This is a genomic window from Spirillospora sp. NPDC048819, assembly GCF_040650055.1.
GTDB lineage: Bacteria > Actinomycetota > Actinomycetes > Streptosporangiales > Streptosporangiaceae > Spirillospora.
The window spans coordinates 340,071-453,521 of the sequence record NZ_JBEZGN010000002.1; the positions used below are offsets into that span (position 1 = coordinate 340,071).

Annotated in this window: 103 protein-coding genes and 1 pseudogene (2 of these 104 running past the window's edge); 42 read left to right on the plus strand and 62 right to left on the minus strand. The window is 71.8% G+C overall.

Going from position 1 to position 113,451, the window contains the following annotated elements; genetic code table 11:
* A protein-coding gene (lepA, locus tag AB0C35_RS04670; RefSeq protein WP_358450534.1) for a translation elongation factor 4 crosses the window boundary here: on the minus strand, window positions 1-1,528 show its 5' portion. It extends 311 nt beyond the left edge of the window; only the first 1,528 of its 1,839 coding nucleotides appear in the window; the start codon lies at window positions 1,526-1,528; its stop codon lies off the left edge, out of view.
* Between the two features lie 244 nt (window positions 1,529-1,772).
* Between lepA and rpsT the strand changes: the two genes are divergently transcribed.
* Entirely contained in the window at window positions 1,773-2,042 is a 270-nt protein-coding gene (gene rpsT / locus AB0C35_RS04675) for a 30S ribosomal protein S20 (RefSeq protein WP_358450537.1), read from the plus strand.
* 51 nt (window positions 2,043-2,093) lie between these two features.
* Entirely contained in the window at window positions 2,094-2,630 is a 537-nt protein-coding gene (locus AB0C35_RS04680; RefSeq protein ID WP_358451105.1) for an RNA 2'-phosphotransferase, read from the plus strand.
* On the opposite strand, the gene AB0C35_RS04685 is transcribed toward AB0C35_RS04680, so the two are convergent.
* The gene (locus tag AB0C35_RS04685; protein ID WP_358450540.1) at window positions 2,572-3,099 is read right to left on the minus strand and encodes a hypothetical protein; all 528 of its coding nucleotides are present in this window, start codon (window positions 3,097-3,099) and stop codon (window positions 2,572-2,574) included. The two genes, AB0C35_RS04680 and AB0C35_RS04685, sit on opposite strands and share 59 nt — an antisense overlap.
* A gap of 69 nt (window positions 3,100-3,168) precedes the next feature.
* Between AB0C35_RS04685 and AB0C35_RS04690 the strand changes: the two genes are divergently transcribed.
* Together AB0C35_RS04690 and AB0C35_RS04695 are read left to right on the plus strand one after the other, a co-directional pair.
* On the plus strand, window positions 3,169-4,089 hold the full coding sequence (locus tag AB0C35_RS04690) for a LysR family transcriptional regulator (protein WP_358450543.1): 921 nt from the start codon (window positions 3,169-3,171) through the stop codon (window positions 4,087-4,089).
* Window positions 4,029-4,451, plus strand: coding sequence for an SRPBCC family protein (locus AB0C35_RS04695; protein ID WP_358450546.1), 423 nt, complete (start codon window positions 4,029-4,031; stop codon window positions 4,449-4,451). The genes AB0C35_RS04690 and AB0C35_RS04695 overlap by 61 nt, the downstream gene beginning before the upstream one ends.
* Before the next feature lie 599 nt (window positions 4,452-5,050).
* Here AB0C35_RS04695 and holA read toward each other — a convergent pair.
* A complete protein-coding gene (gene holA / locus AB0C35_RS04700) occupies window positions 5,051-6,004 on the minus strand; it encodes a DNA polymerase III subunit delta (protein ID WP_358450549.1) in 954 nt (317 codons plus the stop codon).
* A gap of 314 nt (window positions 6,005-6,318) precedes the next feature.
* Here holA and AB0C35_RS04705 point away from each other — a divergent pair.
* Together AB0C35_RS04705 and AB0C35_RS04710 are read left to right on the plus strand one after the other, a co-directional pair.
* Window positions 6,319-7,321 (plus strand): annotated as a pseudogene (locus tag AB0C35_RS04705) (transposase).
* Entirely contained in the window at window positions 7,318-7,797 is a 480-nt protein-coding gene (locus AB0C35_RS04710; RefSeq protein WP_358450552.1) for a hypothetical protein, read from the plus strand. The pseudogene AB0C35_RS04705 and the gene AB0C35_RS04710 overlap by 4 nt, the downstream one beginning before the upstream one ends.
* Before the next feature lie 68 nt (window positions 7,798-7,865).
* Here the strand turns inward: AB0C35_RS04710 and AB0C35_RS04715 are convergent, their stop codons facing one another.
* From AB0C35_RS04715 to AB0C35_RS04725, 3 genes are read right to left on the minus strand one after another with little or no spacing between them, the layout of a single operon-like run.
* Window positions 7,866-10,361 carry a ComEC/Rec2 family competence protein gene (locus AB0C35_RS04715; RefSeq protein WP_358450555.1) on the minus strand — a complete coding sequence of 832 codons (2,496 nt, stop codon included), beginning with the start codon at window positions 10,359-10,361 and terminating at the stop codon, window positions 7,866-7,868.
* Entirely contained in the window at window positions 10,358-11,044 is a 687-nt protein-coding gene (locus AB0C35_RS04720) for a helix-hairpin-helix domain-containing protein (protein WP_358450558.1), read from the minus strand. The genes AB0C35_RS04715 and AB0C35_RS04720 overlap by 4 nt, the downstream gene beginning before the upstream one ends.
* A gap of 11 nt (window positions 11,045-11,055) precedes the next feature.
* Window positions 11,056-12,417, minus strand: coding sequence for an MFS transporter (locus AB0C35_RS04725; protein WP_358450560.1), 1,362 nt, complete (start codon window positions 12,415-12,417; stop codon window positions 11,056-11,058).
* A 66-nt stretch (window positions 12,418-12,483) separates the two neighbouring features.
* Here AB0C35_RS04725 and AB0C35_RS04730 point away from each other — a divergent pair, with 66 nt between their 5' ends.
* The gene (locus AB0C35_RS04730) at window positions 12,484-13,248 is read left to right on the plus strand and encodes an AraC family transcriptional regulator (protein WP_358450563.1); all 765 of its coding nucleotides are present in this window, start codon (window positions 12,484-12,486) and stop codon (window positions 13,246-13,248) included.
* Between the two features lie 21 nt (window positions 13,249-13,269).
* Here the strand turns inward: AB0C35_RS04730 and AB0C35_RS04735 are convergent, their stop codons facing one another.
* From AB0C35_RS04735 to hflX, 3 genes are all read right to left on the minus strand, one after another.
* Complete coding sequence (locus AB0C35_RS04735) at window positions 13,270-14,115, minus strand: DegV family protein (protein WP_358450566.1); 846 nt, start codon at window positions 14,113-14,115, stop codon at window positions 13,270-13,272.
* A 32-nt stretch (window positions 14,116-14,147) separates the two neighbouring features.
* Window positions 14,148-15,362, minus strand: a complete 1,215-nt coding sequence (gene hutI, locus AB0C35_RS04740; RefSeq protein WP_358450569.1) for an imidazolonepropionase — start codon at window positions 15,360-15,362, stop codon at window positions 14,148-14,150.
* Window positions 15,363-15,865: 503 nt separating this feature from the next.
* Window positions 15,866-17,242: a GTPase HflX gene (hflX, locus tag AB0C35_RS04745; protein WP_358451107.1), complete on the minus strand. Its 1,377-nt coding sequence runs from the start codon at window positions 17,240-17,242 to the stop codon at window positions 15,866-15,868.
* A 290-nt stretch (window positions 17,243-17,532) separates the two neighbouring features.
* Here hflX and aceB point away from each other — a divergent pair, with 290 nt between their 5' ends.
* From aceB to AB0C35_RS04770, 5 genes are all read left to right on the plus strand, one after another.
* Window positions 17,533-19,140: a malate synthase A gene (gene aceB, locus AB0C35_RS04750; RefSeq protein ID WP_358450572.1), complete on the plus strand. Its 1,608-nt coding sequence runs from the start codon at window positions 17,533-17,535 to the stop codon at window positions 19,138-19,140.
* 88 nt (window positions 19,141-19,228) lie between these two features.
* A complete protein-coding gene (locus AB0C35_RS04755; RefSeq protein ID WP_358450575.1) occupies window positions 19,229-20,677 on the plus strand; it encodes an FAD-linked oxidase C-terminal domain-containing protein in 1,449 nt (482 codons plus the stop codon).
* Window positions 20,677-21,873, plus strand: coding sequence for an FAD-binding oxidoreductase (locus AB0C35_RS04760; protein ID WP_358450578.1), 1,197 nt, complete (start codon window positions 20,677-20,679; stop codon window positions 21,871-21,873). Before AB0C35_RS04755 ends, AB0C35_RS04760 begins: the two co-directional genes overlap by 1 nt.
* Complete coding sequence (locus AB0C35_RS04765; RefSeq protein WP_358450581.1) at window positions 21,873-23,159, plus strand: heterodisulfide reductase-related iron-sulfur binding cluster; 1,287 nt, start codon at window positions 21,873-21,875, stop codon at window positions 23,157-23,159. Before AB0C35_RS04760 ends, AB0C35_RS04765 begins: the two co-directional genes overlap by 1 nt.
* Before the next feature lie 108 nt (window positions 23,160-23,267).
* On the plus strand, window positions 23,268-23,987 hold the full coding sequence (locus AB0C35_RS04770) for a hypothetical protein (protein WP_358450584.1): 720 nt from the start codon (window positions 23,268-23,270) through the stop codon (window positions 23,985-23,987).
* Between the two features lie 5 nt (window positions 23,988-23,992).
* Here the strand turns inward: AB0C35_RS04770 and AB0C35_RS04775 are convergent, their stop codons facing one another.
* The 5 genes from AB0C35_RS04775 to AB0C35_RS04795 form a co-directional block, all read right to left on the minus strand.
* Entirely contained in the window at window positions 23,993-25,681 is a 1,689-nt protein-coding gene (locus tag AB0C35_RS04775; protein ID WP_358450587.1) for an ABC transporter family substrate-binding protein, read from the minus strand.
* Window positions 25,678-27,528, minus strand: a complete 1,851-nt coding sequence (locus AB0C35_RS04780) for an ABC transporter ATP-binding protein (protein ID WP_358450590.1) — start codon at window positions 27,526-27,528, stop codon at window positions 25,678-25,680. Before AB0C35_RS04780 ends, AB0C35_RS04775 begins: the two co-directional genes overlap by 4 nt.
* The gene (locus AB0C35_RS04785) at window positions 27,525-28,352 is read right to left on the minus strand and encodes an ABC transporter permease (RefSeq protein WP_358450593.1); all 828 of its coding nucleotides are present in this window, start codon (window positions 28,350-28,352) and stop codon (window positions 27,525-27,527) included. The genes AB0C35_RS04780 and AB0C35_RS04785 overlap by 4 nt, the downstream gene beginning before the upstream one ends.
* Entirely contained in the window at window positions 28,349-29,320 is a 972-nt protein-coding gene (locus AB0C35_RS04790) for an ABC transporter permease (RefSeq protein WP_358450596.1), read from the minus strand. The genes AB0C35_RS04785 and AB0C35_RS04790 overlap by 4 nt, the downstream gene beginning before the upstream one ends.
* 89 nt (window positions 29,321-29,409) lie before the next feature.
* Window positions 29,410-30,393: a hypothetical protein gene (locus AB0C35_RS04795; RefSeq protein ID WP_358450599.1), complete on the minus strand. Its 984-nt coding sequence runs from the start codon at window positions 30,391-30,393 to the stop codon at window positions 29,410-29,412.
* Between the two features lie 99 nt (window positions 30,394-30,492).
* Here AB0C35_RS04795 and AB0C35_RS04800 point away from each other — a divergent pair, with 99 nt between their 5' ends.
* Window positions 30,493-31,104: a TetR/AcrR family transcriptional regulator gene (locus tag AB0C35_RS04800; protein ID WP_358450602.1), complete on the plus strand. Its 612-nt coding sequence runs from the start codon at window positions 30,493-30,495 to the stop codon at window positions 31,102-31,104.
* Window positions 31,105-31,481: 377 nt separating this feature from the next.
* Window positions 31,482-33,446 carry a histidine kinase gene (locus tag AB0C35_RS04805; protein ID WP_358450605.1) on the plus strand — a complete coding sequence of 655 codons (1,965 nt, stop codon included), beginning with the start codon at window positions 31,482-31,484 and terminating at the stop codon, window positions 33,444-33,446.
* Window positions 33,447-33,733: 287 nt separating this feature from the next.
* On the opposite strand, the gene dapF is transcribed toward AB0C35_RS04805, so the two are convergent.
* Both dapF and miaA read right to left on the minus strand, forming a co-directional pair.
* The gene (gene dapF, locus AB0C35_RS04810) at window positions 33,734-34,552 is read right to left on the minus strand and encodes a diaminopimelate epimerase (RefSeq protein WP_358450608.1); all 819 of its coding nucleotides are present in this window, start codon (window positions 34,550-34,552) and stop codon (window positions 33,734-33,736) included.
* Window positions 34,553-34,581: 29 nt separating this feature from the next.
* Window positions 34,582-35,472, minus strand: a complete 891-nt coding sequence (gene miaA, locus AB0C35_RS04815; RefSeq protein ID WP_358451109.1) for a tRNA (adenosine(37)-N6)-dimethylallyltransferase MiaA — start codon at window positions 35,470-35,472, stop codon at window positions 34,582-34,584.
* A gap of 125 nt (window positions 35,473-35,597) precedes the next feature.
* Between miaA and AB0C35_RS04820 the strand changes: the two genes are divergently transcribed.
* Entirely contained in the window at window positions 35,598-35,846 is a 249-nt protein-coding gene (locus AB0C35_RS04820) for an antitoxin (RefSeq protein WP_358450611.1), read from the plus strand.
* Here the strand turns inward: AB0C35_RS04820 and AB0C35_RS04825 are convergent.
* A complete protein-coding gene (locus AB0C35_RS04825; protein WP_358450614.1) occupies window positions 35,834-36,562 on the minus strand; it encodes a hypothetical protein in 729 nt (242 codons plus the stop codon). The genes AB0C35_RS04820 and AB0C35_RS04825 overlap by 13 nt on opposite strands.
* A 54-nt stretch (window positions 36,563-36,616) precedes the next feature.
* On the minus strand, window positions 36,617-38,158 hold the full coding sequence (gene miaB, locus AB0C35_RS04830; protein ID WP_358450616.1) for a tRNA (N6-isopentenyl adenosine(37)-C2)-methylthiotransferase MiaB: 1,542 nt from the start codon (window positions 38,156-38,158) through the stop codon (window positions 36,617-36,619).
* A gap of 271 nt (window positions 38,159-38,429) precedes the next feature.
* Between miaB and AB0C35_RS04835 the strand changes: the two genes are divergently transcribed.
* From AB0C35_RS04835 to AB0C35_RS04855, 5 genes are all read left to right on the plus strand, one after another.
* The gene (locus tag AB0C35_RS04835; protein ID WP_358451111.1) at window positions 38,430-39,152 is read left to right on the plus strand and encodes an amino acid ABC transporter ATP-binding protein; all 723 of its coding nucleotides are present in this window, start codon (window positions 38,430-38,432) and stop codon (window positions 39,150-39,152) included.
* 108 nt (window positions 39,153-39,260) lie between these two features.
* A complete protein-coding gene (locus AB0C35_RS04840) occupies window positions 39,261-40,130 on the plus strand; it encodes a glutamate ABC transporter substrate-binding protein (protein WP_358450619.1) in 870 nt (289 codons plus the stop codon).
* Between the two features lie 110 nt (window positions 40,131-40,240).
* Window positions 40,241-40,924 carry an amino acid ABC transporter permease gene (locus AB0C35_RS04845; protein ID WP_358450622.1) on the plus strand — a complete coding sequence of 228 codons (684 nt, stop codon included), beginning with the start codon at window positions 40,241-40,243 and terminating at the stop codon, window positions 40,922-40,924.
* Complete coding sequence (locus tag AB0C35_RS04850) at window positions 40,921-41,916, plus strand: amino acid ABC transporter permease (protein ID WP_358450625.1); 996 nt, start codon at window positions 40,921-40,923, stop codon at window positions 41,914-41,916. Before AB0C35_RS04845 ends, AB0C35_RS04850 begins: the two co-directional genes overlap by 4 nt.
* A 204-nt stretch (window positions 41,917-42,120) precedes the next feature.
* Entirely contained in the window at window positions 42,121-44,151 is a 2,031-nt protein-coding gene (locus tag AB0C35_RS04855; protein WP_358450628.1) for a prolyl oligopeptidase family serine peptidase, read from the plus strand.
* Window positions 44,152-44,192: 41 nt separating this feature from the next.
* On the opposite strand, the gene rny is transcribed toward AB0C35_RS04855, so the two are convergent.
* From rny to recA, 3 genes are all read right to left on the minus strand, one after another.
* Window positions 44,193-45,764 carry a ribonuclease Y gene (rny, locus tag AB0C35_RS04860; protein WP_358450630.1) on the minus strand — a complete coding sequence of 524 codons (1,572 nt, stop codon included), beginning with the start codon at window positions 45,762-45,764 and terminating at the stop codon, window positions 44,193-44,195.
* A gap of 903 nt (window positions 45,765-46,667) precedes the next feature.
* A complete protein-coding gene (recX, locus tag AB0C35_RS04865) occupies window positions 46,668-47,369 on the minus strand; it encodes a recombination regulator RecX (protein ID WP_358450633.1) in 702 nt (233 codons plus the stop codon).
* A 37-nt stretch (window positions 47,370-47,406) separates the two neighbouring features.
* Window positions 47,407-48,525 (minus strand): recombinase RecA, encoded by a 1,119-nt coding sequence (gene recA / locus AB0C35_RS04870; protein ID WP_358450636.1) that lies wholly within the window; start codon window positions 48,523-48,525, stop codon window positions 47,407-47,409.
* 244 nt (window positions 48,526-48,769) lie between these two features.
* Here recA and AB0C35_RS04875 point away from each other — a divergent pair, with 244 nt between their 5' ends.
* The 3 genes from AB0C35_RS04875 to AB0C35_RS04885 all read left to right on the plus strand — a co-directional run bounded on the left by AB0C35_RS04875 (window position 48,770) and on the right by AB0C35_RS04885 (window position 51,259).
* Window positions 48,770-49,639 (plus strand): ATP-grasp domain-containing protein, encoded by an 870-nt coding sequence (locus AB0C35_RS04875; RefSeq protein ID WP_358450639.1) that lies wholly within the window; start codon window positions 48,770-48,772, stop codon window positions 49,637-49,639.
* A gap of 90 nt (window positions 49,640-49,729) precedes the next feature.
* On the plus strand, window positions 49,730-50,098 hold the full coding sequence (locus AB0C35_RS04880; protein WP_358450642.1) for a hypothetical protein: 369 nt from the start codon (window positions 49,730-49,732) through the stop codon (window positions 50,096-50,098).
* A 3-nt stretch (window positions 50,099-50,101) separates the two neighbouring features.
* Window positions 50,102-51,259 carry a glutathionylspermidine synthase family protein gene (locus AB0C35_RS04885; protein WP_358450645.1) on the plus strand — a complete coding sequence of 386 codons (1,158 nt, stop codon included), beginning with the start codon at window positions 50,102-50,104 and terminating at the stop codon, window positions 51,257-51,259.
* 21 nt (window positions 51,260-51,280) lie between these two features.
* On the opposite strand, the gene AB0C35_RS04890 is transcribed toward AB0C35_RS04885, so the two are convergent.
* A complete protein-coding gene (locus tag AB0C35_RS04890; protein WP_358450648.1) occupies window positions 51,281-51,475 on the minus strand; it encodes a DUF3046 domain-containing protein in 195 nt (64 codons plus the stop codon).
* A 9-nt stretch (window positions 51,476-51,484) separates the two neighbouring features.
* A complete protein-coding gene (locus tag AB0C35_RS04895) occupies window positions 51,485-52,780 on the minus strand; it encodes an alpha/beta hydrolase (protein WP_358450651.1) in 1,296 nt (431 codons plus the stop codon).
* A 120-nt stretch (window positions 52,781-52,900) separates the two neighbouring features.
* Between AB0C35_RS04895 and AB0C35_RS04900 the strand changes: the two genes are divergently transcribed.
* Window positions 52,901-57,640, plus strand: coding sequence for a DEAD/DEAH box helicase (locus AB0C35_RS04900; RefSeq protein ID WP_358450654.1), 4,740 nt, complete (start codon window positions 52,901-52,903; stop codon window positions 57,638-57,640).
* A 240-nt stretch (window positions 57,641-57,880) separates the two neighbouring features.
* On the opposite strand, the gene AB0C35_RS04905 is transcribed toward AB0C35_RS04900, so the two are convergent.
* Complete coding sequence (locus AB0C35_RS04905; protein ID WP_358450657.1) at window positions 57,881-58,807, minus strand: DMT family transporter; 927 nt, start codon at window positions 58,805-58,807, stop codon at window positions 57,881-57,883.
* Window positions 58,808-58,898: 91 nt separating this feature from the next.
* Here AB0C35_RS04905 and AB0C35_RS04910 point away from each other — a divergent pair, with 91 nt between their 5' ends.
* Window positions 58,899-59,513: a TetR/AcrR family transcriptional regulator gene (locus tag AB0C35_RS04910; protein ID WP_358450660.1), complete on the plus strand. Its 615-nt coding sequence runs from the start codon at window positions 58,899-58,901 to the stop codon at window positions 59,511-59,513.
* Window positions 59,514-59,517: 4 nt separating this feature from the next.
* On the opposite strand, the gene secA2 is transcribed toward AB0C35_RS04910, so the two are convergent.
* Window positions 59,518-61,869: an accessory Sec system translocase SecA2 gene (gene secA2, locus AB0C35_RS04915; RefSeq protein ID WP_358450663.1), complete on the minus strand. Its 2,352-nt coding sequence runs from the start codon at window positions 61,867-61,869 to the stop codon at window positions 59,518-59,520.
* A gap of 234 nt (window positions 61,870-62,103) precedes the next feature.
* Between secA2 and AB0C35_RS04920 the strand changes: the two genes are divergently transcribed.
* Window positions 62,104-62,238 (plus strand): hypothetical protein, encoded by a 135-nt coding sequence (locus AB0C35_RS04920; RefSeq protein ID WP_358450666.1) that lies wholly within the window; start codon window positions 62,104-62,106, stop codon window positions 62,236-62,238.
* 135 nt (window positions 62,239-62,373) lie between these two features.
* Here the strand turns inward: AB0C35_RS04920 and AB0C35_RS04925 are convergent, their stop codons facing one another.
* A complete protein-coding gene (locus tag AB0C35_RS04925) occupies window positions 62,374-63,600 on the minus strand; it encodes an ROK family transcriptional regulator (RefSeq protein WP_358450669.1) in 1,227 nt (408 codons plus the stop codon).
* A gap of 254 nt (window positions 63,601-63,854) precedes the next feature.
* Between AB0C35_RS04925 and AB0C35_RS04930 the strand changes: the two genes are divergently transcribed.
* The 6 genes from AB0C35_RS04930 to AB0C35_RS04955 all read left to right on the plus strand — a co-directional run bounded on the left by AB0C35_RS04930 (window position 63,855) and on the right by AB0C35_RS04955 (window position 69,789).
* Window positions 63,855-65,120, plus strand: a complete 1,266-nt coding sequence (locus AB0C35_RS04930; protein ID WP_358450672.1) for an extracellular solute-binding protein — start codon at window positions 63,855-63,857, stop codon at window positions 65,118-65,120.
* A gap of 37 nt (window positions 65,121-65,157) precedes the next feature.
* The gene (locus AB0C35_RS04935; protein ID WP_358450675.1) at window positions 65,158-66,129 is read left to right on the plus strand and encodes a sugar ABC transporter permease; all 972 of its coding nucleotides are present in this window, start codon (window positions 65,158-65,160) and stop codon (window positions 66,127-66,129) included.
* Window positions 66,126-66,968, plus strand: coding sequence for a carbohydrate ABC transporter permease (locus tag AB0C35_RS04940; protein ID WP_358450678.1), 843 nt, complete (start codon window positions 66,126-66,128; stop codon window positions 66,966-66,968). Before AB0C35_RS04935 ends, AB0C35_RS04940 begins: the two co-directional genes overlap by 4 nt.
* Window positions 66,965-68,422: a glycoside hydrolase family 3 N-terminal domain-containing protein gene (locus AB0C35_RS04945; protein WP_358450681.1), complete on the plus strand. Its 1,458-nt coding sequence runs from the start codon at window positions 66,965-66,967 to the stop codon at window positions 68,420-68,422. The genes AB0C35_RS04940 and AB0C35_RS04945 overlap by 4 nt, the downstream gene beginning before the upstream one ends.
* Before the next feature lie 103 nt (window positions 68,423-68,525).
* Window positions 68,526-68,990 (plus strand): Rrf2 family transcriptional regulator, encoded by a 465-nt coding sequence (locus tag AB0C35_RS04950; protein ID WP_358450684.1) that lies wholly within the window; start codon window positions 68,526-68,528, stop codon window positions 68,988-68,990.
* Window positions 68,991-68,994: 4 nt separating this feature from the next.
* A complete protein-coding gene (locus AB0C35_RS04955) occupies window positions 68,995-69,789 on the plus strand; it encodes a DNA-formamidopyrimidine glycosylase family protein (RefSeq protein ID WP_358450687.1) in 795 nt (264 codons plus the stop codon).
* Here AB0C35_RS04955 and AB0C35_RS04960 read toward each other — a convergent pair whose 3' ends face one another.
* The 5 genes from AB0C35_RS04960 to AB0C35_RS04980 all read right to left on the minus strand — a co-directional run bounded on the left by AB0C35_RS04960 (window position 69,790) and on the right by AB0C35_RS04980 (window position 73,772).
* A complete protein-coding gene (locus tag AB0C35_RS04960; protein WP_358450690.1) occupies window positions 69,790-70,308 on the minus strand; it encodes a hypothetical protein in 519 nt (172 codons plus the stop codon).
* Between the two features lie 77 nt (window positions 70,309-70,385).
* Complete coding sequence (locus AB0C35_RS04965; protein WP_358450693.1) at window positions 70,386-70,853, minus strand: DNA starvation/stationary phase protection protein; 468 nt, start codon at window positions 70,851-70,853, stop codon at window positions 70,386-70,388.
* Window positions 70,854-70,997: 144 nt separating this feature from the next.
* Entirely contained in the window at window positions 70,998-71,351 is a 354-nt protein-coding gene (locus AB0C35_RS04970; protein WP_358450696.1) for a helix-turn-helix transcriptional regulator, read from the minus strand.
* A gap of 111 nt (window positions 71,352-71,462) precedes the next feature.
* Window positions 71,463-72,749 (minus strand): CinA family nicotinamide mononucleotide deamidase-related protein, encoded by a 1,287-nt coding sequence (locus tag AB0C35_RS04975; RefSeq protein WP_358450699.1) that lies wholly within the window; start codon window positions 72,747-72,749, stop codon window positions 71,463-71,465.
* A gap of 510 nt (window positions 72,750-73,259) precedes the next feature.
* Complete coding sequence (locus AB0C35_RS04980; RefSeq protein WP_358450702.1) at window positions 73,260-73,772, minus strand: DUF1990 domain-containing protein; 513 nt, start codon at window positions 73,770-73,772, stop codon at window positions 73,260-73,262.
* 89 nt (window positions 73,773-73,861) lie between these two features.
* Here AB0C35_RS04980 and AB0C35_RS04985 point away from each other — a divergent pair, with 89 nt between their 5' ends.
* Genes AB0C35_RS04985 through AB0C35_RS04995 form a run of 3 tightly spaced genes read left to right on the plus strand, consistent with a single transcriptional unit; the run spans window position 73,862 to window position 75,429 of the window.
* Complete coding sequence (locus AB0C35_RS04985; RefSeq protein WP_358450705.1) at window positions 73,862-74,647, plus strand: MOSC N-terminal beta barrel domain-containing protein; 786 nt, start codon at window positions 73,862-73,864, stop codon at window positions 74,645-74,647.
* Window positions 74,648-74,686: 39 nt separating this feature from the next.
* The gene (locus AB0C35_RS04990; protein ID WP_358450708.1) at window positions 74,687-75,010 is read left to right on the plus strand and encodes a hypothetical protein; all 324 of its coding nucleotides are present in this window, start codon (window positions 74,687-74,689) and stop codon (window positions 75,008-75,010) included.
* Window positions 75,007-75,429, plus strand: a complete 423-nt coding sequence (locus AB0C35_RS04995; protein ID WP_358450711.1) for an acyl-CoA thioesterase — start codon at window positions 75,007-75,009, stop codon at window positions 75,427-75,429. The genes AB0C35_RS04990 and AB0C35_RS04995 overlap by 4 nt, the downstream gene beginning before the upstream one ends.
* A gap of 9 nt (window positions 75,430-75,438) precedes the next feature.
* On the opposite strand, the gene pgsA is transcribed toward AB0C35_RS04995, so the two are convergent.
* From pgsA to AB0C35_RS05040, 9 genes are all read right to left on the minus strand, one after another.
* Window positions 75,439-76,029, minus strand: a complete 591-nt coding sequence (pgsA, locus tag AB0C35_RS05000; RefSeq protein ID WP_358450714.1) for a CDP-diacylglycerol--glycerol-3-phosphate 3-phosphatidyltransferase — start codon at window positions 76,027-76,029, stop codon at window positions 75,439-75,441.
* A complete protein-coding gene (gene rimO / locus AB0C35_RS05005) occupies window positions 76,026-77,438 on the minus strand; it encodes a 30S ribosomal protein S12 methylthiotransferase RimO (RefSeq protein WP_358450717.1) in 1,413 nt (470 codons plus the stop codon). Before rimO ends, pgsA begins: the two co-directional genes overlap by 4 nt.
* 81 nt (window positions 77,439-77,519) lie before the next feature.
* Complete coding sequence (locus tag AB0C35_RS05010) at window positions 77,520-78,275, minus strand: RodZ domain-containing protein (protein ID WP_358450720.1); 756 nt, start codon at window positions 78,273-78,275, stop codon at window positions 77,520-77,522.
* A 148-nt stretch (window positions 78,276-78,423) separates the two neighbouring features.
* Complete coding sequence (locus tag AB0C35_RS05015; RefSeq protein ID WP_358450723.1) at window positions 78,424-81,048, minus strand: DNA translocase FtsK; 2,625 nt, start codon at window positions 81,046-81,048, stop codon at window positions 78,424-78,426.
* A 121-nt stretch (window positions 81,049-81,169) separates the two neighbouring features.
* The gene (locus AB0C35_RS05020) at window positions 81,170-82,855 is read right to left on the minus strand and encodes a ribonuclease J (RefSeq protein WP_358450726.1); all 1,686 of its coding nucleotides are present in this window, start codon (window positions 82,853-82,855) and stop codon (window positions 81,170-81,172) included.
* A complete protein-coding gene (dapA, locus tag AB0C35_RS05025) occupies window positions 82,852-83,790 on the minus strand; it encodes a 4-hydroxy-tetrahydrodipicolinate synthase (RefSeq protein WP_358450729.1) in 939 nt (312 codons plus the stop codon). The genes AB0C35_RS05020 and dapA overlap by 4 nt, the downstream gene beginning before the upstream one ends.
* A gap of 202 nt (window positions 83,791-83,992) precedes the next feature.
* Window positions 83,993-84,214: a hypothetical protein gene (locus AB0C35_RS05030; RefSeq protein WP_358450732.1), complete on the minus strand. Its 222-nt coding sequence runs from the start codon at window positions 84,212-84,214 to the stop codon at window positions 83,993-83,995.
* Window positions 84,215-84,353: 139 nt separating this feature from the next.
* On the minus strand, window positions 84,354-85,409 hold the full coding sequence (locus tag AB0C35_RS05035) for a hypothetical protein (protein ID WP_358450735.1): 1,056 nt from the start codon (window positions 85,407-85,409) through the stop codon (window positions 84,354-84,356).
* An 88-nt stretch (window positions 85,410-85,497) separates the two neighbouring features.
* Window positions 85,498-86,472, minus strand: coding sequence for a DMT family transporter (locus AB0C35_RS05040; RefSeq protein WP_358450738.1), 975 nt, complete (start codon window positions 86,470-86,472; stop codon window positions 85,498-85,500).
* Here AB0C35_RS05040 and AB0C35_RS05045 point away from each other — a divergent pair.
* Entirely contained in the window at window positions 86,471-87,862 is a 1,392-nt protein-coding gene (locus AB0C35_RS05045) for a PLP-dependent aminotransferase family protein (RefSeq protein WP_358450741.1), read from the plus strand. The two genes, AB0C35_RS05040 and AB0C35_RS05045, sit on opposite strands and share 2 nt — an antisense overlap.
* Window positions 87,863-87,873: 11 nt before the next feature.
* Here AB0C35_RS05045 and AB0C35_RS05050 read toward each other — a convergent pair whose 3' ends face one another.
* Entirely contained in the window at window positions 87,874-88,236 is a 363-nt protein-coding gene (locus tag AB0C35_RS05050) for a VOC family protein (RefSeq protein WP_358450744.1), read from the minus strand.
* The gene (locus tag AB0C35_RS05055) at window positions 88,233-88,496 is read right to left on the minus strand and encodes a hypothetical protein (protein WP_358450747.1); all 264 of its coding nucleotides are present in this window, start codon (window positions 88,494-88,496) and stop codon (window positions 88,233-88,235) included. The genes AB0C35_RS05050 and AB0C35_RS05055 overlap by 4 nt, the downstream gene beginning before the upstream one ends.
* Window positions 88,497-88,620: 124 nt before the next feature.
* Here AB0C35_RS05055 and AB0C35_RS05060 point away from each other — a divergent pair, with 124 nt between their 5' ends.
* Genes AB0C35_RS05060 through AB0C35_RS05075 form a run of 4 tightly spaced genes read left to right on the plus strand, consistent with a single transcriptional unit; the run spans window position 88,621 to window position 92,432 of the window.
* Window positions 88,621-89,172 (plus strand): CGNR zinc finger domain-containing protein, encoded by a 552-nt coding sequence (locus AB0C35_RS05060; RefSeq protein WP_358450750.1) that lies wholly within the window; start codon window positions 88,621-88,623, stop codon window positions 89,170-89,172.
* 25 nt (window positions 89,173-89,197) lie between these two features.
* A complete protein-coding gene (locus AB0C35_RS05065; protein ID WP_358450753.1) occupies window positions 89,198-89,770 on the plus strand; it encodes a GNAT family N-acetyltransferase in 573 nt (190 codons plus the stop codon).
* A 57-nt stretch (window positions 89,771-89,827) separates the two neighbouring features.
* Complete coding sequence (locus tag AB0C35_RS05070; RefSeq protein ID WP_358450756.1) at window positions 89,828-91,531, plus strand: MFS transporter; 1,704 nt, start codon at window positions 89,828-89,830, stop codon at window positions 91,529-91,531.
* 34 nt (window positions 91,532-91,565) lie between these two features.
* The gene (locus AB0C35_RS05075) at window positions 91,566-92,432 is read left to right on the plus strand and encodes a 1,4-dihydroxy-2-naphthoate polyprenyltransferase (RefSeq protein ID WP_358450759.1); all 867 of its coding nucleotides are present in this window, start codon (window positions 91,566-91,568) and stop codon (window positions 92,430-92,432) included.
* Here AB0C35_RS05075 and AB0C35_RS05080 read toward each other — a convergent pair.
* Complete coding sequence (locus AB0C35_RS05080) at window positions 92,396-93,412, minus strand: hypothetical protein (protein ID WP_358450762.1); 1,017 nt, start codon at window positions 93,410-93,412, stop codon at window positions 92,396-92,398. The two genes, AB0C35_RS05075 and AB0C35_RS05080, sit on opposite strands and share 37 nt — an antisense overlap.
* Window positions 93,413-93,498: 86 nt before the next feature.
* A complete protein-coding gene (locus tag AB0C35_RS05085) occupies window positions 93,499-94,191 on the minus strand; it encodes a uracil-DNA glycosylase (RefSeq protein WP_358450765.1) in 693 nt (230 codons plus the stop codon).
* Between the two features lie 111 nt (window positions 94,192-94,302).
* Here AB0C35_RS05085 and modA point away from each other — a divergent pair, with 111 nt between their 5' ends.
* A complete protein-coding gene (gene modA / locus AB0C35_RS05090; protein ID WP_358450768.1) occupies window positions 94,303-95,082 on the plus strand; it encodes a molybdate ABC transporter substrate-binding protein in 780 nt (259 codons plus the stop codon).
* Between the two features lie 29 nt (window positions 95,083-95,111).
* Here modA and AB0C35_RS05095 read toward each other — a convergent pair whose 3' ends face one another.
* Window positions 95,112-95,951 (minus strand): hypothetical protein, encoded by an 840-nt coding sequence (locus tag AB0C35_RS05095; protein ID WP_358450771.1) that lies wholly within the window; start codon window positions 95,949-95,951, stop codon window positions 95,112-95,114.
* Between the two features lie 100 nt (window positions 95,952-96,051).
* On the opposite strand from AB0C35_RS05095, the gene AB0C35_RS05100 reads away from it, so the two are divergent.
* Entirely contained in the window at window positions 96,052-96,924 is an 873-nt protein-coding gene (locus tag AB0C35_RS05100; RefSeq protein WP_358450774.1) for a sigma-70 family RNA polymerase sigma factor, read from the plus strand.
* A 19-nt stretch (window positions 96,925-96,943) separates the two neighbouring features.
* Here AB0C35_RS05100 and AB0C35_RS05105 read toward each other — a convergent pair whose 3' ends face one another.
* From AB0C35_RS05105 to nusA, 17 genes are all read right to left on the minus strand, one after another.
* Entirely contained in the window at window positions 96,944-97,540 is a 597-nt protein-coding gene (locus AB0C35_RS05105) for a Uma2 family endonuclease (RefSeq protein WP_358450776.1), read from the minus strand.
* A gap of 1 nt (window position 97,541) precedes the next feature.
* A complete protein-coding gene (locus AB0C35_RS05110; RefSeq protein ID WP_358450779.1) occupies window positions 97,542-98,078 on the minus strand; it encodes a transglutaminase family protein in 537 nt (178 codons plus the stop codon).
* Entirely contained in the window at window positions 98,078-98,815 is a 738-nt protein-coding gene (gene dapB, locus AB0C35_RS05115; protein WP_358450782.1) for a 4-hydroxy-tetrahydrodipicolinate reductase, read from the minus strand. Before dapB ends, AB0C35_RS05110 begins: the two co-directional genes overlap by 1 nt.
* A 37-nt stretch (window positions 98,816-98,852) precedes the next feature.
* Window positions 98,853-99,476 carry an NAD(P)H-dependent oxidoreductase gene (locus AB0C35_RS05120; protein WP_358450785.1) on the minus strand — a complete coding sequence of 208 codons (624 nt, stop codon included), beginning with the start codon at window positions 99,474-99,476 and terminating at the stop codon, window positions 98,853-98,855.
* An 87-nt stretch (window positions 99,477-99,563) separates the two neighbouring features.
* Window positions 99,564-99,938: a phage holin family protein gene (locus AB0C35_RS05125; RefSeq protein WP_358450788.1), complete on the minus strand. Its 375-nt coding sequence runs from the start codon at window positions 99,936-99,938 to the stop codon at window positions 99,564-99,566.
* Between the two features lie 69 nt (window positions 99,939-100,007).
* Window positions 100,008-101,327 carry a pitrilysin family protein gene (locus AB0C35_RS05130; RefSeq protein ID WP_358450791.1) on the minus strand — a complete coding sequence of 440 codons (1,320 nt, stop codon included), beginning with the start codon at window positions 101,325-101,327 and terminating at the stop codon, window positions 100,008-100,010.
* Window positions 101,328-101,405: 78 nt separating this feature from the next.
* On the minus strand, window positions 101,406-103,742 hold the full coding sequence (locus tag AB0C35_RS05135; protein WP_358451113.1) for a polyribonucleotide nucleotidyltransferase: 2,337 nt from the start codon (window positions 103,740-103,742) through the stop codon (window positions 101,406-101,408).
* A 345-nt stretch (window positions 103,743-104,087) separates the two neighbouring features.
* A complete protein-coding gene (gene rpsO, locus AB0C35_RS05140) occupies window positions 104,088-104,357 on the minus strand; it encodes a 30S ribosomal protein S15 (protein ID WP_021599383.1) in 270 nt (89 codons plus the stop codon).
* 226 nt (window positions 104,358-104,583) lie between these two features.
* The gene (locus AB0C35_RS05145) at window positions 104,584-105,528 is read right to left on the minus strand and encodes a bifunctional riboflavin kinase/FAD synthetase (protein WP_358450796.1); all 945 of its coding nucleotides are present in this window, start codon (window positions 105,526-105,528) and stop codon (window positions 104,584-104,586) included.
* 107 nt (window positions 105,529-105,635) lie between these two features.
* Window positions 105,636-106,313: a hemolysin III family protein gene (locus AB0C35_RS05150; protein ID WP_358450799.1), complete on the minus strand. Its 678-nt coding sequence runs from the start codon at window positions 106,311-106,313 to the stop codon at window positions 105,636-105,638.
* Between the two features lie 132 nt (window positions 106,314-106,445).
* Entirely contained in the window at window positions 106,446-107,327 is an 882-nt protein-coding gene (truB, locus tag AB0C35_RS05155; protein WP_358450802.1) for a tRNA pseudouridine(55) synthase TruB, read from the minus strand.
* 14 nt (window positions 107,328-107,341) lie between these two features.
* Window positions 107,342-108,514 carry a bifunctional oligoribonuclease/PAP phosphatase NrnA gene (locus AB0C35_RS05160; protein ID WP_358450805.1) on the minus strand — a complete coding sequence of 391 codons (1,173 nt, stop codon included), beginning with the start codon at window positions 108,512-108,514 and terminating at the stop codon, window positions 107,342-107,344.
* Complete coding sequence (gene rbfA, locus AB0C35_RS05165) at window positions 108,511-109,032, minus strand: 30S ribosome-binding factor RbfA (protein WP_358450808.1); 522 nt, start codon at window positions 109,030-109,032, stop codon at window positions 108,511-108,513. The genes AB0C35_RS05160 and rbfA overlap by 4 nt, the downstream gene beginning before the upstream one ends.
* Window positions 109,033-109,104: 72 nt before the next feature.
* Window positions 109,105-109,413, minus strand: coding sequence for a DUF503 domain-containing protein (locus AB0C35_RS05170; protein WP_358450811.1), 309 nt, complete (start codon window positions 109,411-109,413; stop codon window positions 109,105-109,107).
* A 282-nt stretch (window positions 109,414-109,695) separates the two neighbouring features.
* Window positions 109,696-112,743 carry a translation initiation factor IF-2 gene (gene infB, locus AB0C35_RS05175; RefSeq protein WP_358450814.1) on the minus strand — a complete coding sequence of 1,016 codons (3,048 nt, stop codon included), beginning with the start codon at window positions 112,741-112,743 and terminating at the stop codon, window positions 109,696-109,698.
* Between the two features lie 108 nt (window positions 112,744-112,851).
* Window positions 112,852-113,193 carry a YlxR family protein gene (locus tag AB0C35_RS05180; RefSeq protein WP_358450817.1) on the minus strand — a complete coding sequence of 114 codons (342 nt, stop codon included), beginning with the start codon at window positions 113,191-113,193 and terminating at the stop codon, window positions 112,852-112,854.
* Window positions 113,159-113,451, minus strand: the 3' end of a protein-coding gene (nusA, locus tag AB0C35_RS05185) for a transcription termination factor NusA (protein WP_358451115.1). The gene runs 757 nt beyond the window's last position; the window shows 293 of its 1,050 coding nt (coding positions 758-1,050); its start codon lies off the right edge, out of view; the stop codon is at window positions 113,159-113,161. The genes AB0C35_RS05180 and nusA overlap by 35 nt, the downstream gene beginning before the upstream one ends.

The window sequence follows — 113,451 nt, forward strand, 5'->3', positions numbered from 1 at the left end:
TGTCCTTGTGGACGATCTGGCTGAACGCGTCCACCGACTCGCCCTGCAGCAGGATGTCGACCTTCACCAGGTCGGACTCCTGCTCGCCGCTGGGCTCGTAGTCCAGCGAGGCGTACCCGCGGGTCCGCGACTTCAGCTGGTCGAAGAAGTCGAAGATGATCTCGGCGAGCGGCAGCGTGTAGCGGATCTCGACGCGCTCCTCCGACAGGTAGTCCATGCCGAGCAGCACCCCGCGGCGGCCCTGGCACAGCTCCATGATCGCGCCGATGTGCTCGGACGGGGACAGCAGCGTCGCCCGCACCACCGGCTCGTACACCGTGGCGATCTTGCCCTCGGGGAACTCGCTGGGGTTGGTGACGGTGTGCTCCGTCCCGTCCTCCATGACCACGCGGTACACGACGTTCGGCGCGGTGGAGATCAGCGACAGGCCGAACTCGCGCTCCAGCCGCTCCCGGACGATCTCCATGTGCAGCAGCCCGAGGAACCCGCAGCGGAACCCGAACCCGAGCGCCGCCGACGTCTCCGGCTCGTAGACCAGCGCGGCGTCGTTCAGCCGCAGCTTGTCGAGCGCGTCGCGCAGCTCCGGATACTGGTCGCCGTCCAGCGGGTACAGGCCGGAGAACACCATCGGCCTGGGGTCGCGGTAGCCGCCGAGCGCCTCGGGCGCCTGCCGCGACGCGCCGGTCACGGTGTCGCCGACGCGCGCCTGCCGGACGTCCTTCACCCCGGTGATCAGGTAGCCGACCTCGCCGACGCCGAGGCCCTGCACCGGCTTCGGCTCCGGGGCGATCACGCCGACCTCCAGGGTCTCGTGCGCGGCCCCGGTCGACATCATCAGGCTCTTCTCGCGCCGCGACAGCCGCCCGTCGATGATCCGGATGTAGGTCACCACACCGCGGTAGGTGTCGTACACCGAGTCGAAGATCAGCGCGCGGGCCGGCCCGTCGGGATCGCCGACCGGCGCCGGCACCTCCGCGACGATCTTGTCGAGCAGCTCGCGGACGCCCTCGCCGGTCTTGCCCGACACGCGCAGCACGTCCGACGGCTCGCAGCCGATGATCCCGGCCAGTTCCTCGGCGTACTTGTCCGGCTGCGCCGCGGGCAGGTCGATCTTGTTGAGGACGGGGATCAGGTGCAGGTCCGCCTCGAGCGCCAGATACAGGTTGGCCAGCGTCTGCGCCTCGATGCCCTGCGCCGCGTCCACCAGCAGGACCGCGCCCTCGCACGCCGCGAGCGACCGCGACACCTCGTAGGAGAAGTCGACGTGCCCCGGGGTGTCGATCAGGTTGAGCACGTGGTCGACGCCGCCGGACGTCCACGGCAGCCGGACGGCCTGGCTCTTGATCGTGATGCCGCGCTCGCGCTCGATGTCCATGCGGTCGAGGTACTGGGCGCGCATCTGGCGCCCCTCGACCACACCGGTCAACTGCAGCATCCGGTCCGCGAGGGTCGACTTGCCATGGTCGATGTGCGCGATGATGCAGAAGTTGCGGATGATCGCGGGATCGGTCTTGTCAGGCGCTGGCACCGGGGTCCGTTCACAAAATCTCAGTAGCTGGGCAAGGACACGTGTACCTCCCATGGTCCCATGTCCTTCGCGATGCTCAGTGCACGACCCGGTTTGGGGCAGGCCTCGGCGATTGGTAAGCTGTGCGACTGCGTGTGGCGTAGCGTCGTGCCCCGGGGGGTACCGTCCGCCCCCGTTCAGACCTTTCGTCAGAGCCTGCCGACCGTGCAGGCGAGGATCGCGACCAAGCTGAGGCACTACCGACGTGGCTAACATCAAGTCCCAGATCAAGCGCAACAAGCAGAACGAGAAGGCCCGGCTGCGCAACAAGGCCGTCAAGTCCGAGCTGAAGACGGTGATCCGCAAGTTCCGCGAGGCCGCCGACGCCGGCGACGTCGCCGTCGCCGTCGCCGCGCAGCAGAACGCCGCGCGCAAGCTGGACAAGGCCGTCAGCAAGGGCGTCATCCACAAGAACCAGGCCGCCAACCGCAAGTCGGCGATCGCCAAGCGCGCCGCCGCGCTGCAGGCGAAGTAAGAGCCGCACGCACCGGGGCCGGCCATGGCGCGCCGGCCCCGACGCATGTCCATGGACGAGCGGCGCGCGGTGAGGATCTCCAAGTATCTCGCCCGGCATCTGCGGCACCGCCCCGAGCGGATCGGCCTCACGCTCGATCCCGGGGGTTGGGCCGACGTCGCCGAACTGCTGGCGGCCGCCGCACGCCACGGCTTCCCTTTCACGCGCGCCGAACTCGAACACGTCGTCGCGGCCAACGACAAGCAGCGCTACGTCCTCGATGGGAACAGGATCCGGGCCGCCCAGGGCCACTCGATCCAGGTCGACCTGGACCTGCCTTCGGCGTCCCCGCCGGAACTCCTCTACCACGGCACCGTGAACCGCTCCGTGGAATCGATCCTGCGCGACGGCCTCCTGCCCATGGGGCGGCACGCCGTCCACCTGTCCCCCGACCGTGAGACGGCCCGGCGCGTCGGCGCCCGCCGCGGCGAACCCGTCGTCCTGGTCGTCCAGGCCGGGCGGATGGCCGCCGACGGGCACGAGTTCCGCGTCAGCTCGAACGGCGTGTGGCTGGTCGACCTCGTCCCGCCGGGATATCTGCGCGAATGACCTCGGCGGCCGCCCAGTCCGGGACGTGCCGCACCCACTCGGGCCCCTTCTGCGGCCCGAACAGATACCGGTAGGGGACGATCTCCCGGATGGCCTGGTGCACGTCCAGCCGGTCATCGATCATGTGGGTGATCCCCAGGTCGGCACAATGCCCGGCCTTCTCCGCCCGCTTCCGGCAGAACCGGACGTTCTCCCTGGGCAGGCCCGTCCGCGCGTAGAAGTCGTGGTGGTCGAGCCATGCCAGCGTGCGCTTGCGCACCCGGTCGCCGCACTTGGAGATGATCCACGCCCGTCCGCCGAAGTCGTCGATCAGGCCCGGCAGCACCTCGTACACGCCCTCGTTCGCGGGCGAGGCGAGGGCCGCCTCGAAACTCCCGCCGAGGAACGCGGTGTCGGCGTCGCCGGGGGCCAGCGGCCCCCCGTGGATGACCCGGCCGAAATCGACGCCGAGCCGAGGTTCGATGTTCATGCATCAACCCTCGGACCTCCGCCCCTAAAACAGAACTATCAATGACCCACCCAGCTATAGTCAACGACTATGGACCTGGGCCGCCTCTCCACGGACGCGCTCGCCTCGTTCGCCGTCTTCGCCGACCACCTCAACTTCACCCGGGCCGCCGAAGACCTCCACATCTCCCAGCCCGCCCTCCACGTCAAGGTGCGCAAACTCACCGAAACCCTCGGCCGCCCCCTCTACACCAGGCACGGACGCCGCCTCACGCTCACCCCCGCAGGCGAGCAGGTCGCCCGCTTCGCCCGCGACCTCGACACCCGCATGACCGCGTTCCTCGCCGACGTCCACGGCACCGCACCCACCCGCGTCCCGGCCCTCGCCGCCGGTGAGGGCGCCTACCTCTACCTGCTCGGCGACGTCGTCCACCCCGGTATGCGCCTCATCAACGGCGACCGGGCCCGGACCCTCACCGCCGTCCGCACCGGCCGCGCCGACCTCGGCGTCGCGGTCCTGGACGTCCTGCCCACCGACGTGGAGGCCGTCCTCCTCGCCTCCTACCCGCAGGTCCTGGTCATGCCGGAGGACCACCCCCTGACCGCCAGGACGGACCTCGCCCTCGCAGACCTCGCGGGCGCCGCCCTGGTCGTCCCCCCTCCCACCGGGCCCCACCGCATCACCCTCGAACGCGCCCTCCGCGCCGCCGGCGTCCCGTGGTCGCTCGCGGTCGAGGCCGAAGGGTGGCCGCTCCTCCTGCACTTCGTGTCCCGCCGCGTCGGCCTCGCGGTCGTGAACGGCTGTGTCGTTCCACCGCCCGGACTGGTCACACGCGAGATCATCGACCTGCCCGCCGTCCCCTACTACGCCCTCCACCTCCCCGCCCGCGCCGATGACCCGCTCGTCACCGGCCTGCTGTCCGCGATCCGCGCCGCGCTGAGGAGACAACCGTGCACTTCGAAACCGCCGTCGACATCGACGCCACACCCGAAACCGTCTGGAACCTGCTGAAGGACGTCGAACGCTGGCCCGACATGACGGCGTCCGTCGACCGCGTCGAACTCCTCGACGAACCCTTCACCCTGTCCAGCCGGGCCCGCGTCCACCAGCCCAAACTCCCCGCCGCCGTCTGGACGGTCACCGCGTTCGAAGAGAACAGGACCTTCACCTGGGAGTCCCGCTCCCCCGGCGTCACCACCGTCGGCGCCCACGACATCGCCCCCAAGCCCGACGGCACGGTCACCGTCCGCCTGACCCTCGACCAGAAAGGCCCCCTGGCCCCCGTCCTCTCACTCTTCACCGGCCGCCTGGCCCGCCGCTACGTGACCATGGAGGCCAACGGCCTGAAAGCCAAAGCCGAAAACCACTCCTGACCAGGCTCCCGAACTGCCCCTTGGCGACCGTCGAAAACCGCCACACAGGCACGTTCACCAACCGGCAGAGCGACCTCCAGACCCGCCCGGCGATCTGGCCCCTGGAACTGCACGCCACCCCGCCGGGCCGATGGGCCACCGGGCCACCGGGCCACCGCACCACCGGACCGACGGACCGCCGGACCGTAGGCGATTGCGGCGGTGCCGGCGTCGTTTGCGGCGCGCATGATCATCCGCCCGGGGCTGGCGGACCATGACCCCGTCGCCGGGCGGCCGGCCCGCCGAACGCCAACGGCGCACGGTCGCCTCGCCGGCGTCGGGCGCGGGCCTGAGTCGCGGGCGCGGAGGTGAGGTGGCCGTGCGTGCCGAGCGCGGCGGTCCGCGCAATGGGCGCCGTGTTTCCGGGCGCTGCGTGGCCCTCACTTCGACCCTGCCTGGGGGACCCTTCACGCCGCCGCTCGGTCGCGCAGGTGCGACCGGGTGAGCGTGGTCGCCTGGACCGCGGCGTTGCTCTGGGCGGCGCCGCCGACGCGGCGTCGTCCGCACCGGGGTGGCCGGCCGGAGATATGCGCGACCAACGAGCCCGGCGCGGCCCGAGGTCAGCCGCGGGCGGCGACGATCTGGGCGACGGTCTTCTCGAGTGCGTACGCGGGGTCGGCGGCGCCGCCCTTGACCTGTTCGTCGGCCTCGGCGACCGCCGCGACGGCCCGCGCGACGCCGTCCCCCGACCAGGCGCGCACCTGCCGCTGCACCCGCTCGATCTTCCACGGCGGCATGCCGAGTTCCTTCGCCAGCGCCGCACCGCGCGCACCCCGGGGCGCGCCACCGACCTTCGCCAGCCCCCGGACGCCCTGGGCGAGGGCGCTGACGATCAGCACCGGCGGCACCCCGGTCGCGAGCGCCCACCTGAGCTGTTCCAGCGCCTCGGCGAGTTGCCCCTCGATGGCCTTGTCCGCCACGGTGAACCCGCTCACCTCGGCGCGGCCCCGGTAGTACCGCGCCACCGCGGCGTCGTCGACCTTGCCTCCGGTGTCGGCGACCAACTGGCTGCAGGCCGCCGCCAGCTCCCGCAGGTCGTTCCCGACCGCTTCGACCAGCCCCCGCGCCCCGTCCGCCGAGATCTTCCCGCCGGCCCGGCGGATCTCGGCCCGGACGAAGTCGACCCGCTCCCCCACCTTGGTGACCTTCGGGCATGAGATCTTGCGCGCCTTGAGCTTGGTCAGCCCGTCCACCAGAGCCTTCCCCTTGGCCCCACCGTGGTGGACGGCGATGAGGACCACTTCGTCCGCGGGCGTCCTGGCGTAGGTCAGCACCTCGGCCGTGAGGTCCTTCCCGAGATCCTGCGCCGCCCGCAGCACGAGCACCTTCCCGCCCCCGAACAGCGACGGCGACGTCAGCTCCGCGATCCGCCCGGACTCCAGCCCGCCCGGCGCGAGGTCGATCACCTCGGCCTCCGGGTCGCGAGCCCGCACGGACGCGACGACCTCACCGATCGCCCGATCCACGAGCAGCTCTTCGTCACCGACGACCAGGATGATGGGCTCAACCGACATCCCAGAAGCATGCCACGCACGGCCCCGCCCCGCCCAAACGGACGTCCGAGCCGACACCACGATCTCGACAATCTCGCCCAGAACTTCGCCCAGTGGGGCGCCGCTCCAGGTCGGGATCGGCGGGTCTGCACGGTCGACCTGCCACTCCCGCATAGGCCGGTCGAGCGGCTCGCCGGGATGGCCGCCGCGGGACGGTCAGTGGGGAGCAATGCTTGAGACCTGTGGATCGCCCGGGAAGGGGTGTACCTTCCCGGATCGCATGAGGTTCTCAAGCAGGCCGGCGTTGCAGCGTCGGCCGGGAAGGCACATCCCCGATGCTCACCGCAGTCCCCGATCCGTCCGAAGGTGATCGGTCCGGTCAGGCTCCCGTGTCGCCGTCGTTGATCGATGAGATTGTGCGGGAGGGCGCCAGGCGGATGCCGGCCGAGGCGTTGCAGGCCGAGGCCGACGCCTGCATCGCCCAGTTCACCGACCAGCGCGACGAGGCCGGCCGCCGCCTGGTGGTGGTGCGCGACGGCTACCGCCGGCCGCGCGAGGTCCTCACTTCGGCCGGGGCGGTCGAGGTCCGCGCACCGCGGGTCAACGACAAGCGCACCGACCCGGCCACGGGTGAGCGTCGGCGGTTCGCCTCGGCGATCCTGCCGCCCTGGTGCCGCAAGACGGCCAAGGTCACCGAGGTGCTGCCGCTGCTGTATCTGCACGGCCTGTCGTCGGGGGACTTCACGGCGGCGCTCGGGCAGTTCCTCGGGCGACGGCCGGGGTGTCGGCGTCGGTGATCACCAAGCTGACCGAGCAGTGGAAGGCCGAGCAGCGCGCCTTCGCCGCCCGTGACCTGTCGGGCGTCGATTATGTCTATCTGTGGACCGACGGCATCCATGTCAACGTGCGGCTGGAAGAGCACAAGATGTTCCTGCTGGTGATGATCGGTGTCCGTGCTGATGGCAGCAAGGAGTTGGTCGCGCTGGCCGACGGGTACCGGGAGTCGACCGAGTCGTGGGCCGATCTGCTGCGTGATTGTGCCGGTCGTGGGATGCGCGCCCCGGTGCTGGCGGCCGGCGATGGGGCGTTGGGATTCTGGCGCGCACCTGCGCACCGCCAACCCGATCGAGAGCACCTTCGCCACGGTGCGGCACCGCACCAAGGTCACCAAGGGACCCGGCTCGCGGGCGACCGGGTTGGCCATGGCGTTCAAACTGATCGAGTCGGCCCAGGCTCGCTGGCGCGCGGTGAACGCCCCGCCTAGTCGCCCTCGTCCGTGCCGGGGCTCGCTTCGGACGCGGCCGGCTTGTCGAGCGTCCCGAAGGAGCGGCCGCGTGAGCACCCCCACTGACGGCCCCGCCGAGCCGGACGAGCACCGCCGCTACGCCTGCCACCTGCGGGCCCTGGCCGCCGTTAGCGCCGACGATGAGCCCGCGTTGGTGAACGAGATCCTGCAGGATCTCGACCAGGTGATGGCACAGTCCGCAGTGGCCCGCCACATCGACGACCGGGCACGCCTCCTCCTGACCGACGAACGGTTTCCTAGCTGGGTCCACACCATGACCGGCGTCATCGGCGAGCGGGACTTCCTCACCCGCCGCCTGACCGAATGGACGCTGCTGGCCGCTATCGCCCAGGACAAACCATGGACGCCCGCCCGAGTCACCGCGGCATCCGACTGGTTCCAGCGAAAGGCCGTCGAAGTCCTGGCATCACCCGATGCCCTTGCCCTCCTTGCCAGCCGAGGAAGGACACGACGGGTTCGGGCGGCAGCCAGCAAACGGCTCCGTCAGCAAGGTCACCAGCACGGCTGACTTGATCCACAGACGTTCGTGATCGAAACCGGACCGTTCGAAAGTCATTAGGTCTTGACTATTCCTCGTCAGTAGCGGGGGACGGCGGCTATGCCGGTTGTGGTGCGGGTTATCGCTATGTCTCCTTCCTGGTCGGTGCGGTGGATCTGCGTGCCGAGGCGTTGCAGGAGTCTGAGGGTCGCCGGGGACGGGTGGCCGTAGTCGTTGTCCTCGCCGACCGAGATCAGGGAGACGGAGGCGTGGGCGGCGGCCAGGAATCCTGGGGCCTGGCTGCGGGAGCCGTGGTGCGGAACCTTGAGCACCTGGACGCGGGGGACGGCCGTCTCCAGGATCCGCTGCGCGTCCTCTTCGATGTCGCCTGCCAGGAGAGCGCTGAAGCCGGGTCTGCGGGCGACGAGGACCACGCTCGCGTTGTTGATCGTGGTGCCGTCGTCCTCGGAGGAGAGGGCGGGGCCGGCTCGTGGGGCGAGGATCGAGAGTGTCAGGTCGCCGATTCGCCACTGCTGGCCCGTCTGGGCGCGACGGGTGGGCAGACCTGGGGCGAGGCGTGCTTCACGGCCGGACGTGCGGGATGTCGTCAGGACCTCGTGGACGCTGCGGCCGTTCCGGACGCCGGACGTGCCGTTGACGTGGTCGGCGTGCGGGTGGGTCAGGATGAGCAGCGGGACCTCCTCGACGTGCAGGCGTCGTAGGCATCGGTCGATCAGCGCGGGGTCGGGGCCGGCGTCGACGACGACCGCCTGGCCGGGGCCGGTGGACAGGGCGAGGGCGTCGCCTTGGCCCACGTCGCAGGCGACCATCTGCCAGCCGGGCGGCGGCCAGCCCGGGGCCATGACGCGCATGGCGATGACGGCGATCAGGATTCCGGTCAAGGCGGCGGCCATGAGCAGACGCAGGCGGCGGCTGCGCAGAACCAGGACGGCGACCCCCACGGCCAGGAGAAGCGTCATCGCGCCCAGTCCGCCGCTCGTCCACGGGATCGTGGCGTAGGGCAGCGCGGCGGCGGTCCGGGCGATGCGGATGATCCAGCCGACGGCCAGGCCGGCGGGCCACACGATCATCTGGGCCAGGGGCGGAGACAGGAGCGCGGTGACGGCGCCGAGCGCGCCCAGGAGGGTGGCGGGGGCGACGGCGGGTGCGGCCAGGAGGTTCGCGAACACCGCGACGACGCCTACCTCGCCCGAGAGCATGACCAGGACGGGAGCGACGGCGACCTGCGCGGCCGCCGCGACGGCGAGGGCGTCGGCGAGGGGGCCGGGCAGCCGGCGAGCGAGCCGCTCCCGCCAGGGCGGTGCCAGGACGAGGAGGCCGGCGGTCGCCAGGACCGACAGTGCGAATCCGTAGGAGCGCGCGAGTTCGGGGTCGATCAGAACGAGGAGGAGCACGGCGGCGGCGAGGGCGGGCAGGCCCTGGCGTTGCCGGCCGGTGACCAGCGCGAGCAGGCCGATGAGCCCCATGACGGTCGCCCGCAGGACGCTCGGCTCCGGACGCGCGACCACGACGAACGCGAGCACCGCGAGGACGGCGACGGGCGGGGCGCGGCGCCGCCCGAGGCCGAGCAGGCGGCAGAGCCCGAGAACGGCGCCGATGACGATCGCGAGGTTCGCGCCGGACACGACCAGCAGGTGGGTGAGCCCCGCGGCGCGGAAGTCCTCGGCGAGCGCCGGGTCGAGGCGTGAGGTGTCGCCGACGACCATGCCCGGCAGCACGCCGCGCTGGTCGGGCGGGAGGCGCGCCACCGCCGTCCGCAGCCGCGCCCGCACGTGCTCGGCGGCGCGCTGGATCGTGGACGGCGGCCCGAGCACCGCGGGCGGACCGCGCACGATCACGACCGCGGCGAGCAGGTCGGCGCCCTTGGGCGTCACAAATCTGCCGTGCAGGCGCACCCGCTGGCTGGGCACCAGACCGAGCCAGCGGCGGTCACTCGCGATCAGCAGCACGGGAACCCGGACCCCGGCCCGCGGGACCTCCTCCACCCGGGCCCGCAGAATGATCATCTGCCGCCCTCGGCCCGGTTTCGCCCGGGCGTCGCCGGTGACGACCGCCTCCGCCGTCGCGAAACGCCCCTGGCGGGCGAGGTCGCGCACCGGACCGGTGCCGACGGCCGTGGCGCGCAGCGCCACCCCGGCCGCCGACGCGGCGACGCACACGAGAACGACCCCCGCCAGCCTTCGCGACACCCCCGCCCGCCGGGCGGTATTGGGCGGAGTGTCTCGGGGTGGCGGCGGTCTCGGAGGGCGGCGGAGGTGGCGAGGGACTAGGAGGTACAGGACGCTCAGCGCGGTGTTGGGCGGAGTGTCTCGGGGTGGGGGCGGTTTCGGAGGGCGGCGGAAGTGGCGGGGGACTAGGAAGTACAGGACTGCCAGCGCGGTGTTGGGCGGAGTGTCTTGGAGTGGGGGTGGTCTCGGGGAGCGGCGGAGGTGGCGGGGGGCGAGGAGGTAGAGGGCTGTCAGGGCGGTGGCGGCGGCCAAGGCGTAGGAGAGGGCCGGAGGGAGACCCATGGTCGCGGCGGCGGTGATCCAGGTGGCGAGGGCCGGGGCCAGCAGGCGCAGGTCGTGGGTCATACGCGTACCAGGGGCTTCAGGTCGGCGTAGCGGCGGGCGCCGATGCCGCTGACGTCCTGGAGTTGCTCGATCGAGCGGAAGCCGCCGTGCTGGGTGCGGTACTCGACGATGCGTCCGGCGAGGACGGGCCCGACGCCGGGGAGATCGTCCAGCTGGTCGGGGGTCGCGGTGTTGAGGTCCAGCGGGGTGCCCGGCCCGGCGGACGCGCCGGGCGGCGGCGGGGCGCCGGGGGGCGGCGTGGGACGCGGGACGCCCACCGGGATCTGCTCGCCGTCCACCACCTTGCGGGCGAGGTTGAGGGGGCCGGTCTTCGCGCCTTCGCGGACTCCGCCGGCCGCCTTGATCGCCTCGGCGACGCGGGAACCGGACGGCAGGGTGATCACCCCGGGATGCTCGACCTTGCCGAGGACGTGCACCATCACCGAGGGCGAGGCCGAGGCACTGACCGGGTGAGCGTGCCGCGTGCCGGTGAGGGTCGCTTTCGCGGCGGGGGCCGCGGACGGCTGCGGGCGCGGGCGGGCCAGCCACAGATAGCCGGCGGCCACCAGGGCCGCGACCACGCCGATCAGGACGAGGACGCGGACGTTGGATCGGTCGGGTGTCGAGCGCAAGCGGGCGGACGGGGGTGTCTCGGGTGGCCGCAGGCGGCCCAGCAGGCTCTGAAGGCGGTCGTCGGGTCTCACGCCACCCGACGCTATGAGCGGTCCGCGGCCGGCCGTGGACGCTCCGGCGATTGTGGATAACTCCCGGTCCCCACGGCTGCCGCGGCGAGGACGAGAAGGCCCGCCAGCATCGGCGTGACCCGGATCAAGGTGTCCGGGTCGGAGAGGTAGACGCCGCCGAAGACGGCGATGGCCAAGACGTTCGACAGCAACGTGCCGGTGTTCGTCAGCGCGGAGACGGATGACGCCTGGGCCGGGCCGACGGCGTTGGTGATCCGGTCGACGACGGGGCTGAAGCCGGTGGCGTGTCCCATGCCCGCGCCGAACAGGAGGGGGATCGAGAGAAGGGCCGGCCAGCCGTCCTCGGTCAGCAGGGCGAGGCAGGAGGCGGCGACGGCGAAGCAGAGGAGGCCGGTGGTGGGAAGGTGCCTGCGCGCACGCGGAGGGAGGCGGGTCCAGCCGATTCCCGCGGCGGCGAACCCGACCGTGTACGGGACGAAGGTGAGCCCCGCTTGGAGCGGCGAGAACCCGAGAACGTCTTGCAGGTAGAGGGCCAGCGTGAACAGGAAGCCGGTGTAGGCGCCCATGACAGCGCACGCCGCGAACAGGCCCGGACGGACGGCCGGCCTGCGCAGGACGGACAAGTCCAGGAGCGGTGACGGCGCTCTCTTCTCGTGCACTCCGAACAGGAGGAGGAGCACGCAGCCGATCGCCAGGGACGGCCACGTCCAGAACGGCCAGTCTTGTTCTCTGCCGAGCATCAGCGGCACCACGACTGCGGCCATCCCGCCGGAAAGCAGCAGCACACCCGGCAGGTCCAGGCGAGTGGTGGTCTTGGAGGGCTCCGGTGGCAACAGCCTTGGGCCCACCGCAAGGAGCAGCACGCCGATGGGGACGTTGACGAGGAAGATGGGCCGCCAACTGTCTCCAAGGGTCACGATGATTCCCCCGGCGATCTGTCCTAGAGCGACGCCCAGTGCCAGGACCGTTGAGTACAGGCCGAGTGCTCGTGCCCGTGCGGGTCCTTCGAAGGCCAGCTGGATGAGGGAGAGCACCTGCGGTAGCAGAAGCGCCGCCGACGCGCCCTGGAAGACCCTGGCGGCCACGAGCACGGCACCGGTCGGCGCCAGTCCGCAGGCCAGGGACGCGACCGTGAAGCCGAGCAAGCCTGCGAAGAACATCGTGCTATGGCCGTGTGCGTCGCCGAGACGCGCGCCCGTGACGACCAGGACGGCCAAGGCGAAGATGTAGCCACCCGTGACGAGTTGCAGCAGGGCACCGGAAGAGTGCAGTCCCGTGGCGATGTTGGGCAATGCCACAGCCACGATGGAGCCGTCCATCGAGACCATCGTCTGTCCCGTGAGCAGGACGACCAGCAGCGGACGTTCGACCATTCCGCGAGTGTCCGCGGTGGACGGAGGAGGCGCTTGAAGATATTTGCCGTCCGTACGATGGCGGGCATGCGCGAGTCGACGACCCTGGCCGCGACGGAGGACTTCGCCGTCCACGTGGTCCGGTGCACCGATCACCGGCCCGGCTGGTCGGAGCCCGAGCCGTTCACCGGCCACGAGATCGTCCTGGTGCGGGAGGGACGGTTCCGCATGCGTTCCCGCCATGGCCGCGCCGTCGTCGACCCCACGACCGGCTATGCGCAGGAACCGGTCGGGGACGGCCAGTTCGCGCATCCCGCCGGCGGCGACGTGTGCACTGCCATCAGGCTCTCCCCCGGTCTGTGGCGAGGGCCGTCCGGGACGGTCAGGGTCAGCGCGCACGCGGACGTGGCCCATCGGCGGCTGCTGCGGGCGGGTCCGGACATCGCGTACGAGACGGCCGAACGGCTGTTGCGTCTTCTCGTCCACCTGGCCCCGCACGAGCGCGGCCGTGCACGCCGGGCACTGGCCGACGAGGCCCGTGAAGCGATCTTGAGCGGCCATCCGCAGGCGGCGGGGCTCATGTCGCTCGCCCGTCTCCTGGAGGTGTCCCCGTCGCACCTGAGCCGGACGTTCCGCCAGGAGGCAGGCATGTCCGTCACCCGCTATCGCAACCGGGTCCGGGTGGGACGGGCCCTCGACCGCATCGAGCAGGGCGAGCGGGATCTCGCGGGCCTCGCCGCCGATCTCGGATTCGCCGACCACGCGCATCTCACCCGGACGGTCAAGGCGGAGACCGGGCGTCCGCCCGCGGCCCTTCGCCGTCTCCTCGGCGACCGGCCGGCGTCCGGGTGACGCCGTCCCCGCAGGGAGCCGTCACAGGTGGGGGGCCACGACGACGCCCAGCATGCCGGGGCCGACGTGGGCGCCGATGACGGGGCCCACTTCGCCGACGTAGACGTCCTCGGCGTGCGGGACGCGTTCGCGGAGGCGGGCGGCGAGGGACTCGGCGCGGGCCGTGGCGGCCAGGTGCTGGACGCCCAGGTCGACGCGGCGGTCTCCGGCCTCGGTGGCGGCGAGTTCCTCCAGCCGTGCCAGTGCGCGCGACGACGTGCGGACCTTCTCCAGCGGCGCGATCCGCCCGTCCCTGATGTCGAGGAGGGGCTTCACCATCAGCGCGGAGCCGAGGAGGGTGGCCGCGGCGCCGATGCGGCCGCCTCGGCGGAGGTGTTCGAGGGTGTCGACGCAGATGAGGGACCGGGTGAGGCCGGCGCGGCGGGTGGCGGCGTCCGCGACCTGGTCGGCGGTTCCGCCGGACATGGCGGCGGCCGCGGCGGAGAGGGCGGCGAACCCCAGGCCCATCCCGAGGGTTCCGCTGTCGATGACCCGTACGGGCACGGGAGCGGCGTCGGCGGCGAGCCGGGCGGCGGCCACCGTCCCGGACATGGCGGCCGAGAGGTGGACGGAGACGATTTCGCGGGCACCGGAGTCCGCGGCGGCCCGGTAGGCGTCGGAGAAGCGTTCGGGGGCCGGGCGGGACGTGGTGATGGGGTTCCATTCCTTCAGCGCCCGGGCGGCCTCGGCCGTGCTGATGTCGCCCTCGTCCCGCGTGGTGCCGCCGACGGCGATCTGCAGGGGGACGATGGTCAGCGCGTGCCGTTCGGCGAGGCCGGCCGGAAGGGAGGCGGTTGAATCGGTGACGACCGCGACCGCGCTGCCCATGGCAGGACACTACCCGCCGCCGGGACGGTGCGTCAGGGCTGGACGGGGACTCCGCCGCGCCAGATGCGCAGGGCGCGGAGGCCGAAGGCCCAGGCGAACGCGCCTTCGTGGTCGGCGTCCCACAGGACGATGTCGGCGAGCATGCCGGGGGCGAGGGAGCCGCGGTCGCCGACGCGGAGGGCGGCCGCGCCGCCGAGGGTGGCGGCGCGCAGGGCCTCGGTGACGCTGAGGCCGAACATGGCGACGGACAGGCCGATGACGAGGGGCATGGACGTGATGCCGCACTGGCCGGGGTTGTGGTCGGTGCCGAGGGCGACGGTGACGCCGCGGTCGAGCATCTGCCGGACGGGGGCGGGGGCGCGGCTGCTGTTGAGGGCGCTGCCGGGGCAGACGGTGGCGGTGACGCCGGCGTGCGCGAGGGCCTTGATGTCGTCGTCGTTGGCCTGGGTGAGCAGGTCGGCGGAGGCGCAGCCGACTTCGGCGGCGACCTGGGCGGCGCCGATGCGCTCGTTGGCGCAGGCGTGCATGCGGGCCTTCAGGCCGGCCCGCTTGCCGGTGAGCAGGAGGGCGCGTGCCTCCTCGGCGGTGAAGTGGCCCTCGTCGCAGTAGACGTCGATCGAGTCGGCGCCGGCCACGGCGGCGTCGCCGGCCCACAGCCGGACGGCCTCGATGTAGTCGCGGCGGCGGCCGAAGAACTCCGGCGGCAGGATGTGCGCGGCCAGGAACGTGGCGTGGATGCGCGGCATGGACGGTTCGCCTTCGAGCGAACGCAGCATGCGGATGTCGGCGAGTTCACCGTCTCGGGTGAGGTGGTACCCGGTCTTGGCCTCGACGGTGGTCGTCCCGGCGAGGATCCACTGGCGGAGCCGTTCGCGGACGCCGTTGCAGAGCGTCCACGGGTCGGTGCCCCGGGTGACGGTCACGGTGGAGTTGACGCCGCCGCCCGCGGCGGCGATGGCGGAGTGGGACGAGCCGCTGGTGCGCATCGCGAGTTCGGCCCACCGGTTGCCCGCGTACACGGGGTGGGAGTGGGCGTCGATGAGGCCCGGCGTGACCAGGCCGCCGCCCAGGTTCTCCACGTGGTCGACGTCGACGATGTCGTCGATGATGCCGGGGACGCGCTGCGGGAGGTCGGAGGCGGGCCCGGCCCAGACGATGCGGTCGTCGTGGATGAGCACCGCGGCGTTGCTGCAGACGTCGGTGCCCGTCCAGAGCCTGCCGATGTTCGTCAACAGCCGTACGGTCATGGCGTCACCGGCCTGGACTGGGCCATGCGCTCGAAAGCGCGGTTCCGGGCGCCGGGGGGCGTCGGTTCGGGCCGGCCGCTCTCGCTCCGGTGTGCGGCCCTGCCGTGGAGCCGAGGCGGGCCACCAGTTCTCGTTCCGGCGCTTGGATCTTTCATGGAGTGGGCCACCTGCTCTCGATCCGAAACGCCGACTGGGTGCCGGCGACTCACCGTTGGTGGGTCGGGTGGTCGGGCGACCACCACTGGCACGAGACCGGAGATATCGGTTTCGTCACGGTAGTGCACTGAAGGCCCGCCCGACAACCTCTGATCGCAGCGCATCGACAGCCGTCACTCCGCCCCTAGCTCTACGACCGTACGGATTTCAACCGCATCGTCAAGCCGATTGGACAAGCTGTCACCGTTCGGGAACCAGGATGGGCCAAGGGACGGCTTCCAGACGCGTCCGAACACCGTCCCGAACCGAGCCGAAACCCCGCCGGGCGGTTGCACCCGGCGGGGTCGTCAGACGCTCGGGGTCACGGCCTCGTAGCGGGAGAGCTCCCCGGCGAGGTCGGCCGGAACCCTGACGTGGAGCATGGTGCCCTCGGCCAGATGCTCTTGCTTGAGCACCTCGCCGCGCTCGTGCAACTGCGCGACGAGGTCGCCGCGCTCGTAGGGCACCAGGGCACGCAGTTCGCTTTCCAGCCCGGGCAGGTCGGCCTCGATGGCCGCGCGCAGCTCCTCGATGCCGAACCCGGTGCGGGCGGACACGACGACGCTGTGCGGCTCCCGGCGCTGGAGCCGGGCGATCGCCAGGTCGTCAGCGGCGTCGGCCTTGTTGATGACGATGATCTCGGGGATCCCGTCGGCGTCGATCTCGCGCAGCACCTCGCGGACGGCGTCGATCTGCGCCTCGGGGTCGGCGTCGGAGCCGTCCACGACGTGCAGGATCAGCCCGGCGTCGGTGACCTCCTCCAGCGTCGAGCGGAACGCCTCGATGAGCTGGTGCGGCAGGTGCCGGACGAACCCGACGGTGTCGGCCAGGGTGTAGGCGCGGCCGCCGGGCGTCTCGGCGCGCCTGACGGTGGGGTCGAGGGTGGCGAACAGCGCGTTGTCCACCAGGACCCCGGCGCCGGTCAGCCGGTTGAGCAGGGACGACTTGCCCGCGTTGGTGTAGCCGGCGATGGCGACGGCGGGCACCGCGTGGCGGCGGCGTTCGCCGCGCTTGGTGTCGCGGGCCTTGGACATGCCCTCGATCTGCCGGCGCAGCTTGGCCATCCGGGTGCGGATCCGCCGCCGGTCCAGCTCGATCTTGGTCTCGCCGGGTCCGCGTCCGCCGATGCCGATGCCGCCGGCGGCGCGGCCGCCGACCTGCCGGGACAGGTTCCCGCCCCAGCCGCGCAGCCGCGGCAGCAGGTAGTTGAGCTGCGCGAGCTCGACCTGCGCCTTGCCTTCGCGGCTCTTGGCGTGCTGGGCGAAGATGTCCAGGATGAGGGCGGTCCGGTCGATCACCTTGACCTGGACGGTCTCCTCCAGGTGCCGCAGCTGGCTCGGGGCGAGCTCGCCGTCGCAGATGACGGTGTCGGCGCCGGTGGAGATGACGGTGTCGCGCAGCTCCGCGGCCTTGCCGGAGCCGATGTAGGTGGCCGGGTCGGGACGGGAACGGCGCTGGACGAGGCCCTCGAGGACCTCCGAGCCGGCGGTCTCGGCGAGGAGTGCCAGCTCGCGCAGGGAGTTCTCGGCCATTTCGGCCGTGCCCTCCGTCCAGACGCCCACGAGGACGACCCGCTCCAGCCGAAGGGCGCGGTACTCGACCTCGGTGACGTCGGTCAGCTCGGTGGACAGGCCCGCGACGCGCCGCAGGGCCCGCCGGTCCTCAAGGTCGAGCTCGCCCGTCATGGGCTCGAACTCGGCCGCGTCCCGGCTCTCGAACTCGTCCGGATGCTGGGTCTGGTCTGCAGAGAAAGGTTCAGTCATATGTCCTCAGTAGAACGCCGCGGTGCGGCTGTATCTTCCCGGCGATCGTCTCACGCACCATCCACGGTGGTCACGTGCTTATCGGCATGGGTTGACGCAAGCGCGCGCGGGGAGGTGTGAGGCAACGGACCCGCTTTGACCGGACTCGGGACCGCCGAGTACCGTTCTCCACATAACAGAAGTGGAATTTCGCTATACGAAAGGGCAGGCTGATGGCTGGACTGGAAGGCATCGAGGTCAACGGACCCCTCGGCGAGCGGTACGAGGAGATCCTGACCCCCGAGGCGCTCGGCCTGCTCGCCGCCCTGCAGCGCGCGTTCGGCGCCCGGCGCAAGGAGCTGCTGGAGGCCCGTGCGGAGCGGCAGCGCAAGCTCTCCGCGGGCGGCACGCTCGACTTCCTGCCCGAGACCGCGGGCGTCCGGAGCGACGACTCCTGGCGGGTCGCCGACCCCGCGCCCGGCCTGGAGGACCGCCGCGTCGAGATCACCGGCCCGACGGACCGGAAGATGACCATCAACGCGCTCAACTCGGGCGCCAAGGTGTGGCTGGCCGACTTCGAGGACGCCAACACGCCGCTGTGGGACAACATGATCGAGGGGCAGCTCAACCTGCGCGACGCCCTGGACCGCGCCATCGACTTCACCGACGCCAAGAGCGGCAAGTCCTACGCCCTCAAGGCCGACGGGGAACTCGCGACCATCGTCGTCCGGCCGCGCGGCTGGCACATGGAGGAGAAGCACCTCCTCATCGACGGCGAGCCCATGTCCGGCTCCCTGTTCGACTTCGGGCTGTACTTCTTCCACTCGGCCCGCCGGCAGCTCGACAAGGGCAAGGGCCCCTACTTCTACCTGCCGAAGATGGAGAGCCACCTCGAGGCGCGGCTCTGGAACGACGCGTTCAACCTCGCCCAGGACCACCTGGACGTCCCGCGCGGCACCATCCGCGCGACCGTGCTGATCGAGACGATCCCGGCCGCGTTCGAGATGGAGGAGATCCTCTACGAGCTGCGCGAGCACTCCGCCGGCCTGAACGCCGGCCGCTGGGACTACCTCTTCTCGGTGATCAAGAAGTTCCGGGACCGGGGCGCCGACTTCATCCTCCCCGAGCGGAACGCGATCACGATGACCGCCCCGTTCATGCGGGCCTACACCGAGCTGCTCGTCCGGACGTGCCACAAGCGCGGCGCGCACGCGATCGGCGGCATGGCGGCGTTCATCCCGTCCCGCCGCGACGAGGAGGTCAACAAGGTCGCCCTGGAGAAGGTCCGGGCCGACAAGACCCGCGAGTCCGGCGACGGCTTCGACGGCTCCTGGGTCGCCCACCCCGACCTCGTCCCGATCTGCCGGGAGGTCTTCGACGGCGTCCTCGGCGACAAGCCGAACCAGCGCGACCGGCTCCGCGAGGACGTCGAGGTCTCGGCCGCCGACCTGCTCAACATCAAGGCCACCCCCGGCGACATCACCGAGACCGGGCTGCGCAACAACATCGACGTGGCGCTGCGCTACCTGGCCACCTGGCTGGACGGTGCCGGCGCGGTCGCGATCCACAACCTGATGGAGGACGCCGCGACCGCCGAGATCTCCCGCTCGCAGGTCTGGCAGTGGATCTACAACGGCGTCTCCACCGCCGAGGGCAAGAAGATCACCAAGGAGTGGGTCGAGCGGCTCCTCGACGAGGAGCTCGGCAAGATCCGGGCCGAACTGGGCGACGCCTACAACGAGCCCCGCTACGACCAGGCCGTGACCCTCTTCAAGGAGGTCACCCTCGCCGACGAGTACTCTGAATTCCTCACCACCCCCGCCTACCAGCAGTTCCCGTAGGACCCGTCCACCGGAACACGGGCCGGACGACCGCGGGTCGTCCGGCCCGATCTTGCGATGGGTCCGCGGCCGGGAGGATGGTGGAGAAGTGGAACCACGACTCACAGCGCTCGGCCTGCGGCTGGAGGCGCTCGTCGGGGCCGACTGGGTCATCACCGACCCGGTGCGGCTCCGGACGTACGACTGCGACGGGCTGACCAACCACCGGGCGACGCCCGGTGTGGTCGTGCTGCCCGACACCGCCGAGCAGGTCGCCGCGGTCGTGCGCGAATGCGCGGCGGCCGGGGTCCCGTACGTGGCCCGCGGGTCGGGGACGGGCCTGTCCGGCGGCGCGCTGCCCCGCACGGACGGCGTCCTGATCGTCACGTCCCGGATGCGCCGGATCCTGGAGATCGACATCCCGGGGCAGCGGGCCGTGGTGGAGCCCGGCGTGATCAACCTGGACGTGACGCGCGCCGTCCGCCCGTACGGGTACTACTTCGCGCCCGACCCGTCGAGCCAGCAGATCTGCTCGGTCGGCGGGAACGTGGCGGAGAACTCCGGCGGCGCGCACTGCCTGAAGTACGGGTTCACCGCGCATCACGTGCTGGCCTGCGAGGTCGTCACGCCGGACGGGGAGCTGGCGGAGCTGTCGGCGGACGCGCCGGGCTACGACCTGCTGGGCGTGTTCGTCGGGGCCGAGGGCACGCTCGGCATCACCACCAAGATCACCGTGCGGCTCACCCGGGTCCCTGAGACCGTGCAGACGCTGCTGGCGGCGTTCGACTCGATCGAGGCCGGCGGCGCCGCGGTGTCGGCGATCATCGGCGCGGGCGTCGTCCCGGCGGCGATCGAGATGATGGACGCGCTGTCGATCGAGGCGGCGGAGGCCGCGGTGCGCTGCGAGTATCCGCCGGGCGCCGGCTCGGTGCTGATCGTGGAGCTGGACGGCCCGGAACCGGAGGTCGCGGCGCAGTTCGCCGACGTCGAGCGGCTGTGCCGGGACGCGGGCGCCTTCGAGATCCGCATCGCCGCCGACGACGAGGAGAGGGCGCTGATCTGGAAGGGGCGCAAGTCCGCGTTCGCCGCGGTCGGCCGCATCAGCCCCGCCTACCTCGTCCAGGACGGCGTGATCCCGCGGACGGCGCTCCCGCAGGTCCTGGCGCGCATCGACGCGCTGTCGGCCGAGTCGGGGGTGCGGGTCGCGAACGTGTTCCACGCGGGCGACGGCAACCTGCATCCGCTGGTGCTGTTCGACGACGCGGAGGCGGGCGCGGAGGAGCGCGCGGAGGCGGTGTCCGGCGCGATCCTCGACCTCTGCATCGAGCACGGCGGCTCCATCACGGGCGAGCACGGCGTCGGCGTGGACAAGTCCCGCTACATGCCGCGCATGTTCACCGAAACCGATCTGGACACCATGCAGATGGTCCGCTGCGGATTCGATCCCGCGGGGCTGTGCAATCCGGGCAAGGTGTTCCCCACGCCGCGCCTGTGCGGCGAGGTCCCGGGCGTGCGCAAGGGCCCCCACCCGTACGAAGGAAAGGCGGACCTCTTCTGATGCGGCCCCTGGACGCCTTGGCGAAGGTCTGCGGCGATGTACGGCCCGGTGAGCCGGCGGAGGGCGTGCTCGGTGTCGAGCCCGCTCTCGTCGCCGCGCCGAAGAACCTGGCCGAAGCCGCCGACGTCATGCGCGTCGCCGCCGAGAAGGGTCTGGCCGTCGTCCCGCGTGGTGCCGAGACCCGCCTGGACTGGGGGACGCCCCCGGAGCGGTGCGATCTGCTCGTCGACACCCATCGGCTGGACGGCCTCATAGAGCACGCCGCGGGAGATCTGGTCGCGAAGGCGGAGGCGGGCCTGCCGATGGAACGGCTGGGCGAGGAACTCGCGGAACGCGGTCAGCGGCTCGCCCTCGACGTTCCCCTGCCGGGTTCCACCGTCGGCGGGACGATCGCCACGGGCGCGGCCGGTCCGCTCCGTTCGCTGTACGGGACGCCCCGCAACCTGGTCATCGGGCTCACGATCGTCCGCGCGGACGGTCAGGTCGCCCGATCCGGCGGCAAAGTCGTCAAGAACGTCGCCGGGTACGACCTGGGGCGGCTCTTCTGCGGCTCGTACGGAACCCTCGGCCTGATCGTGGACGCCACGTTCCGCCTGCATCCCGTCCCAGCGGCCACCGCGTATGTGACGTGCGCCGTGAGCGGGCCCGAGGATGCGCACGACGCCGTCCAGACCGTCCTCCACTCCCCCGTGGCGGCCAGCGCGGTCGAATACCTCAGCCCGGGGACGGTCGCGGTGTTCCTGGAAGGCGTCCCCGACGGCGTCGCCGCGCGCGCTCGGCAAACCGCAGAACTGCTCGGCGAGAACGCCGAGGTCGCCGAGACCGCGCCCGACGGCTGGGGACGGTACCCGGACGGCACCACCCTCATCGACGTCAACGCCCCGCCGCCCGCCCTCCGCGACCTTCTCACCATGCTCGGCCCAGAGGCCGCCGCCACGTGGAGCGGCAGCGGGCACGGCCATGTGGGTCTGCCCGCCGGGTCGTCGCCGGACGACGTCGCCGACGTCCTGGGCCGCCTGCGGGACGCGCTGGCCCGGCACCGCGGCGGCGCGGTCGTCCGTTACGCGCCCGAAGAGGTGCGCGGCGGAATCGACGTGTGGGGCCCGATCCCGGCGCTCGCGCTGATGCGGCGTGTGAAGGACCAGTTCGACCCGGATCACCGGCTGTCCCCCGGCCGTTTCGTTGGAGGTATCTGATGAGCGCCCAGGATGACCTGCCGAAACTGCTCAGCGACTGCGTGCACTGCGGTTTCTGCTTGCCGACGTGCCCGACGTACGTGCTGTGGGGCGAGGAGATGGACTCGCCCAGAGGCCGCATCCACCTCATGCAGCAGCATGCGGAGGGGGAGCCCCTCAGCGGCGCGATGGTCGAGCATTTCGACGCCTGCCTTGGATGCATGGCGTGCGTGACGTCCTGCCCGTCCGGCGTGCAGTACGACCGGCTCATCGAGATGACCCGCGCCACCGTCGAACGCGAGCACCCGCGTTCGCTCAAGGAGCGGGCCATACGGGAGATGGTCTTCCAGCTGTTCCCGTACAAGCGGAGGCTTCGTGCTCTGCGCGGCCCTCTGCGCGCGTACCAGAAGTCGGGTCTGGAACGGCTCGTCCGACGTAGCGGCGTCCTGGAACGCATCTCGCCGTCGGTCGCCGCGATGGAACGGCTCGCGCCGCCGTTGGGCAGGGCGCCGAGGCTGCCCGAACGCGTCGCCGCGCGTGGTGAGCACCGCGCCACGGTCGGGATGCTGACCGGCTGCGTGCAGAGCGAGTTCTTCCCCGGCGTCAACGCGGCCACCGCCCGTGTTCTGGCCCTCGAAGGCTGCGACGTGCTCATCCCTCGCGACCAGGGCTGCTGCGGCGCGCTGTCCATGCACTCCGGCCGCGAGGACGAGGCCCGCGCGTTCGCCCGCCGGACGGTCGAGACGTTCGAGTCCGTCGACGTCATCGTGGTGAACTCCGCGGGCTGCGGGTCCGCGATGAAGGAGTACCGGGCGCTGCTGGCCGACGATCCCGCCTGGGCGTCGCGGGCGGAGGCGCTGTCGGCCAAGACCCGGGACCTCGCGGAGTACCTCGTGGAACTCGGGCCCCGCGCGGAGCGGCGACCACTACCGGTCACGGTCGCCTACCACGACGCGTGCCACCTCGCCCATGCGCAGGGCATCCGCAGCCAGCCCCGGGCGCTGCTGGCCGCGATCCCGGAGCTGACCGTCCGGGAGATCGCCGAACCCGACATCTGCTGCGGTTCCGCCGGGACCTATAACCTGTTCCAGCCGGAGGCCGCCGGAGAACTCGGCGACCGAAAGGCGGTGAACGTGGACGCCACGGAAGCCGAACTACTGGTCGCAGCCAACCCCGGCTGCTCCATGCAGATCGCCACCGCGCTGCGCCGGCGCGGCGCCGGCATCGCGGTCGCGCACACCGCGCAGGTGCTGGACGCCTCCCTACGGGGATTGGGCCGCGACGCCCTCGTCGCACCCGATTCGTAACCCCGTGACCTGGAACGCCGCCGAATCCAGGTGTCCGGTATCGTGTCTGGCTCCTTGAGACAGGACGCGCCTACCGAGCCTGGAGTGGCCAAGGGAGCACGCAGAACCATGTCCAACAGCTACCAGCCGTACCGTACGAACCACCGGAGGAAGAAGCGCAACGCGGGGAGGCTCGGGCTCGCCGGGGCCCTCACCGGAGCCCTCGGCATCGCCGCGGTGGCCGCCGCGATCGTGGTCATCCGGCCCGGCGACGATCTGGGCGGGGAGGCCGCCCGGCCCACGCTGGCCGGCCAGGGCAGCATCGCGCCCGAGAGATCGTCGGTGCCCGTCCCGAAGACCGGTCCCCCGATCGGGTTCACCACCCCGGAGGGTTACGGCTACACCCTCGCCGCCGTGAAGGCCGGAACGGCCCGGGAGCCTCTCGGCGCCACCGAGCCCCCGCCGTCGGGGACGACGTACGCGTACGCGGACTACGTCCTCACCAACAGCCAGCGGCGGCCCGTGCTGCTGGACTATCCCGCCGACCTGTTCATGCCGAAGGAGCAGGTCCCGGCGTCCGCGCAGGAGCGGTGCATGCCGCAGGCGGGCATCCCCGACGACATGTGCACGCTCCCCAACCACAGTGAGATCACCGCCCGGGTCGACGGGTCGAAGCCGCCCATCGACGAGAGCGGCAGCATGATGATCCCGGCGGGCGCCTCGTACGTGGTGCGGATCGCCTCCGACCTCCCGGTCGACGAAGACCTCTCCGCCGGCGCCCTGCGGCTGTACGTGTGGAACGCCCGTTACACCAGCGACCGCAAGGGCATCCGCCTCGCGTTCCCCTGACCGTCTCATGGCCGGGGCCCCGCGGGCTTCGTGAACCCGATGTCCTGGTAGGCGGGCTGGAAGAAGCCGCAGGCGCCGAGGTTGGCCAGATCCGCGCGCGTGGCGACGAGCTGGGGGCGCTGGTACAGCGGCAAGACCGACGCCTGGCGCCAGACGAGCCGGTCGGCCCTGTTCACAAGGACGTGAATTCTCGCCGGATCGACCTCCGCAATGGCGCGGTCCATGGCCGCGTCGATGGCCTCGCTGCCGACGCGGGAGTAGTTCTGCTGGATCCGGTCGCCGTGCGGTTGCGCGAACACCGATTTCATCGGCGACACCGGGAACGACGTGCCCAGCCAGGAGAACGGGACGATGTCGAAGTTCCCGGGCGTGACGTACCGCTCGAACGCGTCGTCGGCGGGAACCTGCTCGATGCGTACCCGGATGCCGACGCGTTCGAGCAGCGCCCGCGCCAGTTCCCCTTCGCGCTTGCTGATCGGGACCCCGGACGGGACGACGAAACGCAGCGCCAGCGTGCGTCCGCCCTTGGCGCGGTACTTCCCGCGGGGTCTCCAGCCCGCCTCGTCGAGGAGCCGCCTCGCGCGTTCCGGGTCGTACACGCCGAACTCCGCAGAGTTGTCCCGGTAGCCGTCCTGGGTGTTGACGTAGAAGTGATTGCCGAGCGTCCGCACGGGCACCCCGAGGCCGGACATGTCGGACCGGGCGATGGCGCGCCGGTCGATGCCGAGCATGACGGCCCGCCGCACCCGCACGTCGGACAGGATCGGCGAGGCGGCGTTCAGCGTGAAATGCCGCCAGTCGGGCCCGCCCGCCCGGCGGACGGCGGCGCCGCGCGCCCCTTGGACGCGCCGCAGCACGTTCGCGTCGAGGCCGATGTCCATGAGGTCGATCTCGTTGTTGGCGAACGCGCCCGGCATCGCGCTGGTGTCCATCGCGCGGTAGACGATGCGGTCGAGTTTCGCGGGCGGACCCCACCAGGCGGCGTCGCGGACCACCGTCACCGTCTTGGCGGTGCGGTCGATCTCCTGGACTTTGAACGGGCCGGCCGTTACGGGCAGGCGGTTCATCCAGCCGGTGTTGAACGCGCGCGGGGCGGAGTACATCGTGGCCGGGTAGAGCGGGCTGAACAGGCTGCGCCAGTCCGCGTACGTCCCATCGAAGGTCACCTCGACCACGTGTTCGCCGGGGCCTCGTTCGATGCGCTTGATGCGGCGGTAACCGGTGACGGCGGAGACCTCGTAACGCGGGTCGCGTCCTGAGAGCGCGTGTGCCTGCGCCACGAAGTCGGCGTATCCGATAGGGCGCCCGTCCGACCACCTGGCTCGCGGGTTGAGGCGGTACGTGACGGTCTGGCCGTGCCCGGTGCGCTTCAGCGATGCCGACCGGAGGTACTCGGGGACGGGACGCGGGACGGCCTTCTCATCGGCGCGCATCAGGTAGGGCAGGACGCCCCGGATGACGCGCTCGACGGCCCCCGTGGTGCCCGTGACGTGGTTGAAGTTCCATTGGGACGGGAACTCCGGCAGCGGCCAGCGCAGCGTCCCGCCGTCCGCGACATGTTCACGCGGTGTCGGGTTGACGTCCGAAGCGGGCAGCCGCCCAGACGCATGGGACGTGGAGCCCTCCGGCCCGGGGCCACTGCAGCCGGTCAGCACTGCGGCCACAAGGAGAACAGCGCCGAGCGTCCGTTTCACCGCCCGCCCTCCGCTTCGGCAAGGGGATGGTGACACGCCACCAATCGATCGACGTCTTCTCCAGATGGCACTGGACGTTCCCCAGATGGGACCGGACGAGATTCGGGATCGTGTTCCTCGCACAGGGCTCCCTCGACGGCGGTGAGCGTGGTGTAGCGCGGACAACGGGACCGGAAACGGCACCCGCCCGGCCAAGACGCGGGATCAGGTGGGTCTCCCCGCAGGAGGACGCGGCGGCGACGCCGTTCCAGGCGCGGGTCAGCCAGCGGCACCGCGTCCAGCAGCGCACGCGTGTACGGATGGGCTGGCACGCCGTACACGCGGGCCACCGGCCCGATCTCGACGATGCGCCCGGAGTACATGACGGCGACGCGATCGGCCAGGCTATGGACGACGGCCAGGTCATGGGCGACGAACAAGTACGCCATGCCGAGGCGCTTCCGCAGGCCCTTCAGAAGGGCCATGACATCGGCCTGCACGGAGACGTCCAGGGCCGCGACAGGTTCGTCCAGGAGCACCAGCCGTGGCTCTAAGGCCAGCGCTCTGGCAATGCCGACGCGCTGTATCTGTCCACCGGAAAGACCGTGCGGGTAGCGCCGGGCGTGATCGGGCTCCAAGCCCACCAGCTCCATCAGTTCCCTGGCCCGGCCCCTCGCCCGCGCCGCGGGTACACCGTGCGTGGTCAGCGGCTCGGCGAGGATGTTCTCCACACGCATCCGCGGGTTCAAGGACGAGTACGGGTTCTGGAACACCACCTGGACATCGCGTCGCAGAGCCTTCCGGTCGCTGGCGCACAAGGCCGACGTGTCCTGTCCGAAGACGGAGACACGCCCACCCTGCGGACGTGACAGCCGGAGTATCTCCATCAGGGCCGTGGTCTTGCCGCACCCCGACTCCCCGACCAGCGCCAGGGTCTCGCCCTCCCGGACGTCGAACCCGATGCCGTCGACCGCGCGCACCGTCCCGGCCCGGCGCCGCAGCAGCAGCGTCCCCTTGTGCAGGGGGTGGTGACGGACGAGACCGTCCACCTCCAGCACGACGGGACGCTTCGGCCGGGATGGAGGGACCCGACGCTCACCGATACGGGGAATCGACCGAAGCAGCACGCTCGTGTACGGCGTCGCCGGGCTCAGGTAGACCTGCTCCACCGGCCCCGACTCCACGGCACGTCCGGCGCGCATCACCATGACGCGGTCGGCGAACCCCGAGACGACGCCCAGGTCGTGGGTGATCAGCACGATCGCGGCGCCGGTGGTCTCCCGGGCCGTCCGCAGCACGTCCAGGACCTGGGCCTGAACGGTCACGTCCAGACCGGTCGCCGGCTCGTCCGCGATGATCGCGGCCGGGGCGTTGGCGATCGCCATGGCGATCATCACGCGCTGCCGCATACCGCCCGAGAATTCGTGCGGGTAGGCATGGGCACGCCGTGCCGCCCCCGGGATCCCGACCAGGTCGAGCAGTTCGACGGCCCGCGCACGCGCCGCCGCGCGCGAAGCTCCAGAGTGAATCCGCACCGTCTCGGCGATCTGGTCGCCCACCGTGTGGACGGGCGTAAGCGCGGACGACGGATCTTGGAACACCATGGACAGTTCCTTGCCGCGCACACGCGACAGTTCGGTTTCCGACCGCCCGAGCAGTTCCTCACCGCGCAACCGCACCGAGCCCGCGACACGAGCGCTCTCGGGCAGAAGCCCCATCACGGCGAGGGCGAGCGCGGTCTTGCCGGAGCCCGATTCACCGACGATCCCGAGGACCTCGCCCGCCCCGACCGTGAAACTCACCCCTTGGACGGCGCGCACATCGGGTGCGTAACGAACCGTCAGATCCGTGGCCCGCAGCACGCTCAACGTCCGTCCCCGGTGGGATCGAGGACGTCGCGCAGCCCGTCGCCCAGGAGGTTCACCGCGAGGACGATGAGGACGAGCAGCCCGGCGGCGAATCCGAACGGCCACGGTCGGACGGCCGCGGCGCCATGGCCGTCGGCGATCAGCGTGCCGAGCGACACGTCCGGCGGCCGGACGCCGAGGCCGAGGTAGGACAGCCCGCTCTCCGCGATGATCGCGACGCTGACGTTAAGGCTCGCGTCCACGGCCAGCAGCGACGCGAGCTGGGGCAGGACGTGCCGGACGATCACGCGTGGCGCGCTCACCCCGAGGAACCGGGCGGCCAGCACGTACTCCCGCTCGCGCAGCGAGACCGTCATGGCCCGCACCATCCGGGCCGTGACCATCCACATGAACGCGGCCAGCAACGCCACGAGCACCGGCACGCCCCCGGAGATCCGCGGCGCCAGCACGACGACGATCAGGAGGGGAGGAAGGACCAGCAGCAGGTCGACGCCCCGCATCAGGATCCGGTCGACCCGGCCGCCCGCGTAGCCGGCCGCGGTGCCGACGACGGCGGCCAGCCCGGTCGAGATCACGGCGACGAACACGCCGATGAGCAGCGACTTCCGCGCGCCCCGGAGGGTGAGGGCGAAGACGTCGCGGCCGCTCTGCGTCGTGCCGAGCCAGTGCGTCGCCGACGGCCCCTGCCGGAAGGCCGCGAAGTCCGTGTCGTCCCAGCCCCACGGCGACACGAGCGGCCCGAATGACACCAGCGAGAACAGCAGCGCGAGCAGGGCCAGGCCCGCGACGACCCGCCGGTTCCCCGCCCCGGGCCGGGCGATCACGCCGCGCCCCTGACGCGCGGGTCGAGGACGCCGTGCAGCACGTCCGAGACCAGCCCGGCGAGCAGGACCCCGCACACGGCGACGCATTCGATCGCCGCGACCGCGTTGACGTCCCCGCGCGTGATGGAGTCGACCAGCCACTCCCCGAGCCCGTGCCGGCCGAAGATCTTCTCTGCGAACACGCCGCCGAGGATCAGGAATCCGGACGCATAGGCGATGTAGGTCGTCATCGGGATCAGCGCCGTGCGCAGCCCGTGCCGCAGCAGGGCGCTCCGCCGCCGCAGCCCCTTCGCACGCGCGGTGCGCACGAAGTCGGCGTGCAGGACGTCCAGCATCATGCCGCGCTGGTACCGGCAGTAGACGGCGAGCTGCGCGAGCGCGATCGCGGCCGTCGGCAACACCAGGTGCCGTGCCCGGTCCGGCCACGAGGACGCCCCGGGCGTGGACTCGCCGACCCACACGAAGACCCGCACGCCCATGATCTGGTTGGCCTTGGTCGCGGCGATCTGCAACAGCATTGCCAGCACGAACACGGGGACGGCCAGCAGCACGCATGATCCGAGGGTGATGAGCCGGTCGGCCGTCCGCCCGCGCCGAGCGGCCGCGTGGGCGCCGAGGAGAACGCCGAGCACGCACCCCAGGACGGCCCCCGGGAGCACCAGCCGCAGGCTCACACCGAGCCGCCGCCATAACTCGGCGTTGACGGGGTCGCCGTCCCAGGTACGGCCGAAGTCGCCGCGCAGGACGCCCGCGGCCCACGTGCGGTACCGGTCGGCCAGGGGCGTCCGGTCGTTGAGGTTGAGGGCGCTGAGCCGGGCGTCGATGACCGCCTCGGGCGGACGGGGCGCCCGGCCCTCGTAGCCGGCGCGCGGATCGAGCGCGACCGCGGCCAGCAGGTAGGCGAGGCTCGTGGCCAGGACGGCCAGCACCAGGTGACGCGCCAGCCGGCGCAGCAGCAACGCCGCCATGTCTCCCCTCGGGCCGCCCATCGGAAGCACAGAATGCTACTGGCCGATTACGTACAGCGGCGGGAAAAGCCAGTAGAAGGCGTCCGATGTCAGGCGAGGGCGGGTTCGCGGCCGCGTGCGGCCTCCTCCCCGGTACGTCCCCGCAGCCCGCCGACGGCCAGGAGCGCGAACCCGGCGGCGGCCCAGGCGACCAGGACGGCCAGCGGTCCCGCGGCGCCCGCGCCGTCGAAGAAGGCCGTCGACCGCAGCAGGGTCACCGCCGCACCCGGCGGGAGCATCTGGCCGAGGTCGCCCCACGGCTGCGGCAGCATCTCCGGACCGGAGGCGGCGGCGGACAGCGGATTGCCGAGCAGGAGCAGCGTGAGCGAGCCGACGCCGAGGCCGGCGCGGCCGAGGGCCGTGGCGAGGCCGGCGACGGTGCCGGTCACGGCGAGGATCGTCAGCGACATGACCCCGGCGAGCGCGAGGTAGGGGCCGGGCAGCAGCGACAGCCAGCCCTGCGCGATCCCCGCCGCGCCGAGGCCGCCGAGCACGGCGAACAGCACCACGCCGGCGGCGCGCCACGCGGCCGCGGGGATCGCGAACGTCAGCAGCACCGAGGCGGCGAGCCCGGACATGATCAGCGGCAGCGCGAGGGCGCCGAATCCGGCTCCGCGCGGGTCGTCGGAGTCGGCGGCGACGACGTCCTGGACGGGCGGGACCGGCGGCCTCCCCTCCTTGGCCTGGGCCTGGGCCAGCGCGCCGAGTTGCTGGGCGATGAACGGCGAGGCCGCCGAGGCGGTGAGCACCTTGGGGCCGGACGGCGTCGTGACGATGGCGCCGTACGCCTCGCGGCCGGCGATCGCCGCCCGCGCGCCGGCCTCGTCCGGCCGGGTCAGGACGTCGAACGCCCCCGGCCGTTCCCGGTCCAGCCGTTCCGCGACGGCGGCGGCCTGCGGGCCGGTCACGACGATCGGGACGTCGCGCGGCGCCACCCGCGCGGCGGGCCAGGCGAAGGCAGTGATCATGACGAGCTGCAGCAGCGCGGCGACGACGGCCACGCCGGCGGTGCGCCGGGCGAGGGAGGATCGCATGGTCGGCTCCTAAATAAAGCGAATGTCCGTTCTCTTTTGGAGAGTCACAGCCGAGGCCCGGAGTTGTCAAGAAACGAACGTTCGTTTTATGGTTGCCCCATGCCGAGGGTCAGCGAGGAGCATCTGGAGCGGCGGCGCCGTCAGATCGTGGACGCGGCCCGTGCCTGCTTCATCCGCAAGGGCGTCCACGCGACGTCCATGCAGGACATCTTCGCCGAGGCCGGGCTCTCGGCCGGCGCCGTCTACCGCTACTTCAAGAGCAAGAACGAGATCATCGAGGCCAACATCTCGACGGTGGTCGGCGACATGCACGCGTTCTTCGACGAACTCTCGCACGCCGACCCCCTCCTGCCGCTGGACGAGGTGATCGAGCAGCTCGCGGCCAAGGTCGTCGACCTGTCCGGCGAGAACGGCCCGCTCCGGCTCGCGCCGGAGGCGTGGGCCCTCGCCGTGCACGACCCGGAGATCGCCACGTACGTCGCCGCCAACGTCACCGCGCTCCGGGAGACGTGGACGGCCTACATGAGCCGGCTGGTCCAGGCCGGGTTCCTCCCGGCCGACACCGACGTCGTGGCCGTCGGCAAGACGCTGTTCGCCGTCGTGCCCGGCTTCCTCGTGCAGCGGCTCGTGCTCGGGGACTTCTCCCCCGAAGAACTGCGGCGCGGAGTGCGGGCGCTCACCCGCGAAAGCATGTTGACTCTGCCGACCTGACCCAGGCGCCCGCGCGCCCGCGCGGCCGCGCGGCCGTGCGGTCGTCGGGTCCGCGGCCCATTCCGGCCGTTCTGGCACCGGCGGCGACCCGAACCCGCCCCCGTGAAGGGCTCGGAGCCGCCGCCCGCACCGCACCTCCGGACACCGGCGGGCGGCGCGCGAACAGCGTCCGGTACCTCCCACAGGGCGACTGTGACCTGCACCTTCGGTTCTGTCCGCCGGGTTCCGCGGTTTACCATCACGGCACGCGCCAGTGCGCCGTGACGGAGACAGTGTCGGCGGAGGGGAATCCCGGTGTCCTGAGGCGGACGCCCTGATGAGTGCAGGACTGGGGCCAGGACGCTTTAACATTCCATTACTTTTGCTCTGGGGTGTGCATGGTGGAGACGGCAGAACAGGACCGCCGACGCGGCCGCATCGCGGTCCCGGTGGCGCTCGCAGCCGTCCTGATCGTCGCCGCGTCGTTCATCATCGGTACCCGGCTGCCCTCTGACCTGCGGATGGTGTGGTGGCATCCGGAGATCCTCGTCGCCGTCGCCTGGACGCCCGTGGCCGCCGTCCTGCTGCGGCACCGGCCGAGGCTGACGGTCGGCTGGCTCATGCTCGGATCCGGCTTCTGCGCCGCCGTGTACGTCCTCTCGCTCAACACGGCCCCGTGGTTCGAGCTCCACCACTGGCCCGGAACCGGCTTCGTCACCTGGCTCAGCACCTGGCTTTGGGCCGTTGACACCTACGCCCTTACGCTCGTCCTGCCGCTGATCTTCCCGGACGGACGCCTGGTGTCGCGCTGGTTCCGGCCGGTGCTCGCCCTCGCCTGCCTCGTCCCGGTGATCGTCTGCGTCCACCTGACGATCGACCCGGACGTGCGCCGCTGGCACAACGGGGTCTCGACCTACCCGTTCGGCGAGATCCCTGTGGCCATCACCGCGGTCATCATCGGCACCCTGGCCGCCGGGCTGCTCTCGGTGGCCGTGCGGTTCGTCCGGTCGCCGCCCGACGTCCGGCGGCAGATCGCCTGGGTCATCTATCCCGGAATCATCGCCGAGGCGGTCATCTACGTCGGCGAGAACAGCATGATCGGGGATCCGTTGCGCAACGTCACCATCGTCGCCGTTCCCGTCTGCATCGCCATCGCCATCACCCGCTACCGGCTCTACGACATCGATCTCGTCGTCAGCCGGACGCTGGTGTACGCGGGGCTCGTGGCCGTCATCACCGGCGTGTACTTCGCGCTGGTCGGCACGGCGAGCCTGCTCGCCCACGGCCAGGGGACCATCTCCGGGCTGGCCGGCGCGATCGTCGCCGGCGCGGTGTTCGAGCCCGTCCGGCGGCGCCTTCAGCGCATGGTGGACGGGGTCATCCACGGCGAGCGCGACCCGTACCGGATCGCCGACCGCCTCAACCGGCGGCTGCAGACCGCCGCCGACCCGGCCGCCGCGCTCGCCGTCGCCGCCGAGGTGGCGCGTTCCGCCCTGCACGCCACCGGCGTCGTGATCGAGGTCCTGGACCGCGACGGCCGGACGATCTCGGCCGAGGACGGCCTGCTCGGCGACCGGCCGCAGCTCATCCCGCTGGTCTGGCACGGGGAGCCGGTGGGGCGGCTGCTGTTCGGCGTCACCCGGTCGCCGGACGCGCGGCTGTCGGGCATCCTGGCCCGCAATCTCGCCGAGCTGTCGAACGCGGTACGGCTCGCCGCGGACGTCCAGCGGTCCAGGGAGCACATCCTGCGCACCCGGGAGGAGGAGCGGCGGCGGCTGCGGCGCGACCTGCACGACGGGCTCGGCCCGACGCTGGCGAGCCTCGCGATGACGGTCGACGCCGCGCGCATCACGCTGAAGACCGATCCCGAGGCGGTGGACGCCCTCCTGGAAGAACTCCGCACGACGATGGGGAGCACCATCGGCGACATCCGGGAGCTCGTGTACGGGCTCCGGCCGCCCGCGCTGGACGATCTGGGACTGGCGGGCGCGATCCAGGCGCTCGGCGGGGTCGTCGCCACGGGCGACGGCCCGGAGGTGGACGTCCAGGTGGAGGGCGATCTCAAAGGCCTGCCGGCGGCCGCCGAGGTCGCCGCGTACCGGATCGTGCAGGAGGCGCTCACCAACGTGCACCGGCACGCGAAGGCCGGCTCGGCGATCGTCCGGCTGCACCTGAACGGCGACCTGCACGTCACCGTCGACGACGACGGCGTGGGCCTGCCCTCACAGGTGCGTTCGGGCATCGGCATGTCGTCCATGCGGGAGCGCGCGGCCGAACTGGGCGGCTCCTGCACCGTGGGCCCCGGCCCCAAAGGGGGGACGCTGGTCCGCGCCAGGCTCCCCGTCAACGGCGCCCATTCCTGACGCCCGTCCGCATCATCCCGGCCGGGTCGAGCCGGGCCGTACGGCCTGCTCCTCCGGCCCCCTCCCGGGTGGGAGGGCCGGTGACCGCCCCCCGCCAAGAAGGTCGCCACCGGCCCTCAGGCTCCGTACGGAACGGGGCTCCCATCCCGATCCATACGGGCCATTCACCAGAGGGTGTGCATGAACGAAGTTATGCGGCGGAAGGTCCCGTTGGTGAGGGACACCTGTCCCGTTCGAGCCGGGACGAGCAGGAACGCGGCTCCAGCCCTGGTTGGGCGGGGTTTCCGCTAGATCAAGCCGGGCCGGGTCTCGCCCTCGGCGACCAGCACGGCCGGACCCGTCAGGCGGCTGGTCTCCCCGTCGAGGGCCACGGTCACCCGCCCGCCGGGGACGTCCACGGTCCACTCGGACGGGCCGGAGGCGCCCAGGGCCGCCGCCGCGGCGACCGCCACCGTGCCGGTGCCGCACGAACGGGTCTCGCCGGAGCCGCGCTCGTACACCCGCATCTCCAGGTGCCGCTCCCCGACGGCGCGGAAGAACTCGACGTTCACCCCGCCGGGGAAGACGCCGGGGTCGAATCCGGGCGCCCGGGACAGGTCCAGCGCCGCGACCGGCCCGTCCACCCGGCACGCCAGATGCGGGTTCCCCACCGAGACGCGTTCGCCCCGGAACAGGGTGCCCGCCATGGACGCCTCACCGGAGCCGAGGACGTCGGCCGGGCCCATGTCGACGCTCACGTCGCCGGACGGGCCGAGCGTCACGCGCCGCAGCCCCGCCCGGGTCGCGACGTCCCACTCCCCGGGGGCGGCGAGGCCCGCGTCGACGAGGTAGCGGGCGAAGACGCGCATCCCGTTGCCGCACATCTCGGCGATACCGCCGTCGGCGTTGCGATAGTCCATGAACCACTCGGCCTCCGCGCCGCCCTCGACGTCCGCCGCGAGGTCCGCGGCCTTCGTCCGGACGACCCGCAGGACGCCGTCGGCGCCGATCCCGGCCCGCCGGTCGCACAATCGGGCCACGGCCTCCGGGGTGAGGTCCAGGAGGCCGTCCGGGTCGGGCAGGATCACGAAGTCGTTCTCGGTGCCGTGCCCCTTGACGAACCGCATTCCCCGATTCTATTGCGTCCCCTGGCGTCTCAGCCGACCAGGTCGAGTGCGCGGCCAGCCAGGTCCGGGGCGTCGTAGGGGAGCCATTGGACGCGGGGGTCCCGGCGGAACCACGACTCCTGCCTGCGGGCGAACCGGCGGGTCGTCCGGACGGTGTCCTGCATGGCCTGCTCCTCCGTCCACTCCCCCGACAGGAACCGGAGGACCTGCGCGTAGCCGAGGGCGCGTCCGGCGGTCAGGCCGTCGCGCAGGCCGTGCTTCTCCAGCTCACGGACCTCGCCGACCAGCCCCGCGTCCCACATCCGCGCCACCCGCAGGGCGATGCGCTCGTCCAGCTCCTCGCGGGGGACGCTCAGCCCGACCTGGACGACCGAGCCGTAGCGGTAGCGGTGCTCGGGCAGCGTCGCGGTGAACGGCCGGCCGGTTATCTCGATCACCTCCAGCGCCCGGACGATCCGGCGGCCGTTGCTCGGCAGGATCGCCGCAGCCGCGGCCGGGTCGAGACCGCGCAGCCGCTCGTGCAGCGGGCCAGGACCGGCGTGCGCCAGCTCCTCCTCCAGCCGTGCCCGGACGGCGGGGTCCGTCCCGGGGAACTCCAGGTGGTCGAGCGCGGCCCGCACGTACAGGCCGGAGCCGCCGACCAGGACCGGCACCCGGTCGCGCCCCCGGATCGACGCGATCACGTCGGCGCTGAGCCGCTGGTACTCGGCGACGCTCGCGGTCTCGGTCACGTCCCAGACGTCCAGCAGGTGGTGGGGGACGCCGCGCATCTCGTCCGCGGTGAGCTTCGCCGTGCCGATGTCCATGCCGCGGTACAGCTGCATCGAGTCGGCGTTGACCGCCTCCCCGCCCAGCCGCAGGGCCAGTTCCACGGCGAGATCGGACTTGCCGGCGGCGGTCGCGCCGACGACCGCGATCACATCCGGTCTATTCGCTGAGGTCACGGGATTGATTGTGGCAAGAGAACGGGTATAGGCGGGTTGTACGGGTGTCGCACGCGAGCGTGGGCGCCACCGACGAGACGAGGGATCCGGGGGGATTTTCGATGTCCATCGTCGACAAGGTCAAGCAGATGCTCGGGCAGAACACCGACAAGGCGCGCCAGGGCGTGGAGCGCGCCGGGGACAAGATCGACGAGCGCACCGGCGGCAAGTACTCCGACAAGGTCGACAAGGCCCAGCAGAAGGCCGGCGAATACATCGACCGCGAAGGCGGCCAGAGCGGCCAGAGCGGCGGCCAGGGCGAACAGGGTGGCGGCCAGAGCGGCGGCCAGGGCGGCGGTCAGCAGCCTTGACCCGTCCGTGACCAGACCGTGACGAAATAGCCGACGCCGTACGGCGCCTCGTCGGCGAGAAGGTCCGCTTCGAAGCCGGTTCCGCCGGCGGCGCCGGCGAGCACCTGCCATGCCGCACGCCCGGCCGCCCGCAGTTCCCGGGAGAGTCCCGCGTCCAGAGCGGCCAGGGCTGCGGCATCGGCGTCCCCGAACGCGTGCGCCACCGCCGCGTCATAGGGCCGCGCACGCTCATCGAGGTAGCCGGGCGCCTTCTCCGAGCGGCACGCCGACCCGTCGCCCATGACCAGAAGGGCGACCCGGTCTGCCGACCCGGCGAGCCGCCGTCCGAGTGTCAGGCATTCCTCTGGCGAAGCGTCGAAGGCGACCGCCTCGTAGCGGGCGCCGGCGCCGCGCCGCTCCAGCAGCCAGCGCCCGATGGTCAGAGAGAGCGGCAGCGCCTCAGCGGCGTCCTTGGGCCCGTCGGGGATCGTCCAATCGAGACCGTACGGCCGGAGCGTCGCGTACGCGTCCGGCCCGTAGGACCGCGTTCCCGGGCCGCCGCCCACGACGACCAGCACATCCGCCGGGCGGCCGGCCGGCGGGCCCGCGGGCCCCGTCAGGCGGGCGACGGCCTCATCGCACGCGGCGCGCAGGGCGTCGAGTTCCGGCGCCGCCTCCCCCGCCATCGCGGGCACGAGGATGGGCGGATGCGGGCACACCGCCGCCGATACGAGCACACTGCCTCCCTGCCACCGGGTCCCTCACGTGGGTGAACCCGATCATGCCGGAGTTCAGGAGACGGCGGAGCAGCCTGCCGCGGGCGCGTCGGCCTGGGCCGGACGTCCGATCGACGGCATTCCCAGCGAAACGCCCTTCTGGCCGGCCTCCCGGCCCTGGCGGGCCTCCCATGCGTCGCCCGCGCGCGTGCGCCGGACGTCCCGCACCGGCTTGTCGGCGACCAGGTGGTGCGGCGCGGCGTAGGTGACCTCGACCGTGACCATGTCCCCCGGGCGGACCGGCTCCTCCGGCACGCCGAAGTGGACCAGGCGGTTGTCGCGCGCACGGCCCGACAGCCGCCGGGTCGCCTCGTCCTTGCGGCCCTCCCCCTCGGCCACCAGGACCTCCAGGGTGCGGCCGAGCTGCTTCTTGTTCTCCTCCCAGGAGATCTCCTCCTGGAGGGCGACGAGCCGCTCGTACCGCTCCTGGACGACCTTCTTCGGCACCTGGCCGTCCATGGTCGCCGCCGGCGTGCCCGGACGCTTGGAGTACTGGAACGTGAACGCCGACGAGAACCGGGCCTCCCTCACCACGTGCAGGGTCTCCTCGAAGTCGGCCTCGGTCTCGCCGGGGAAGCCCACGATGATGTCGGTGGTGATCGCCGCGTCCGGGATCGCGGCCCGGACCTTCTCGATGATGCCGAGGTAGCGCTCCTGCCGGTAGGAACGGCGCATGGCGCGCAGCACAGCGTCCGACCCGGCCTGCAGCGGCATGTGCAGCGACGGCATCACGTTCGGCGTCTCGGCCATGGCGGCGATGACGTCGTCGGTGAAGTCCTTGGGGTGCGGCGAGGTGAACCTGACCCGCTCCAGCCCCTCGACGTCCCCGCACGCCCGCAGCAGCCCCGCGAACGCGGACTGCCCGCCCGCCGTCATCGCACGGACCTCGTCGGGCGCGGCGGCGAGGGCGCCGAACCCCGAGCCGTAGGCGTTGACGTTCTGGCCGAGGAGAGTGATCTCCAGGGCGCCCTCGGCCACGAGCGCCTCGATCTCCGCGAGGATCTCCCCGGGCCGGCGGTCCTTCTCCTTGCCGCGCAGCGACGGGACGATGCAGAACGTGCACGTGTTGTTGCAGCCGACGGAGATCGACACCCACGCGGCGTACGGCGACTCACGGCGTGTCGGCAGTGTCGAGGGGAAGGTCACCAGCGACTCTTCGATCTCGACCTGCGCCTCGCTCTGGACCCGCGCGCGCTCCAGCAGCGCGGGCAGCGACCCGATGTTGTGGGTGCCGAACACCACGTCCACCCAGGGGGCGCGCTTGACGATGGTGTCGCGGTCCTTCTGCGCGAGGCAGCCGCCGACGGCGATCTGCATGCCGGGATGACCGTCCTTGACCGGCCGCAGATGGCCCAGGTTGCCGTAGAGCCGGTTGTCGGCGTTCTCCCGCACCGCGCAGGTGTTGAACACCACCACGTCGGGTTCGGCGTCCCGGGCGCGGACGTAGCCGGCCGCCTCCAGGAGCCCGGACAGCCGCTCGGAGTCGTGAACGTTCATCTGGCACCCGTAAGTGCGGATCTCGTACGTACGGGCAGCCGTATTCATAGGCGCACTCATGACGGTTACCAAGGGTACGGGCCCGGCGCGATATCAACGAACGGGCGAGCCGCCACGCACACGAGCCGCAATGATCACTCTCCGCCACGGCGAACCCCGCCCGACATGGGGATTCGTGATCGTATCGGTACCGCGCGGCAACTTTTGCGGAGTCACCGATGACGTAAAGTCCGAGCGCATGACGGACAGCGAAGGCGGGCCCGACCTCACCAAGGACGGGCCGGAGGAAGCCGGCCCGGAGCGGGCCGCCGAGGGCGGCCGGCCCCTCGTCGTGGTCGAGCACGTCAACAAGCACTTCGGCGAGCTGCACGTCCTCAGGGACATCAATCTCACCGTCGACTCCGGCGAGGTCGTCGTCGTCATCGGCCCGTCCGGCGGCGGGAAGTCGACCCTGTGCCGGTCGATCAACCGGCTGGAGCCGATCGACGACGGGACGATCCTCGTGGACGGCAAGGAACTGCCCAAAGAGGGCAAGGAGCTGGCGAAGCTCCGCGCCGACGTCGGCATGGTGTTCCAGTCGTTCAACCTGTTCGCCCACATGACGATCATGCAGAACATCACGCTCGGGCCCATCAAGGTGCGCAAGCAGGGCAAACGGGAGGCCGAGCAGCACGCGATGGAGCTGCTGGACCGGGTCGGCATCGGCGACCAGGCGTCCAAGTACCCCGCCCAGCTGTCCGGCGGCCAGCAGCAGCGGGCCGCGATCGCGCGCTCCCTCGCGATGAAGCCCAAGGTGATGCTCTTCGACGAGCCGACCTCGGCGCTGGACCCGGAGATGGTCAACGAGGTCCTCGACGTCATGACGGGTCTGGCCCGCGAGGGCATGACGATGATCGTCGTCACCCACGAGATGGGCTTCGCGCGCAGGGCGGCGCAGAAGGTCGTGTTCATGGCGGACGGCCAGATCGTGGAGGAGAACACGCCCGACGAGTTCTTCACCAACGCGCGCACCGACCGCGCGAAGGACTTCCTTTCCAAGATCCTCACGCACTGATTCACTCGCCTCCGGTTATCCACAAGACCTGAACTGTTCGGTCCGCAGAGGATGAGAATGGTCCACTGAGCCGCGGGGCTCCGGCAGAGAGCAGAGGTAGGACGAGAAATGCGAGTACGTCGTTTCGGCGCCCTCATCGGGGCGGGGATGGCGTTGTCACTGGCGCTTTCGGCCTGTGGCAGCGACACGGAGAAGACCGAGGCCAAGACGGTCGTCCAGAAGGCCAAGGACGACAAGAAGCTGACCATCGGCATCAAGTTCGACCAGCCCGCACTGGGCCTGAAGAAGCCCGACGGCACCTTCGCCGGCTTCGACGTCGACGTCGCCAAGTACATCGCCAAGCAGCTCGGCGTCCCCGAGAGCGGCATCACGTTCAAGGAGACGACCTCCGCCAACCGCGAGTCGTTCATCGGCGGCGGGCAGGTCGACCTCGTGGTCGCCACCTACTCGATCACCGAGGCGCGCAAGCAGCAGGTGACGTTCGGCGGCCCGTACTACGTGGCCCACCAGGACACGATGGTCAACGCCGACAACAACGACATCAAGGTGACCAAGGACCTCAAGGGCAAGCGGCTGTGCAAGGCGGCCGGGTCCAACTCCTTCCGCCGCATCACCGAGCCGCCGCCGGACGGCAAGCTCGACATCTCCGGCGTCAAGCTGGTGGACGCCCAGAGCTACTCCGAGTGCGTGAGCAAGCTGAAGTCGGGCGCGCTGGACGCGGTCAGCACCGACGACCTGATCCTCGCCGGGTTCGCCAACCAGCAGAAGGGCTCCTTCAAGGTCATCAACGACCCCTTCACCGACGAGAAGTACGGCGTCGGCATCAAGAAGGGCGACATCGAGACCTGTGAGGCCGTCAACAAGGCCGTCAACCAGATGTACTCCGACGGCACCGCGGGCCAGCTGCTGGACAAGCACTTCGCCGGCACCGGGCTGAAGCTCGTCAAGACCGTCCCGCAGATGGAGGGCTGCGCCTGATCACAGGCCGGCCCGACCCGTCATGCCGGTGCGTCCCCGCCAGGACGTGTCCTCCCGGGGACGCACCGGTGTGGCCCGACACCGCTGGAACGCCATGGAACTGTTGAGCAATGTTTGACTTCAGCCCGTTCTTCGACAACTTCGGGGAACTCCTCCAAGGATTCTGGGCGACCCTGCGCCTCGCGGGCGCCGCCGCGGTGCTCTCGCTGATCATCGGCACGCTCATGGCGAGCTTCCGCGTCGCCCCCGTCCCCGTCATGCGCGCCTTCGGCACGGGCTACGTCAACATCGTGCGCAACACGCCGCTCACGCTCGTCCTGCTGATGTGCAGCCTGGGACTCAACGACATCCTCGCCCTGAAGTTCTCCAGCACCTACTCGACGAGCTACTACTGGTGGGCCGTCGTCGGGCTGTCCGCCTACACCGGGGCGTTCGTCTGCGAGACCCTGCGGTCGGGGATCAACACCATCCCGCTGGGGCAGGCCGAGGCGGCCCGCTCGATCGGGCTGACGTTCAACCAGTCGCTCCGGATCATCATCCTGCCGCAGGCGTTCCGTTCGATCATCGCGCCGATGGGCAGCGTCCTCATCGCGATGATCAAGAACACGACGGTGGCCGCCGCGGCCAGCTACGGCGAGGTCGCGCTGGTGACCAAGACGATCGTCGACAAGCCGACGTTCGCGAACGGAGTGATCCCGCTGTTCCTCGGCGTGGCCATCGGCTTCCTGATCCTCACGCTGCCGACCGGATACTTCTTCGGCTGGCTGGCCAAGCGAATGGCGGTGGCCCGGTGAGCAAGGAAGCGTCCGTACTCTTCGACATCCCCGGGCCGAGGGCCCACGCGCGGAACAGGCTGCTGACCGTCATCGTGACGGTCGTGCTCCTCGCGATCCTGGCCGGGCTCATCTGGCGGCTCTACGACAAGGACCAGTTCCAGACGAAGCTCTGGACCCCGTTCACCGAGTGGACGGTCTGGCGGCACCTGCTCCTGCCCGGCCTGCTGAACACGCTGAAGGCCGCCGCCATGGCGACCGTGCTGGCCCTGCTGTTCGGGGCCGTGTTCGGCCTCGCCAGGCTGTCGAACCACTGGTGGATCCGGCTCCCCGCCGGGGCCGTCGTCGAGTTCTTCCGCGGAATCCCGCTGCTGATCCTGATCTTCCTGGCGTTCTTCGTCCCCAACAAGATCAGCCCGGAGATCGCCGAGTCCCAGTTCGGTCAGATCCAGCGGATGTCGGTGGACTACTTCTTCTTCCTCTTCGGGGTGGAGAGCAACGCCGGCGTGGTCACCGTGCCCGCCTATGCCGCGGTCGTGTTCGGCCTGGTGATGTACAACGGCTCGGTGCTGGCCGAGATCGTGCGGGCGGGCGTCCTGTCGATCCCCAAGGGGCAGTCGGAGGCCGCCTACTCCATCGGGCTGCGCAAGAACGGCGTCATGCGGCTCGTCCTGCTGCCGCAGGCCGTCACCGTGATGATGCCGGCGATCGTCAGCCAGATCGTCGTCCTGCTCAAGGACACCGCGCTCGGGTTCATCATCGCCTACGGCGAGTTCCTGCAGGCCGGCTTCAAGCAGGTCCCCGCCAACTACCACAACAACGTCCTCCAGGCGGGGATCGTGGTCGCGATCATCTACATCGCGATCAACATGTCGCTCAGCCGGGTCGCGACATGGCTGGAGCGGCGCAGCCGCCGCAGCCGCAAGACCACGGCCAAGAGCATGGGCACCGGCGGGCCTCCCCCGGCCCCGGGAATGTCGAGCCGGGCCGCCGGCGAGCCCGGAGCGGCCTGAGTCCGTCCCGCCCGCTCGCGGAGGGCGCCGCCGGTTCCGGCGGCGCCCTTCGCGGCATACGGGCCCCGAGGTCCGATTCGGAGCGTGCGAGCCGCTGATCACCGGTGTTACCCGCGAGTTGCCTGGTGGATCGCTTGTATCTTTCCGAGTTCAAACGGCCCGTCATCACCCCAACACGTCCCCGTATGCGGGACGATTCCTGGTATGACCGCTCGTGCGACCCTCCCCTTTGGCTCATGGCCCTCACCCATCTCCGCGGCCGACGTCGCCCGCGCCCGGCTGCGCCTCAGCTTCCCCACCGTCGCGGGCAACGACGTGTGGTGGCAGGAGACCCGGCCCGAGGAGGGCGGGCGGACCACGGTCATCCATCTCAAGGGCGGTCACCGCACCGAACTGCTGCAGGCGCCGTGGGACGCCCGCACCCGCGTCCACGAATACGGCGGACGGTCCTACCTGCCGATCCGCACCGCCGCCGGCCTGTCGATCGTCTTCTCCAACTACGACGACCAGCGGCTCCACCGGCTCGACGAGGGCGACCCGAAGCCGTACCCGCTGACCCCCGAGCCCGCCGTCCCCGCGGGGCTGCGCTACGCCGACTACGTCGTGTCCCCCGACGGCACCGAGATCTGGTGCGTGTGCGAAGGCCACATCGCCGCACCCCAGGCCGAGGTCACCGACGACCCGCAGGCCCCCGCGCCCGCGGCCGACGAGCCGGCCGCCGCCGGCATCAGGCGCGCCATCGTCGCCGTCCCCCTCGACGGCAGCGCCGCCGACGACGCCGGCGCGATCCGCGAACTCGTCACCGGCGCCGACTTCTACGCCTCCCCGGCCCCCTCCCCCAGCGGCGGGCACCTGGCGTGGGTGCAGTGGAACCACCCCCGCATGCCGTGGGACGGCACCGAGATCCGCGCAGCGGTGATCGAGAACGGCACCACCGTCGCCCCCCGCACCGTCAAGGGCGGGCTCAACGAGTCGGCGCTGGCACCGGTGTGGCGCGACGACGAGTCCCTGTACGTCGTCTCCGACTGGCCGGGCTGGTGGAACATCTACCAGGTCGGGCTGCACGGCGAGTCGCCGCAGGCGCTCTACCCGGCCGAAGAGGAGTTCGCCGGTCCGCTGTGGCAGCTCGGCGGCATGCCGTACGCGCTGCTCGGCGACGGGCGCCTCGCCGTCCTGCACGGCGAGGGCGACATGCGCCTCGGCGTCTACGACCCCGAGACGCTCGACCTCGTCGACCTGGAGGTCCCGTACGGGCACTGGCAGACGCAGCTGTCCACCGACGGCACGACGATCGTCGGCATCGCCGGCGGCCCCGACCTGCCGACGTCGGTCGTGCGGGTCGACACCGTGACCGGCCGCGTCGAGGGGCTCCGCCGCGAACTGGCCGAACTGCCCGACGTCGCCTTCCTGTCCAAGCCGCGCGCCGAACGCCTGGAAGGGCCGTTCGGACGCCCCGTCCACGCCTACGTCTTCCCGCCCGCCAACCCCGAGGCCGCCGCGCCGGAGGGCGAACTCCCGCCGTACGTCGTGTTCGTGCACGGCGGGCCGACGGGACGCGCCTCCACGGTGCTCGACCTGGAACGGGCGTTCTTCACCAGCCGCGGCATCGGCGTCGTCGACGTCAACTACGGCGGATCGACCGGCTACGGCCGCGCCTACCGCGAACGGCTGCGCCGCCAGTGGGGCATCGTGGACGTCGAGGACGCCGTCGCCGCCGCGCAGGCCCTCGTCGACGGCGGGATCGCCGACCCGGCCCGGCTCGCGATCCGCGGCGGCTCCGCCGGCGGCTGGACGACGCTCGCCGCGATCACCCGGACCGACGTCTTCAAGGCCGCCACGTCCTACTACGGGATCAGCGACCTGCAGAGCTTCGCCGAGGCCACCCACGACTTCGAGTCCCACTACCTGTTCAGCCTGATCGGCCCCCTGCCCGGGTTCGAACGCGCCTACGAGGAGCGGTCGCCGCTAGGCAGCGCCGACAAGACCGCGTGCCCCGTACTGCTGCTGCAAGGGCTGAACGACCCGGTCGTGCCGCCCGACCAGTCCGAACGCTTCGCGCTGGCCCTCGCCGGAAAGAAGATGCCGTACGCCCACCTCACGTTCGAGGGCGAGTCGCACGGCTTCCGCCGGGCCGACACCGTCATCCGCTGCCTGGAGGCCGAGCTGGCGTTCTACGGCCAGACACTCGGCTTCGAGCCCCGCGGCGTCGAACCCATCAACCTCACGGTCGGCTGAAACACCCCGCCCGTCCGTCCCCGCGCCGGCGGACGGGCCGCTCAGCGGGCGAACTCGATCGCCCGGGACTCCCGGACGACGGTGACGCGGATCTGCCCCGGATACGTCAGCTCGTCCTCGACCTGCTTGGCGATGTCGCGCGCGATGACCTGCGCCTGGATGTCGTCGACGGAGTCGGGCTTGACCATCACCCGGATCTCCCGCCCCGCCTGCATCGCGAAGACCTTCTCCACACCCTCGTGCCTGTCGCGGGCGATCTCCTCGAGCCGCTCCAGCCGTTTGACGTACGCCTCCAGCGACTCCCGGCGCGCCCCCGGCCGGCTGCCGCTGACGGCGTCGGCCGCCTGCGTCAGCACCGCCTCGACCGTCCGGACCTCCACCTCGTTGTGATGCGCCTCGATCGCGTGCACGACGTCCTCGTGCTCGCCGTACCGGCGCGCGATCTCCGCGCCGATCAGGGCATGGCTGCCCTCCACCTCGTGGGTCAGCGCCTTGCCGATGTCGTGCAGCAGCGTGCACCGCTTCGCGACCTCCACCGGCAGCCGCAGCTCACTCGCCATGATCCCCGCGATGTGCGCCGACTCGATCAGATGCTTCAGCACGTTCTGCCCGTACGACGTGCGGTACCGCAACTGCCCGAGCAGCGCGATGAGCTCCGGGTGCATGTCGGCGATGCCGACGTCCACCAGCGCGTCCTCACCGGCCCGGACGCACAGCTGCTCCACGTCGCTCTTGCTGCGCTCGTAGATCTCCTCGATCCGCTGCGGGTGGATCCGCCCGTCCAGGACCAGCTTCTCCAGCGTCAGCCGCCCCACCTCCCGGCGCACCGGGTCGAAACAGCTCAGCAGCACCGCCTCCGGCGTGTCATCGATGATCAGGTTGACGCCCGTCGTCGTCTCGAACGCCCGGATGTTGCGGCCCTCACGCCCGATGATGCGGCCCTTCATCTCATCGCTCGGCAGATGCAGCACCGACACGACCGACTCCGCCGTCTGCTCGCTCGCGACCCGCTGGATCGCCAGCGTCACGATCTTGCGGGCGCGCTTGTCGCCCTCCGCCCGCGCGGCGTTCTCGATCTCCCGCGTGATCGGGATGGCCTCCCGCTTGGCCTGGTTCTCGATCGCCGCGACCAGCTCGCTTTTGGCCTGCTCCGCCGTGAGCGCCGCCACCTGCTCCAGCACCTTCCGGCGCTCCTCGGCGACGCCGTCGAGCTCCTCCTTGCGGGCGTCCAGAGCCTTCCCGGTCTCGGCGAGCCTCCCCTGCCACTCCGCCAGGCGCCGCAGCTCACCGTCCAGCCGCTGCTCCCGTTCCGCGAGGCGCGCCTCCCGGCGCTCCAGATCCTCCCGGACGGTCCGCAGATCGTCACGGAGCGCCCGGCCCTCGTCCTCGACCTCCGCACGCGCCGCCGCCGCGAGCCGCTGCGCCTCCCGCTCGGCCTTCTCCAGAACCTCCCCGGCGTCCCGCTTCGCCTTCGACCGGATCTCGTCGGCCTCGCTCTGCGCCCGGGCCATCTCCGCCGCCGCCTTGCCGGGCATGCCCGGACGCCACAGGACGACGATGATGAGAGCGACCAGGGTCACCAGCAGCGCTGCACCCAGCAGGACGCTCTCCATGAGGTAGATCCTTCCTCGCCGCGGGCCCGCCCGGAATCGGGACCCTGCCTAGCGAGGATTTACTCGCGCCCATCGGACGGCCGGATGCACAACATCGCCGGGCAGCGCACGGCGCGCACCCGGTGACTCGGCCGAATCCGGTCGACGAACGTGTCCTGTATGCCTCTCAGCTGCTGGAACGTGCTCGGTCGTATGGCAATCCGCGAGACGCGGAGTAACTCCTCACTGCCGTAACGGTAAGCGGCACAGAGGTAATGAGCAAGCAGTGTTTGTTTGCAGTCCCCTTGGCGTCAGGCCTTGGAGGCCCTCCCTTCGGCGGGAACTGCGGTGCGATCGCTGTGCCTACTGCAGTGCCCTTGGCGGTCGGGCCCTGGAGGCCCTCCCTTCGGCGGGCACTGCGGTGCGATCGCTGCATCGCTCCGGCTCGCCCTGGGGGCTCGCTGCGCGATCAGGTTTCTCGCTCCGCTCGAGACCTGCCTTCGGACGCGATCGCGACGCTTTGGGTCGTTGCCGGCTGAGGCGACGGCTGGGGCAGGCGCGCTCGCCCAGTCATGTATGGCACCGAACACGGTCAACCGCCTGGCCACATACCTCCTCACCACGCGACCGGGCAACCCGAGGTCCAGTGCGCAGCGCGGTGACGAGTGTGGCGAACCCGCACGCCCAGTCACGCAGTCAGTCACCGGACGCCGGAACCTTTTCCCTGGCCGCGTGCCTCACCACACGACCGCGACACCCGAGGTCCGGAGCTTGAGGCGACGGCTGGGGCGGGCGCGCTCGGCTGGTTGCGCATGGCACCTGGTGCAGGGGGCCTGGCTGGCGGCGGGCTTAGTTCGCGGAGCCCGAGGTCTGGGTGAGGGTTTGGCATCGGGTGTTCGCGTGCCCGGGGTTGTTTGCGGGGGGTCAGTCGATGGGGTCGGGGGTTTCGGGGAGGGTTTCTGGGTCGGTGCCTTCTTCGGCCAGGGCTTCCTTGACCACTCGGTAGGCGAGGCCGGCCGGGTAGCCCTTGCGGGCGAGCATGCCTACGAGGCGGCGCATGCGTTTTGCGGGGTCGGCGCCTCTGGTTGCCTTGAGCTTGCGGGTGACGAGGGCGCGGGCGGTTTCCTCCTCCTGGGCGGGGTCCAGGGAGTCGACGGCGTCGTTGACCGTCTCGTTCGCGACGCCGCGGCGGCGGAGTTCCTGGGCGAGGGCGCGTTTGGCGAGGCCGCGGCCGGTGTGGCGGGACTGGACCCATGCCTGCGCGAACGCCTCGTCGTCGATGAGGCCCACGTCGGTGAAGCGGCCGAGGACCCGTTCGGCCACGTCGTCGGGGATGTTCTTGCGCCGCAGGGCGTCCGCGAGTTGGGCGCGGGTCCGTGGTGACGTGGACAGCATGCGCAGGCAGATCTCGCGGGCGGCCCCCTCGGGGTTCGACGCGATCCCGCCGCGTGCATCCGCTGCTTCGGGTTCTGGGAGAGGGCCGTCGCCGGGCTCAGCCGATGGCGTTCGCTTCATGGCGCGCCGGGCCGCTCCGTGGGAGCGGCGGCGCCATCGGGGAAGGTCCGCGCACCGATCGTGCGGTGCGGGGTAAGGCGCCGCCGCCCTGCATACGAGATCATCGCTCACTCGCCGTCAAGAGTCACCCTTATCCGGGGATTCTCCGTCAGGATTCACCCGCCTTGGCCTTGGCGGTCTTCCTCCCGGCGGGCTTGGGGGCCGCCTCCAGGGGGGCGGGCGCGGCGTCCGGGGCGCCCGGGGCGGCGAGGGGCTCGGCCTCCTTGTCGACCTTCGGGCCGATGCCGAGCTTCTCCTTGATCTTCTTCTCGATGCCGTCGGCCATGTCGGGGTTGGCCTTGAGGAAGTTGCGGGCGTTCTCCTTGCCCTGGCCGAGCTGGTCGCCGTCGCAGGTGTACCAGGCGCCGGACTTGCGGACGAAGCCGTGCTCCACGCCGAGGTCGATCAGGCCGCCCTCGCGGCTGATGCCCAGGCCGTAGAGGAGGTCGAAGTCGGCGACGCGGAACGGCGGGGCCATCTTGTTCTTGACGACCTTGACGCGGACGCGGTTGCCGACGGCCTCGGTGCCGTCCTTGAGGGTCTCGATGCGGCGGACGTCCAGGCGGACGGAGGCGTAGAACTTCAGCGCCTTCCCGCCGGTGGTGGTCTCCGGCGAGCCGAACATCACGCCGACCTTCTCGCGGAGCTGGTTGATGAAGATGACGGTGGTCCTGGTCTGGTTGATCGCGCCGGTGAGCTTGCGCAGCGCCTGCGACATGAGGCGGGCCTGCAGGCCGACGTGGCTGTCACCCATCTCGCCCTCGATCTCGGCGCGCGGGACGAGCGCGGCGACGGAGTCGATGACGATGATGTCGATCGCGCCGGAGCGGATCAGCATGTCGGTGATCTCCAGGGCCTGCTCGCCGGTGTCGGGCTGGGAGACCAGCAGGGCGTCGATGTCGACGCCGAGGTTGCCGGCGTACTCGGGGTCGAGGGCGTGCTCGGCGTCGACGAACGCGGCGATGCCGCCCCGCTTCTGGACGCTGGCCACCGCGTGCAGCGCGATGGACGTCTTGCCGGAGCCCTCGGGGCCGTACACCTCGACGACGCGGCCGCGGGGCAGGCCGCCGATGCCGAGCGCGATGTCGAGGGAGATCGCGCCGGTGGGGATCACCTCGACCGGCGCGCGGGCCTCCTCGCCCATCCGCATGACCGATCCCTTGCCGAACTGCCGCTCGATCTGGGCGAGTGCGGTCTCGAGAGCCTTGTCCCGGTCGTTCGCTGCCATGTGAGATGTCCTTCTCGTCGTGACTGTCGGCTCTCGGCCGCTGCCTGCGATGTCGAGGGCGACGTTACGGCGGGCCTCCGACACTTTGCGAGACCCGGGCGCGATTGTGGACGACGCCGTGTCCCGCACCAGCGTACCGAACATTAGTTCGATCATCGTCCGGATCGGCGATTCGGGTGGGAATCTCCGTGCGTTCCATGGTCTCGACCCCGTACGCTGGCGCCGTCCACGGAGGGTTCCAATCATGACGCTGACCGTTCTCTTCTGCGTCGATCCGCTCCACCCTCGGCGCGTTGACCCGCACTTCTCCCGTGAGGCCGCGGCGGTGCGAGACCACTATGGCGAGATCGCCCTGATCGACCATGACGCGCTGCAACGCGGCGACGTGGACGACGCGGTCCGGGCGGTGCCCTCCGATCTGGGTCCGGTCTGGTATCGCGGCTGGATGCTCACCGGGGACGAGTACGCCGCCGTCTCCGCCGTCCTGAAGGGGCGGGGCACGGTGCTGCTCACGCATCCGGACGACTATAGGCGCGCGCATGAGCTGCCGGGCTGGCACGACACGTTCGCCGGGTTGACTCCGCCGAGTGTGTGGCGGCCTTTGGGCAAGGGGCAGGATCCCGGTGACCTCAGCGAACTGAAGGAGCTGGTCCGGCCGCTGCGCGGTGGGCCCGGCGTGGTGAAGGACTATGTGAAGTCGTGCAAGCACGAGTGGGAGGAGGCGTGCTTCGTCCCCGACGTGAAGAACCTCTCGCAGCTTCATGACGTCGCCTCGAAGATGGTCGCGTTGCGGGACGACCATCTGGCGGGCGGTCTCGTCGTGCGCGAGTTCGAGCAGTACGACGGCGGCGGCGAGGCGCGTGTCTGGTGGGTGGACGGCGAGCCCGCGCTGGTGGGGCCGCACCCTGACAGCCCCGGCGCGGATCCCGATCCGGACCTGGACGCGGTGGCTCCGGCCGTGCGCGCATTGGGCTGCAGGTTCATCACGACCGATCTGGCGCGGCGCACGGACGGCGTGTGGCGTGTGGTGGAGGTCGGCGACGGCCAGGTGAGCGACCTTCCGTCGTCCGTGGACGCGATGGACCTCTACGCGCATCTGCCGGTTCCGGACTGACCGGCCGGCCGGGCATGAACCGGAACGGCTTTTCCTGCGTCTCATCAGGCAACCCCATCGGTCGGCCGACGTGTGGAAGGACGTGTTCTCTTGCCCCCACAGGAGCCCACTCGCCGGCTCAGCTCCCGCGCCGTGAAGGTCGGGATGGTGAGCGCCCTGTCATTGACCCTCGTCGCCTGCGGATCCAGTTCGACCGTCGCGAGATGCGTCGACCGGAACTCTCCGTCGACGGGGAAGGGCGGTTACAGGGTCGTCCCCGACACCAGATGCGACACCGACGACATCGACGGTTCCACCTCGCCGTACGACCGGTACTTCTGGTACTACGGCGGCAGGACCAGCGCCGGCTACGTGTCGGGCGGCAGCCGGGTCCGGCCCGAAGGAAAGATCAAGTCCAGTAGCGGGCGCACGCTGAGCCGGGGCGGGTTCGGCGGTGGCGGCGGCAGGGGCGGGGGCTGACCGGTGCGCCGTATCCGTTCGACTCCGCGTGACAGCTGGGCCGCGAGGGTCGAGGCGCATGGCCTGGCCTTCCACCGGACCGCGCACCCCGAGCACCTGACCCGTCCCTACTGGGACGAGTCCGTCCACTACGTCTTCGACATGGACGAGGTGCTGGCCCTCGAAGGGGTCGTCGAAGAGCTGCACCGGATGTGCCTGGAGGTTGTGGAGCACGTCGTCTCCACCGGCCGCTACCACGCCCTCGCCATTCCCGACTGGGTGGCGCCGCTGATCGAGGAGTCGTGGCGGCGCGGCGACCCGCATCTGTACGGCCGCTTCGACCTGCGCTACGACGGGCATGGGCCCGCCAAGCTTCTGGAGTACAACGCCGACACTCCGACCGCGCTGGTCGAGAGTTCCGTCGTCCAGTGGTACTGGCTGCAGGACACCCATCCTGGGGACGACCAATGGAACTCCATTCACGAGCGGCTGGTCGCCCGCTGGAAGGAGATCGTCCCGGCGGTGGACGGCGGGCCGGCCCATTTCGCCTGGACGACCGGTGACGAGACCGGCGAGGAGGTCATGACGATCGCCTACATGCAGGAGACCGCCGAGGAGGCGGGCCTGCCGGGCGTGGCGATCGCCATGGAGGACATCGGCTGGGACCCCGCGCGCGGGCGATTCGTCGACCTGGACGAGCAGGAGATCCGGACGCTCTGCAAGCTCTACCCGTGGGAGTGGATCGTCGCAGAGCCGTTCGGGCGCAGCATCCCGGGCACGCCCACGTCGTGGATCGAGCCGATCTGGAAGATGGTGCTGTCGAACAAGGCGCTGCTCGTCCTGCTCTGGGAGTTGTTCCCCGGGCATCCCAATCTGCTGCCCACGTACCTGAACACGCCGTCGAACCTCACGTCCTACGTGCAGAAACCGCTGCTCGGGCGGGAGGGCGCGAGCATGCGCATCGTGACGCCGGACGGAAGTGAGCAGCGCACCCAGGGCGACTACGGCGCGGAGGGTTTCGTCTTCCAGGAGTTCTGCGCGCTTCCCGACTTCGACGGCGAGCACCCGGTGCTGGGGGCGTGGGTCGTTCATGACGGGGCGGCCGGGGTCGGCATCAGGGAGACGTCCGGGCTCATCACCGACGACACGTCGTCGTTCGTCCCGCACCGCATTCCGCTGTAGCGCCGGCAGGCGCCGGGTTGGCTACTGGAGCCTCGACGGGACGTCGAAGGTGGCGACGACGGCCTTCCAGACCTTCTTGGCGGGTTCGCCGTCGGCGAAGGCCTGTTCGATGGTGCGGCCGTTGAGTTCGGCGAGGACGTAGTCCTTGGCCACGCTCTGGGCGTAGCTTTCGCCGAACTGCTGGTTCATCCGATCCCAGAAGACTGTGAGCCGCACCCGTCCACGCTATCCGACGGCGCCTTCCCCCATGGACGGACCGGTCGCCAAGGACTCCGTGACCTCGCCGGGAACGGCCGGGCCGGAGCCCTGGCGGTACTGGCGATGCAGCCCGGTCAGGTACCGCTCGACGCCTTCGATGACGCGGGCCGTCCGGTACGAGGGGAAGACGTCGAACCCGTGCTGGGCGCCCTTCATCTCCGCGTAGATGACGGGTGCGTCGGAGACGCCCCGGAGCCGCTCGACGAATCGGCGTGCCTCCGCCACGGGGATGAGTGAGTCGCGGCTTCCGTGGATGACGAAGAAGGGCGGCGCGTCCTTGTCGATGTAGGTGACAGGGGACGCCTTGGCGTACGCCTCCCGGTTCTCCGCGAAAGGCTGCTTCACGACCATGCGCTCAAGGATGCGTGTGGCGCCCATGGGACGCGGCCATGGTCCCGCTTCGAAGAAGTTGTAGACGCCGTAAAAGGGCACGGCGCCCTGCACGGTGGTGTCGGCGTCCTCGAAACCGGGCTGGAATTCCGGCACGTTCGCGGTCAGCGCGACCATCGCGGTGAGATGCCCGCCCGCCGAGCCACCCGTCACACAGAGGAAATCGGGGTCGGCGCCGTACTCCTCGGCGTGCTCCTTGTACCAGGCGACGAAGCGCTTCAGGTCGATCAGGTGCTCGGGCCAGGTGGCGCGCGGGCTGAGCCGGTAGTTGACGTTGAAGCCCACCCACTCTTGGAGGGCCATGTGGTTGAGGAGCGGCAGGCCCTGCTCGCGCTTGTCCCCGATCACCCATGCGCCCCCGTGGATCTGCATGAGCCCGGGACGCAGTTCGCCGCTGGAGCGCTCACCAGCGGGACGGAAGACGTCCAGTTTGAGGCGCAGCCCGCCCTCCTCGTGGAAAACGATGTTGCGTTCGACCCGGACGCCCCTGCGCGGGATCAGGCACAACTGCGGGACGATCAGGTGCGCCAGCGGATAGCGGGGCGCGCCTTCCGGGTCCAGGTCGAGGGGTGCGCCACAGTCCCGCAGGGTGACGACCGTACGGCGCGAGGCGACGAGGGTGGCCGCGACGCCCGCCATGCCGAGGATCGCCAGGACGAGCCCGACCCAGCCGGCCCAGCCGTCCAGTCCCCCGAGCACCGCCACGAGTGCGGTCACCAAACCCCACGTGACGAGCACGTGCGGTGCCATCTCGATCGTCAGCCACGCACAGAAGAAGCCCGGGGCGAGCAGGATGGCATTGCGCGGGGGAACGTGCGCGTTCAAGGCGACGAGCGCGAACAGGATCCCGAGGGCGAGCAGAATGTAGGGCATCGAGACCCCTCTTGGCGGCGGACGTCCTACCCGTAGACCATGCCCGTACAAGTGCTTGCTTACAAGGTGACGCACGCCACTCGGTCGCGTTCTGTCGGACCCGCGAGGCACTATGGCGCCATGGGCCGTGACGTGCTCGAACGATTCTCCCCGGCGACCCGCGCCTGGTTCTCCGGGGCGTTCGCCGCGCCCACCCCCGCCCAGGCCGGGGCGTGGGCGTCGATTTCGAGCGGCGACAGCACGCTCGTCGTGGCGCCGACCGGCTCCGGCAAGACCCTGGCGGCGTTCCTGTGGTCGCTCGACCGGCTCGCCAACGAACCCGCGCCCGAGGACGCCCTGCGGCGCTGCCGGGTGCTGTACGTCTCGCCGCTGAAGGCCCTGGCCGTGGACGTCGAGCGCAACCTGCGCGCCCCGCTGACCGGCATCCGGCACGCGGCGCGCCGGCTCGGCCTGCCCGAGCCCGGCATCCGCGTCGGGATGCGGTCGGGCGACACCCCCGCCGACGAGCGCCGGAGGCTGGCCGTCAAGCCGCCGGACATCCTGATCACGACGCCGGAGTCGCTGTTCCTGATCCTCACCTCCCGGGCACGCGAGTCGCTGCGCGGGGTCGAGACCGTCATCGTGGACGAGGTGCACGCGGTGGCGGGCACCAAACGCGGAGCGCATCTGGCACTGTCGCTGGAACGCCTGGACGCCCTCCTCGAACGGCCCGCCCAGCGAATCGGCCTGTCGGCGACCGTCCGCCCCACGGACGAGGTGGCGGCGTTCCTGGGCGGGACGAGGCCCGCGGCGGTCGTCCAGCCGCTCTCCGACAAGGTCTTCGATCTCGACATCGTCGTCCCCGTGGAGGACATGGGCGAGGTGAGCCGTTTCGTCGACGACTCCGGTGCGGCCGATCCACGCCAGCGCAGCATCTGGCCCCATGTGGAGGACCGCCTGCTCGACCTCATCCAGGCGCATCGTTCGACGCTCGTGTTCGCCAATTCACGGCGGCTGGCCGAACGGCTCTGCGGAAGGCTGAACGAACTCGCCTACGAACGCGCCACCGGCGATCCCCTGCCCGAAGACCACTCCCCCGCGGCCACGATGGCCCAGGCGGGGGCGGCCAGAGGGGCGCCTCTGGAAATCGCCCGTGCGCACCACGGCTCGGTCTCCAAGGAAGAACGGGCGGGCATCGAGAACGCTCTGAAGGAGGGGCGTCTCCCGGCCGTCGTGGCGACGTCCAGTCTGGAGCTGGGCATCGACATGGGCGCCGTCGATCTCGTCGTCCAGGTGGAGTCGCCGCCGTCGGTGGCCAACGGGCTCCAGCGCGTCGGACGCGCGGGCCACCAGGTCGGCGCGGTGTCCAAGGGCGTGATCTTCCCCAAGTACCGGGGCGACCTCGTGCAGACGGCGGTGGTGGCCGAACGCATGCGCGGCGGCGAGATCGAGGAGATGCGCTACCCGCGCAACCCCCTGGACGTCCTCGCCCAGCAGATCGTCGCGATGGTCTCCATGGACGAGTGGACCGTCGACGACCTGGAGACACTCGTCAAAGGCGCCGCCCCTTACGCCACGCTCCCCCGCTCCGCGCTCGATGCGACGCTGGACATGCTCGCCGGGCGCTACCCCAGTGACGAGTTCGGCGAACTGCGCCCACGCCTTGTCTGGGACCGCGTCACCGGCGTCCTGCGCGACCGTCCCGGAGCGCAGCGCCTCGCGGTGACCAGCGGCGGGACGATCCCCGACCGCGGCCTGTTCGGCGTCTTCCTCGTCGGCGAAAAGGCATCGCGCGTAGGGGAACTCGACGAGGAGATGGTGTACGAGTCGCGCGTCGGCGACGTGTTCGTCCTCGGCGCCAGTTCGTGGCGCATCGAGGACATCACCCCAGACCGCGTGCTGGTCACGCCCGCTCCCGGCCAGCCCGGCAAGCTGCCGTTCTGGCACGGCGACACGCTCGGGCGTCCCGCCGAGCTGGGCCGCGCACTCGGCGCGTTCACCCGCGAGCTGGCCGGGCTCCCCGGCGACGACGCGCGTGAGCGGGTCTCCGCCGCCGGGCTGGACGAGTGGGCGTCGGCCAACCTCGTGTCGTACGTGAGCGAGCAGCGGGAGGCCACCGGCCACGTCCCCGACGACCGCACGATGGTCGTCGAGCGGTTCCGCGACGAACTCGGCGACTGGCGGATGGTCGTCCACTCGCCGCTGGGCGCGCGCGTGCACGCACCGTGGGCGCTGGCCATGGCGGGCCGTCTGCGCGAACGGTACGGCGTCGACGCGCAGGCCATGCACGCCGACGACGGCATCGTCATCCGCATCCCCGACATGGACGAGCCGCCCAGCCTCGACCTGGCCGTCTTCGACGCCGACGACATCGAGCGCATCGTCGTGGACGAACTCGGCGGCTCGGCGCTGTTCGCGGCGCGGTTCCGCGAGTGCGCCGCGCGTTCCCTGCTGCTGCCCCGCCGCCGTCCCGACAAGCGCATGCCGCTGTGGCAGCAGCGCCAGCGCGCCGCGCAGCTGCTGGCCGTCGCGAGCAAGTACCCGTCGTTCCCGATCGTGCTGGAGACGATGCGGGAGTGCCTGCAGGACGTGTTCGACGTTCCGGGCCTGGTGCAGCTGATGCGCGACCTGTCGGGACGCAAGGTCCGCATGGTCGAGGTCGAGACGCCCGAGCCGTCCCCCTACGCGCGCTCGCTGCTCTTCCACTACGTCGGCGCGTTCATGTACGAGGGGGACTCGCCCCTCGCCGAACGCCGCGCCCAGGCGCTCGCCCTCGACTCGGCGCTCCTCTCGGAGCTGCTCGGGCAGGCCGACCTCCGCGAACTCCTCGATCCCGAGGCGGTCGCCGACACCGAACGCGAGCTCCAGCGCCTGGCCGCCGACCGCCGCGCCCGCGACCTGGAGGGCGTCGCCGACCTGCTGCGCACCCTCGGCCCCCTCACCACGGCGGAGGCGGCCGAACGAACCCTTCCAGCGCACGCCGGGCCGGACGCCGCCGGCGAGACCGTGCCGGACGGCGACGGCGCGCCGGACGGCGCCGCAGCGACACCGAACCTCGCGGGCGGCACGTCCGGGAACGCCGAGGGCGACCCGGCCGGTGCGATCCCGCCGGATCTCGCCACGGCCGCCGGCGCCGTCGCCGGCGACCTGCTCGTCCGGGTGTCGAGGTGGCTGGCGGAGCTGGAGGCGACGCGGCGGGCGATCCGCGTCAGGGTCGCGTCCGAGGAACGCTGGGCCGCCATCGAGGACGCGGGACGCCTCCGCGACGCCCTCGGCGCGCCGCTGCCCGTCGGGGTCCCCGAGGCGTTCCTCGAACCGGTCGCCGACCCGCTCGGCGACCTGATCTCCCGGTACGCGCGCACGCACGGGCCGTTCCGGGCGGGCGAGGCGGCCGCGCGCTTCGGGCTGGGCGTCGCCGTGGTCGTCGAGACGCTGCGGCGGCTCGCGGGCGCGGGACGGGTCGTCGAGGGCGAGTTCCTGCCCGTCGAGGCCGTGTCCGGCCCGCTGACGAGCGAATGGTGCGACACCGGTGTGCTGCGGACGCTCCGCCGCCGGTCCCTGGCCCGGCTCCGCGCCGAGGTCGAGCCGTCCCCGCCGGAGTCGCTCGGACGTTTCCTGCCGGTCTGGCACGGCATCTCGGGCGGGTCCCGGTTGCGCGGAATCGATGCGCTCGCCCAGGCGGTCGAGCAGCTTCAGGGCGCGGCGGTGCCCGCGTCGGCGCTGGAGTCGCTGATCCTGCCGTCGCGGGTGCCCGGCTACTCCCCGGCCATGCTGGACGAGCTGACGTCCGCGGGCGAGGTCGTGTGGGCTGGCCAGGGCGGGCTGCCGGGCGGGGACGGCTGGGTGGCGCTCTATCTGGCCGACACCGCGCCGCTCCTCATGCCGGAACCCGCGGAGATCACGCTCACGCCGGCGCACCAGGCCGTCCTGGACGCCCTCGGCGAGGGCGGCGCACTGTTCTTCCGGACGCTGTCCGACCGGGTCAACCAGCACGTCACCGCCAATGACGCCGACCTCGTCACCGCCGTCTGGGATCTCGTCTGGGCCGGGCATCTCACCAACGACACGATGGCTCCGCTGCGCGCCGCGCTGGGTTCCGGCCGTCCCACGCACCGTTCCAGGACGACGCGCCGCGGCCGTCCCGTGCTGCCGTCCCGGACGGGTCCTCCCACGGTCGGCGGACGCTGGTGGCCGCTCCCCGGACGGGAGACCACCGCGACCCTGCGTTCGCACGCCCTCGCCGAGGCGCTGCTGGAGCGCTACGGCATCGTCATCCGCGGCGCGGTCGCCGCCGAACGGACCCCCGGCGGGTTCTCCGCCGTCTACCCGGTCCTGCGCGCGTTCGAGGAGACGGGCCGGTGCCGGCGCGGCTATTTCGTCGAGGGCCTGGGGGCCGCGCAGTTCGCGCTGCCGGGCGCCGTCGACCGGCTCCGCGCGCTCCGTCCGGCGGCGGCCCCCGCCCCCGACGACATCTCCGCGCTCTGGGAGACGCCCCGCAAACCCGGCGACCGCGCCCTCGTGCTGGCCGCGGCCGATCCCGCCAACCCGTACGGCGCGGCCCTGCCCTGGCCCGACCGCGACGACGAGGTCGCCAGCGGCCACAAGCCGGGCCGCAAGGCGGGCGCGCTGGTGGTGCTCACCGAGGGCCGCCTCATCCTCTATGTCGAACGCGGCGGCCGGACGCTGCTGACCTGGGACGATGACCCCGAGGTCCTGCAACCGGCCGTGGACGCGCTCGCCCTCGCCGTCCGGGAGGGCGCCCTCGGGAAGCTGACCGTCGAACGCGCCGACGGCGCGGCGATCGCCGACTCGCCGCTGGCCGCCGCGCTGGAGTCGGCGGGCTTCCACCCGACCCCGCGCGGCCTCCGCCTGCGCGCCTGACCAGCCCGCCCGCGCACCCGACCGGCCCGCCCGCGCGTATGACCGGTCCGCCTGCGCGCCTAACCGGTCAGCCTGCGCGCCCGACCGACCCGCCCGCGCACCCGACCGACCCGCCTGCGCGTGTGACCAGTCCGCCTGCGCGCCCGACCGGTCCGTCTGCGCGTATGACCGATCCGCGTGCGCGTGCGAGCGGGACCCCGGTGCACGTCCGCGACGAGCGGAGCGGGACGCCGGCGGGGTTCAGGCGCGAGTGCATTCGGCCGGGGCGCCGGAGGCCCGCGCCGGCCGGATCTCGGGGAGGCGGGCCGCGGGGGCGCGGAGGGCCACGGTGACGGCGGCGGCGCACACGAGGACGCCCAGCAGGGACATCGGCGTGAGCGTGCTGCCGAACATCACCCAGCCCAAGAGCATCGTCGTCGGCGGGGTGAGGTAGAGCAGGGCGGAGACCCGGGCGACACCGGTCCGCCGGACGTTGACCCAGTACAGTCCGTAGCCCCCGAACATGGCGATCACGACCAGGATGGCGACGGCCGTCCAGAAGACCGGGTCGGCCGGTGGGACGAGCGCACCGTCGGCGCTCGCGAGGCCGGAGAACAGCACCGCGCTCACGCCCGCCTGGACGGCCAGCGCCTCCGGAAGGTCGGCCGCGGGGCGTACACGCCGCTCGAACAATGTCGCGCCGACAAGGGAGAGCATCGCCCCGAACGGAAGCAGGTACGCCCAGGCCGGGGCGCCGCCGTGCAGGTCCCCGCCGACGACGAGCACGACGCCGGCGAGTCCGGCGGCGAATCCCGCGAGCTGCCGCCGCGTGATCGACTCCCCGAGGATCGGGACGGCGAGGGCGACCGCTATGAGCGGCTGCAGAGCGGTGATCAGGTTGTTGATCCCCTCGACGACGCCGTGCTCGGCGGCCAGGAAGACACCGTAGAGATAGCCGCCCTGGGCGAGCAGCCCGATGACCACGTGCGACACCAGGTCCCGAGGCGGAATCCCGCGCCGGCGCCAGGCCAGCCACGCGCCGAGCACGGCCATCGCGATGATGAACCGCCAGGCCAGCAAGGTGCTCGCGGGCGCGCTCCCGGTGCCGAGTTCCGCCCCGATGAAGCCGGAGCTCCAGGTGACGACGAACGCGGCGCCGAGCAGGGTGTCCGGGTGTCGGACGGCCATGATCGCTCCTAGGTATACATACCGGTATGGCTACAGAGTATCTATACCGGTATGTATACTTGCGGTGTACCTCCATGGAAGGGAGCGCCTCATGCCCGCCACCGCCCAGGACCGGCCGCTCACACCCGCCGCCCGGCGGGTGCTCCGGGTCGCCGAGGAGCTGTTCTACGAGCGCGGCATCGGCTCGGTCGGCATGGAGCTGATCGCCGCCGAGGCCGGGGTCACCAAGAAGACCGTCTACGACCGGTTCGGCTCCAAGGACGCGCTGATCCTCGCCTACCTGCGCGCCCGCGACGAACGCTGGCGCGACTTCGTGGCGACGCGGATCGCCGCCGTCCCGGACGCCCGCGAACGCATCCTCGCCACCTTCGACGCCCTCGACGCCTGGCAGGCCGACGAAGCCGAGCGCGGCTGCTCGATGGTGAACGCCTGCGCCGAACTGCCCGACGCGTCTCACCCCGTCCACGGCGCCGCGGCCGGGCAGAAGGCATGGCTGAGGGACCTCTACGCGGGCCTCATCGGCGAGGCGGGGATGGCTGGCGACCAGGGCATGCTCGCCGATCAGCTCCTCATCGTCCACGAGGGCGCGGTGGTCGCGTTCAGCGTCGGCGGCATCCGCGACGCCGCCGCCAAGGCCCGCGCCACCGCAGACGCGATCCTCCCCCGCACCGGCCTCCCCACCACGGGCATCCCCACCACCGGCTGAAAGATCAGCGGCGGCGGCCCTTGAACATGTTGATCAGGCCGCGGAGGGCCCGCTCGTCCAGGGAGCCGAACGGGTTGTCGTGGACGAGGTAGGTCCACGTCGCCGACGGGCGCTTGAGGCCGGCGGAGTCGAGGTCGATGCCGTCCTCGGACGCGGTGAGCGCCTCGAACGCGGCGATCGAGCGCTTCCTGGCGTCGGCGAGGAGGCGCTTGCCCGCCGGGACGGCCTCCCGGTTGAACTCGACGAGCGGGTCCAGGCCGCGGCCGAGCGAGCGCAGGTGGATGCCTTCGCGAAGGTCGGCGAGGAAGGCGAGGTGCTCGGCCCAGCAGCGGTCGAGCTGGTACAGGACGATCTGGCGCGCGGCGGCCGCCACCGCGTCCGCCCCCGCGATCTTGGTGAGGTCGGCGTGCCGGCCGGAGGCGTCCGCGGCCATGGCCCGGTCGGCGGCGTCGCCGCGCAGGACGGCGTCGCGTTCGGCGAGGAGCTCGCGGCGCTGCAGGCCGATCAGATGGTTGTAGCGCCACGTGTTGCGGTGCAGTTCCAGGTCGACGCCCTCGGCGACGCGCTGGGCGTGCCCGACGATCCAGTGGGCGCCCTTGTCGGTGATGAGCCCCTCGTCGTCGGCGGGCGCCGTCGACTTCTCGTCGGGCGCGTAGCGGGTGACGAGCTCGTCCTGGAGGCTGGTGAAGAACACCGAGCCGCCGGGGTCGCCCTGGCGCCCGGCGCGGCCGCGGAGCTGGTCGTCCAGGCGGCTGCTGTGGTAGCGGCCGGTCCCGATGACCAGGAGGCCGCCCGCGTCCGCCACGCGGTCGTGGTCGCCGCCCGCGGCCTCGGCGGAGGCGGTGCCGGGCGCGGACGGGTCACCCGCGGAACCCGGCGCGGGGCTGCCGCCGAGGCGGATGTCGGTGCCGCGGCCGGCCATCTGGGTGGAGACGGTGATCGCGCCGTACGCCCCGGCCTCGGCGATGATCGCGGCCTCCTCGGCGTCGTTCTTGGCGTTGAGGACGACCCGGTCGAGGCCGGCGCGGGACAGGCGGCGCGCGAGCCGCTCGGACTCGGCGACGTCGCCGGTGCCGATCAGCACCGGGCGGCCGGCGGCGTGCGCGGCGGCGATCTCCTCGACGATCGCGACCTCCTTGTCGGCGGCGGTCGCGTAGAGGCGGTCGGGCTCGTCGTCGCGGACGCAGGGCGTGTTCGGCGGGACGACCGCGATCTGCAGCGAGTAGAACTCGGTGAGCTGCGCCGCGACGGCCATCGCCGTGCCGGTCATGCCGCACCGGACGGGGTAGCGCCCGATCAGCTCCTGGACGGTGATCGAGTCGAGGATCTCGCCGCTCGGGGACGCCTCCAGGGCCTCCTTCGCCTCGACCGCGGCCTGCAGCCCGTCCGGCCAGCGCTGCAGCAGCGCGACCCGGCCCCGCGACTCGCTGATCAGCTTCACCGCGCCGTCGCGGACGATGTAGTCCACGTCGCGGTGCAGCAGGACCTCGGCGTGCAGGGCGACGTTGACGGCGGTGAGGATGCGCAGGTGCTCGGGCGCGTAGAGGTCGAGGCCGAGGACGCGTTCGACCTCGTGGGCCCCCGCCGTGGTGAGCTGGACGTTGCGGGCCTCCTCGTCGGTGGAGTAGTGCAGGCCGGGCCGGAGCCGGCGGACGAGGTCGGCGTACCGGGGGTCGGCGGAGTCGAGGTCGGCGGCGCCCGCGAGGACGAGCGGCACCATCGCCTCGTCGACCAGCACCGAGTCGGCCTCGTCGACCAGCGCGACGGCCGGCTCGGGCTGCACGACGTCGTCCGGGTCCGTGACGAGCCGGTCCCGCAGCAGGTCGAAGCCCACCTCGCTGACCGGCGCGTACGTCACGTCGGCGCGGTAGGCGGCGCGCCGCTCGTCCGGCGTGGACGACTGCCCGACCCAGCCGACCGTGACACCGAGCCGCTCGTACAGCGGCCCCATCCACTCGGCGTCGCGGCGCGCGAGGTAGTCGTTGACCGACATCACGTGGACGCGGCGGCCGCGCAGCGCGTAGCCGGCGGCGGCGAGGGCGCCCGACAGGGTCTTCCCCTCGCCGGTGGCCATCTCCGCGACATGCCCGGACAGCAGCGCCAGCGTGCCGATGAGCTGCACGTCGAACGGGCGCTCGCCCAGTGTCCGGCGGGCGGCCTCCCGGCCGAGTGCGCACAGCTCGGCCAGGTCCTCCTCCTCGCGGAGGACGGACGCGGCGGCGGTCAGCTCCTCGTCGGACAGGTCCCGGACGCGGGACTCGCGCCCGCCCGCCTCGTCCACCAGGGCGCGGAAGGGCGCGAGGTCGACGCTTCCCGGCTTCTGGACGAGCCGCCGCAGCCGGTCACGCAGCGCCATGACGCCGCCTCGGTTCTTCGGTCACGGTTCTCCCAACGGGGCCGTTCTGGACTGCGTTCCCCATCATGATCCCAGGACGGGGGCCCGAGTCGTCCCGGGAGGTTCTCCGTACTTGGTCTGACCTCGATTTCATTCCTCGGGGGGATCCCCCGGGCCGCCCTCGTTTGAGAACATGGACGCATTACGGGGTTTGCGGTGGCGAGGGGAAAACGCCACCGCGGAACGGGGTTCGTCATGACACCTACGGCACGCAAGGCCGCCGCGCTCCGGCGCAAGCGGCAGGTCATCAGTCGGACGGTCATCGACCGCGCGCTCAATGACCCGCGGCGCCATCAGGAGCAGGTCGTCGCCGCGGCGGCCGCCAAGTAGCACCAGGGGAGGCGCCGCCGAGCGCAGGACAAGGAACGCTCCACAGAGCGCCCCCGCCGACGTCGGCGGGGGCGCTCTTCGCGTTTCGGGACGCACCGCCGTTCGGACGCACCGCCGTTCGGGAGGCATCGCCGTTCAGGAGGTGCCCGCGGCCGAGAAGACGTCGTCTCGCGCCTGTTCGAGCGCCGCGTACAGGGCGCCGCGCAGGACGGGGTTGCCCTCCACCTCGGTCACCGCGACGGCGGGGCGGGTGGGGCTGATCCGTCCGACGATCTCTTCGATGCGGGTGGCGAGCGGCAGCCCGCCCGCCCGGCCGAGGCTTCCCGACAGCACGACGAGTCCGGGGTCCAGGACGATGTTGACCGAGGTCACGCCGTAGGAGATGCGGCGGGCGAGATCGTCGAGGAAGGCGCCGCCGCGGGCCTCGTCGGCGGCGGCCGCGCGGACGCAGTCCACCGCGGTCGGCTCGGCTATGCCGTGCTCGTGGGCGAGGGCGCGGACCCCGTCCGCGCCGACCAGGGCGCCGTAGCCGCCGGCGAGGGTCGGGATTCCCCAGGTCGTCGACTCGGTCACGCCCTCGTCGGCGGGGCCGCGCCGGGCCGCGCCGAGCGGCAGCGGCGCGCCGGGGACCGGCAGGTAGCCGATCTCGCCGGCGCCGCCGGAGCGGCCGCGGTGCAGCCGGCCGCCCAGCATGACCGACAGGCCCATGCCGCGGTCGAGCCACATGAGGGCGAAGTCGTCGGCGGCGTGCGCGGCGCCGTAGGCCCGTTCGGCGATGGCGGCGAGGTTGACGTCGTTCTCGATCGTCACCGGGCGCCGCAGGTCGGTCTTCAGCGCGGCGAGGACGCCCTCGTGCCAGGCGGGCAGGTCGAAGGAGAACTGGACGTCGCCGGACTTCGGATCGACCACGCCGGGGGTCCCGATGACGAAGGCGCTCAGCTTCGACAGCGCGACCTTCGCCGAGCGGCACGCCTTGGCGACGGCGTTGTGCACCATCTTCACCGGCTCGTCGGCGCCGTTCGGGTCCACGGTGACCTGGGCGACCATGTGCCCGGTGATGTCGGCGACGCCGGCGGTGACGCCGTCCGGTCCCACTTCGAGGCCCGCGACATAGGCGCTGGACGGGACGACGGCGTACAGGGCGGCGTTCGGCCCGCGTCCCCCGGCCTGCGAGCCGACTACGGCGACCAGCCCGCGGTCTTCAAGCCTGGACAGCAACTGCGAGGCGGTGACCTTGGACAACCCGGTGTGCTCGCCGATCTGCGCGCGGGTCAGCGGGCCCTGGTCGACGAGCAGGTCCAGCGCCGCGCGGTCGTTCAGCTCGCGCAGCAGCCTCGGCGTTCCCGGACGGTTGGCGGCCATGCTGATACCCCTCGATGTCTCAATCCGCTAACGAGCAGTTTTGTTTAGGAAAGTTTCTTGTTAGTTTACGCCCAAGCGCCGACCGGTCCATACCCCGGGCTGGGGGCGCTCGCAGAGCGCCGACTGGCGAGCAGGGCGCCCGCGTGCGATGCGAACGCGAGAGGGGCATGGCTGGGACCCTAAAGGGTCCGGGCCGTGTCAGCTCGCACCGCAGGCCACAAGGCCGCGCGAGGCGATGCCGGAAAGGATCCCCAATGAAGTACATCAAGGTTGCGGCCGCGGCGGCCGCGATCGCGCTGGCCGCCGCGGGCTGCGGCGGAGACGACGGCGGCGATGCCGGTACGGGCAAGGACCCGGCGCAGCTCAAGGTCTGGATGATGGGCGAAGGAACCCCGGAGCAGACCAAGTTCCTCGACGCCGTCGAGGCCGACTTCAAGGCCGAGCACCCGAACACCGACGTCCAGATCAAGTACGTGCCGTGGCCGCAGGTCGCCACCACGTTCCAGAAGGCGGCCGCCGGCGGCGAGGGCCCCGACGTGACCGAGATCGGCAACACCGACGTCCAGTCCCACATCGAGCAGGGCAACCTGGCCGACATCACCGGCGAGTTCGACGGCTGGGCCGACGGCAAGACGCTCAACAAGACGGCCCTCGGCAACGACCAGGCGGACGGCAAGACCTACGCGGTGCCGTGGTACGGCGGCGTCCGGGGCGTCTGGTACCGCACCGACTGGTTCCAGGAGCTGAACATCCAGCAGCCCAAGAACTGGGCCGAGCTGACCGCCGCGGCGAAGAAGATCCAGGACGCCAAGGACGTTCCGGGCATCGGTGTGCCGAGCGACCAGACCAACGCGCTGCTCAGCTTCATCTGGGGCAACGACGGGTCCGTGGCCGTCCAGGACAACGGCAAGTGGAAGGGCACCCTCGACCAGCCGCAGGCCGTCGAGGCCGTGAACTACTACGCCGGGCTCGTCTCCAAGGAGAAGGTCGCCCCCGAGAAGTACATCGGCAAGAACGAGCTGGAGGGCCCGCAGCGCGACTTCGCGCTCGGCAAGCTCGGCATGTACTTCGACGGCAGCTGGGCGCTCAAGGAGATGAAGAAGGTCTCCGACAAGAACGCCGACAAGTGGGGCGTCTTCCCGATCCCGGCCAAGAACGGCGGCAACGCCCCGGTCATGGCGGGCGGCTCCGACCTCGGCGTCTGGGCCGACAGCGAGGCCAAGGCCGCGGCCTTCGACTACATCACGATCCTGAACAACGCCAAGAACGCCAAGGCGTGGGCCGACTACAGCGGCTTCTCGTCCATGCGCTCGGACGTGAAGTTCTCCGACCCGAAGCTGGCGATCTTCACCGACATCGCCGCCAACACCAAGTTCCCGCCGATCACCGCCGGCTGGGGCGAGTTCGAGCAGGCCAAGAAGGTGCTGCCGAACGCGGTCAAGTCGATCATGCAGGGCGAGCCCGCCGCCGAGGAGATGAAGAAGGCGAACGAGCAGGCCAATACCCTGCTCAACCCGTAGCCCGCCCGCCTCGCCACACCAGCTGATCGGAACGTCCATGCTCGACACCGCTCCCGCGGTGCGCGGGACGCCCGGCCGGAGACCCTCCGGCCGGGCGCGCCCCCGCCGCAGGCCCCGCCTCGGGCCCTACATGCTCATCGCGCCCACCGTGGTCGTGATCGCCGTCCTGATGTTCTGGCCGATGATCCAGATCGGGATCATGTCGTTCCAGAAGGTCGGCAACCGCCAGCTGCGCGGCGAGCCGGCCGAGTCGGTGGGGACCGGGAACTTCGACAAGATCTTCAGCGACCCGTTCTTCTGGCAGACCCTCAAGCAGACCGTGCTGTTCGCCGTCGTCGCGGTGAGCCTGACCCTGGTCATCGGGACGCTGGTCGGGCTGCTGCTCAACAAGCTCGGCAAGCGGATGTCGGCCTTCGTCGCCGGCGGCGTGATGATTGCCTGGGCGACCCCGCCCGTCACCGCCGCGATCATCTTCACCTGGCTGTTCGGCTCGACCGGCGGCCTGGTGAACTGGACCCTGGACCTGCTGCCGGACGCCCTCGTCGGCGGCGGCTGGACCGACTACAACTGGTTCGCCAAGCCGCTGTCCACCTACACCGTCCTCACCGTGTGCGTCGTCTGGCAGGCGTGCCCGTTCGTGGCCGTGTCCGTCCTGGCCGGGCTGAAGAGCGTCCCGGGCGAGCTGTACGAGGCGGCCCGGGTGGACGGGTCCGGCCCGTGGCGGACGTTCTGGAGCATCACCTACCCGATGCTCAAGCCGATCTTCCTCGTGCTGATCGTCATGTCGATCATCTGGGACTTCAAGGTCTTCACACAGCTGTTCATCATGGCCGGAATGGCCAACCGCGACGCGTTCAACCTGTCGCTGTACGGCTACTCCGAGGCGTTCGGCTCGCTGAATCCGAAGCTCGGCATGGGCTCGGCGATCGCGCTGGTGCTCACGATGATCCTGCTCGTCGTCACCGCCCTGTACGTGCGGGTGATGGTCCGTCAGGGGGAGACCAAATGAGGCGCTCGACCGCCCGCAAGACCCTGCTGAACGGGACGGGGCTGATCGTCTTCGCCCTCGCGGTCTTCCCCGTCTTCTGGATGGCCTCGACCGCGTTCAAGCCCAACACCGAGATCTTCAGCACGACGCCGAAGCCGCTGCCGATCCATCCGACGCTGGAGCACTTCGACCTGGTGCTGAACGGCGGCATCGCCGAGGTCTCCTTCTGGGCGTACTTCCGCAACAGCGCGTTCCTCGCCATCGCCACCGTCGTGGTGTCGGGGCTGCTCGCGCTGCTGGCGGCGACCGCCGTGGCCCGGTTCCGCTTCCGGTTCCGCACCACCTTCCTGATCATGCTGCTGGTGGTGCAGATGGTGCCGCTGGAGGCGCTGGTCATCCCGCTGTTCCTGGACCTGAAGACGCTCGACCTGCTCAACAGCCTCGCCGGGCTCACCCTCGTCTACATCGGCTTCGCCGTGCCGTTCGCGATCTGGATGCTGCGCGGGTTCGTCGCCGCGGTGCCGCGCGAACTGGAGGAGGCCGCCGCCATCGACGGCGCCGGGCCGATCCGGACGTTCTTCACGGTCATGCTCCCGCTCGTCGCGCCCGGACTCGTCGCGACCAGCATCTTCTCCTTCATCACCGCCTGGAACGAGTTCATCTTCGCCTACACGTTCCTGGAAGACCAGGACAAGTACACCCTGCCGATCATGCTGCAGTTCTTCTTCGGCCGCAGCGGCAACGCCTGGGGGCCCATCATGGCAGCGTCCACGCTGCTCACCATTCCCGTCATCGCCTTCTTCCTGCTCGTCCAGCGCCGCATGGTGTCCGGCCTCACCGCCGGGGCGGTGAAGGGGTGACGGCCGACGACATCGCGACCACGGCGGAGATCGCCCGGCTGGCCCGCGGCACGCTGCTCCCGTCGTTCCCGGGCGCGACCGCCCCCCGCTGGCTGCTGGACGAGCTGGAGGCCGGACTCGCCGGCGTCACGCTGTTCGCCCTCATCGGCAATGTGCCGAGCCCGGAGTCGCTCGCCGCGCTGACCGCGCAGCTGCGCAAGGCGGGCGACGCGTTCGTGACGATCGACGAGGAGGGCGGCGACGTCACCCGCCTCGGCGGCCACCGGGCCGGCAGCCCCTACCCGGGCAACGCCGCGCTCGGCGCCGTGGACGACCCCGAGCTGACCCGGCGGATCTACCGCTCGCTCGGCGCGGAACTCGCCGAGGTCGGCGTCAACTTCAACTTCGCGCCGTCGGTGGACGTCAACACCGCCGACGACAACCCGGTGATCGGCACCCGCTCGTTCGGCTCCGACCCGGCCCTGGTCGCGCGGCACGCCGCCGCGTCCGTCGCCGGCACGCAGGAGGCGGGCGTCGCGGCCTGCGCGAAGCACTTCCCCGGCCACGGCGCGACCGTGGACGACTCCCACCTGTCCGTCCCCCTCGTCGACGCCGACCTGGACCTGCTGGAACGCCGCGAGTTCGTGCCGTTCCGGGCGGCGATCGAAGCCGGCACCCGCGCGGTGATGACCGGGCATCTGAACCTGCCCTCGATCACCCACGGGATACCCGCCACGCTGTCCCCCGACGCGATCACCGGGCTGCTGCGCGAACGGCTCGGCTACCAGGGCGTGATCGTCACCGACGCCCTCGACATGGAGGGCGCGAGCGGCGCGATCGGCATCCCCGAGGCGTCCGTGCGGGCGCTCATCGCGGGCGCCGACCTGCTGTGCCTCGGCCCGAACGAGCACGCCGAGACCGTCCGGGCGACCCTGGCGGCCATCGGCGCGGCCGTGCGCACCGGCCGGCTGTCGCCGGGCCGGCTGCGCGACGCGGCCGAGCGCACCGGCCGCCTCAAGGAGTGGCTCGCCGGGCACTCCCCCACCGTCGTCGACCGCGCCGCCGGGCTGGAGGCCGCCCGCCGCGCCGTCCGCGTGTCGGGCTCGCTGCCCGGCTGGGACGCGGCGCCGCTGATCGTCGAGACGGAGGCGACCGGGAACATCGCGGTCGGGCCCACCCCGTGGGGCCTCGGCCCCTGGGCGCCCGACGCCGTCCAGGTCGACGGAGCGGAGGGAACGGCCGACCGCGTGCTGAAGCGCGCCACGGGACGCGGCCTCGTGATCGTCCTCCGCGACGCCCACCGTCACGCGGGCCAGCGGGCCCTAGCCACGGCCCTGCTGACGGCCCGCCCCGACACCGTCGTCGTGGAGATGGGCCTGCCCGTCTGGCGCCCCGGATCGGCCGTCTACCTGGCCACTTACGGCGCCGCGGCCGCCAACGCGCAAGCCGCGGCCGAACTCCTGGGGCTCTGCTGACACAAGCCCGCGGCGTGCCCGCCGGGCAAGGAGCCCGGTCCCGGCGGGCACGCCGCGTTCGCCGCAAGCCCAACTGGTCCTATCGGCAAGGGATAATGCTTGCATGCGATTGTCCGCCCGGGTCGACTACGCGTTGCGCGCCTCCGCCGAGCTGGCGGTCGCCGGGAGCCGCCCGGTGACCGCGATACAGCTCGCCGAAGCGCAGGGCATACCACCGAAATTCCTCGAGAACATCCTCGGCCAGCTGCGCCGGTCCGGCATCATCCGGAGCCAGCGGGGGCCCGAAGGCGGCTACTGGCTGGCGCGGCCGGCCGAGCAGATCTCCCTCGCCGACATCATCCGCGCCATCGACGGGCCGCTGCTCGGCGTCCGGGGCGAGCGTCCCGAACACGTCGGCTACGAGGGGCCCGCGCGTTCCCTGCAGGAGGTGTGGATCGCGCTGCGCGCCAGCGAGCGCGCCATTCTGGAGAAGGTCAAGCTCGCGCACATCGCCGCCGGCGAGCTGCCCGAGCCCGTCCGCAAGCTGACGGAGGACCCGTCGGCCTGGGAAAGCCCGTCCCTGATCTGATCACATGCCCGAGGGCGACGTCGTCTGGCTGACCGCCCGGCGCCTGCGCGAGGCGCTCGCCGGGCGGCCTTTGACGCGCTCGGACTTCCGCGTCCCCCGGCTCGCGACCGCCGACCTGCGGGGGCGGACGGTCCTGGACGCGGTGTCGCGGGGCAAGCATCTCCTCGTCCGCGTCGAGGGCGGGCTGACCGTCCACACGCATCTGATGATGGAGGGACGCTGGCAGATCCGCCGCGCCGGGCCAGTGCCGCGCGACCACCGGGTGCGGCTCGTGCTGGCGAACGCGGAGCGGCAGGCGGTCGGATACTCCCTCGGTCTCGTCGAGCTGCTGCGCACCGCCGAGGAGGACGCGGCCGTCGGTCATCTCGGTCCGGATCTGCTCGACGCGGCGTGGGACGCCGGCATGGTCGCCGAGGCCGCGGCACGGCTGGGCGAGCGGCCTGAGCGGGCCATCGGTGAGGCTCTGCTCGACCAGACCCGCCTCGCCGGGATCGGCAACGTCTACAAGGCCGAGATCCTGTTCCTGAGAGGCGTCGACCCGTGGACCCCTGTCCAGGACGTTCCGGACCTGCCGGCCCTGGTGGAGCTCGCTCACCGGCTCCTGGACGCCAACAAGGAACGGCACGGCCACATCACCACGGGGGATCTGGCGCGCGGCCGCGAGCACTGGGTGTACGGGCGGGCCGGGCGTCCCTGCCGGCGCTGCGGAACCCGCGTCGAGCGCGCCGGCCAGACGTCACGGGGAGGCGAGCGCGTCACGTTCTGGTGCCCCCGCTGCCAGCCGGCCGCCGGACGGTGATCAGCGGACCGTCACCGTGCCGTCCGCGACGGTCAGCGCGGCCTGCGGGCCGCCCTCACCGCAGTGCTCGCCGTTCGGGAACGTCGCCGCAGGGGTGACGTCGACGCGCCGGTCGACGAGCGTGCGGCCCTGGGCGTCGCGGAGCGTGAGCGTGACCTGGACGGGACTCTTCGGCAGGCCCTCCACCTGGGCGAAGCCCGTCTTGCCTCCGTCGGGCGACGCGGACGCCGCGCAGGCGGCGTCGGGCCCGTCGCCGTCGCAGCCCATCGGGACGGTCGTCGAGGACGGCCGCAGCTCGATCGTGGGTTCCCGGCAGGTCGTCCCGTCCCAGCACACGCGCAGGGACGCGGACGCCACGCGCGACGCGTCGGGCGGCTTGACGGAGACGCTCAGGCCGGGCGACGAGCCGATCGCGGTGCACGGCCGCTCCGCGCCGAGGCCGCCTGAGCCGCAGGCGGCCAAGGCGAGCAGCGCGCCCCCCAGCGCCACCGATCTCAAAAGGGGCGGCAGAACGTCCATACCCCATGATCACAGCATTCCGGGCGGGACACCAGCCACCGCCGCAACCACCCGACGACCTCAACGATCGCGATCGCTTAAGTCTGCGCCTGGAACATCCAGTGCTGCTTCTCCAGCTCGCGGGCGATGCCGATGAGCAGGTCCTGCGTGATCAGGTCCGGCTCGTCGGTCGCCGCGATGCGCTCGCGGAACCGCGCGATGATCTGCGCCAGGATGTCGGTGACCGCGGCGACGACCTTGTCGTCGTCGAGGTAGCCGGCCTCCATCTGCGGGATCCGGGTACGGTCGGCGACCGTGCGGACACGGCCGTCGGGGTTCACGCCGATCGCCACGGCGCGCTCGGCGACGTCGTCCTGCCCGCTGCGCGCGAGCGCGACGACTTCGTCCAGATGCTCATGGACGATCTTGAAGTTGCGTCCCTGAAGGTTCCAGTGCGCCTGCTTGGCGACCAGAGAAAGATCGATGAGGTCGATGAGAGAGCCCTGGAGGGCCTCCCCCGCGACCTTCATGGCCGAATCCGAGAGCGGGCTCTTGACCGCCGCCATGTCCGGGCTCCTTCCGGTCGTTACGGTTATCCGTTACAACCCGGGAGCCTCCCCGCGAATGCCGTGTTCATGCGTGAGGCCGCGCACACCCGCGGCCCCTATCGGGCATGAACACACCAAGAACGAGTCAGGCCCGCGACCAGGTCAGGCCGCGACCATGTCGGCGCGGAGTTCGCCGGTGATCTCTTCCGGAGTCTCCGGAATGCTCTCGGTGGAAATGCGCTCGTGCTCGGGCGCGCCCGCCATGACGGGCTCGTGCTGCAGCTCGGCGAGGGCAAGCTGATCCGCTACTTCCCTGAGGACGTGCGACAGCGGAACGCCCAGGGCTTTGCAGATCGAGGACAGCAGTTCCGAAGATGCCTCTTTCTGCCCCCGTTCGACCTCGGACAGGTAGCCGAGTGACACCCGCGCCGCCGCGGACACCTCACGGAGGGTGCGTCCCTGGCGCAGCCGCAGCTGCCGCAGTACGTCACCGAGCAGCTGGCGAAGCAGGACCATCGTCTCGCTCCCTCCCTCAGTTCGGACCATCTGCCAGTTCCACCGTACCTGGCTTGACGGTGAGCATGGCAGACCGTTGATTTCGTGTTCGCTGGGAACGTAACGCTGTAATCAGCCCCGATCTTCCCGAGCCTCCTCGCTCCCGCCCTCGACGTCAAGCCCCAGCAAAAGACGTCTCAGCAGGTCAAGGGCATGAACGACGGTCATCCGCCGGATCACCGCGCGGACCTCCGGCCCCGCTCCCGGCACGGGGAGTTTCGGACTGACCACAGTGCGCATATTTCCGGGTCCGGCCGCACCGATATAGACCGTTCCCACCGGCCGGCCGTCCTGGGCGTCCGGACCGGCCACACCCGTCACGGCGAGCCCGTACGTCGCACCGAGCGCATCCCGCACGCCCTCGGCCATCGCGGCGGCCACGTCCGGGTGGACGGCGCCGTGCTCGGCGAGAAGATCCGCCGGGACGCCCAGCAGCAGCCGCTTCACGCCCGTCGCGTACGTGACCATGCCGCCCGCGAACGTGGCGGACGATCCGGGCATGGCGGTGAGCTCCGCGCCGATGAGCCCGCCGGTCAGCGACTCCGCCGTGGCGACGGTCTCCGAACGGCCCGCGAGCAGCCGGTGCACGACGCGGTCGAGCGTGTCGTCATCGACGCCGTACACGGCCGGGCCCAGCAGTTCCCGCACGCGCGCCTCGACGCCCTCCAGCCGTTCCGCGGCGCCGGGCCCGGCCACGGTGATCCGGATCTTCACCTCGGCCGGGTCGGGCAGGTAGGCGAGCCTGACCCCGTCCATCGCCTCGACCTCGGCGAGGCGGGTCGCGACGACCGACTCCCAGATGCGGGCGGTGCGCAGGGTGCGGCGCGCGACCGCGGGCAGCCCGGCGATCCCGGCCAGTTCCGGCAGCACGACCTCGTCCATGATCGTGCGCATCTCGAACGGGACGCCGGGCAGCGCGTAGACGGTCCCGCCCGGCAGCTCGACGCGCAGGCCGGGCGCCGAGCCCGCCGAGTTGCCGAGCGTCCGCGCGCCCTCGGGGACGTCCGCCATGCGCAGCGCCATGGGCTGCAGTTCGCGGCCGGCCCGGGCGACCCGCTCGCGCAGCCGCCGTTCGAGCGCCGGGTCCCGGACGAGCGCGACGCCGGCCGCCTTCGCGAGCGCGTCCCGGGTCAGGTCGTCGTAGGTGGGTCCGAGCCCGCCGGTGGTGATGACCGCGTCGGCCCGGCCGAGCGCGGCGTTCACCGCCTCGATGATCACGTCGAGCTCGTCGCCCACGACGACGCTGCGGGTGACGTCCACGCCGTGGTCGGCGAGCCTGCGCCCGAGCCATGCCGCGTTCCCGTTGACCGTGTCGCCGAGGAGCAGTTCGTCCCCGACGGTGAGCAGTTCGACCCGCATCGCGTCCCCATCCCGGCTGTTCGCAGTGCACGTCCCGGTGAACACGGCCCCGGGGTTCGGCCTTCCGAATCTACCGGTGGCGTCGCGGCGCCCGGCGCCGAGGCGCCCGTCCGGCGACGGACCCGGACGTCCGCCGGTTGACGGGAGAAATCGGCCGGATGAGGACGGAGCCGGGGTGACCCGATCGAACCGGTCCAAGCGGGACTTCGCGGGGCGTCCCCGTTCGCTCGCACGGGAAAGCGACGGCCGCGCTTTGTGTCCCGCGGTGACGCCGCCCCCGCCACTGCGCGCGACATGGAACGCAACCCAAGCGCGCATCGTCACCGCGCGTTACTGACGCCCGGTCCACCAATTGACGGAAACGCAGGTCACGTTGTGAGTCAAAACTCATTCGCCCGATTCGTGCGCCCGCCCATTCGCGGGGGATAATTGCGTCGCGCGGCGCCCGCGAACGGGGCTGCGGGGCCACGACCGGGGTGGGCGTGGTCCCGCAGCCCGCCTCCGGGCACGTCAGCCGCGCGCCAGCCTCCGCAGCACCGTGCCGCACCGCCGGGCGTAGGCACGCTGGAACAGCCTCCCGAACGGCCCCGCCAGCCGCGCCGCCGCCGTCGCCGGACGGCTGAACGCGGTGACCGTCAGCCAGACGTCGCCCTCGTCGTCCAGGTGCACCACGAACGACTCCTCCCCCGACTCGGGGTGCCCCGGAAGCGTCCCGTACGCCCATCCGGCGTAGCGCTCCTCCTCACGCGTCCACACGATCCGGCACGGCGCCCGCAGCCGCAGCGGACCGGCGCCGAGCCCGATCACCACGCTCACGCCGGGCGCCGCACGCGGGGCCGAGGCGTCCACCCGGACGGGGATCGCCCGGTGCATCCAGAACTCCATCACCGCGTCGGCCGCGTTCCGGAACTCCGCGGGTCCCCGCCCGACGAGCATGCGCTGCCGCAGATGCCGGTACCCGTCCGGCCGTTCCGCGTTCCGCGTCGCCCCCACCTCGGGATACGTGAATTCCTGTGCGGTCATGTCCGTCCTCGGCTGCAAACTGACGAATCGGCGTCAAGTATCGCCGGTTTTCCTGGTCACCCGCGCGGCGGGTCCGTAGCGTCCGTCGCATGAACGCCGTCGTCGCCGGACTGAACGTCTTCCCGATCAAGAGCGCGGGCGGTGTCGCGCTCGCCGAGGCCGAGGTGACGCCGAACGGGCTGCGCCACGACCGGGAGTTCATGCTCGTCCGCCCGGACGGACGGCACCTGTCGCAGCGGGAGGTCCCCCGGCTCGCCCTGCTCCGTCCCGCCTACGACGGTGTGAAGCTCACCGTCCACGCGCCGCTCGCCGCCGTGCCGCTGGTCTTGGAGGCGGTGGACGGACCCGCGCGCGACGTGACCGTCCACCGGCGTCCCTGCCGGGGCATCGACCAGGGCGACGAGGCGGCCGGCTGGTTCTCCGAGGCCCTCGGGCTCCCCTGCCGGCTGGTCCGCTTCACCGGGACGCGTCCCTCGGTCCTCGGCGGGGGGACGCTGACGTTCGCCGACGGCTTCCCGATCTCGGCGCTGTCCGCCGAGTCGCTGGACGACCTGAACCGGCGGACGGGCGCCGGTCTCCCGATGAACCGCTTCCGCCCCAACATCGTCCTGCGGGGTCTCGGGCCTTACGGAGAGGACGCCGTGACCCGGCTGCGCGGCGGCGGCGCAGACATCGAGTTCGTCCGGCCGTGCGGCCGCTGCGTGATCATCAACACTGACCAGGACACGGCCCGGCGCGCTCCGGCGCCCCTGCGCGCCCTCGCCGGGTATCGCACCGAGCGGTTCAACGGCGTCCGCGAGATCATGTTCGGCCGCCTCGGCATCCCCCGCGCACCGGGCGTTCTCCGCGTGAACGACGAAGTGTCCGCAGTCTAATCGCTTGGCGATCGTTAGCGATCGCTATACGATTCACCTATGGAGGAATCGTTCGACCGCGCCCGGGTCCAGGCGGGCCTGCGCCTGATCGCGCGGGGGCTGGAGGAGGTCGCCGCTGCCCTCGACGGCCCCGAGGACGCCGGGGAGCCGGAGCGGACGGCGCGCGTCATCCGCGACTGGGGACGCCGGGGCCTGCGCAAGGACGAGGCATCCGCGCTCTTCAAGCGGCACGGGTTCGCGCCTCAGACGACCGGCGGGTGGGCACGCGGCGACTGGGTCGAGATCGGCGACGACGGCCTCCGTTACCTGACCGCGAAGTCACACGAATGGCTGGCCGGCTACGAAGAGGAGGATGGACCGTGACGGAACCCTTCAAGGTGCGGGTCACCGTCCGCGCCTACGAACTGGACACCCAGGGCCACCTCAACGGCGCCGTCTACCACCAGTACGGCGACCACGCCCGGTGGGAGTGCCTGCGCGCCGCCGGGGTCTCGCTGGACGAACTGCTCGGCACCGGCGTCGGCCCGGTGACGCTGGAGAACACCATCCGCTACCACCGTGAGCTGCACGCCGGCGACGACGTCGACATCACCTGCGAGTTCGACTGGGGCGAGGGCAGGACGTTCGGGATGAGGCAGGAACTGCGCCGCGCGGACGGTGCCCTCGCCGCCGAGATCAGCAGCGTCGGCGGCCTGATCGATCTGGAGCGGCGGCGGCTCGTCCCCGACCCGGGACGCCACTGGCGGGCGCTCGCCGACACACCGGAACTGCTCGGGCTGTGAGCGGCTCTCTCAGGAGGCCTCGGGCGTGCGGCGTGACTTCCACGCCTGGACGACGTAGTCCACGCCGGTGACGACCGTGACGATGAGGGCCGCGCCCATCGTGATCCAGCGCACGTAGTCCAGCGGACCGGGCAGGATGTAGAAGCCGATGGCGATGACCTGCAGCATCGTCTTGAGCTTGCCGCCCTTGCTCGCCGGGATCACGCTCCGGCGGATCAGGACGAACCGCATCACCGTGATGCCGATCTCCCGGATCATGATGGCGGCGGTCACCCACCACCACAGCTCCCCCATGATCGACAGGCTGACCAGCGCCGCCCCGGTGAGCGCCTTGTCGGCGATCGGGTCGGCGATCTTGCCGAAGTCGGTGACGATGCCCCGCGCCCGCGCGATGTCGCCGTCGATCTTGTCGGTGATGGACGCGACGGCGAAGACGCCGAACGCGGCGAGGCGCCAGCCGGTGCCCTCCAGGAACAGCAGCCACACGAACACGGGGACCAGCGCGATCCGCACGAGCGTCAGCGCGTTGGCGATGTTCCAGACACCGGCCGGGGGCGGGTCGTGCGAGCCCGCGACCGGATCCGGGGTGCCGGCGATCATGCGACGTCCGCGATCAGGTCCACGCCGTCGCTGCCGGTGACGCGGGCCGCGACGACCTCGCCGAGGGCCAGGCCCCCGCCGCGGACCACGACCGTCCCGTCCACCTCCGGCGCCTGGTGCGCGGCGCGGCCCTCGACGTCGCCGTCCTCGGTCTTGTCCTCCAGCAGCACGTGCACCTCCGAGCCGACGCGGTCCTCGGCGCGCTGCGCGGTCAGCTCCTCGGCGAGACCGGACAGCTCCTCCACCCGGCGGGCGACCTCCACCGGGTCGAGCTTGCCGTCCAGGTCCGCGGCCTCCGTGCCGTCCTCGTCGGAGTAGCCGAACACGCCGATCGCGTCCAGCCGCGCCGCCGACAGGAACTCCGCCAATTCCTCGAAGTCGTCCTCGGACTCGCCGGGGAACCCGACGATGAAGTTGGAGCGCACCCCCGCCTCCGGGGCCAGCCCGCGGATCTGGTCGAGCAGCCCCAGAAACCGCTCCCGGTCGCCGAACCGTTTCATCGAGCGCAGCACCGGGCCGCTCGCGTGCTGGAACGACATGTCGAAGTACGGCGCGACGCCGGGAGTGCCGCAGATCGCCTCGATGAGCCCCGGCCGCGTCTCGGCGGGCTGCAGGTAGCTGACCCGGACGCGTTCGACGCCGTCCACCGCGGCGAGGTCCGGCAGGAGCTTCTCCAGCGCCCGCAGGTCGCCGAGGTCCTTGCCGTACGAGGTGGAGTTCTCGCTGACCAGGACCAGTTCGCGGACGCCGTGCCCGGCGAGCCAGCGGGCCTCCTCCAGCACCTCCGCCGGCGGGCGCGACACGTACGCGCCGCGGAACGCGGGGATCGCGCAGAACGTGCAGCGCCGGTCGCAGCCGGACGCCAGCTTCAGCGGCGCCACCGGCCCGCCGCCGAGCCGCCGCCGCAGCACCCGCGGCCCCGACGCCGGCGCCACCCCGTCCGGGAGCTCGTCCGGCACGCCGTGCCCGGGGATCGCCGCCTGCGAGGCCGAACGCTCCACCGGGCTGATCGGCAGGAGGGTCCGCCGGTCCCGCGGGGTGTGCGCGTCGCGCCTGCGTCCCGCCATCACGTCGTCGAGCCGGTCGCCGATGCCGGTGTAGTCGTCGAAGCCGATCACCGCGTCGGCCTCCGGCAGCGCCTCGGCCAGCTCCTTGCCGTACCGCTCGGCCATGCAGCCGGCCGCGACCACCTTGGCGCCCGAGTCGTGCGCGGCCAGCAGCGTGTCGATCGAGTCCTTCTTCGCCGCCTCGATGAACCCGCAGGTGTTGACGACCACCACGTCGGCGCCGTCCGCGTCGTCGGCCAAATCCCAGCCGGCGTCCTCCATCCGCGCGGCGAGCTCCTCGGAATCGACCTCGTTACGGGCGCAGCCGAGCGTGATGAGTGAGACCTTGCGGCGAGTCGACATGACCCTACGGTAATGGGCGCGCCCGCCCGAACCGACCAGCGGCCCGAGTTCGCGCCGTGTCGCTGCGGAGCGGGCCTCCGGTCAGGCGGGTTCGGGGTCGTCGCGGTCGAAACTCAGCCGCTGCACGCCGTCGCCCTCGCCCGGCGAACCGAGGTCCTTGCCGTTGACGGTCAGGTTGACGCTGCCGCCCACCCCGATCACCAGCCGGATCTCCTTCTTGGCCGTCCAGTCCTTCGCGTCGCCCTTGCGGAGCATGCCGCTGAACAGCGTCCTGCCCTTCTCGTCGCGGGCGTTCAGCCACGTCGTGCGCTCGGCCTCGACCCGCACCTCCACCTTGGTGCGCGGCGCCGCCGCGACCGGGTCGCTCTGCTTCGGCGGCGCGGACGTGGCGGGCGCCGGCGTCGACGGCGCGGGCGTCCCGGCGACCTGCTGCGCGGTGCGCCGCTCCTCGCCGCCGCCGGTGCCGACCACCTGGACGACCCCGTAGATCACGACGAAGGCGAGGGCGAGCGCCATCGCGGCGCTCCAGTTCGGCGCCCTGCGCTCGCGGAACGCGACGGGCTGCTCCGGCTCGAACGCCGACACGGCCGAGACCGGCTGCGGGGCGCCGCCGTGCGCCGCGTCGAACTCGGCGACGAGGGGCTCCGGATCGATGCCGATGACCCGGGAGATGCTGCGGATGTGCCCGCGCGCGTAGAAGTTGCCGCCGCAGTAGGAGAAGTCGTCGGCCTCCATGCCGCGGATCACGGTCTCCCGGATCCGCGTCTGAAGACTCACCTGAGTCACCGAGAGACCCGCCCGCTGACGCTCTTCAGCCAAGGTCTCACCGATGCTCACGCCGGGCCTCCTGAGGGCACTCGTCGCCGATCTCCTGCGACACCAGTCTAGGAACGGCCATGCCCGCTGGGCGACAGCCGACACGTTCGAAACAGGGCAAGATTTCGCATCATTCCGCAATGCCCCGGCTGCCGCGCCCGGGCCGGGCTCAGCCGCCGCCGCGCAGTTCCGCCAGGACTCCGGGGAGATCGTCCGGCTTGGCCAGCACGTCCCGCGCCTTGGAGCCCTCGCTCGGCCCGACGATGTCGCGGCTCTCCATCAGGTCCATCAGGCGCCCGGCCTTGGCGAACCCGACCCGGAGCTTGCGCTGCAGCATCGACGTCGACCCGAACTGGGTGGACACGACCAGCTCGATGGCCTGGACGAGCAGGTCCATGTCGTCGCCGATCTCCTCGTCGATCTCCTTCTTCGGCGCGCCCGCCGCGGCGACGTCCTCCCGGTAGTTCGCCTCCATCTGCCCCTTGCAGTGGTCGACGATCCCGCTGATCTCCTTCTCGGCCACGTAGGCGTTCTGGAGGCGCATCGGCTTGCTCGCGCCCATCGGCAGGAACAGCGCGTCGCCCTGCCCGACGAGCTTCTCCGCGCCCGGCTGGTCGAGGATGACGCGGCTGTCCGACAGCGAGGACGTCGCGAACGCCAGCCGGGAAGGCACGTTCGCCTTGATCAGACCGGTGACGACGTCGACCGAGGGCCGCTGCGTCGCCAGCACCAGGTGGATGCCGGCGGCGCGGGCCAGCTGGGTGATGCGGACGATCGAGTCCTCCACGTCGCGCGGCGCGACCATCATGAGATCGGCCAGCTCGTCCACGATGACCAGCATGTACGGATACGGCGTGTACACCCGCTCGCTGCCGGGCGGCGGCTTGAGCTTGCCCGCCTTCACCGCCTTGTTGAAGTCGTCGATGTGCCGGTACCCCGACGCGGCCAGATCGTCGTAGCGCCGGTCCATCTCCCCGACCACCCAGTCCAGCGCCTCGGCCGCCTTCTTCGGGTTGGTGATGATCGGCGTGATCAGATGCGGGATGCCCTGGTACATCGTCAGCTCGACCCGCTTGGGGTCGACCAGGATCATCCGCACCTCGTCCGGGGTGGCGCGCATCAGGATCGAGGTGATGAGCCCGTTGATGCACGTCGACTTGCCCGCGCCGGTCGCGCCCGCGATCAGGATGTGCGGCATCTTCGCCAGGTTCGCCACCACCGTGCGGCCCTCGACGTCCTTGCCCAGCCCCACGATCATCGGATGGTGCTCGTTGGTCGCGGCCGGCGAGCGCAGCACGTCGCCGAGGCTGACGATGTCCTTGTCGGTGTTGGGGATCTCCACCCCGATCGCCGACTTGCCGGGGATCGGCGAGATGATCCGCACATCGGCGCTCTTGACCGACAGGGCGATGTTCTTGGTCAGCGCGGTGACCTTCTCCACCTTCACCGCCGGACCCAGCTCGATCTCGTACCGCGTGATCGTCGGCCCCCGGGTGAACCCGGTCACCTGCGCGTCGATGTCGAACTGCTCCAACACCCCGGTGAGCGCGTTCACCACCGTGTCGTTGGCCTTCGTCCGCGGCTTGAGCACGCTGCCCGGCCGCAGCGCCGACGGGTCGGGCAGCATGTAGATCTCACCGGACGACGACAGCGGCAGCTGCTCGGACCTGCGCGGCGCCGGCGTCGGGTCCGGTACCTGCGACTGCGGCGCGTCGCCGCCCGCCACGTGCACGTCCGCCGGCGGCTCGTCGTCGGCGGGCGGCGCGGGCGGCGGGACGTCCGCCTGGAACGGGTCCGGATCGAACAGCTCGTCGGCGAGGTCGCGCCGCGGGCGGTCGGCCTTCTTCGGGTCCTCCTCCAGCAGCGGCGTGTCGTACGGCCTGGAGTGCTCGCCGACCTCCAGATCGTCCGGCTCGCCGTCGCCGTTCTTCTTCTTGCGGCGGCGCTTCTTCGGCGCCTCCCCCTCGGCCCCGCCCTCGCCTTCGCTCTCGCCCGCGGCGGCACGCTGCGGACGCCCCTGCAGCGTCGCCACCGCCCACAGGTCGGCCACACGCTCGGGTACCCTGTTGATGGGGGTCGCGGTGACGACCAGCAGCCCGAAACCGGACAGGAGCAGCAGCAGCGGGACGGCCACCCACCCGCTGAGCGCCGCGTCCAGCGGCGCCGACACCAGCCAGCCGATCACGCCGCCCGACTCGCGCACCCCGTCCATGTCCTCGGCGGGGGACGGGACGCCGGCCGCGATGTGCAGGATGCCGAGCACACCGACGCCGAGGGCGGTCACGCCGATGACGATGCGGCCGGTGTCCTCGTGGTGCTCGGGGTGGCGCAGCGTCCGCCACGCCAGCAGGGCCAGCAGGACCGGCAGCGCCATCGCGATGACGCCGAGTCCGCCGCGCACGACCTTCTCCAGCGCGATCGTGACGACGCCGTCCGGACGGAACCAGGTGACCGAGGCCAGCACGATGGACGAGCCGAGCAGCGCCAGGCCGAGCCCGTCGCGGCGGTGCTCGGCGTCGAGGTTGCGGGCGCCGTGCCCGTAGGCGCGGAAGATCGAGCCCACCGCGACGGCGGCGAGCAGGTACAGCTTGAACAGAAGCTTGAAGAACCCGAGGACCGCCTGGGAGATCGGATCGGGCTTCTGGGGGGGACGGCCGCGGCCCGAGCCGCGGTTCCCGCCTTTTCCGGTACCGCCGCTCGGTCGCTTCCGGGGGGCCGACCTTGCGGGCTTGCGAGCCGCACTGCCCCCCGCACGCGAGGAGCTTTTCGCGCCCCCGGACGCACGTGTGGCCATGGTTATGAGAGTAACCAAGTACCCCGGAGGTTCCAGGGATGACGAGCGGGCGTGTTGGGAGCGGGCGCGCCGGCGGCGTGCCGGCCGCGGGACCCGCGGCCCCGCGGCCGGCACGCCCCCGTCATACCTCGACGACCACCGGGACGATCATCGGGCGGCGCCGGTAGTTGTCGCTCACCCACTTGCCGACCGTGCGGCGGATGACCTGGCCGAGCTGGTGCAGGTCGTTCACGCCGTCGCCGGCGGCGTCGGTCAGCACGGCCTCGATCCGCTCGATGATCTCGTCGAAGTCCTCGTTGACGATGCCGGCGCCGCGGGCGTGCACCTCGGGCCCCGCGACGAGCTTGCCGGACGTCGAGTCGATTCCGACGACGATGGAGACGAAGCCCTCCTCGCCGAGGATGCGCCGGTCCTTCAGCGACGTCTCGGTGACCTCGCCGACCGACAGGCCGTCCACGTACACGTATCCGGCGGGAACGGCGCCGACGATGCGGGCGCGCCCGTCCACGAGGTCGACGACGACGCCGTCCTCGGCGATGACGATGCCCTCGTCGGAGACGCCGGTGAGCGCGGCGAGCTTGGCGTGCGCGCGCAGGTGCCGCCACTCGCCGTGGATCGGGATGAAGTTGGCGGGCTTGGTCACGTTGAGCACGTACAGCAGCTCGCCCGCCGACGCGTGCCCGGACACGTGCACGAGCGCGTTGCCCTTGTGCACCACGCGGGCGCCCCACCGGGTCAGGCCGTTGATGACGCGGTTGACCGCGTTCTCGTTGCCCGGGATCAGCGAGGACGCCAGCATCACGGTGTCGCGGTCGGTGATGCGGATCGAGTGGTCGCGGTTCGCCATCCGCGACAGCGCCGACATCGGCTCGCCCTGCGAACCGGTGCACACCAGGACCAGCCGGTCGCCGGGGATGTCGTCCAGCTCCTTCTGGTCGACCATGATCCCTTCGGGGACGCTGAGATAGCCGAGCTCGCGGGCGACGCCCATGTTGCGGACCATCGACCGCCCGACGAAGCAGACCTTGCGGTCGTTGGCGACGGCGGCGTCGAGCACCTGCTGGACGCGGTGGATGTGCGAGGCGAAGCAGGCGACGATGAGCCGTTCCTGCGCGGTGCGGAACACCTCGTCGACGACCGGGCCGATATTGCGCTCGCTGGCGACGAAGCCGGGGACCTCGGCGTTGGTCGAGTCCGACATCAGCAGGTCGATGCCGTCCCCGCCGAGCCGGGCGAACCCGGGCAGGTCGGTGAGCCGGCCGTCCAGCGGCAGCTGGTCCATCTTGAAGTCGCCGGTGTGCAGGACCAGCCCGGCGGAGGTGCGGATCGCGACGGCGAGCGCGTCCGGGATCGAGTGGTTGACCGCCAGGAACTCGCAGTCGAACGGCCCGAACGTGCGCCGCTCGCCCTCCACGACCACGTCGGTCACCGGTTTGATGCGGTGCTCGGTGAGCTTGGCCTCCAGCAGCGCCAGCGTCAGCCGCGAGCCGACGAGGGGGATGTCGCGCCGCTCGCGCAGCAGGTACGGCACGGCCCCGATGTGGTCTTCGTGGCCGTGCGTGAGGATGACGGCCTCGATGTCGTCCAGGCGCTCCCTGATGTATTCGAAATCGGGCAGGATCAGGTCGATGCCGGGCTGCTCGGTCTCGGGGAACAGCACGCCGCAGTCGACGACGAGCAATCGGCCACCGTGCTCGAACACGGTCATGTTGCGGCCGATCTCCCCGAGCCCGCCCAGCGCGACGATGCGCAGGCCGCCCTCGGGCGGCGCGGGCGGGTCCGAGAGCTCCGGGTGAGGATGACTCACCGGGCGACCTCCGGGATGGCTACCTCCGGCACTTTGACTCCCCCTATCGTGAGGTCTTCACGCAGTCGCGCCGCGAACTCCGGCGAAGCCTCCACGAGCGGCGCGCGCAGCGGGCCGCCTCCGGGAAGGCCGAGCAGGTTCAGCGCTGCCTTGACGGCGATGGCGCCCTGCGTACGGGTCATGATGGCGGTGACGACGGGCAGCAGCCGCCGGTGGATCTCCAGCGCCCGCCCGGTGTCACCGGCGCGGTAAGCGTCGATCATCTCATGGAGTTCGGCGCCCACGACATGTCCGACCACGCTGACGAACCCCGCCGCGCCCACCGAAAGCCAGGGCAGGTTGAGGTTGTCGTCGCCGGAGTACCAGACGAGATCTGTCTGGGCCATCACCCTGGACGCGCCGAACAGGTCGCCCTTGGCGTCCTTGACGGCGACGATCCGCGGGTGCTCGGCGAGCTGCACCAGCGTGTCGTTCTCGATCGGCACCCCCGTGCGCCCGGGGATGTCGTACAGCATGCACGGCAGCCCCGTCGCGTCGGCCACCGCCCTGAAATGGTGGACGAGGCCCTCCTGCGGAGGCTTGTTGTAGTACGGCGTCACCACCAGCAGAGCGTGCGCGCCGGCGGCCTCGGCCTGGCGCGCGAGATGCAGGGTGTGCTCCGTGTGGTTGGTTCCGGCACCGGCGACGATCACTGCGCGGTCGCCGACCGCGTCGATGACCGCGTGCAGAAGTTCGCGCTTCTCGTCGTCGCTCGTCGTCGGCGACTCACCCGTCGTCCCGTTGACGACCAGGCCGTCGTGGCGCCGCTCGTCGACCAGGTGGGTCGCGAGGCGCGCGGCGCCGTCGTAGTCGACGCCGCCGTCCGGCAGGAACGGAGTGACCATGGCGGTCAACATCCGTCCGAACGGGGCGTCAGGTGATGTGCTGGGTGCCATGCATCGAACGGTACCGTTCCGGGTGCGGCAGGTGGACCCGCAGGTCCAAGCTGACCTAGGACGGGCATCGGCGCCGGCGGCGGCGCCGGGCCCCGAATCAGGCCGGAAACGGCGTGGAAGAAGCCACCGCCACACGCTCGGGGGTACGCGTGGCGGCGGCTCCCACATCCACATCGTGGCACGCAAATGCCTCGTTACGGGGTCAGTCCGGCCACTTCCCGGACTCGGTTGGATAACGTGACCCCGCGGTCATCTCATGCAGCCGGACGCGCAGTTCCTCGACGTCGGGAGTGCGCACGAGATCGTTGCCGCGGACGGCCCACCAATGGCCTGATCCGCCTCGTCCGATCCGCCAGCCGGTGAACTCGGCTGACAGCTCGCCGAGCCGGTCGGCGTCACGCCACGCGGTCTGCTGAGGGCCCATCGGCCTCGTCCCCTTCCCTTTGCCGTCCGCTGGTCGAATCCGGACTTCCGCACCGTGGAGTACCCCCGCGGGTGTCCGGCTACCCAACCCTTTGTACCTGCGCGCGGAAGAGAGTCGAACCGTCGCCGGCCGGGTTCTTTCAGCCGCCGGGACCCGATGCCGTCCCGGGCAGCCAAATGGCGCGATAACGTGCCCATTCGTCGGGCCGGGTGGTCCAGCCCGCGTACACCCCGACGCCGTACGGACGCTTCGGCGGCCGCTTCAGGTCATCGATCCCCCGCCGGACGCCGCGCAGCGCGGCCGGCAGCCCCTCGGCCCACTCCATCAGCGGGCGGTACGTGGGCACGCCCATGAAGACGGTCGTGCGGTCGCCGATGAGCTCCAGCGTCGTGCGGGTGTGCCGGGCGTAGTGCCATCCCGCCAGCGCCTCGGTCGGCAGCGACACGTCGTAGGTCATGATCGCGACCTGGTCGGCGCGGTCGGCGACGGCGCGCAGGAAGTCCGCGGTCGGACGCGGCGGGTAATGGACGGCGCCCTTGCGCGGGATGAGCGCCTTGTAGACCGGCTGTGCGGCGTCCAGGAGCGTCGGCTGCTCCAGCGCCACCGACAGGAGCCTGCCCCTCGACCGGGTCAGCTCCCGGGTCCGGTCCATCAGCGTCATGAACGCGTCGTCGTCGGGATAGATGGGCTCGAAGTCGTAATGGATGCCGTCGAACCCGATATCGAGGAATGCCGCATCGGTCTTCAGGACCTGTTCGCGCACGGCCGGATCGTCCAGGTCGATGACGCCCTCGCCGTCCACCACCCGTATCTGCCCCAGATACGCCTGGGCGCGGACGCCCGGCGCGTATTCGCGCATGGCCTCGATGAGCTGCCGGGCATAGCGGTACTTCGAAGCGGGGACCGTGCCGTCGGACTCGAACGGGCCTGTATGGAAGAACACGTCGGTAATGCGGTTCTGTTTCAGCAGTGCGCCGAGCGCGCGGTATTCAGCGTCGGTGTGCGGCTCCCCCACCCACTGGTGCCGTGCCCACAACGCGTTGGCCTCGGTGCCCCGCGCCTCGGGGTCCTGCTGCCACCACACCCAGGACCCGGCGAACACGAGGGCGCCGAGGCCGAGCACGAGGGCCGCGGCCCACCCCGCCCACCGCAGCACCCTCCCGAGCGCACCGCCGACCCGCCCGATTTTCACCATTCGGCAATGATCCCGGATCGAACGGGCGGATCGGACCCAGGCGCCCCGGTCCGCCCCGGCACCGACCACGGCCCGCCGGGCCATCGGGTCATTTCGTGGTGGCGTTCTCTCTCCTCGCGCGGGCACCCGTCTCCGGCGAGAGGGGCCGGGTGTGCCTCACGCGGGTCCGCTGGGTGAGGGCCACGCAGACCAGGACGGCCACGGCGGCCAGCGCGGTCGTCGCGTCGATCCGCTCGGCCAGGACGAGTCCGGACCACAGCAGCGTCATCACCGGCTGGGCCAGCTGGACCTGGCCGCCGCGGGCGATCCCGGCCCGCGCGAGGCCCTCGTACCAGGCGAAGAAGCCGAGGTAGGCGGAGAACGCGGCGAGATATCCGAAGCCGAGCACGGCGCGTCCGGTCCAGTCGGGGTCGGTCGTCGCGAGCAGCCACGCGGTCACCGGGACGGTGAGGGGAGCGGCCAGCACGAGCGCCCAGGAGATGACGCGCCACGCCGGCATGGCCCGGCTCAGCAGCCCGCCCTCGGCGTAACCCGCGGCGACGGCGAGGAGGGCGGCGAACAGCAGCAGGTCCGCGCCCGTGACGTGGCCGGCGCCGCGGATCAGGGCGAAACCGGTGACGCAGGCCGCACCGGCCGCGCCGGCGAGCCAGAACGCGCGGGACGGCCGTTCCCCCGCGCGCAGGACGCCGAGAACGGCGGTGGCGGCGGGCAGCAGCCCGACCACGACGGCCGAGTGGGCGGACGAGGCGCCGAGGTCGAGCGCGAGCGTGGTGAGCACCGGGAACCCGAAGATCACGCCGGCGATGACGACCGCGAACCCCGGCCACTGGTCGCGCCTCGGCGGACGGGCCCGCACCGATAGCAGTGCGACGGCGGCGAGGACGCTCGCGGCGGCGGCGCGGCCGACGCCGATGGCGTACGGGTCGAGCCCGTCGAGCGCGAGAACCGTCGCGGGAAGGGTGAAGGAGAAGATCAGGACGCCGAGCGAGGCGAGCCACAGACCCGGCCCGGAGTGGGCGCCCGCTATCGGCGTGGGGGCAGTAGCGCTATCTTTGGTCCTCATGAAGAACGATAGCAGTGTGGCGGCGCTCGCCGACGCGCTGCGCACCGACGTCCGCCGGCTGAACCCGGGCGAGCGGCTGCCGTCCAGCCGGGCGCTCGTCGAGCGGCACCGGGTCAGCCCGGTGACGGTGTCGCGCGCACTGGGTCTGCTCGCCGCCGAGGGCCTGGTGGTGACCCGGCCCGGCAGCGGCGCGTTCGCCGCCGAGCGTCCCCCGGCCGGCGGCGAGCCCGCCGACCTCGGCTGGCAGGCCGTGGCGCTCGGCGACCGGTCGGTCGACCCGGCCGGCGTGGCGGGGCTGCTCACCCCGGCGCCGGACGGCGTGGTCGCGCTCAGCGGCGGCTACCTGCATCCCTCGCTCCAGCCGGCCCGGGCGCTGGCCGCGGCGGCGGCGCGGGCGGCCCGGCGCCCGGACGCCTGGGAGCTGCCGCCGCTCGGCGGGATCCCCGAGCTGCGCGCCTGGTTCGCCCGCACGGTCGGCGGCGCCGTCTCCCCCGCCGACGTGCTGATCACCAGCGGCGGACAGCAGTCGATGACGACCGTGCTGCGGGCGATGCTGCCGCCGGGCGCGCCCGTGCTCGTCGAGTCGCCGACCTACCTCGGCGTCCTCGCCGTCGCGCGGGCGAGCGGGCTGCACCCCGTCCCGGTCCCGGTGGACGCGGACGGCGTGCGTCCCGGACTGCTCGCCGAGGCCTTCGCGATGAGCGGGGCGCGGGCGTTCTACTGCCAGCCGTCCTTCCACAACCCGACCGGGACCGTGCTGAGCGCGGAGCGGCGCGCGAAGGTCCTGGACGTGGCGCGCGCGGCGGGCGCGTTCGTGATCGAGGACGACTACGCGCGGCACCTCGGCATCGCCGCGCCCCCGCCGCCGCTGATCGCGCAGGACGCCGGGGGCCGCGTCGTGCACATCGCGTCCCTGACCAAGGCCACCGCGCCCAGCCTGCGGATCGCGGCGGTCATCGCCCGCGGCCCGGTCGCCGAGCGGATCCGCGCGACGCAGCTCGTCGAGGAGTTCTTCCCGGCCAGGCCGCTGCAGGAGACGCTGCTGGAACTGGTGAGCTCCCCCGGCTGGGCGCGGCACCTGCGGGCCGTCCGCGCGGCGCTGCGGGCGCGCCGGGACGCCGTCCGCACCGCGCTCGCCCGGGAGCTGCCGGAGCTGCGCGTGAACCATCCGGCCGGTGGCCTTCACCTGTGGGTGCGGCTGCCGGACGGCGTGGACGACACCGCGCTGGCCGAGGCCGCCCTGCGCGCAGGGGTCCTGGTCAGCGCAGGGCGGCCGTTCTTCCCCGCCGAGCCCCCCGCCCCGCACCTGCGGATCAGCTATGGGACGGCGGCCTCGGAGCAGGAGCTGGCGGAGGGCGTCCGCCGCCTCACCGCCGTGCTCCGTTCATGAGGCGGCGCTCCTCACGGCTGCGTGCAGAAGCAGAACTCGTTGCCCTCCGGGTCGCGCCAGACCCGGAACGGGGACGCCGGGTTCCCCATCGGGCCGGTGGCCGGGGTCGCGCCGAGGCTCGCCGCGCGCTCGCCGGCGGACCGGATGTCGGGGACGTCGAGGTCCAGATGGAGCCGGTTCTTGATCGTCTTCCCTTCGGGGACGAGCTGGAACGACAGGACGGGCCCGGCTCCGCCGAGCGGCTCCAGGTCGACCCAGTCGCCGGTCGCGTCCGTCGTCCTCATGCCGAGCAGCCCTCCCCAGAACGCCGCCATGGCGTCCAGGTCGGCGCAGTCGATGACGAGGTGGCTCACCTTCGGGGTGACACCCGTCATCGCACGCCACCCGCAATCCGGACGGCGTGCGCCGAGTGTGAGGCGGCACGCGCGCAGTAGGGCACGGGCTGGGCGCGGCGCGCCGGGAGCAGTCCGCCGAGCCGGTCGCGGAACGCCGCCCGCCTGCGGGTGGCGCGCTCAATCGACCGCGCGCGGGCGATGAGCCGCGCCTCGACGATGTCGGCGTGCAACCGCGCGTATTCACGCCGGGCCCATTCGTGCCGCATGGCCAGCGCCGCCAGGTACGGCAGTTCCCTCATGTCGCCCTCCCCTTCGTTGACACCACCTAAACCGTAACGCCGGTGTCGCGAAAGCGCAACCAGTCAAAACCGAATGCCGGTGTTGCGTCTTGGTAGACTGCCCATCGGACAGGCAGGAGGGGTGATGACCGACGCTCATGAGGACCCCGCGCTGCTGCTGAGGGACTTCGTCAACACCTACGACGTCGAGCCCGCCGAGGACGCGATCCCGACGCCCGCCCGGCTCACCGCGTGGCTGGCCGGCCGCCGCCTCGTCCCCGCCGGCGCCGAGGCCACCGGAGCCGACCTCGCCACCGCGGTCGCGCTGCGCGAGGGGCTCCGCGAGGCCATGGCCGCCAACCACGGCGCCCGCGGCGGCGAACTCCCGGACGACCTGGACGACGCCCTCGCCGCCCTGCCCCTGCGGCTCACGTTCACCGGCCCGGGTCCCGCGCTCGTCCCGCTCGACCCGCCCGAGACGGCCGCCGCCGGCCTCGCCCGCCTCGCCGCCGCGATCACCGACTCCGTCGCCGCGGGGACCTGGCCGCGGCTCAAGGTCTGCCAGGAGGACACCTGCCGCTGGGCGTTCCTGGACACCTCCAAGAACCGGTCCCGCGCCTGGTGCTCCATGAGCACCTGCGGAAACCGCACCAAGACCCGCGCCTACCGGGCGCGCCGCCGTCCGCCCGCGGGGTGACCCGCACCGCTCGCTAGGGTGGGCGGTGATCGCGGACGAGAGGACGGGCGACGCCATGGCCGATGTCGGAGTGCGGCCCGCGCGGCGGGCGGACGCCGCCGCCGTCGCCGACATCCAGGTGCGGGCGTGGCGGCAGGGCTACCGCGACCTGCTGCCGGCGGGCGTCCTCGACCGGGTGACCGGGCCGGACGCCGCGGAGGCGTGGCGCGACCGGTGGGCGGAGGCCGCGGCGGCGCCGCCGAGCCCCCGGCACCGGCTGCTCGTCGCGGTCGCGTCCGACCTCGTCGTCGGGTTCGCCGCGCACGGGCCCGCCGAGGATCCCGATCTGGACGCCGGCGTCACGGCCGAACTGATCGCGCTGCTCGTCGACCCGATGCACGTCCGCGCCGGGCACGGGAGCCGGCTGCTCGCCGCCACCGCCGACCTCCTCCGTGAGGACGGGTTCGGCACCCTGGTCACCTGGACCTTCGAGGACGACGAGGTGACCCGGACGTTCCTCGCCTCCGCCGGGTGGGCGCCCGACGGAACCGCCCGGACCCTCGACATGGGCGAACCCGTCCGGCAGATCCGGCTGCACACCGACATCAGCGTCCACTAGCGCCGTTCACCAGGGGCCGGTGAAGGGCACGGGGGCCGCGGCCATATCTTTGAAGTCGTGCCCGAACCCACCTCTCTGACGCCGCCGCGCGCCTCCGCGGCGGCGCCCGCCGCCGGCCGCCGCCGCTGGCTGGGCATGATCGTCATGAGCCTGGGCGTCTCGCTGATCGTCGTGGACGCCACGATCGTGGGCGTCCTGCTGCCCCGGATCGTCACCGACCTCGGCCTGACGACCACGGACGCCGAGTGGGTCACCTCGGTGTACGCGCTGGTGTTCGCCGCGCTGCTGATCCCGTTCGGCCGGGCGGGCGACGTGTTCGGGCGGCGCCGGATGTTCGTGGCCGGGACGGCGGTGTTCACGGTGGCGAGCGTCGCCGCCGCGCTGGCGGGCGACGGATCGGCGCTGATCGGCGCGCGCGCCCTGCAGGGCGTCGGCGCCTCGATGATCCTGCCGGCGACGCTGTCGACGGTGAACGCGGTGTTCACCGGACGCGAGCGCGCCGTCGCGTTCGGGATCTGGGGTTCGGTGATCAGCGGCATGGCCGCGCTCGGGCCGCTGGCCGGCGGCGCCCTCGCCACCGCGGGCGGCTGGCGCTGGGCGTTCGGGATCAACCTGCCGCTCGGCATCGCGCTGGCCGCCGCCGCGCTCGCGCTCATGCCCGAAACGCGGTCCCGCGGCCCCCACCCGGCCGCCCTTTCCGAGGACGAGCCGCGCTCGGCCTTTCCGCCGCGTTCCGGGAGGGCGCGCCGCGAGATCGACTGGCCGGGCGGGCTGCTGTCCGCGCTCGGGCTCGGCGCCCTGGTGTGCGGGATCATCGAGGGCCAGACGTACGGCTGGTGGACCGCCACGCGCCCGTTCACGATGGCCGGGTTCGACTGGCCGGAGTCCGGGCTGTCGCCCGTCCCCGTCGTCCTCGCCCTCGCCGCCGTGCTGATCGCGGCGCTGATCGTCGTGGAGCGGTCCCGGGCGGCCTCCGGACGCGCGGTGATGCTCGACCTGGACCTGTTCCGGATCCCGAACTTCCGCCGCGGGAACCTGGCGTCGGCCCTGATCAACGTCGGGGAACTGGGGCTGCTGTTCGTCCTGCCGCTGTTCCTGCTGGGCGTGCACGGCACGAGCCCTCTGCAGATCAGCGTGGCGATCCTGCCGCTCGCCGCCGGCTCGTTCCTGGCCGGCGGATACGCGGGCAGGCTCGCGAACAGGCACGGCGCGCACCGGGTCGTGCAGATCGGCATGGTGCTGGAGGTCGCCGCGGTCGTCGCGCTGGGCCTCACGGTGTCGGCGACGACCGGCGGGCTGGGGCTCGCGCCGTGGATGCTGATTTACGGGGTGGGCCTCGGCCTGACCTCGGCGCAGCTGACGAACGTGTCACTGGCGGACGTCCCGCCGGCGCAGGCGGGGCAGGCGTCCGGCACGCAGTCCACGGCCCGGCAGGTCGGCGCGGCGCTCGGCATCGCCGCCATCGGGACGGTGTTCGCGACCAGCCTCGGGCACACGATGACCGACCGGCTGTCGGGCTCCTCGCTCCCGCCGGAACGGCAGGCCGCCATCGCCCACGAACTGCGGGAGAGCGCCGGGACGTACGGACGCGAACTGCACGCCGCCCCCGGCCTGGCCGACGCGGCCCGCGCCGCGGACGAGAGCCTCGCCGCCGCCACCAGGCACGCCGCGCTCACCACCGCGGTGATCCTCGCGCTCGGACTCGCCATGTCGCTGCGGCTCCGCCCCAGCGGTGATCATGGGGGAGAATCGAAGCGCTAGTCCCCCTGTCGTCCTAGGAGAACAAGCGGTAACCGTGGCCACGCTCTCCCAATGGGTCGCCGGATCCCGGCCCCGCACCCTGCCCGCGTCCCTCGTTCCCGTCGTCGTCGGCACCGGCGTCGCCGCGGGCGAGGGCCAGGCCGTCTGGTGGCGCGCCGCACTGGCCGCGTTCGTCGCCCTCGTCCTGCAGATCGGGGTGAACTACTCCAACGACTACAGCGACGGCGTCCGCGGCACCGACGAGGACCGCGTCGGCCCGCTCCGCCTCGTCGGTTCCAAGGCCGCGCCGCCCGGGCAGGTCCTCGCCGCCGCGCTCGGCAGCTTCCTCGCCGCCGCCGTGGCCGGGCTGATCCTCGCCGCCGTGACGACCTGGTGGCTGCTGCTGGTCGGCGCCGTGGCGATCCTCGCGGCCTGGTTCTACACGGGCGGCAAGACCCCGTACGGCTACCGGGCGCTCGGCGAGGTGTCGGTGTTCGTCTTCTTCGGCCTCGTCGCCGTCGTCGGGACGGTGTACGTCCAGGTCGAGGGGCTGCCGTGGGAGGCGTGGGCGGCGGCAGTGCCGATCGGGCTGCTGGCCTGCGGGCTGCTCGTCGCCAACAACCTGCGCGACATCCCCACCGACCGCGAGTCGGGCAAACGGACCCTCGCCGTGCTGCTCGGCGGCCCCTGGACCCGGATCCTGTACGCGGCGTGCACCGCGCTGCCGTTCATGTTCGTCCTGGCACTGGCCGCCCCGCACCCGTGGGTGCTGATCGCGCTGCTCGCGGCGCCGCTGTCGCTGCCGCCCACGCAGAAGGTCCTGAACGGCGCGGCGGGGGCCGACCTGATCCCGGTGCTGGGCGAGACCGGCCGGCTCCAGATCGCCTACGGGGTGCTGCTGGCGATCGGCCTGGCGCTCTGAGCGTCCCTCTCGGCCAGCAGGAAGGCGCCGGTGACGCCCATGAGGACGCCCGCGAGAACACCGCACAGCGCCGTCAGGTTGAGGGCCGTCGTGGACTCCCCGGCCAGGAAGCCCGGGCGGCTCAGCGTCACCAGGAGCCCGTACAGCGACCACGCGAACGTGGCGGCGGCCCCGACCCACGCGGCCGCCAGCGGGACCACGAACCGCTCCGGACGGCGGCCCCGCCGGACGATCACGAGGAGGGCGGCCGCGCCGGCGAGCGCCAGCAGGCCCACCGTCCCGTCGGCCAGCTGCTGTGCCGCGTTCCGGTGATCGCCCTGTTCGGCGGTGAGGCCCGCCGTCCCGCCGAACGCCCAGAAGAGATGGACGACCGCGAACGGGACCGCGAGCACACCCGCCGCGCGCGCTAGGAGCGCCTGCACTTGATGGGTCGCGCCCTTGGGGACGTCTCTGGTACGTACGGCGAACACGTCGGCCCACCGGTTCCGCGCATACAGGACGAAGGCGGTGAGCAGTCCGAGACCCTGCACCGTGAAGCCCGCGTAGACGACGCCGTACACCCAGCCCTGAATGGCGCTGCCGGACGTGGTCAACGGTTCCGAGGAGAAGAGCACCTGGAGGACGCTGCCCAGCGGGACGGCGAGGACGATCGGCGCCAGCAGCCCGGCGGCGACCCAGATCGGCGTCAGCACCAGCCACGCCGGGATGCGCATGCCCCAGCGGAACGTGAACGCCAGCGCGACGACGACGGCCAACGCGTCCATGCCCATCGTGATCGCGTTGCCGACGTAGAGCGCGGAGTCCTTGGCCGCGTCGGTGTCGTTCCATCCGGCCGTGCTGCCGGAAAGCCACGCGATCTTGAGGGTGAGGTAGGGGACGCACGCGGCGATGGTCGCCGCGCAGACGGCCAGGCGAAGGCGCCCGGGACCGCCGTGCGCGGTCCGCGTCCGCCTCATGAGCGGCTGAGCTGTAACGGTCATGGACCCGACGATGCCGGGGGCCGCCCGCGCACCGCTTCCCACCGCCGGATGAATCCCCCGCCACGGCTCCCCCGCAAGGGTGATTCTCAGCCGGTGCCCGCCTCCGGGCCCCAGTTGATCTCGGGCAGGCCCGCGTCGACGAGGGCCTTGTTCACGGCGCTGAACGGGCGCGTCCCGAAGAACTTCTTCGCGCTGAGCGGGCTCGGGTGCGCGGACTCGATCACCGTGTGCTGCGCGCCCGTGATGAGACGTGCCTTCTTGCGGGCGTAGGCGCCCCACAGCACGAACACGACACGGTCGGTCTTGTCGTTCAGCGCACGGATCGCGGCGTCGGTGAAATCCTCCCAGCCCTTGCCGCCGTGCGAGCCCGCCTCGCCGCCGCGGACGGTCAGCACCGCGTTCAGCAGCAGGACGCCCTGGTCGGCCCACCGGGTGAGGTCGCCGGACGTCGTGACCGGGACATCGAGATCGGTGGCCAGTTCCTTGTAGATGTTGCGCAGCGACGGCGGCAGCCGCACACCGTCGCGCACGCTGAAGCTGAGCCCGTGCGCCTGGCCGGGACCGTGGTAGGGGTCCTGCCCGAGGATCAGGACACGGGCGCCGTCGAACGGGCAGTGCCGGAACGCGCTGAACAGGTCCTCGCGCGGCGGGTAGACCGTCTGCGCCTCGTACTCCCCCGCGACGAACGCGCCCAGCGCGGCGGTGGCCGGCGGGTCGAGCAGCGGATCGAGCCGCTCCCGCCAGTCACCGGGCAGCATTTCCATCAGGTCGAGGGACATCGTCGGGCCTCCGAGACGTGATCACCAGTTGCCGCAAACACTAGTGCGGCCCACTGACACGCCAGGGCGAATCCCGGGAGCGAACGCACCCCGACCGTAGGATGAGGCCATATGCCCGATTCCCCCCGTCCGCGGCGTCTCCGCGCGTCCGCCCTCCTCCTCGCACTCGCCCTGCCCGCCCTCGGCGCGGGCTGCAGCGGCTCGTCCGAGCCGGTCACGCTCACCGTCCTGGCGACCTCGTCGCTGAAGGAGGTGTTCGGCGAGATGGGGGCGGCCTACGCCCAGACCCGCCCGGGCGTCAGGCTGCGGTTCGAGTTCGGCGCCACGCCCGAGATGGCCGACCGGCTGTCCGGCCACGACCCGGGCGACGTCCTGGTGACGGCGGACCGGGCGAGCATCGACGAGGCCGACGCCTACCTGGCGGAACACCGCCGGACCATCGCGCACAATTCGCTGACGATCGCCGTCGGCCCCGGCAATCCGCACCGCATCCGCGGGCTGCACGACCTGACGCGCCCGGGGCTGCGGGTGGTGGTCGGCGGCGGAACCGTCCCGGTGGGCCGCTACACCCGCCAGGTCCTCGCGAACGCGGGCCTGACCGTCCGCTGGAGCTCCGAGGTGATCAGCGCGCGGGCCGTCCTGGACCTGGTGCGCGCCGGCGAGGCGGACGCGGGGATCGTCTACATCACCGACCTGCGTTCGGCGGGGGTCGCCGCGAGCAGCGTCCCGATCCCGGCGGACCTGAACGTCACCGCGGCCTTCGCCGCCGCGGCCGTCCAGGACGGCGACCACGAGGATGCCGCGAACGCCTTCGTGGCGTGGCTGGTCTCACCGGCCGCGCAGAAGCTGTTCCACAAGTACGGCTTCGTCACCCCGCCCGCCCCGCAATAGCCCCCGCCCGCCCCGCAATGGACCGGGCGTCACCCGACGCGGGGAAGGCCGATCGGGTTGGGGAACGGCATCTCCTCCGCCAGGGCCTTCGCCGCGGGCACGAGCGACCCGTAGAGCGCCTTGGGTTCGTCCAGGACGCGGTACGGGGGCGCGGCGAGTTCGTCGGTGCGCCGCTCGATGTGCGCTCTGAAGGCCCGGCCCTCCTCGGTGGCCTCCCCCTGCTCCAGGAGCCCCCGCTCGGCCAGCGCACCGGCCGCCTCGTCCCACTCCTCCTGCGACCAGCCGCGGCTCTCCCGCAGCCATTCCGCCTGGACGGTCCCGACGGCCGACGTCAGGACGTTCGCCTCCAGCCCGCTCAGTCCTTCCCCGGTGAGGAGGGCGACGTGCCCGTCCCCGCGGTGCTCGCGCAGCGCCGTGGTCGCCTGCCAGAGCGCCTCCACGGGGTCCTCCGGGACGGGCAGGTCCCGGTTGGCCGCGAACAGCGCCCGCCCCGCCCCCTCCGCCGCCAGCACGACCTGACGCAACTGCGGCGCCGCCGTCAGCGCCACGTCCTCGATGCCGGGGAAGGCCCTGCGCATTGCACGCGCCGCGGCCTCGCCCCGCACCCGCAGGATGGCCTCCGGAGACGCGAAACCCCACGCGTCGGGGATGGCCCGCCGCACCCGCGCCGGATGGAACCCGAAGAACGTCGCCTCGATCGTCCCGGCCGACACGACCCCGAGCGGCGCGCCCCGGCTGCCGAAGTACCCCATCCAGTAGCCCTTGAGGCCGGCCTCCTTGTTGGCCGTCCGGCACTCCTCCGCGAAGTACGTCACCGCGTGCAGCGGCTCGGTTACCTTCCACATGTCCCGCGCGAGCATGGCGTCCATCCGCCGAACGCTAGGCCCGCCCCGATTCGCGCACAAGCCCCGGTCACATCTCCGGCGCCCGATCCGTCAGAGGTATGACGTAACTGATCGAGGGGAAACGATGGACGAGCGCGACTTTCTGGCCGAGCGGTTCGAGGGGCACCGCACCCACCTGAAGGCGGTGGCCTACCGGATGCTCGGTTCGCTCGCCGAGGCCGACGACGCCGTCCAGGAGGCGTGGCTGCGGCTCAGCCGCTCGGGCGCCGACGACATCGAGAACCTGGGCGGCTGGCTGACCACGGTCGTCGGCCGCGTGTGCCTGGACATGCTGCGCTCGCGCACCTCGCGCCGCGAGGACCCCCTGGAGGAACGCCTCCCGGACCCGATCATCGGCCCCGCCACCGGCGTCGATCCCGAGTACGAGGCGCTGATGGCCGACTCGGTCGGGCTGGCCCTCCTGGTCGTGCTCCAGTCCCTCAGCCCCGCCGAGCGGCTCGCGTTCGTCCTGCACGACACGTTCGGAATCCCGTTCGAGGACATCGCCCCGATCGTGGGACGGTCCCCGGCGGCCGCGCGGCAGCTGGCCAGCCGCGCCCGCCGCCGGGTGCGCGGAACGGCGCCGGATCCCGAACGCGACCCGGCCCGCCAGCGCGAGGTCGTCGACGCGTTCAAGGCCGCCGCGCGCGAAGGCGACTTCGAGGCGCTCGTCGCCGTCCTCGACCCCGACGTCGTCCTGCGCGCCGACCACGGCACGGCCGGCTGGACGGAGTTCCGCGGCGCGGCGGCGGTGGCCGGGCAGGCGCTCATGTTCCGCCAGGCGGCCGGCGAGTCGTACCCGGCACTGGTCAACGGCACCGCCGGGATCGTCAGCATCGCCGACGGCCGGCCGAGGTCCGTCCTGTCCTTCACGATCGTGGACGGCAGGGTCGCCGAGATCGACATCCTCGCCGACCCGGCCCGCCTCGCCACTCTCGACCTGACCGTCCTCAACTGACCCCCGGCCCCCAGGCCCGCTACCCGTCAAGGTCGGCGAACGGGATGTTCACCCCGAACGGCTCGTCAAGCACGAGCTCGTCTTCGTGCGTCTCCACGAGCCGGTAGGTTCTGCTCGCCCAATCAAGGCGGTACTCGTGGACCGTCTTGATGTAGAGGTCACCGTCGAGGAACACGACAAGGTAGACGGATATGCCCTCATGCGCATACTCGGCGAGCTTGTCGACCGTGTCGGTGTATCCGGAGCCGGGCGATACCACCTCCACGACCATGACCGTGTCGGCGGCCGCCAGCTTGGCACCGCGAGGGATGCACTCGTAAACCGAGACGTCCGGGCGCCGGAACGAGAACCTCCCGTCCTTGCGACGACGCTTCACAAAGTGGACGTCGATGTCCGTGGAGACGCGCAGACAGGGATCGTCCGGCTTGGCTGCCTCCAGCCTGTTCGCCAGCCTGCGGGCCACATCACTGTGCTCGGCGCTGCCGCTCTGGCACAAGATGATGTTCCCGTCGATTACTTCGATCAGCTTCCGAACCTGATCGGGAAGCGCGTCGTACTCGGATTCGCTGAGAGTCAGCGACTCAGGGTCGGACGCCCACGCCGGCAAGCTGCTCACATCAGGATCCTATGGCGGGGAGGGCTGAGGGGCGCGGCATGGCCTTGAGGCCCTCTAGGACGGGCTCGGGCGGGGCCGCGTAGATGGTGGGGTGGATCGGGTCGTCCGGGTAGGCCAGGCGGTTCTCAGACGCGGAGAAATGGACGTCCACGCCCGGCTTGTTGCCCCGGGGGTCGAGGTAGACCCAGCGGTCGTCGATCAGGGCGGCGGTGAGGCCGTGCAGGACTCCCGAGGAGTGCTGGTAGCACAGGCCCGCCTGGATGCCGCCCGCGCGCAGAAGGGCGACGTAGGCGTGCGACTTGGCGTAGCAGAGGCCGGTGCGCTGGTCGAGGACGTCGGAGGCGCGCCAGGGGACGCGGGTGTCCCCGGCGTCCATGGAATGGGTGACCCGGTCGCGGACGTGGTCGAACGCGGAGCGGGCGAAGGCAATGTCGTCGCCGGTGCGCAGCTCCGAGGCGATCGACTGGACGAGCGGGTGCTCGATGTCGATCGCCTCGGAGGCGGCGAGGTAGTCCCAGGGGTCGCCGGCGAAGTCCATCAGAGGCCGAGGAGGGTCTCGATGCCGAGCGTGAGGCGGTCGAGTTCGGGGACCCTGCGGACGGCGAGCAGGACGCCCGGCATGAACGACTCGCGGTCCATGGAGTCGTGCCGGATGGTGAAGATCTCGCCGTGGCCGCCGAGGACGACCTCCTGGTGGGCGATGGCGCCGGAGAGGCGGACGGCGTGCACGCGGACGCCGTCCACGTCGGCGCCGCGGGCGCCGTCGACCTCGGAGGTGGTGGCGTCCGGGGACGCCGGGACACCGGCCTCGGCGCGGGCGGCTGCCACCAGTTCGGCGGTGCGGTAGGCCGTGCCGGACGGGGCGTCGACCTTGTTGGGGTGGTGCGTCTCGACGATCTCGACGGACTCGAAGAACGGGGCGGCCTTCTGCGCGAAGTGCATCATCAGCACAGCGCCGATCCCGAAGTTCGCGGCGATGATGACGTTCCCGGTCGACTCGTCGGTCAGCCAGGAGCGGACGGTGTCGAGGCGGGACGGCTCGAAGCCGCTGGTGCCGACGACGGCGTGCAGGCCGTGCTCGACGCACCATTTGAGGTTGTCCATGACGACGCCGGGGTGGGTGAAGTCGACGACGACCTCGGCGGCGGTCAGCGCGTCGAGCGCGTCGCCCTGGTCGACGGCGGCGACGAGCTCCATGTCGCCGGCCCCCTGCACCGCGCGGCACACCTCGGCGCCCATGCGGCCCCGCGCCCCCAGCACCCCGACCTTGATCACGTGTTCCTCCCGGTTGGCGTCCCGCCCGAGCCTATCGTCAGAAGCGCTTGCCCAGCTCGCGTGCGTCGGCGTGCGCGGTGCGCCGGCCCGTCTCCGCGTCGGCGGTGGCGAGGTTGGGGCGGAAGGTGACGGTGCCGAGGTCGGTGATCCCCGCCCAGCGGAGCCAGCCTTCCAGGAACGGTGCCTGGTGGTCGGCGCCGAATGCGGGCGGGCGGCCGTCGCCGTAGACGGCGCTGGTGTAGACGACGGCGGCCTTCTTGCCGCGCAGGAGGCCGGTGTAGCCGTCGGCCGGGTCGAAGGCGAAGACCCACCCGGGCTGGGAAACGACGTCGATGAACTGCTTGAGGATGTAGGGGACGCTGGAGTTCCACATGGGGACGCTGAACAGGTAGCGGTCGTAGGAGTCGAAGCGCTCGAAGACGGCCCGTGCGGCCTCCCATGCGGCGGCCTGCTCCCCGGCCGGGTCGTCGCCCGCGAACACGGTCATCTTGGCGCCGGCTCCGGCGGGGCCGAACGCGGGGAGGCTGCCGTCCCAGAGGTCGTAGTGGTCGACGACGTCGCCGTGGGTCTCGCGGTAGGCGTCCACGAACGTTCCGGCGATCGACAGGGACTCGGAGGCGGCGCCGCGGGGGGACGCGGAGATGTGCAGCAGGCGTGACATGAGGGTCCTCTCGGAGAAGGCATGCGGACTAGAGTCCGGTTACTTCTCCGGAGATTAACGGACCTCAGTCCGCTTAGCAAGCGGGGATCAGTCGTCGTCCGAGACGAACAGGTTGAGCAGCCAGCTGACGACGCCGACGATGATCGCGCCCCAGAACGCGGGCCAGAACCAGTCGACATGGAACGGCAGGTCCAGCTCCCCCGCCACCCAGCTCGTCAGCATGAGCAGGCCCGCGTTCACCACCAGCGCGAACAGGCCGAGGGTCAGGATGTAGAACGCGCAGCCCAGAACCTTGATGATCGGCTTGAGGACCGCGTTGACGACGCCGAAGATGGCCGCGACCGCGAGCAGCGTCAGCGCCCGCTCGGCCGTGGTGCCGGAGGTCAGCTCGATGCCGTCCAGGACGGCCTCGGCCACCCACAGGGCGATCGCGCAGATGACAAGCCTGATGAGGATCTTCACCCGCGAAGGTCTACCCGAATCGCGGCGGCTTGACGAACGGCGCGGAGTAACGATTCGGGGCGGGACGGCTCAGGCGGAGAAGTCGCGGTCCCCCACCGGGCCGATCACGGTGAGCGCCTGCGGGGCGGCGAGGACCTCGCGGGCGACCTCTCGGACGTCGTCCAGCGTGACGGCCTCGATGCGGGCCAGCACCTCGTCCACGGCCAGCAGCGACTCGTAGACCAGCTCGCTCTTGCCGATGCGGCTCATGCGGGAGCCGGTGTCCTCCAGGCCGAGGACCATCGCGCCGCGCAGCTGCCCCTTGCCGCGCTCCAGCTCCTCCGCGGTGAGGCAGTCGGCGGCGGCCTTGCCGACCTCGTCGCGGCAGATCGACAGGACCTCCTCGGCCTTGGCGGGCTGGCAGCCCGCGTAGACGCCGAAGATGCCGGAGTCGGCGTACTGGGCGGTGTAGCTGTACACCGAGTACGCCAGGCCGCGCTTCTCGCGGATCTCCTGGAACAGGCGGGACGACATGCCGCCGCCGAGCGCCGCGTTCAGCACGCCGAGCGCGAACCGGCGGTCGTCGGTCCGGGACACGCCCGCGCCGCCGAGGATGATGTGGGCCTGCTCGGTGTCCTTGTCGATGACCACGCTGCGCGGGTCCATCGGCGCGGGCGCACCGTCCAGGCGGGGTGCGGCGGGTGCGGCGTCACCCGTCAGATGCCCCTCGAACGCGCGGGACACGAGCCGGACGACCTCGTCGTGGTCGATGTTGCCCGCCACCGACACCACGAGGTTGGACGGGACGTAGTGCTCCCGGTAGTAGTTGTGGATCCGGTCCCGGGCCAGCGTGTTGATCGAGTCCTCGGTGCCGAGGATGGGACGTCCGAGCGGGGTGTCGCCGTACAGCGCGGTGGCGAACTCGTCGTGGATCAGGTCGCCGGGATCGTCGTCGCGCATGTGGATCTCTTCGAGGATCACGCCGCGCTCGGCCTCGACGTCCTCGGGACGGTTCACCGACGCGGTGACCATGTCGGACACCACGTCCACGGCGAGGGGCAGGTCGGAGTCCAGGACCCGCGCGTAGTAGCAGGTGTACTCCTTGGCGGTGAACGCGTTGAGGTCGCCGCCGACGGCGTCGATCGCCGCGGAGATCTCCAGCGCCGACCGCCGACGCGTGCCCTTGAACAGCACGTGCTCCAGGTAGTGGCTCGCGCCGGCGTCGGCGGGCGCCTCGTCGCGGGAGCCGACCGCCGACCAGATGCCGAACGCGGCGGAGCGCACGGCCGGCAGCGCCTCGGTGATGACGCGCAGCCCGCCGGGCAGGACGGTGCGGCGTACCGCGCCGGCGCCCTCGGTGTGGATCGTGGTGGTGGTGCCGGGCTCCTGCGCCCTCGCCGGCAGGGTCACGTGTCGCTCACATTCCGTCGTTGGAGAGCGGCCGGCCGGCCTCCCCTCGCGGGCAGGCCGGCCGGTCATCGCCGAGGGTCAGGAGTTGCGCTGGCCGGAGTCGTCGCCGCGGCGGGTGCGGCGGCGGCGCGGACGGCGCTCACCGTCGTCGCGCCGCTCCCGGCCCTCACCGTCGTCGCCGCCGGAGGACTCCGAGGACTCGGCGGGCGCGGTGCCGCCGTCGCCCGGACCGCCGTTGTCGGCCTCCTTCTCGATCACCTCGACCGGCACCAGCGACAGCTTGCCGCGCTGGTCGATCTCGGTGACCTCGACCTGGATCTTCTCGCCGACGCCCATCACGTCCTCGACGTTCTCGATCCGGGCGCCGCCGTGCAGCTTGCGGATCTGCGAGACGTGCAGCAGGCCGTCCTTGCCGGGCAGCAGCGACACGAACGCGCCGAACGTGGTGGTCTTGACGACGGTGCCGAGGAACCGCTCGCCGACCTCCGGCATGTGCGGGTTGGCGATCGAGTTGATCGCCTGCCGCGCGGCCTCGGCGGACGGGCCGTCGGTGGCGCCGACGTAGATGGTGCCGTCGTCCTCGATCGTGATGTCGGCGCCGGTGTCGTCCTGGATCGAGTTGATCATCTTGCCCTTGGGGCCGATGACCTCGCCGATCTTGTCGACCGGGACCTTGATGGTGATGATCCGCGGCGCGTTCGGGCTCATCTCGGCGGGTGCCTCGATGGCCTCCTGCATCACGTCCAGGATCGCCAGCCGGGCGCCCTTGGCCTGCTTCAGCGCGGCGGCCAGCACCGAGGCGGGGATGCCGTCGAGCTTGGTGTCCAGCTGCAGCGCGGTGATCAGGTCACGGGTGCCGGCGACCTTGAAGTCCATGTCGCCGAACGCGTCCTCGGCGCCGAGGATGTCGGTGAGGGTGACGTACTCGTCGCCCTCGTTGATCAGGCCCATCGCGATGCCCGCCACCATCTGCCTCAGCGGGACGCCCGCGTCCAGCAGCGACATGGTGGACGCGCAGACCGAGCCCATCGAGGTGGACCCGTTGGACCCGACGGCCTCCGACACCTGCCGGATCGCGTACGGGAACTCCTCGCGGGTCGGCAGCACCGGGAGGATGGCGCGCTCGGCGAGGGCGCCGTGCCCGATCTCGCGGCGCTTGGGCGAGCCGACCCGGCCGGTCTCACCGGTGGAGTACGGCGGGAAGTTGTAGTTGTGCATGTAGCGCTTGGTGCGCTCGGGGTTCAGCGTGTCGATCATCTGCTCCATGCGGAGCATGTTCAGCGTCGTCACGCCGAGGATCTGGGTCTCGCCGCGCTCGAACAGCGCCGAGCCGTGCACGCGCGGGACGACGTGCGCCTCGGCGGTCAGCTGGCGGATGTCCTTCAGCCCGCGGCCGTCGATGCGCAGCCCGTCGCGGACGACGCGCTCGCGGATCAGCTTCTTGGTGACGGCGCGGTAGGCGGCGGAGATCTCCTTCTCGCGCCCCTCGAACGTCTCGGCGAGCTTCTCCGCTGCGGCGGCCTTGATCTCGTCCAGCCGGGTCTCGCGCTCCTGCTTGCCGGCGATCGTCAGCGCCTGCGCGAGGTCGCCGCCGACCGCGTCGGTGACGGCGGCGAGCACGTCGTCCTGGTAGTCCAGGAAGATCGGGTACTCGGCGGTCTCCTTGGCGGCGACCGCGGCGAGGTCGCTCTGCGCCTTGCACAGGACCTTGATGAACGGCTTGGCCGCCTCCAGGCCCTCCGCGACGGTCTCCTCGGTCGGGGCGGTCGCGCCCTCGCCGACGAGCTTCAGGGTGTCGCGGGTGGACTCCGCCTCGACCATCATGATCGCGACGTCGCCGTCCTCGAGCACCCGCCCGGCGACCACCATGTCGAAGGTGGCGCGCTCCAGCTCGGGGTGGGTGGGGAAGCCGACCCACTGGCCCTCGATCAGCGCGACGCGGACGCCGCCGATCGGGCCGGAGAACGGCAGGCCGGCCAGCTGCGTGGACAGCGAGGCGGCGTTGATCGCCACCACGTCGTACAGGTGGTCGGGGTGCAGCGCCATGATCGTCTCGACGACCTGGATCTCGTTGCGCAGCCCCTTGGTGAACGACGGGCGCAGCGGCCGGTCGATCAGCCGGCAGGTCAGGATCGCGTCCTCGGACGGACGCCCCTCGCGGCGGAAGAACGAGCCGGGGATGCGCCCGGCCGCGTACATCCGCTCCTCGACGTCCACGGTCAGGGGGAAGAAGTCCAGGTTCTCCTTGGGCTTCTTGGACGCGGTCGTCGCCGACAGCACCATCGTGTCGTCGTCGAGGTAGGCGACGGCGGAGCCGGCGGCCTGGCGGGCCAGCCGGCCCGTCTCGAAGCGGATGGTGCGGGTCCCGAACGTGCCGTTGTCGATCACGGCCTCGGTGCTCTGCGCACCATCGATGCGCACGGCTTCTGTCACGGGAAACCTCCTCAGGGTTCCAATGTCGGTCCTCGCGGCCGTTTCCCGTGGTCTTGCACGCTGCCGGTCTTCGATCGAAGCACCCGGATCGAGATCTCCGCCGATGCGGCGGAACGGATCCGGAAGCCACTACCGAGGACCGGCCCGCACCAGCGGTGTCCGCGAGGCTTGTCTGCAGTTGTGCGGCCCGCCCGCGGCCTCACGGCCGGGCGGCCGGTGCGCCGGCGGCCGGCCCGTCCGGCCGGGCCCCGGCGCGGCCGGCGGCCCGTGCGGGCCGGCCGGCGATAAAAGGAAGGGAGTGGCCCGGCGGGCCACTCCCTCACCGTCCTAGCGGCGCAGGCCGAGTCGCTCGATCAGCTGCCGGTAGCGGTTGATGTCCTTGTTGCTGAGGTACTTCAGGAGCCGACGACGACGGCCGACCAGCAGCAGGAGGCCGCGGCGGCTGTGGTGGTCGTGCTTGTGCTCCTTGAGGTGCTCCGTCAGATCGTTGATGCGGCGCGTCAGCAGCGCGACCTGGACCTCCGGGGATCCGGTGTCACCCTCAGTGGTCGCGTACTCGGCGATGATCTGGTTCTTCGTGGCGGTGTCGAGCGACACGTGGCTCCTTCGATGATATCGACACCCGCAGATCCGGGGCCCGGTGGGCGCACGGGTCCGCATGGTGCGTGTTCTAGAGATTGGCGGGCCGCATGAGGGTGCAGCCAGCCGCGCCGGGGCCCTTCCCGGCGACTATTCACCGTACCATGTCGGAAAGCCACCCGGTCACGAAGCGAAAAGTGCCGCTATCGCAGGGTACACACCGGTCAGAGGGCATTCGTTACGGTCAGTCCCTGGCGATCTCGCGGATGCGGGCCACGTCCAGGTGCATCTGCTCGACCAGCGCCTCGACGGAGTCGAACTTCAGCGTGTCGCGGACGCGGGCGGTGAAGTCGACGGCCATGTGCTCGCCGTAGAGGTCCAGGTCGTCACGGTCCAGCCCGTACGCCTCGACGGTCCGCTCCCCCGCGCCCTCGAACGTCGGGTTGGTGCCGATGGAGATCGCGGCCGGCCAGCGGAAGTCCGGGTAGCGCTCGGAGTCGCAGACCAGCCAGCCTCCGTAGACGCCGTCGGCGGGGATCGCGGTGTGCGGCAGCGTCTCCAGGTTGGCGGTGGGGAAGCCGAGCGCGCGACCCCGCTGGTGCCCGCGCACGACGACGCCCTCGACGCGGTGCGGCCGGCCGAGCGCCCGCGCCGCGGCGTCGACCTCGCCCACGTCGAGCCGCCCCCGGATGTAGGTGGACGAGATCGTGCCGCCGTTGGCCACCAGCGGCACGCCCTCGGCGGTGAAGTCGTACTTCTCGCCGAGCTCGCGCAGCAGCGCGACGTCGCCCTTGGCCTTGTGCCCGAACCGGAAGTCCTCGCCGACGATGACGTGGGCCGCGTGGAGCCGGTCCACCAGGACCGACTGGACGAACTCGTCCGGCGCCATCTTCGACAGCTCCAGCGTGAACGGCACGACCACGACCGCGTCGGTGCCGAGGCCCTCCAGCAGCTCGATGCGGCGCTTGGTGCCGGCGAGCAGCGGCGGGTGGGTGCCGGGCCGGACGACCTCGTCCGGATGCGGGTCGAAGGTGATGACCACCGAGCGCAGGCCGCGGTCGCGGGCCTCCTGCGCCGCGGCGCCGACGATCCGCTGGTGGCCGCGGTGCACACCGTCGAACACACCAATCGTGATCACTGAACGGCCCCAGTCTGCGGGAACCTCGTCGAGGCCATTCCAGCGCCGCACCATTCTCTCCCTGCGTAGGACGTGCCTGCCCGGTTGCTGTCGTCCTAAGAGTGCCATGCGGGTGCGGGGGGCGTCGCACCCAGGGGGGCCGACCGGCGCCGCATCCGTCAGCCGGACTGGTAGACGACGAACGACACCGCGATGTACTGGAGGATGTAGGCGGCGAGCGTGCAGGCGTGGAAGACCTCGTGGAAGCCGAACCAGCGCGGGGAGGGGTTGGGGCGGCGCAGCCCGTACACCACTCCCCCGACGCTGTAGCAGATTCCGCCGACCGCGACCATGAGGCAGGCCGCCAGTCCGGCACCGGACAGGAACTGCGGCAGGAAGAACACCGCGACCCAGCCGAGCACGATGTAGAGGGTCACATAGAGCGCTCGCGGCGCGCCGATCCACATGGTGCGGAAGACGACGCCGGCCAGGGCGCCCGTCCACACGGTGACCAGGACGGCGAGGCGCACCCCGCCGTCCAGCGCGAGGACCGCGAACGGCGTGTACGTCCCGGCGATGATCAGATAGATGTTGGCGTGGTCGAAGCGGCGCAGGACCTCGATCAGCCGGTGCGAGGTCTGCCGGTGGTAGGTCCCCGAGATGCCGAACAGCAGGGCCGACGCCGCCACGTACACCGCCGACGCCAGACGCGCCTGCACGGTCGGGCCGAGCGCGACGAGCACGAGCCCGGCGACCAGCACCGCGGGGAACGCGCCGACGTGCAGCCAGCCGCGCAGCCGCGGACGGGTCGGGGACGCCGCCAGGGTCTGGCCGTCCACAGTGGTCTGGTCGTTCACAGGGGTCACCACCTCCTACCAAAACGAACCTACGGTTACGTAGGTTACTTGTCCGTAGGTTCGGCCGCATCGCCTACCACTGGTGATGCTCGCCACGGGCACCGGTCATGTCCAGACCCGGCCGGCGAAAGGTCAGGACACGAAGACGGCGATGGGCTTCGCGACCTGCCCCTTCTCCTCGACCAGCGCCAGCAGCGACCCGTCGGGCGCGAAAACGCCCACCGGGCCCGGCCCGAGCCCCGCCGCCGGGAGCCGCCCGCCGTGCGCGACCTTGCGGGCGTCGTCGTCCGACACGTCCCGGCGCGGGAACACGGCCGCGACGGCCTCGGCCATCGGCAGGATCTCCAGCTTCGCGGCGAGCCTGTCCAGTGTCCGCGCCATGCCGAGGTCGTACGGCCCGACCCGGGTACGGCGCAGCGCCGTCAGATGGCCCCCGCAGCCGAGCGACGCGCCGAGATCCCGGGCCAGCGCACGGATGTAGGTACCGGACGAGCAGGTGATCGACGCGTCCACATCGATCACCTCACCGTGCCGCCGGACGCCGGTCACCGCGAAGTCGTGCACGGTCACCGGGCGGTCGGCGAGCGCGACCTCCTCGCCCTTGCGGGCCATCTTGTACGCCCGCTCCCCGTTCACCTTGATCGCGCTGACCTGCGGCGGGACCTGCCGGATCGGCCCGGTCAGCGCCGCGATCCCCGCGCGCAGCGCCTCGTCGGCGACCCCCGCGGCGGACGCCGCCGCGATGATCTCGCCCTCGGCGTCGTCGGTGTTGGTCGACTCGCCCAGCCGGATCGTCGCGTCGTAGCCCTTCTCGGTCAGCGCCAGATGCCCGAGCAGGCGGGTGGCCTTGCCGACCCCGAGGACCAGGACGCCGGTCGCCATCGGGTCCAGCGTTCCCGCGTGCCCGACGCGCCGGGTCTTCGCCAGCCGCCGCATCCTGCCGACCACGTCGTGCGACGTCCAGCCCGCCGGCTTGTCCACGATGACGAGCCCCGAGTTGTCCGAGTTGTCCACGCGCGCTCCGAAAGTCAGTCGTCCCGTTCGCCGGGGACGCGCAGCGCGGCGCGCAACCGGTCGATGATGCAGGCGGGTTCCCCGCCCATGGTGAACGCGGCGGCGGTGCGGTGCCCGCCCCCGCCGAGCTCGACGCAGGCGCGGCCGACGTCGACCGAGCCCTTCGAGCGGGTGGAGACGTACCACTCGCCGCCGTCGTTCTCCTTGCACACGACCGCGACCTCGGCCTCGTCGGTGCGCCTGAGCTGGTCGATGACCCCTTCGAGCTGGTCGTAGTGGACGTCGCGGGCGTCACGGTCCGAGCGCGCGATCGTCGTCCAGACCAGGCCGCGGCCGCCGGCGGCATCGCGCTCCAGCCGGGCCCGCGCCAGCGCCCCCGCGAGGACCTGCAGGTACCCGAACGGCGCCCGGTCCCACAGCTCCCGGCTCACCGCCTCCGGCCGGACGCCCGCCGTGAGCAGCCGTCCCGCCAGATCGTGGACCTCCGGGGTCGTGCACGGGTACTTGAACGAGCCGGTGTCGCTGGCGAGCCCCGCGTACAGGCCCTGGGCGATATCGCGGTCCAGCTCGACGCCGAGCCTGCGGATCAGCTCCTCGACCAGCACCGCCGTGGCGGCGGCGTCCGGGTCGACCAGCCGCACCCCGCCGAACCCGGTGTTGGACGCGTGGTGGTCGACCACGATCAGGGCACCGGCCCGGCCGGCGGCCTCGGCGAGGGAGCCGAGCCGCGCCTGCCCCGCCGCGTCCAGCGAGATCATCAGATCCGGGGCCGCGGGCATCCGGGCGGGCTCGACGAGCATCTCCTGGCCCGGCAGGAACCGCAGGATCTCCGGCACCGTGAACGGCTCCCCGAACGACGCCAGGCACCGCTTGCCGAGCGCGCGCAGCGCCTGCGCCAGCGCCAGCATGGACCCGAGCGCGTCCCCGTCCGGGGCGACGTGGCAGGCGAGGCAGACCTCCCCGGCGCCGCGGATCAGCTCGACCGCCCGGTCCCACTCCAGACCGCCGGGCGCGCCGTCCGACGGGACGCCCGGCGCGGCGGGGACGGCGGGTCCACCGCCGCGCACGCCACCGCCGCGCGGCACGATGTCGTGGCCGCTCGCGGAATGCCCGTCCACGTCGTGCAGGAGGCACTCCTCCGTCCAGCCGGCGCCCGGCGCCTCCGCGCGCCTCTCCGGGCCGCTCACGATGACGGGCGTCCGGAACGGCCGTCCTCACCGTCCCCCGCGGCGTCGTGACCGCCGAAGTCGGCGCCGTCGACGTCCTCGCCGAGGTCGTCGTCGCCGCCATCGGCCTCGCGGTAGGGGTTGGCGTCACCGGCCGGGGACGCGCCCTGAGCCGCCCTCGCGACCTCGGCGTCCCTGGCGCGGGCCTTGGCCAGCAGGTCGTCGATGTGCGCGACGTTCTCCATCAGGGAGTCCATGACGAAGGTGATGCTGGGCGTGTGCCGGACACCGGTCTGCCTGCCCACCTCCGACCTGATGACGCCCTTGGCGCTCTCCAGCGCGGCGGCCGTCTCGGCGCGCTCGCCGTCCGACCCGTACACCGTGTAGTAGACGGTCGCGTCGCGCAGGTCGTTGGTGATGCGGGTGTCCGTCACGGTCACGAAGCCGAGCCGCGGATCCTTGATCCGCCTCTCCAGCATCTCGGCCACGATCTGCTGGATGCGGTCGGCGAGCTTACGCGCCCGAGCTGCGTCCACCATGATCGCACTCCCTTTCTATGGTCTACGCGAGGACTGACCCGCACTTCTCATTGTGCGGGGAAGACCGCGCACTCAGTCCTCATCATGGAAAAGCCGCTGCCGCGCGGACAGCAGCTCGATCTCCGGGCGCCCGGCCACCAGCCGTTCGCACCGGTCGAGCACCTGGGTGCAGTTGGCCGCGGTGCCCGACACCACCGCCACCCCGATCTCCGCCCTGCGATGCAGGTCGTTGTCGCCGGTCTCGGCGACGGCCACCGCCGGGAAGTGCTTCTGCACCTCGGCGATGATGGGCCGCAGGATCGACCGCTTCTGTTTCAGCGAGCGAACGTCCCCCAGCAGCAGGTCCAGCTTCAGCGCACCCACGTACACCTGGTCGATCACCTCAGGATCCTCAGAAGATGGAACGACGGTGGTCACCCGCCGTGTTCCCGGTCCGCGACCGCCGCGCCCCGCCGGGCGGACCGGGCGGTGCGGACGGCGGAGGCGCGGCCGGACATGACAGACGCCAGGCTAGAAGATCCGCCTGGCGTCATGTCACCTGATTAAACGATCACGTCGGCGGCTCGGCGCCGCCCCGGCCGGGGCCGGGCGGTGCCGGACAGCCCGCCCGCGCGGCCCGGCCGAACCGGACCGCGCGGACGTGCACGCCGTCGAGCACGCGCCTCAGAGGCGGGGCTTCTCCCGCATCTCGAAGCACTCGATGACGTCGCCGAGCTTGATGTCGTTGTACCCCACGCCGATACCGCACTCGAAGCCCTCGCGGACCTCGGTCGCGTCGTCCTTGAAGCGGCGCAGCGACGACACCGTGAGGTTGTCGGCCACCACGACCCCGTCGCGGACGATGCGGGCCTTGGCGTTGCGCTGGATGGTCCCCGAGGTGACCATCGAGCCGGCGACGCTGCCGATCCGCGGCACCTTGAAGATCTCGCGGATCTCCGCGGTGCCGAGCTGGGCCTCCTCGAACTCCGGCTTGAGCATGCCCTTGAGGGCCGCCTCGATCTCGTCGATCGCCTGGTAGATGACCGAGTAGTACCGGATGTCCACGCCTTCGCGGTCGGCCAGTTCCTGCGCGTTGCGCTCGGGCCGCACGTTGAAGCCGATGATGACCGCACCCTCGGACGCCACCGAGAGGTTGACGTCGTTCTGCGTGATCGCGCCGACGCCGCGGCGGATGATCCGCAGGTTGACCTCGTCGCCCACGTCGATCTTGAGCAGCGAGTCCTCCAGCGCCTCGACGGAACCGGAGACGTCGCCCTTGAGGATGAGCAGCAGCTCGTCGCGCTCGCCGCGCTCGAGGTCCTTGAACAGCTCCTCGAGGGAGCTGCTCTTGCGGCTCTTGAGCAGTTCGGCGTTGCGCTTGCGCGCCACCCGCTTGTCGGCGATCTGCCGGGCGACCCGGTCGTCGTCGACGACCAGGAAGTTGTCGCCCGCGCCGGGCACGGCCGCGAGGCCGAGCACCATCACCGGACGGGACGGGCCCGCCTCCTCGACGTTCTTCCCGTTCTCGTCGAGCATCGCCCGGACGCGGCCGTTGGCCACGCCGCAGACGATCGAGTCGCCGACCCGCAGCGTGCCGCGCTGCACCAGCACGGTCGCCACGGCGCCCCGGCCCTTGTCCAGGTGGGCCTCGATGGCCGAGCCCTGGGCGGGCATCTCGGGGTTGGCCTTCAGGTCGAGTTCGGCGTCGGCGGTCAGGACGATCGCCTCCAGCAGCCCGTCGATGTTGTCGCGCTGCTTGGCCGACACGTCCACGAACTGGGTCGAGCCGCCGAACTCCTCGGCGACCAGTCCGTACTCGGTGAGCTGGGCCCGGACGCGGTTCGGGTCCGCGCCCTCGACGTCGATCTTGTTGACCGCGACGACGATCGGGACCCCGGCCGCGGTGGCGTGGTCGATCGCCTCGGTGGTCTGCGGCTTGACGCCGTCGTCCGCCGCGACCACCAGCACCACCAGGTCGGTGGTGTCGGCACCGCGGGCGCGCATGGCGCTGAACGCCTCGTGACCCGGGGTGTCGATGAAGGTGATCTTGCGGTTCTCGCCGTCGACCTCGGTCTCGACCTGGTAGGCGCCGATGTGCTGGGTGATGCCGCCGGCCTCGCCCGCCTGCACGTTGGCGTGCCGGACGGCGTCCAGCAACTTGGTCTTACCGTGGTCGACGTGGCCCATGACGGTGACCACCGGCGGACGGGACTGGAGGTACTCCTCGCCGCCCTCGTCCTCGCCGTACTCGATGTCGAACGACTCGAGCAGTTCGCGGTCCTCGTCCTCGGGGCTGACGACCTGGACGTCGAAGTCCAGCTCCAGCCCGAGGGCCTGCAGGTCGTCGGGGTCGACCGACTGGGTCGCGGTGACCATCTTGCCGAGGTGCATCATGATCGCGACGAGCGACGCCGGGTTGGCGCCGACCTTCTCGGCGAAGTCGGTCAGGGACGCGCCCTGCGGCAGCCGGATGGTCTTGCCGTGGCCGCGCGGAGCCGAGACGCCGCCGACGGCGGGCGCCTGCATGTTCTCGAACTCTTGACGACGTGCCCGCTTCGACTTGCGGCCGCGTGCGGGACGTCCACCGGGACGTCCGAACGCGCCCTGCGTGCCGCCGCGGCCGCGGCCGCCGCCACCGGGACGGGGACCGAAGCCGCCGCCCGGACGGCCGCCGGCACCCGTGCGGGGACCGCCGAAGCCGCCGCCGCCACCGGGACGGCCGCCGCCACCGGGGCCGCGCCCGCCGCCACCGGGACCACGCCCGCCGCCGCCGGGGCCACGGCCACCGCCGCCGCCACCGGGACCACCGCGCCCAGGCGCCGCGGGGCGCGAGGACGGCATGTTCATCGGGCTCGGACGCGGGCCGCCCGGCCGCGGCGGCATGCTGCCGCCCGGGCTCGGACGGGGGCCGCCGGGACCGGGGCCGGGACCGGGACGGCCGCCGCCGGGACGCGGACCGCCGGCGCGGTCGCCGCCGGGGCGGTCACCGCGGTCGGGACGATCGGCGCCCGGACGCGGGCCGGGACGCGGGCCCGGCTTGGGCGACTGGCCCATGCCGGTGTTGGTCGAGCTGAACGGGTTGTTGCCCGGACGCGGGCCACCGGGGCCACGGCCGCCGCCTCCGCCACCCTGGCGGGGGCCGGGACGCGGGCCCGGCTTGGGCGCGCGGGGACCCGGCTTCGGGCCGCCCGGCCCGGCCGGCGCGCGGCTGCCGGCACCGGCGCCTCCGGCGGGGCCGGCATCTCCGGCGGGACCGGCGGGACCGGCCGCGGGCGGGGCGCTCGGGCCCTGCGCCGCGGGCGCGTCCACCGGGGTGCCCGGCGCCGGCGGGACCGGCGTGCGCGGGCCCGGCCTCGGGGCGCCGCCCTGACCGCCCTGACCGCCCTGACCGCCCGGCGCGGCCGGGCTGGGCTTGGGCGTGGACGGGCGCGGCGCCGCGGGCCGCGGGGCCTGCGGGCGTCCACCCTGGGAATCGGACGCGCCGCCGCCGGGCGGACCCGGACGCGGCGCGGCGGGACGCGGAGCCGAAGACCGCTTCGGCGCTGCGCGCTTGTCCCCCTGCTTGGGGGAAGAAGAATTGGAGAAGGCTTCTGACAGCCTGCGAACGACCGGCGCCTCAATCGTGGAGGACGCCGACCGTACGAACTCGCCCATTTCCTGGAGCTTGGCCATGACGACCTTGCTCTCTACACCGAACTCCTTGGCGAGTTCATAAACCCGGACCTTGGCCACTGCACTCCCTACTCGGTCCGGGGGTGCGGCCTCCGGACCGTCGCTAACTTGCCGTACTCATCGCGGCGTGCTCATCGAGCGCTCATAGCAATCTCGACCTGCTTCCGACTAGACGTCGCTTACCATTTGGCCATCCTGCTGCCGCGCGGCGCGGGCCGCAAGCCGCGCTCGCAGCGCACCGGCGTCGAGCGGCCCCGGAACGCGGAACGCCCTCGGGAACGCCCGACGTCGCTCTGCGAGCTCGAGGCACGCCGGATCGGGATGCAGATGCGCACCCCGTCCCGGCAGCCGCCCACGGGAGTCGGGGACGATGACGCCCTCGACCACCACCAGGCGCAGCAAGTCGGACTTGGCCGTGCGAACCCGGCAGCCCACACACATGCGTATAGGAGCCGCCCGGCCACGTTTCATGAGTCTACCGCGCCGACGCGTCGGCGGGGCCGGTCGCATGCGCCTCCGGGGAAGAAGATCCGGTTTCGCCCGTCTCGGCCGCCTTCGCGGCCGTCTGCTCCGGCTCGGTGTCGGACCGGATGTCGATCCGCCAGCCGGTCAGCCGTGCGGCGAGCCGGGCGTTCTGGCCCTCCTTGCCGATGGCGAGCGACAGCTGGTAGTCGGGCACGATCACCCGGGCGACCCGGGCGTCCGCATCGACCACCTCGACTGAGGAAACCCGCGCGGGCGACAGGGCATTCCCGACGAACTCCGCGG

What these genes read in the sequence shown, in the direction of transcription:
- AB0C35_RS04680 (WP_358451105.1), top strand. Translation starts at nt 2,094, where the DNA reads ATGGACGAGCGGCGCGCGGTGAGGATCTCCAAGTATCTCGCCCGGCAT.
- AB0C35_RS04685 (WP_358450540.1), bottom strand. Translation starts at nt 3,099, where the DNA reads ATGAACATCGAACCTCGGCTCGGCGTCGATTTCGGCCGGGTCATCCAC.
- AB0C35_RS04690 (WP_358450543.1), top strand. Translation starts at nt 3,169, where the DNA reads ATGGACCTGGGCCGCCTCTCCACGGACGCGCTCGCCTCGTTCGCCGTC.
- holA (WP_358450549.1), bottom strand. Translation starts at nt 6,004, where the DNA reads ATGTCGGTTGAGCCCATCATCCTGGTCGTCGGTGACGAAGAGCTGCTC.
- AB0C35_RS04715 (WP_358450555.1), bottom strand. Translation starts at nt 10,361, where the DNA reads ATGACCCACGACCTGCGCCTGCTGGCCCCGGCCCTCGCCACCTGGATC.
- AB0C35_RS04725 (WP_358450560.1), bottom strand. Translation starts at nt 12,417, where the DNA reads ATGGTCGAACGTCCGCTGCTGGTCGTCCTGCTCACGGGACAGACGATG.
- AB0C35_RS04730 (WP_358450563.1), top strand. Translation starts at nt 12,484, where the DNA reads ATGCGCGAGTCGACGACCCTGGCCGCGACGGAGGACTTCGCCGTCCAC.
- AB0C35_RS04735 (WP_358450566.1), bottom strand. Translation starts at nt 14,115, where the DNA reads ATGGGCAGCGCGGTCGCGGTCGTCACCGATTCAACCGCCTCCCTTCCG.
- hutI (WP_358450569.1), bottom strand. Translation starts at nt 15,362, where the DNA reads ATGACCGTACGGCTGTTGACGAACATCGGCAGGCTCTGGACGGGCACC.
- hflX (WP_358451107.1), bottom strand. Translation starts at nt 17,242, where the DNA reads ATGACGGGCGAGCTCGACCTTGAGGACCGGCGGGCCCTGCGGCGCGTC.
- aceB (WP_358450572.1), top strand. Translation starts at nt 17,533, where the DNA reads ATGGCTGGACTGGAAGGCATCGAGGTCAACGGACCCCTCGGCGAGCGG.
- AB0C35_RS04760 (WP_358450578.1), top strand. Translation starts at nt 20,677, where the DNA reads ATGCGGCCCCTGGACGCCTTGGCGAAGGTCTGCGGCGATGTACGGCCC.
- AB0C35_RS04765 (WP_358450581.1), top strand. Translation starts at nt 21,873, where the DNA reads ATGAGCGCCCAGGATGACCTGCCGAAACTGCTCAGCGACTGCGTGCAC.
- AB0C35_RS04770 (WP_358450584.1), top strand. Translation starts at nt 23,268, where the DNA reads ATGTCCAACAGCTACCAGCCGTACCGTACGAACCACCGGAGGAAGAAG.
- AB0C35_RS04790 (WP_358450596.1), bottom strand. Translation starts at nt 29,320, where the DNA reads ATGGCGGCGTTGCTGCTGCGCCGGCTGGCGCGTCACCTGGTGCTGGCC.
- AB0C35_RS04795 (WP_358450599.1), bottom strand. Translation starts at nt 30,393, where the DNA reads ATGCGATCCTCCCTCGCCCGGCGCACCGCCGGCGTGGCCGTCGTCGCC.
- AB0C35_RS04800 (WP_358450602.1), top strand. Translation starts at nt 30,493, where the DNA reads ATGCCGAGGGTCAGCGAGGAGCATCTGGAGCGGCGGCGCCGTCAGATC.
- AB0C35_RS04805 (WP_358450605.1), top strand. Translation starts at nt 31,482, where the DNA reads ATGGTGGAGACGGCAGAACAGGACCGCCGACGCGGCCGCATCGCGGTC.
- dapF (WP_358450608.1), bottom strand. Translation starts at nt 34,552, where the DNA reads ATGCGGTTCGTCAAGGGGCACGGCACCGAGAACGACTTCGTGATCCTG.
- AB0C35_RS04820 (WP_358450611.1), top strand. Translation starts at nt 35,598, where the DNA reads ATGTCCATCGTCGACAAGGTCAAGCAGATGCTCGGGCAGAACACCGAC.
- miaB (WP_358450616.1), bottom strand. Translation starts at nt 38,158, where the DNA reads ATGAGTGCGCCTATGAATACGGCTGCCCGTACGTACGAGATCCGCACT.
- AB0C35_RS04840 (WP_358450619.1), top strand. Translation starts at nt 39,261, where the DNA reads ATGCGAGTACGTCGTTTCGGCGCCCTCATCGGGGCGGGGATGGCGTTG.
- AB0C35_RS04845 (WP_358450622.1), top strand. Translation starts at nt 40,241, where the DNA reads ATGTTTGACTTCAGCCCGTTCTTCGACAACTTCGGGGAACTCCTCCAA.
- AB0C35_RS04855 (WP_358450628.1), top strand. Translation starts at nt 42,121, where the DNA reads ATGACCGCTCGTGCGACCCTCCCCTTTGGCTCATGGCCCTCACCCATC.
- rny (WP_358450630.1), bottom strand. Translation starts at nt 45,764, where the DNA reads ATGGAGAGCGTCCTGCTGGGTGCAGCGCTGCTGGTGACCCTGGTCGCT.
- recA (WP_358450636.1), bottom strand. Translation starts at nt 48,525, where the DNA reads ATGGCAGCGAACGACCGGGACAAGGCTCTCGAGACCGCACTCGCCCAG.
- AB0C35_RS04875 (WP_358450639.1), top strand. Translation starts at nt 48,770, where the DNA reads ATGACGCTGACCGTTCTCTTCTGCGTCGATCCGCTCCACCCTCGGCGC.
- AB0C35_RS04895 (WP_358450651.1), bottom strand. Translation starts at nt 52,780, where the DNA reads ATGCCCTACATTCTGCTCGCCCTCGGGATCCTGTTCGCGCTCGTCGCC.
- AB0C35_RS04900 (WP_358450654.1), top strand. Translation starts at nt 52,901, where the DNA reads ATGGGCCGTGACGTGCTCGAACGATTCTCCCCGGCGACCCGCGCCTGG.
- AB0C35_RS04905 (WP_358450657.1), bottom strand. Translation starts at nt 58,807, where the DNA reads ATGGCCGTCCGACACCCGGACACCCTGCTCGGCGCCGCGTTCGTCGTC.
- AB0C35_RS04910 (WP_358450660.1), top strand. Translation starts at nt 58,899, where the DNA reads ATGCCCGCCACCGCCCAGGACCGGCCGCTCACACCCGCCGCCCGGCGG.
- secA2 (WP_358450663.1), bottom strand. Translation starts at nt 61,869, where the DNA reads ATGGCGCTGCGTGACCGGCTGCGGCGGCTCGTCCAGAAGCCGGGAAGC.
- AB0C35_RS04920 (WP_358450666.1), top strand. Translation starts at nt 62,104, where the DNA reads ATGACACCTACGGCACGCAAGGCCGCCGCGCTCCGGCGCAAGCGGCAG.
- AB0C35_RS04925 (WP_358450669.1), bottom strand. Translation starts at nt 63,600, where the DNA reads ATGGCCGCCAACCGTCCGGGAACGCCGAGGCTGCTGCGCGAGCTGAAC.
- AB0C35_RS04930 (WP_358450672.1), top strand. Translation starts at nt 63,855, where the DNA reads ATGAAGTACATCAAGGTTGCGGCCGCGGCGGCCGCGATCGCGCTGGCC.
- AB0C35_RS04935 (WP_358450675.1), top strand. Translation starts at nt 65,158, where the DNA reads ATGCTCGACACCGCTCCCGCGGTGCGCGGGACGCCCGGCCGGAGACCC.
- AB0C35_RS04940 (WP_358450678.1), top strand. Translation starts at nt 66,126, where the DNA reads ATGAGGCGCTCGACCGCCCGCAAGACCCTGCTGAACGGGACGGGGCTG.
- AB0C35_RS04950 (WP_358450684.1), top strand. Translation starts at nt 68,526, where the DNA reads ATGCGATTGTCCGCCCGGGTCGACTACGCGTTGCGCGCCTCCGCCGAG.
- AB0C35_RS04955 (WP_358450687.1), top strand. Translation starts at nt 68,995, where the DNA reads ATGCCCGAGGGCGACGTCGTCTGGCTGACCGCCCGGCGCCTGCGCGAG.
- AB0C35_RS04960 (WP_358450690.1), bottom strand. Translation starts at nt 70,308, where the DNA reads ATGGACGTTCTGCCGCCCCTTTTGAGATCGGTGGCGCTGGGGGGCGCG.
- AB0C35_RS04965 (WP_358450693.1), bottom strand. Translation starts at nt 70,853, where the DNA reads ATGGCGGCGGTCAAGAGCCCGCTCTCGGATTCGGCCATGAAGGTCGCG.
- AB0C35_RS04970 (WP_358450696.1), bottom strand. Translation starts at nt 71,351, where the DNA reads ATGGTCCTGCTTCGCCAGCTGCTCGGTGACGTACTGCGGCAGCTGCGG.
- AB0C35_RS04975 (WP_358450699.1), bottom strand. Translation starts at nt 72,749, where the DNA reads ATGCGGGTCGAACTGCTCACCGTCGGGGACGAACTGCTCCTCGGCGAC.
- AB0C35_RS04980 (WP_358450702.1), bottom strand. Translation starts at nt 73,772, where the DNA reads ATGACCGCACAGGAATTCACGTATCCCGAGGTGGGGGCGACGCGGAAC.
- AB0C35_RS04985 (WP_358450705.1), top strand. Translation starts at nt 73,862, where the DNA reads ATGAACGCCGTCGTCGCCGGACTGAACGTCTTCCCGATCAAGAGCGCG.
- AB0C35_RS04990 (WP_358450708.1), top strand. Translation starts at nt 74,687, where the DNA reads ATGGAGGAATCGTTCGACCGCGCCCGGGTCCAGGCGGGCCTGCGCCTG.
- pgsA (WP_358450714.1), bottom strand. Translation starts at nt 76,029, where the DNA reads ATGATCGCCGGCACCCCGGATCCGGTCGCGGGCTCGCACGACCCGCCC.
- rimO (WP_358450717.1), bottom strand. Translation starts at nt 77,438, where the DNA reads ATGTCGACTCGCCGCAAGGTCTCACTCATCACGCTCGGCTGCGCCCGT.
- AB0C35_RS05015 (WP_358450723.1), bottom strand. Translation starts at nt 81,048, where the DNA reads ATGGCCACACGTGCGTCCGGGGGCGCGAAAAGCTCCTCGCGTGCGGGG.
- dapA (WP_358450729.1), bottom strand. Translation starts at nt 83,790, where the DNA reads ATGGCACCCAGCACATCACCTGACGCCCCGTTCGGACGGATGTTGACC.
- AB0C35_RS05030 (WP_358450732.1), bottom strand. Translation starts at nt 84,214, where the DNA reads ATGGGCCCTCAGCAGACCGCGTGGCGTGACGCCGACCGGCTCGGCGAG.
- AB0C35_RS05035 (WP_358450735.1), bottom strand. Translation starts at nt 85,409, where the DNA reads ATGGTGAAAATCGGGCGGGTCGGCGGTGCGCTCGGGAGGGTGCTGCGG.
- AB0C35_RS05045 (WP_358450741.1), top strand. Translation starts at nt 86,471, where the DNA reads ATGAAGAACGATAGCAGTGTGGCGGCGCTCGCCGACGCGCTGCGCACC.
- AB0C35_RS05040 (WP_358450738.1), bottom strand. Translation starts at nt 86,472, where the DNA reads ATGAGGACCAAAGATAGCGCTACTGCCCCCACGCCGATAGCGGGCGCC.
- AB0C35_RS05050 (WP_358450744.1), bottom strand. Translation starts at nt 88,236, where the DNA reads ATGACGGGTGTCACCCCGAAGGTGAGCCACCTCGTCATCGACTGCGCC.
- AB0C35_RS05055 (WP_358450747.1), bottom strand. Translation starts at nt 88,496, where the DNA reads ATGAGGGAACTGCCGTACCTGGCGGCGCTGGCCATGCGGCACGAATGG.
- AB0C35_RS05060 (WP_358450750.1), top strand. Translation starts at nt 88,621, where the DNA reads ATGACCGACGCTCATGAGGACCCCGCGCTGCTGCTGAGGGACTTCGTC.
- AB0C35_RS05080 (WP_358450762.1), bottom strand. Translation starts at nt 93,412, where the DNA reads ATGACCGTTACAGCTCAGCCGCTCATGAGGCGGACGCGGACCGCGCAC.
- AB0C35_RS05085 (WP_358450765.1), bottom strand. Translation starts at nt 94,191, where the DNA reads ATGTCCCTCGACCTGATGGAAATGCTGCCCGGTGACTGGCGGGAGCGG.
- modA (WP_358450768.1), top strand. Translation starts at nt 94,303, where the DNA reads ATGCCCGATTCCCCCCGTCCGCGGCGTCTCCGCGCGTCCGCCCTCCTC.
- AB0C35_RS05095 (WP_358450771.1), bottom strand. Translation starts at nt 95,951, where the DNA reads ATGGACGCCATGCTCGCGCGGGACATGTGGAAGGTAACCGAGCCGCTG.
- AB0C35_RS05100 (WP_358450774.1), top strand. Translation starts at nt 96,052, where the DNA reads ATGGACGAGCGCGACTTTCTGGCCGAGCGGTTCGAGGGGCACCGCACC.
- AB0C35_RS05110 (WP_358450779.1), bottom strand. Translation starts at nt 98,078, where the DNA reads ATGGACTTCGCCGGCGACCCCTGGGACTACCTCGCCGCCTCCGAGGCG.
- AB0C35_RS05120 (WP_358450785.1), bottom strand. Translation starts at nt 99,476, where the DNA reads ATGTCACGCCTGCTGCACATCTCCGCGTCCCCCCGCGGCGCCGCCTCC.
- rbfA (WP_358450808.1), bottom strand. Translation starts at nt 109,032, where the DNA reads ATGGTGGACGCAGCTCGGGCGCGTAAGCTCGCCGACCGCATCCAGCAG.
- AB0C35_RS05180 (WP_358450817.1), bottom strand. Translation starts at nt 113,193, where the DNA reads ATGCGACCGGCCCCGCCGACGCGTCGGCGCGGTAGACTCATGAAACGT.